At 42.5% G+C, this 86,422-nt stretch carries 74 protein-coding genes, 3 tRNA genes and 7 pseudogenes; 51 read left to right on the top strand and 33 right to left on the bottom strand.

The genetic code is table 11. The annotated features are described in order from the left end of the window. From AAC855_RS14455 to AAC855_RS14445, 3 genes are all read left to right on the top strand, one after another. A partial coding sequence (locus AAC855_RS14455) for a transposase (RefSeq protein WP_340610506.1) occupies window positions 1-262 on the top strand: 262 nt, incomplete at its 5' end. A gap of 721 nt (window positions 263-983) precedes the next feature. Beyond that, window positions 984-1,889, top strand: a complete 906-nt coding sequence (locus tag AAC855_RS14450; protein WP_340610505.1) for a TauD/TfdA family dioxygenase — start codon at window positions 984-986, stop codon at window positions 1,887-1,889. A gap of 3 nt (window positions 1,890-1,892) precedes the next feature. After that, a complete protein-coding gene (locus tag AAC855_RS14445) occupies window positions 1,893-2,681 on the top strand; it encodes a sulfite exporter TauE/SafE family protein (RefSeq protein ID WP_340610503.1) in 789 nt (262 codons plus the stop codon). Window positions 2,682-2,721: 40 nt separating this feature from the next. Here the strand turns inward: AAC855_RS14445 and AAC855_RS14440 are convergent, their stop codons facing one another. Continuing rightward, on the bottom strand, window positions 2,722-3,468 hold the full coding sequence (locus tag AAC855_RS14440) for an SDR family NAD(P)-dependent oxidoreductase (protein WP_340610501.1): 747 nt from the start codon (window positions 3,466-3,468) through the stop codon (window positions 2,722-2,724). 809 nt (window positions 3,469-4,277) lie between these two features. Between AAC855_RS14440 and AAC855_RS14435 the strand changes: the two are divergent. After that, window positions 4,278-5,317: pseudogene (locus tag AAC855_RS14435) on the top strand (IS630 family transposase). A 244-nt stretch (window positions 5,318-5,561) separates the two neighbouring features. Here AAC855_RS14435 and AAC855_RS14430 read toward each other — a convergent pair. Beyond that, window positions 5,562-5,744 (bottom strand): annotated as a pseudogene (locus AAC855_RS14430) (IS1 family transposase); the annotation flags it as partial. 62 nt (window positions 5,745-5,806) lie between these two features. On the opposite strand from AAC855_RS14430, the pseudogene AAC855_RS14425 reads away from it, so the two are divergent. Continuing rightward, window positions 5,807-6,115: pseudogene (locus tag AAC855_RS14425) on the top strand (IS5 family transposase); the annotation flags it as partial. A 148-nt stretch (window positions 6,116-6,263) separates the two neighbouring features. Here AAC855_RS14425 and AAC855_RS14420 read toward each other — a convergent pair. Genes AAC855_RS14420 through AAC855_RS14395 form a run of 6 tightly spaced genes read right to left on the bottom strand, consistent with a single transcriptional unit; the run spans window position 6,264 to window position 12,873 of the window. Continuing rightward, on the bottom strand, window positions 6,264-7,145 hold the full coding sequence (locus AAC855_RS14420; RefSeq protein WP_340610499.1) for a DUF6282 family protein: 882 nt from the start codon (window positions 7,143-7,145) through the stop codon (window positions 6,264-6,266). Then, a complete protein-coding gene (locus AAC855_RS14415) occupies window positions 7,142-7,816 on the bottom strand; it encodes an RraA family protein (protein ID WP_340610498.1) in 675 nt (224 codons plus the stop codon). Before AAC855_RS14415 ends, AAC855_RS14420 begins: the two co-directional genes overlap by 4 nt. Then, a complete protein-coding gene (locus tag AAC855_RS14410) occupies window positions 7,816-9,981 on the bottom strand; it encodes an isocitrate/isopropylmalate family dehydrogenase (RefSeq protein WP_340610497.1) in 2,166 nt (721 codons plus the stop codon). The genes AAC855_RS14415 and AAC855_RS14410 overlap by 1 nt, the downstream gene beginning before the upstream one ends. After that, window positions 9,978-10,733 (bottom strand): hypothetical protein, encoded by a 756-nt coding sequence (locus AAC855_RS14405; RefSeq protein WP_340610496.1) that lies wholly within the window; start codon window positions 10,731-10,733, stop codon window positions 9,978-9,980. Before AAC855_RS14405 ends, AAC855_RS14410 begins: the two co-directional genes overlap by 4 nt. Continuing rightward, on the bottom strand, window positions 10,730-11,668 hold the full coding sequence (locus AAC855_RS14400) for a beta/alpha barrel domain-containing protein (RefSeq protein ID WP_340610495.1): 939 nt from the start codon (window positions 11,666-11,668) through the stop codon (window positions 10,730-10,732). The genes AAC855_RS14405 and AAC855_RS14400 overlap by 4 nt, the downstream gene beginning before the upstream one ends. A 2-nt stretch (window positions 11,669-11,670) precedes the next feature. After that, on the bottom strand, window positions 11,671-12,873 hold the full coding sequence (locus tag AAC855_RS14395) for a multidrug effflux MFS transporter (RefSeq protein WP_340610494.1): 1,203 nt from the start codon (window positions 12,871-12,873) through the stop codon (window positions 11,671-11,673). 1,236 nt (window positions 12,874-14,109) lie between these two features. Here AAC855_RS14395 and AAC855_RS21680 point away from each other — a divergent pair. After that, window positions 14,110-14,244 (top strand): annotated as a pseudogene (locus AAC855_RS21680) (transposase); the annotation flags it as partial. Here AAC855_RS21680 and AAC855_RS14390 read toward each other — a convergent pair. Together AAC855_RS14390 and AAC855_RS14385 are read right to left on the bottom strand one after the other, a co-directional pair. Further along, complete coding sequence (locus AAC855_RS14390) at window positions 14,222-14,359, bottom strand: hypothetical protein (protein ID WP_340610493.1); 138 nt, start codon at window positions 14,357-14,359, stop codon at window positions 14,222-14,224. The pseudogene AAC855_RS21680 and the gene AAC855_RS14390 overlap by 23 nt on opposite strands. Window positions 14,360-14,371: 12 nt before the next feature. Further along, window positions 14,372-15,505: an IS701 family transposase gene (locus tag AAC855_RS14385; RefSeq protein WP_422824391.1), complete on the bottom strand. Its 1,134-nt coding sequence runs from the start codon at window positions 15,503-15,505 to the stop codon at window positions 14,372-14,374. Window positions 15,506-15,665: 160 nt separating this feature from the next. Between AAC855_RS14385 and AAC855_RS14380 the strand changes: the two genes are divergently transcribed. From AAC855_RS14380 to AAC855_RS14355, 6 genes and pseudogenes are all read left to right on the top strand, one after another. Next, window positions 15,666-16,452, top strand: a protein-coding gene (locus AAC855_RS14380) for an IS5 family transposase (RefSeq protein ID WP_340610491.1) whose coding sequence is annotated in 2 segments (ribosomal slippage) — window positions 15,666-15,925 and window positions 15,924-16,452 — 789 coding nt in all. Because the reading frame shifts where the segments join, the coding sequence is not laid out codon by codon here. 130 nt (window positions 16,453-16,582) lie between these two features. Further along, window positions 16,583-17,106 (top strand): annotated as a pseudogene (locus AAC855_RS21675) (IS701 family transposase); the annotation flags it as partial. 615 nt (window positions 17,107-17,721) lie between these two features. After that, window positions 17,722-18,168, top strand: a complete 447-nt coding sequence (locus AAC855_RS14370) for an antirestriction protein (protein ID WP_340610489.1) — start codon at window positions 17,722-17,724, stop codon at window positions 18,166-18,168. Further along, on the top strand, window positions 18,158-18,619 hold the full coding sequence (locus AAC855_RS14365; RefSeq protein ID WP_099125555.1) for an antirestriction protein: 462 nt from the start codon (window positions 18,158-18,160) through the stop codon (window positions 18,617-18,619). The genes AAC855_RS14370 and AAC855_RS14365 overlap by 11 nt, the downstream gene beginning before the upstream one ends. A gap of 119 nt (window positions 18,620-18,738) precedes the next feature. After that, window positions 18,739-19,281, top strand: a complete 543-nt coding sequence (locus AAC855_RS14360) for a hypothetical protein (RefSeq protein ID WP_340610488.1) — start codon at window positions 18,739-18,741, stop codon at window positions 19,279-19,281. Window positions 19,282-19,318: 37 nt separating this feature from the next. Continuing rightward, window positions 19,319-19,474: pseudogene (locus tag AAC855_RS14355) on the top strand (TA system toxin CbtA family protein); the annotation flags it as partial. On the opposite strand, the gene AAC855_RS14350 reads toward AAC855_RS14355, so the two are convergent. Next, window positions 19,466-19,600 carry a hypothetical protein gene (locus tag AAC855_RS14350; protein WP_276511098.1) on the bottom strand — a complete coding sequence of 45 codons (135 nt, stop codon included), beginning with the start codon at window positions 19,598-19,600 and terminating at the stop codon, window positions 19,466-19,468. The pseudogene AAC855_RS14355 and the gene AAC855_RS14350 overlap by 9 nt on opposite strands. 77 nt (window positions 19,601-19,677) lie before the next feature. Between AAC855_RS14350 and AAC855_RS14345 the strand changes: the two genes are divergently transcribed. The 4 genes from AAC855_RS14345 to AAC855_RS14330 all read left to right on the top strand — a co-directional run bounded on the left by AAC855_RS14345 (window position 19,678) and on the right by AAC855_RS14330 (window position 23,659). After that, window positions 19,678-20,601 (top strand): DUF1281 domain-containing protein, encoded by a 924-nt coding sequence (locus tag AAC855_RS14345; RefSeq protein WP_340610486.1) that lies wholly within the window; start codon window positions 19,678-19,680, stop codon window positions 20,599-20,601. Window positions 20,602-20,704: 103 nt separating this feature from the next. After that, entirely contained in the window at window positions 20,705-21,388 is a 684-nt protein-coding gene (locus AAC855_RS14340; protein WP_187650627.1) for an N-6 DNA methylase, read from the top strand. Between the two features lie 168 nt (window positions 21,389-21,556). Next, the gene (locus AAC855_RS14335) at window positions 21,557-22,444 is read left to right on the top strand and encodes a TraI domain-containing protein (protein ID WP_340610485.1); all 888 of its coding nucleotides are present in this window, start codon (window positions 21,557-21,559) and stop codon (window positions 22,442-22,444) included. 207 nt (window positions 22,445-22,651) lie between these two features. Further along, complete coding sequence (locus AAC855_RS14330; RefSeq protein WP_340610484.1) at window positions 22,652-23,659, top strand: tyrosine-type recombinase/integrase; 1,008 nt, start codon at window positions 22,652-22,654, stop codon at window positions 23,657-23,659. A gap of 352 nt (window positions 23,660-24,011) precedes the next feature. Here the strand turns inward: AAC855_RS14330 and AAC855_RS14325 are convergent. The 5 genes from AAC855_RS14325 to aspA all read right to left on the bottom strand — a co-directional run bounded on the left by AAC855_RS14325 (window position 24,012) and on the right by aspA (window position 29,698). Beyond that, window positions 24,012-24,087: transfer RNA gene (locus tag AAC855_RS14325), tRNA-Phe, on the bottom strand. 129 nt (window positions 24,088-24,216) lie between these two features. Continuing rightward, window positions 24,217-24,789, bottom strand: coding sequence for a division control transcriptional repressor DicD (gene dicD / locus AAC855_RS14320; protein ID WP_340610482.1), 573 nt, complete (start codon window positions 24,787-24,789; stop codon window positions 24,217-24,219). Window positions 24,790-24,812: 23 nt separating this feature from the next. Then, window positions 24,813-26,621, bottom strand: a complete 1,809-nt coding sequence (locus tag AAC855_RS14315) for a protein-disulfide reductase DsbD (protein WP_340610481.1) — start codon at window positions 26,619-26,621, stop codon at window positions 24,813-24,815. 210 nt (window positions 26,622-26,831) lie between these two features. Continuing rightward, window positions 26,832-28,133 (bottom strand): anaerobic C4-dicarboxylate transporter, encoded by a 1,302-nt coding sequence (locus AAC855_RS14310; RefSeq protein ID WP_099108867.1) that lies wholly within the window; start codon window positions 28,131-28,133, stop codon window positions 26,832-26,834. A gap of 140 nt (window positions 28,134-28,273) precedes the next feature. Further along, entirely contained in the window at window positions 28,274-29,698 is a 1,425-nt protein-coding gene (gene aspA / locus AAC855_RS14305) for an aspartate ammonia-lyase (RefSeq protein WP_340610480.1), read from the bottom strand. A 510-nt stretch (window positions 29,699-30,208) separates the two neighbouring features. Between aspA and AAC855_RS14300 the strand changes: the two genes are divergently transcribed. From AAC855_RS14300 to AAC855_RS14285, 4 genes are all read left to right on the top strand, one after another. Next, entirely contained in the window at window positions 30,209-30,721 is a 513-nt protein-coding gene (locus tag AAC855_RS14300) for an FxsA family protein (protein ID WP_340610479.1), read from the top strand. Between the two features lie 176 nt (window positions 30,722-30,897). Then, window positions 30,898-31,191 carry a co-chaperone GroES gene (locus AAC855_RS14295; protein WP_340610478.1) on the top strand — a complete coding sequence of 98 codons (294 nt, stop codon included), beginning with the start codon at window positions 30,898-30,900 and terminating at the stop codon, window positions 31,189-31,191. A gap of 55 nt (window positions 31,192-31,246) precedes the next feature. After that, entirely contained in the window at window positions 31,247-32,893 is a 1,647-nt protein-coding gene (gene groL / locus AAC855_RS14290; RefSeq protein WP_099120631.1) for a chaperonin GroEL, read from the top strand. A gap of 350 nt (window positions 32,894-33,243) precedes the next feature. Then, entirely contained in the window at window positions 33,244-33,585 is a 342-nt protein-coding gene (locus AAC855_RS14285) for a DUF4156 domain-containing protein (RefSeq protein WP_340610477.1), read from the top strand. A gap of 126 nt (window positions 33,586-33,711) precedes the next feature. On the opposite strand, the gene epmB is transcribed toward AAC855_RS14285, so the two are convergent. Beyond that, on the bottom strand, window positions 33,712-34,740 hold the full coding sequence (gene epmB / locus AAC855_RS14280) for an EF-P beta-lysylation protein EpmB (RefSeq protein WP_340610475.1): 1,029 nt from the start codon (window positions 34,738-34,740) through the stop codon (window positions 33,712-33,714). A gap of 40 nt (window positions 34,741-34,780) precedes the next feature. Here epmB and efp point away from each other — a divergent pair, with 40 nt between their 5' ends. Both efp and sugE read left to right on the top strand, forming a co-directional pair. Beyond that, window positions 34,781-35,347, top strand: a complete 567-nt coding sequence (efp, locus tag AAC855_RS14275) for an elongation factor P (RefSeq protein WP_099108859.1) — start codon at window positions 34,781-34,783, stop codon at window positions 35,345-35,347. Between the two features lie 199 nt (window positions 35,348-35,546). Beyond that, on the top strand, window positions 35,547-35,861 hold the full coding sequence (gene sugE / locus AAC855_RS14270; protein WP_340610473.1) for a quaternary ammonium compound efflux SMR transporter SugE: 315 nt from the start codon (window positions 35,547-35,549) through the stop codon (window positions 35,859-35,861). A gap of 63 nt (window positions 35,862-35,924) precedes the next feature. Here sugE and AAC855_RS14265 read toward each other — a convergent pair whose 3' ends face one another. Then, window positions 35,925-36,137, bottom strand: coding sequence for a helix-turn-helix domain-containing protein (locus AAC855_RS14265; RefSeq protein ID WP_099108857.1), 213 nt, complete (start codon window positions 36,135-36,137; stop codon window positions 35,925-35,927). 216 nt (window positions 36,138-36,353) lie between these two features. Here AAC855_RS14265 and AAC855_RS14260 point away from each other — a divergent pair, with 216 nt between their 5' ends. Beyond that, window positions 36,354-36,524 (top strand): helix-turn-helix domain-containing protein, encoded by a 171-nt coding sequence (locus AAC855_RS14260; RefSeq protein WP_340610472.1) that lies wholly within the window; start codon window positions 36,354-36,356, stop codon window positions 36,522-36,524. Between the two features lie 108 nt (window positions 36,525-36,632). On the opposite strand, the gene uriH is transcribed toward AAC855_RS14260, so the two are convergent. Continuing rightward, window positions 36,633-37,586, bottom strand: a complete 954-nt coding sequence (gene uriH / locus AAC855_RS14255; RefSeq protein WP_340610471.1) for a uridine-preferring nucleoside hydrolase UriH — start codon at window positions 37,584-37,586, stop codon at window positions 36,633-36,635. Between the two features lie 373 nt (window positions 37,587-37,959). Here uriH and AAC855_RS14250 point away from each other — a divergent pair, with 373 nt between their 5' ends. From AAC855_RS14250 to phoA, 4 genes are all read left to right on the top strand, one after another. Next, window positions 37,960-39,261: an NAD(P)/FAD-dependent oxidoreductase gene (locus AAC855_RS14250; protein WP_340610470.1), complete on the top strand. Its 1,302-nt coding sequence runs from the start codon at window positions 37,960-37,962 to the stop codon at window positions 39,259-39,261. Between the two features lie 79 nt (window positions 39,262-39,340). After that, window positions 39,341-39,721 (top strand): cupin domain-containing protein, encoded by a 381-nt coding sequence (locus AAC855_RS14245; protein WP_340610469.1) that lies wholly within the window; start codon window positions 39,341-39,343, stop codon window positions 39,719-39,721. A gap of 15 nt (window positions 39,722-39,736) precedes the next feature. Continuing rightward, on the top strand, window positions 39,737-41,230 hold the full coding sequence (locus tag AAC855_RS14240; protein WP_340610468.1) for an aldehyde dehydrogenase family protein: 1,494 nt from the start codon (window positions 39,737-39,739) through the stop codon (window positions 41,228-41,230). 289 nt (window positions 41,231-41,519) lie between these two features. Next, window positions 41,520-42,959 carry an alkaline phosphatase gene (gene phoA / locus AAC855_RS14235; protein WP_422824390.1) on the top strand — a complete coding sequence of 480 codons (1,440 nt, stop codon included), beginning with the start codon at window positions 41,520-41,522 and terminating at the stop codon, window positions 42,957-42,959. An 82-nt stretch (window positions 42,960-43,041) separates the two neighbouring features. On the opposite strand, the gene AAC855_RS14230 is transcribed toward phoA, so the two are convergent. The 3 genes from AAC855_RS14230 to rsmC all read right to left on the bottom strand — a co-directional run bounded on the left by AAC855_RS14230 (window position 43,042) and on the right by rsmC (window position 44,447). After that, window positions 43,042-43,128, bottom strand: a tRNA-Leu gene (locus tag AAC855_RS14230). A gap of 45 nt (window positions 43,129-43,173) precedes the next feature. Beyond that, window positions 43,174-43,260, bottom strand: a tRNA-Leu gene (locus tag AAC855_RS14225). Between the two features lie 173 nt (window positions 43,261-43,433). Then, the gene (rsmC, locus tag AAC855_RS14220) at window positions 43,434-44,447 is read right to left on the bottom strand and encodes a 16S rRNA (guanine(1207)-N(2))-methyltransferase RsmC (protein ID WP_340610466.1); all 1,014 of its coding nucleotides are present in this window, start codon (window positions 44,445-44,447) and stop codon (window positions 43,434-43,436) included. Window positions 44,448-44,646: 199 nt separating this feature from the next. On the opposite strand from rsmC, the gene AAC855_RS14215 reads away from it, so the two are divergent. The 7 genes from AAC855_RS14215 to AAC855_RS14185 all read left to right on the top strand — a co-directional run bounded on the left by AAC855_RS14215 (window position 44,647) and on the right by AAC855_RS14185 (window position 51,926). After that, window positions 44,647-45,057, top strand: a complete 411-nt coding sequence (locus tag AAC855_RS14215; protein ID WP_340610465.1) for a DNA polymerase III subunit psi — start codon at window positions 44,647-44,649, stop codon at window positions 45,055-45,057. After that, window positions 45,026-45,472, top strand: a complete 447-nt coding sequence (rimI, locus tag AAC855_RS14210; protein WP_340610463.1) for a ribosomal protein S18-alanine N-acetyltransferase — start codon at window positions 45,026-45,028, stop codon at window positions 45,470-45,472. Before AAC855_RS14215 ends, rimI begins: the two co-directional genes overlap by 32 nt. 243 nt (window positions 45,473-45,715) lie before the next feature. Next, complete coding sequence (prfC, locus tag AAC855_RS14205; RefSeq protein ID WP_340610462.1) at window positions 45,716-47,305, top strand: peptide chain release factor 3; 1,590 nt, start codon at window positions 45,716-45,718, stop codon at window positions 47,303-47,305. A 195-nt stretch (window positions 47,306-47,500) separates the two neighbouring features. Then, window positions 47,501-47,923, top strand: coding sequence for a BON domain-containing protein (locus AAC855_RS14200; protein WP_340610461.1), 423 nt, complete (start codon window positions 47,501-47,503; stop codon window positions 47,921-47,923). Window positions 47,924-48,230: 307 nt separating this feature from the next. Then, window positions 48,231-49,382, top strand: a complete 1,152-nt coding sequence (locus AAC855_RS14195; protein ID WP_340610460.1) for a patatin-like phospholipase family protein — start codon at window positions 48,231-48,233, stop codon at window positions 49,380-49,382. A 169-nt stretch (window positions 49,383-49,551) separates the two neighbouring features. Next, window positions 49,552-50,322: a TatD family hydrolase gene (locus AAC855_RS14190; protein ID WP_340610459.1), complete on the top strand. Its 771-nt coding sequence runs from the start codon at window positions 49,552-49,554 to the stop codon at window positions 50,320-50,322. A gap of 338 nt (window positions 50,323-50,660) precedes the next feature. Further along, a complete protein-coding gene (locus tag AAC855_RS14185) occupies window positions 50,661-51,926 on the top strand; it encodes a NupC/NupG family nucleoside CNT transporter (RefSeq protein WP_340610511.1) in 1,266 nt (421 codons plus the stop codon). Window positions 51,927-52,078: 152 nt separating this feature from the next. Here the strand turns inward: AAC855_RS14185 and AAC855_RS14180 are convergent, their stop codons facing one another. Both AAC855_RS14180 and AAC855_RS14175 read right to left on the bottom strand, forming a co-directional pair. Continuing rightward, window positions 52,079-53,245: a DegT/DnrJ/EryC1/StrS family aminotransferase gene (locus AAC855_RS14180; protein ID WP_340610458.1), complete on the bottom strand. Its 1,167-nt coding sequence runs from the start codon at window positions 53,243-53,245 to the stop codon at window positions 52,079-52,081. Between the two features lie 101 nt (window positions 53,246-53,346). Next, window positions 53,347-54,375, bottom strand: a complete 1,029-nt coding sequence (locus tag AAC855_RS14175) for a carbon starvation induced protein CsiD (protein ID WP_340610456.1) — start codon at window positions 54,373-54,375, stop codon at window positions 53,347-53,349. Window positions 54,376-55,525: 1,150 nt separating this feature from the next. Between AAC855_RS14175 and deoC the strand changes: the two genes are divergently transcribed. The 11 genes from deoC (at window position 55,526) to AAC855_RS14120 (ending at window position 68,825) form a co-directional block, all read left to right on the top strand. Next, complete coding sequence (gene deoC, locus AAC855_RS14170) at window positions 55,526-56,305, top strand: deoxyribose-phosphate aldolase (RefSeq protein ID WP_340610454.1); 780 nt, start codon at window positions 55,526-55,528, stop codon at window positions 56,303-56,305. A gap of 132 nt (window positions 56,306-56,437) precedes the next feature. Then, the gene (gene deoA / locus AAC855_RS14165) at window positions 56,438-57,805 is read left to right on the top strand and encodes a thymidine phosphorylase (protein ID WP_340610452.1); all 1,368 of its coding nucleotides are present in this window, start codon (window positions 56,438-56,440) and stop codon (window positions 57,803-57,805) included. A 77-nt stretch (window positions 57,806-57,882) separates the two neighbouring features. Further along, window positions 57,883-59,106 carry a phosphopentomutase gene (deoB, locus tag AAC855_RS14160; RefSeq protein WP_340610451.1) on the top strand — a complete coding sequence of 408 codons (1,224 nt, stop codon included), beginning with the start codon at window positions 57,883-57,885 and terminating at the stop codon, window positions 59,104-59,106. 197 nt (window positions 59,107-59,303) lie between these two features. Further along, window positions 59,304-60,020, top strand: coding sequence for a purine-nucleoside phosphorylase (gene deoD / locus AAC855_RS14155; RefSeq protein WP_099108838.1), 717 nt, complete (start codon window positions 59,304-59,306; stop codon window positions 60,018-60,020). A gap of 725 nt (window positions 60,021-60,745) precedes the next feature. Beyond that, window positions 60,746-61,291: a fimbrial protein gene (locus AAC855_RS14150; protein ID WP_340610450.1), complete on the top strand. Its 546-nt coding sequence runs from the start codon at window positions 60,746-60,748 to the stop codon at window positions 61,289-61,291. A gap of 320 nt (window positions 61,292-61,611) precedes the next feature. Continuing rightward, window positions 61,612-64,284 carry an outer membrane usher protein gene (locus tag AAC855_RS14145; protein WP_340610449.1) on the top strand — a complete coding sequence of 891 codons (2,673 nt, stop codon included), beginning with the start codon at window positions 61,612-61,614 and terminating at the stop codon, window positions 64,282-64,284. 127 nt (window positions 64,285-64,411) lie between these two features. Beyond that, window positions 64,412-65,170 (top strand): fimbria/pilus periplasmic chaperone, encoded by a 759-nt coding sequence (locus AAC855_RS14140; RefSeq protein ID WP_340610448.1) that lies wholly within the window; start codon window positions 64,412-64,414, stop codon window positions 65,168-65,170. A 62-nt stretch (window positions 65,171-65,232) separates the two neighbouring features. Then, entirely contained in the window at window positions 65,233-65,811 is a 579-nt protein-coding gene (locus AAC855_RS14135) for a fimbrial protein (RefSeq protein WP_340610446.1), read from the top strand. A 69-nt stretch (window positions 65,812-65,880) separates the two neighbouring features. Further along, the gene (locus AAC855_RS14130; protein WP_340610445.1) at window positions 65,881-66,720 is read left to right on the top strand and encodes an MrpH family fimbial adhesin; all 840 of its coding nucleotides are present in this window, start codon (window positions 65,881-65,883) and stop codon (window positions 66,718-66,720) included. A gap of 16 nt (window positions 66,721-66,736) precedes the next feature. Then, complete coding sequence (locus AAC855_RS14125; protein ID WP_099125186.1) at window positions 66,737-67,015, top strand: helix-turn-helix domain-containing protein; 279 nt, start codon at window positions 66,737-66,739, stop codon at window positions 67,013-67,015. 538 nt (window positions 67,016-67,553) lie between these two features. Continuing rightward, window positions 67,554-68,825: an aminotransferase class I/II-fold pyridoxal phosphate-dependent enzyme gene (locus AAC855_RS14120; protein WP_340610444.1), complete on the top strand. Its 1,272-nt coding sequence runs from the start codon at window positions 67,554-67,556 to the stop codon at window positions 68,823-68,825. A 63-nt stretch (window positions 68,826-68,888) separates the two neighbouring features. Here the strand turns inward: AAC855_RS14120 and carB are convergent, their stop codons facing one another. The 4 genes and pseudogenes from carB to AAC855_RS14100 form a co-directional block, all read right to left on the bottom strand. Beyond that, window positions 68,889-72,113, bottom strand: coding sequence for a carbamoyl-phosphate synthase large subunit (gene carB / locus AAC855_RS14115; protein ID WP_340610443.1), 3,225 nt, complete (start codon window positions 72,111-72,113; stop codon window positions 68,889-68,891). A 17-nt stretch (window positions 72,114-72,130) separates the two neighbouring features. Further along, window positions 72,131-73,291, bottom strand: coding sequence for a glutamine-hydrolyzing carbamoyl-phosphate synthase small subunit (gene carA / locus AAC855_RS14110; RefSeq protein WP_340610442.1), 1,161 nt, complete (start codon window positions 73,289-73,291; stop codon window positions 72,131-72,133). A gap of 437 nt (window positions 73,292-73,728) precedes the next feature. After that, window positions 73,729-74,550, bottom strand: coding sequence for a 4-hydroxy-tetrahydrodipicolinate reductase (gene dapB, locus AAC855_RS14105; protein WP_340610441.1), 822 nt, complete (start codon window positions 74,548-74,550; stop codon window positions 73,729-73,731). A 155-nt stretch (window positions 74,551-74,705) separates the two neighbouring features. Beyond that, a pseudogene (locus tag AAC855_RS14100) lies at window positions 74,706-75,688 on the bottom strand (LysR family transcriptional regulator). A gap of 92 nt (window positions 75,689-75,780) precedes the next feature. Between AAC855_RS14100 and AAC855_RS14095 the strand changes: the two are divergent. From AAC855_RS14095 to AAC855_RS14070, 6 genes are all read left to right on the top strand, one after another. Further along, window positions 75,781-76,419: a LysE family translocator gene (locus tag AAC855_RS14095; protein ID WP_340610439.1), complete on the top strand. Its 639-nt coding sequence runs from the start codon at window positions 75,781-75,783 to the stop codon at window positions 76,417-76,419. 184 nt (window positions 76,420-76,603) lie between these two features. Beyond that, on the top strand, window positions 76,604-77,275 hold the full coding sequence (locus AAC855_RS14090; protein WP_340610438.1) for a hypothetical protein: 672 nt from the start codon (window positions 76,604-76,606) through the stop codon (window positions 77,273-77,275). A gap of 145 nt (window positions 77,276-77,420) precedes the next feature. Continuing rightward, the gene (locus tag AAC855_RS14085) at window positions 77,421-78,110 is read left to right on the top strand and encodes a GNAT family N-acetyltransferase (RefSeq protein WP_340610436.1); all 690 of its coding nucleotides are present in this window, start codon (window positions 77,421-77,423) and stop codon (window positions 78,108-78,110) included. A 94-nt stretch (window positions 78,111-78,204) separates the two neighbouring features. Beyond that, window positions 78,205-78,909 carry a GNAT family N-acetyltransferase gene (locus tag AAC855_RS14080; protein WP_340610435.1) on the top strand — a complete coding sequence of 235 codons (705 nt, stop codon included), beginning with the start codon at window positions 78,205-78,207 and terminating at the stop codon, window positions 78,907-78,909. A gap of 23 nt (window positions 78,910-78,932) precedes the next feature. Next, the gene (locus AAC855_RS14075) at window positions 78,933-79,619 is read left to right on the top strand and encodes a GNAT family N-acetyltransferase (protein WP_340610433.1); all 687 of its coding nucleotides are present in this window, start codon (window positions 78,933-78,935) and stop codon (window positions 79,617-79,619) included. Continuing rightward, complete coding sequence (locus AAC855_RS14070; RefSeq protein WP_340610432.1) at window positions 79,570-80,325, top strand: hypothetical protein; 756 nt, start codon at window positions 79,570-79,572, stop codon at window positions 80,323-80,325. Before AAC855_RS14075 ends, AAC855_RS14070 begins: the two co-directional genes overlap by 50 nt. 104 nt (window positions 80,326-80,429) lie before the next feature. On the opposite strand, the gene ispH is transcribed toward AAC855_RS14070, so the two are convergent. From ispH to ribF, 5 genes are all read right to left on the bottom strand, one after another. Then, complete coding sequence (gene ispH, locus AAC855_RS14065) at window positions 80,430-81,383, bottom strand: 4-hydroxy-3-methylbut-2-enyl diphosphate reductase (RefSeq protein ID WP_340610431.1); 954 nt, start codon at window positions 81,381-81,383, stop codon at window positions 80,430-80,432. Next, entirely contained in the window at window positions 81,364-81,834 is a 471-nt protein-coding gene (gene fkpB, locus AAC855_RS14060; RefSeq protein ID WP_340610430.1) for an FKBP-type peptidyl-prolyl cis-trans isomerase, read from the bottom strand. Before fkpB ends, ispH begins: the two co-directional genes overlap by 20 nt. 174 nt (window positions 81,835-82,008) lie before the next feature. Further along, window positions 82,009-82,536, bottom strand: coding sequence for a signal peptidase II (lspA, locus tag AAC855_RS14055; RefSeq protein WP_340610429.1), 528 nt, complete (start codon window positions 82,534-82,536; stop codon window positions 82,009-82,011). Continuing rightward, window positions 82,536-85,349 (bottom strand): isoleucine--tRNA ligase, encoded by a 2,814-nt coding sequence (gene ileS, locus AAC855_RS14050; RefSeq protein WP_340610428.1) that lies wholly within the window; start codon window positions 85,347-85,349, stop codon window positions 82,536-82,538. Before ileS ends, lspA begins: the two co-directional genes overlap by 1 nt. A gap of 58 nt (window positions 85,350-85,407) precedes the next feature. Next, a complete protein-coding gene (ribF, locus tag AAC855_RS14045) occupies window positions 85,408-86,340 on the bottom strand; it encodes a bifunctional riboflavin kinase/FAD synthetase (RefSeq protein WP_340610426.1) in 933 nt (310 codons plus the stop codon). Window positions 86,341-86,422 lie beyond the last annotated feature (82 nt).

Here is an 86,422-nt window from a genome sequence, read left to right as displayed (position 1 = left end):
TGAAATAGTACAATTTTTTGCTGAAGTCCTGAATATCAGGTGGCATTATCTGCCACCTTACAGCCCTAACCTCAACCCGATTGAGCGATTATGGAAGTACGCGAATGAGCAAGTACGAAACAATGTCTATTTCCCGGATACCAAAACGTTCCGTAAAACCCTTCATCATTTTTTTCATGTCACCTTACCCGAAAAAGGACAGGAATTAGCTACCTGGCTGACCGATAATTTCCAGACTTTAATTCCTGCATCTTCAAGTTAATTGCGTATAGAAGCTAAGACACCATGATTTGAAAATAATAGAAATTCAAGATTAATTTATACAGAAAAATTATTGTCTTATGTGCATCGTAATGTGTGTATTCTATTTTTATAAATTAGTAATAATAGTTTTGTATATTTAATAACCATTTATGCGTAGCCCTCTAGCCTGTCGACAGGTTAAGGCTGTTCACCCTCACCCTACATGATAATAAACTGATAACGGATAGACATAGTGGCAACTGTGTTGACAATTACCAAACTTCCTTATTACCCCACTAACGATCATTACTCTATATATGGAGTACCTTTTTCCTCAAGAGACTGGTGGTCATATTTTCGATAATTAAATTTTGTTTTTTTATGGTGGCATTAATTTTAGTTATACACCACTGTAGGAAGTAGTGACATGTTAAAACGGATGATTATTCAAAGAGCGATCAATAAATAAGCGGTTTATTTTAACATCAAAGTATCATCAAAAATAATGCATCAATGCTAAGTGATAATTTTTATTAATGATTTTATAGAGGAGAAAGGTTAATTAACACTCTGATTTAAAAAAATTATATGTTTTTTGCATTAATTTGATTTTTAATTAATCATATGAGATAAATTTTATTGTTAAGATATTTAAATGAAAGTTAAATGATGTTACTATAAAAATAGAAATTTTAACTTTATTTATTATTTTCTTAACCGAGTGTAAAAGGCAATCATAAATGGATAACAATAAACTATATAATTTATCAATGGAACTATTGAAGAATAAAAATAAATCTGTTGAATTTTCAATGAACAAAAATGAATTACATGATAATGATTATTTTGTCAGCAATATAGAGATAGATGAATTTTTGCCTGAAACTCCAACAGAGACAGGATATATTGAAGAGAAGGAAATAAAAAAATCAATTCTTTCTTTAATTAAATTTAATATTGAGCTGGGATTGTATCCTGTTGTTTATCAGGGGGAAAATGATGGAAGATTAATAAGGAATGTTGCTCCCAAAAAAAGTGCAAAAAATCAAGTTAGTTCTCATGGCTATTTTCATGATTTTTTTCCACATGTAGACAATCCTGATTTAATGATAAATGGTGATTCATTAAAAAATACTCCATGTCCAGATACATTGTCATTATTGTGTCTGAAAAAAGAAGATAATGTTTTTACAAGTATCATAAGACTTGACGACGTTCTAACAGATTTATCTCAAAAGGATATAAATTTGTTAAAAGAACATAATTATATAGTAAAAAGACCTGATTCATTTGAAGGCAGCTCGCAGATGGTAGAAAACTTACCATTAATAAATGAATATAATGGTAAGTATTATTCTAGATTTGATTACCACAATGTTCTCTCAGAAAAAAAAGAAAATAATGATGCATTGGAAAAATTGAGAAAGTCTTCAATGGACAAAAATAAATGGATTGAGTTATCATTAAATCCGGGGCAAGTTGTTATATTTAACAATCAAAGAACGCTTCATACTAGAAATGCGTTTCAGCCTCGTTTTGATGGCAATGATAGATGGTTATTAAGGTTGTTTGCTCTTTATCAAAAACCAGAGGAATCATATCTGTTAAGTCAAGAATGCAATCATCACTTAAAAGTAACAGGATGATAAATGTTTATTGAAAATAGTTTAATTTCTGAGTATTTATATATAGGAATATTTGTTTTAGTACTTGCTTCGTTTGTGGCTGGTTATATCGATTCTATTGCTGGTGGTGCTGGTTTAATATTAATTCCATCATTTATGTTGGTGGGACTGCCTCCTCATCTTGCCTTAGGACAAGAGAAATTAGTTAGTACTATTGGTACTATAGCTGCCATTAAAAACTTTCTAAAAAACAAGTCTATTATATGGGGTATAATTCCTGCTGGAATAATATCGTCTCTTTTGGGGGCATATATAGGTGCTAGGGCAGTAATTTATTTACCTAGCCAAATTATTACCTATGTAATAATAGGGATGCTTCCATTTGGTTTGTTAGCTGCATTTTTTAAAGGGAAATTATCTTCAAAAGACGAAATTAAATTTCAAGTAAAAAAATCTGTATTTGTGGTCTTTTTAACTTGCTTCGTTGTGGGTTTTTATGATGGTTTTTTTGGGCCAGGAACTGGTAGTATCTTTATTATATGTTTATGTTTAATTAATAATTTGGACTTATTAAAGGCATCTGCAACATCAAAAATTTTTAATTTTTCTTCAAATATAGGTGCATTTGTCGCTTTTGCTGTGTCTGGGAATATGGCATTTATTATAGGTATTCCAATGATACTTGCTAGTCTATTAGGGAATCATATTGGTAGCATACATGCAATAAAAACAAATGGTGAAATAGTTAAAAAAATACTAATATTAACCGTAATTATTATGATGGTAACATTGGTTTTAACAGGATTGAAGTAATAATTAAAGAGGCTTATGCCTCTTTAATTACTTTATTTTCTTATTCTCTATATATATTAAGACCTGCAAAGCTTTGACATACTGGCATCATTTCTATTTCATTTATATTAACATGAGCTGGTAAATTACTTACCCAAAAAACACTTTCCGCAATATCTTCTGGAGTTAGAGCATCTGCATCCTTGTATGTATTTATTACTTTGCTGTTATTGCCTTTAAATCTAACAAGAGAAAATTCCGTTCCTTTTACCAATCCTGGTTCTATATTAGTTACTCTTATTTTCTTTCCAAATAAATCAGCTCTCAAACCCCTACTAAACTGCTTGACAAATGCTTTAGTGGCTCCATATACGTTTCCTCCTAAGTATGGCCAGTTTGCTGCGGTTGATCCTATGTTAATTATATGTCCAGAGTTTTTATTGACCATAATAGGTAAAATTGAATGTGTTATGTTTACTAAGCCTTTAACATTCGTGTCTATCATTCTATTCCAATCATTAATATCCGATAGATTAGCTTCTTCCAATCCGAGGGCAAGCCCAGCATTATTTACCAGAATATCAACATTTTTAAAATCTTCAGGAATTTCATTTAATATGTTAATAATGCTTTCTTTTTCTGTTAGGTCTAGTTGAATTGGGTGAAAATCAGATTGAAATTCATTTTTAATTTCGAGTAATTTTTCAACCCTGCGACCAATGCCAATTACTTTATGCCCATTGGATAGGAATTTTTTGGATATAACTTCACCAAAACCGGAAGTAGCACCGGTAACCATAACTATCATATTAACTCCTCTGAGAAATTTTCCAATTAATTAACATATTATTAATTCCTTGATAATACATTATGATGGATATATTTAACTAATTCCTAATGAAGTATCTTACATCAAGATAATCTGAGATTACAAATATAAAAAATGATGTGAGTGAAATTGGATGTAAATGGGAGATTATTAGTGTTGTTTTTTAATCATCTTAGTTTTAACTTTTTTAATTAAGTAAAAATATGTGAAGAAATAAAAAATAATATAATAAGAATTATAAGATCGGGCGAGAGAAAACAAGAATTAATCAACCTTACTAAAAAAATAAGTTTCATAAAGTAGAAAATACATTATCATAGAAAATAGTGTTTTTGTCGTCTCTCGCCCTTATCTCAGGTTATTTAAAATAAATTGCTAACCACGGCGATGGTTTCAATGCGATTTTATTTTCCCTAAGTGTCATTGATTTTATCACATGTAACAGTCATTTACATTAATAAGTTCAATATTATTATTTTTTTCACTAAAGTTTTTATTAAAAAATAAATTTGTTTATTTATTGTTAATTGTGTTTATTTTTTTGAGGTTTATTGTTATTTTTTGGGGTTTTTTATATTGATGTTTTTTGTTAATTTTAATTGCAGTGGATTAATTATTTAATTGATTTTAATTGGATTTAATCGAGTGTTTAAAATTTAAGTATTGGTAAAATCAAGCTGCGCCTATAAATAAGCTTTCAAAATAGTAGATCACTTGGAGGGAACTCAGTCCAATTTTTGCGATCTGATTAATCGCCAAATCAAAAAAATCCCAAAATGGACTGAGTGATGCGGATCATAGCACCAATTCCCCGAAGTGAACGACGTCAGATGAAAAAATTTATTCATAAAACCCGGGATAAAGATTATGCTCGCCGACTCATGGCACTCTTAATGTTACATGAAGGTCAGACCGTTTCTCATATCGCCAGAACCCTTCATTGCTCACGTTCTTCCGTCCATCGTTGGATAAATTGGTTAACATTATATGGGCTGGAAGGGTTAAAAAGCTTACCAAGAGGAAGGCCTGCCCGATGGAATTTAGCCCCGATTTTTAGCTTTCTGTCATTCTTATTATCACACTCCCCGCAAGATTTTGGCTGTTTGCGTTCACGTTGGAGTATTGAACTTATCACTCAGATAATCAATGAATTATTAGGTTTATTACTGTCAAAAAGTACCCTGTATCGTTACTTTTGTCAGGTGGGTATTATCTGGCGAAGAGCGGTTCCTACCGTCAAAAGTTTGATCCTGAATATGACGAAAAAATGGCAAAAATCACCGAAGCCTTAGCCAACGTATCAGAGCAACATCCTGTTTTTTATGAAGATGAAGTTGATATCGATCTGAATCCTAAAATCGGGGCAGACTGGTGTCTAAAAGGACAACAAAAACGCGTGATGACACCGGGGAAAAATCAAAAGCACTACCTTGCAGGCTGCCTTGAGGTACGAACAGGTCAAGTGACCAATGTCTGTGGTATAAAGAAAAACTCTGATCTATTTATCAATATGTTAGATAAAATTAATCGTCAGTATCGCCAAGCCAAAAGTATCACGTTAATTTTAGATAATTATGGTATTCACAAAAGCCAGAAAGTCAGGGAATGGCTAAAACAAAATCCTCAATTTAACCTGTTATTTTTACCGGTCTATTCGCCATGGCTAAATAAGATTGAACGCTTGTGGCAATCTTTGCATGAAACCGTCACACGGAATCATTGCTGTCAGTATATGTGGCAACTCTTAGTGTGCGTTGAAGAATTTATGACCGCCTTTTCATCAGGGCAACAGCCGGGAGTGAGAAAAATGAGTGTATCGTTATTATGAAAGCTTATTTATTAGCTATAGGTTGGTATGTATTTATTATATTGATATTTATTACATAATGCATGGTATATACTTCGTATTAAATTAATAGGAAAGTGAATGACGATGGATATAAAACGATTTTTTTTGCTTTGTATTTCATCGCTAGTAGATAAACTGCCTAGTGGTATAATCCATTCTGTTAAGAACACTTTGATCTAATGGAGTAGAAAATTTTCGGTCATGCTCCCAATAGTTAGATCTGTTATGAAAGATAGTATTCACGCTCAATGAACGTACCGACCACTTTGTCATGCATCTCTTCGGATTTGGAATAACCTATTGTCTTTCTATTCAGCCTCTTTATCCGGATACGAAGCGTAAGATTCGTTCTCTCGATACGTAGGGTAAATTTCTTTCCCGTGAAGTGTTTTTTCTTAGGTAGTGTCGTCATGAATAATTTTGTGCAATAATGATGTCCCATTATTCCATTACAAAAGTCGATTAATCATGAGTACACCCGCACACCGCCGCCACGATATTTCAGATCGCGCTTGGGATCTACTTGAACCTCATTTGCCGGGACGTAAAGGTGCTTGGGGGCGTGTCGCTGAAGATAATCGGCGTTTTATCAATGGGGTATTTTGGATTTTACGGACAGGCGCACCTTGGCGAGATTTGCATACTGATTATGGTGATTGGAAAAATACCCACCGCCGTTTTTGCCGTTGGAGAGATAAAGGAATATGGGAAAAGCTGCTTGAACACTTGGTGAATGACCCCGATTTCGAGTGGTTACTGATTGATGCCAATCAGTGTGGTGGTATTCATGATGGTAGCCTCTAATCAAAGATAATCACCCTGCTAATATACTGCCGTTAGAGTGAGGGGAACCATCTCATTAACCGTCACTAAATTTCTCCTGTTCATGAGTCATTAATTAGTGACGGCTTAGATAAAACTCCGATTAATTAGGAGTTAACATTCGCAACGGATTCAATAAAGATATATCCCGGATACGTGATTCACTAAGACCAGCTGTTTTAAACCAACACTGGCTATCACTCAACCACTGTTCAATATCTGGTTGTGATGGCTGACCAAGATCAGAACTATAAACTACATTATTTACTTCTGATAATACCTCAAAAAAATCGTCAATTGTCTGATAACCGAGATAAACTGTCAGCGCTGTCTGTTCTACATAGAGCCATTCATAAACACCCAACTCTTTAATATCTTTAAACTTTAAACCCGTCATCGGACTAGCTGGTTGGTTAAGCATAAACTTACAACCACCTTTGGCAATAATCACATCAATAAGTTGCATAATTTCATAACCAGAAGCATGACCCGATGACAAAACAACATTATGCTGCTGTGCAAAGTCAATTAATTCATGAAGTTCTTTACGTACGCGTCCGTTGTTATCGACAATAGATAAATATTGTTGGGCAAAAGTTTGTGCTGTAGCATTTGACCAAGCACGTTTCATTACACTTTTATGACCTGTTGGAACAATAGTTGGTAAATGAACTAATAATCTAGGCGCTTCATAAAACTGATACTGACTCAGTGCCTGGATTACTGGATTGAGCGCCAACCCCCCAGCTACCGCATTCAAAACAACTGAACCAAAAACTGGAAGTCCTTCCTCTTGAGCCAATGAGGATAAAGCAGCAACACTCCCCAAATGGTTTTTAAGTACAACGCCGCCATTATGGCGCGCATATTCTCTTCCAGTTTCCAGCACATTATACCGCCGAATGTAACTATCAGGCCGTGCATGATAATGAACATCCAAAAAATGAAGTTTTTTCGCCCAGTATTCTATGAACTTTTTATTCATAATGCAGGCTTCCAAGGCACAGCATATCCCAATTTTTCACGAGCAGAGACCAAATCCTCCCCATTAATTATTGCCTCAATTATGGCTTGCTCAGTTTTATCAACATTTTCAGCACGTTCTATAACTGTCAATAAATGTTGCTGTGGAATGACTAACGCACCATTATCATCAGCAAAAATCCAGTCTCCAGGAGATATCATTACTTCTCCAATGTTCAGAGTACATTGTATTTCTACAACTTGAGCCCGATTTTTTCCAGATACCATGTAAACCCCAGTCGTAAATAAAGGATATGCCAGTCTGCGTACCTCAGATAAATCTCTAGCTGAACCATAAATTACAGAACCAGCGATTCCTTTTTGTATAGCCTTAAACGTCAGGATATTCCCCCAACTGGTACAATCTGTACGTCCTTGATTATCAACTACTACTACGTATCCAGAAGGTACTTCATCAATATAGTTTCCAGCATTAAGAAACCTACCTTGCTCTGGAATAATAGGTTCATAGCGTACGGTAAACGCAGGCCCAGCCATTTTAATTCCAGAGTTACGTGGCACAATTCCAGCCAACCCTGTGGGAATATATAAACTATCCATTGCATCCGATATAGCTGCACTGTCCAGCGCCATTAAACGTTCTTTGATTCGCTCAAATTGTGTAGTTTTCATTAGATTTCATCCTTGGATGTCCGGGCACACATGACACTCCATGCCGCATATTCGGCTATGACTTGTCTGAGTAGTAATTTATTACACGGAAAACTTATAGAGTGCTCACATCCATCATTATCTATGGTTGTTAAAGTCATTTTTCCTAATATTTCTCCATCAAGCAAAAATGTCTGTATAGAAGGAGAGGCCGTAACACTCACTGAAAGGGGCTTTTGAGTATAATTCACTGGGTACTCAATACGTAAATACTCCTGTAATTCAGCATCATCTGTACACCAATCAATACAATATTCTTCCTTGAGTTTTTCCATCGCTGTTGTTTGGCAGTTGCTAACCAATTTTCCATCAAACATAAAACCAAAGTCAGTTAATTTCTGCTCAGAAAGAGGAAGGTCTGCAGGAGTAGTGACTTGTACTATTACATAAGGGGCTTTCCACAGATAATTGATATCGCATTCAACATCGTCGAAAAATGAATTCACCAACATACCTACCTTGCTTTCACTAATACCGATCAATGTCCATTGGTAGTTTAACTCCCTTGCTCCAACCGCCGGTGAAATCGAGTATTCTTCTGACAACATTAGCTGCATCTGAGAAGGTGGGCCAGGTAGCACGACTATTTTGCTCCCATCCACATTAAGACTAAAACCAGGGGCTGTTCCCGCAACATTGAGGATAATATTTGCACTGGTTGGAAACATTGCCTGAACTTGATCCGAAGAGTCACAATATACACCTAACTTTTTTAACTGTTGCTGTATTCCCACCCAGATATTGTCCCGCATTTCTAAAGTCTGTCCTGCTACTCTAGCTATAGCCTCACGGGTTTTATCATCTGGCGTAGGACCAAGTCCACCACATACAACAATAAGCGCATCTTGCCCCAATCTACGAATTACTGATGTAGCAATTTGGTGTATATCGTCTGCACAAACCTGATGCTGTTTTATCTTATACCCCTGTTTTAGGAGATAATTACTAATATGCTGAAGATTTGTATTTAAATATTGACCACTCAGGAGTTCATTACCAATTGTAATAATCGACGCAAAATTGTTGGTATATTCTTTCCTCAGAGTATGAATAATAGCCTGTGCCATTTGCTGGGTTGTTGCATTTCCTCCCAGATCATAAGTTACGGTTCGCCCTTCACGTATTACACTGTCTACCGCTTGATTAATTTTTATGGCTGCATCAGAGAAGCCAATATGTTCTAATAGCAGTGCTATTGTGTAAAACATTGCTGCCGGATTGGCTTTATTTTTACCGGCCATATTAGGTGCACTACCATGAACTGGTTCAAAGTAAGCAATATCGCTACCTATATTAGCGCTAGGTGCTAAACCAAGTCCGCCCATAACTCCTGCAGCCAAATCCGACAGAATATCCCCGAACATATTTTCAGCAACAATGATGCCAAATTCATGTGGCTTTTTTACTAGCCACAGCGCTACTGCATCTACATTGTGAATATCTGCTTTTATTTCTGGGTAGTTTGCTGCAATAGTATCAAAAATAACTTTTGCAAAATGCCCACTTTCCCTCATAACATTTGGTTTATCAGCAAAAGTTACACGTGTGTAATTATTTTCCTTCGCATACTCAAAAGCAGTAGTAAACAACCGCTCCAAACCAAAGCGTGTTTGCAAGCGGACTGACCATCCCACTTCTTCAGGGCCATATTTGTCTATATTAGGGTGAGTTAACCAATCTGCTATAGTAGTGGGAATTCCTTTAAAATCGAATCCCGCATATAATCCTTCTGTATTCTCTCTAATAACACAACATCGAAAAGGTTTACGTTCCCCTTCGATATAACGTACTGGTCGAATATTTGCGTATAACCCCAAACGTTGACGTAATTGGATCACGGGTGATACATAATTTCCTGCTTTTTCGCGAAGATATAATGGAAGTGCCTGTAGAGCCTCTTCTTTGCCTTTACTAGTAATGGCCCCAAGCAATACAGCATCAACTGAAGATATTTGTTCCCAAGTACTTTCAGGTACAGGATTACCTTCTCTTTCCCAACAAGTCCAACCAATATTGCCTATTGTTAATGTAACAGGAAGCTCTAAGGCTTTGAATACAGGTAGAGCAGCATCACATACTTCTTGACCAATACCATCTCCTGGTAAAACAAGAATTTTTTTATTCATAATATTCTGAGCCAATCTTTAATCATATTGTTAACAAATTTCGGTTTATCATCCCAAGGCCTCATTCCTGCTCCGTCTACAACAACAAAACAATGCATGGGATTAGCACTCAGCACTTGATTACACACAGTGGCTAGTTGTGAACATTCACCCACTATACTCAAGAATTTTCCCTTGTAATTGCATAATGTTGCTCTAGCATCCAATTGTAGCAGTAATGAGAACCCTACTATTAAACGTCTCTGAGCAATTTCTCTTAAATGATTTGGTATATCGGACATAGGGGGAAGTGGAGTTCCACCTTTAGGAATAACAAAGTCATGCAATACTGAGATTGCTTCATTCAGCTGATTTTCATTCAATAATGTTATCAATTGTCCTAATCTATTACTAAGTAATATATCTGCATACCCAGGACCACTCACTGAAATTACGCCTGTTAACTCATTTAAACGCGGTGCAAGTAACTGTACCAAAGTACCAGCCATCGCAAAGCCAATAAGTAGATAAGGTTTGGAAAAACGCTGAACTAATTCATGTTCAATAATATCAATAGCATCATCAGGATCAATAAAATTGAGTTTAACAGGGTTAATTAGGGATAATGTATCAATAATAGATACCTTATATCCCATATTCTCTAACAATGAAGTTAAGGATGAACAAAAATTCCCATGATCCCAAAGTGGCATTATTGGAGAAAGAATTACTGCTTCGAGGCTGAAATATCTGGTTTTATTATACGGTGTCACACCGTTGCTCCACGCAAAGATTTAATAAACTGAAATGCATAATTAATTCCATTATGTAATTCTTCTTCAAGAGCTGTTTTATTTTCCACGCTCAAATTATATATTCCCATCATTACATCAATAATATCGCGTTTAGATGCAGTAAAACAATGATGAGATTGCAGTTCATTCCATTGTTCAAATACGTATTCAAGGTTATATTTCTGAATCCCCTGACTCAGATTGAGAAATGAAAGCCAGCTTTCTAAATTGAGATTTCCAGCCCCTTTCCCCATTCCAGATAAAGAGCTATCAATAAAGTTGGCTCCGGCTTTCATAGCTTCAATACTATTCGATGTAGCTAGTCCTAAATTATCATGAGGATGGAATCCTAATTGCAATTGAGTAATGGTTTTTATACTATGAAATAATTGTGATACTTGATCTGGGAATAAACTTCCATTTGAATCTGCTAGATAGATGATGTCAGCACCAGCCTGTTCACATAGCCTAATAGTTTCGATAATCTTATTTACAGAAATCTGGCTTACTCGTGTAAAATTAATACTCACTACAATTCCGGCTGCTCGAGCGATTTCGCATAATGCTAAACATGGTTGTGGGTTGTCTATTTTAATACATAATCTAAGCAAACTAACACCATTCGCCTTCATTGCATAAATATCATTAGCATTAATATTATGTGGGTGGGCAATGATTACCAATTTTGCTTCTGGTACTGCCTGATGAATATCACTAATGTAACTATCTGGAGATATACCGGTTATACCAATATTTGAAATAGGTTTAAAAGATCCATTACGATAACCAATTTCGAACCACTCGACACCAGCTTGAGTCAGGGACTTAACATGTTTTTTTGCATATTCTGTTGTAAAATTAAAATTATTTAGGTATCCGCCATCACGTAATGTTACATCTATATTATTAACCATTTTTATTCCTTGTTAGTTATAATTGCTAGTTTTTTATATCCAAATAAATAAATTGCATTACCTACAAGAGCAACAATCGTGATAATCATTGCCACTTTCATAGGCTCATGTTGAGATATATAACCAATAAAAAGTGAAGCTAATCCTGCACTACCTAATTGCAATGTTCCCATCACACCGGAAGTGGTTCCTGCGACTTGAGTATTAGTGGAAATTGCCGATGCTGTACCAAGCGGAAGCAAAAAACCATTACCAAAAGTTAATGTCGAGACTGTCAATATTGAAGTTAATAATGGGCAAGGGCTTAAAAGCATTTGTACTGTAAAAGCAATACTTCCAGTGGTAAAAAATATATAGCCATAATGAATTGTTTTTTCTATACTCCGGCGACCCATTAATTTCTTAGCGGTAATATTACCTAATACATAACTAAAAGACAGCGTGATATAACTGTAACCAATGTATTTTTCTGGTAACCCCATAGTTGTAAGAATAAAAGGTGATTCTATCAGATAAGAAAAATATGCCGTGTAAGCAAAACAAGGTATCGAAGCATAGTAAAGAAATTTTCTATTTATAAAAACATTATAAATATTATTAAATACGCATCCAACATTCAACTTTTGACGCTTTTCTATTGGTAATGATTCTTTCAATACTAATAAACACAATATAATAATGATAGTTATAAATAAAATAAGGAATAAAAAACAAGCTTTCCAGCCATAGTGTTCGTTTAATAATCCACCGATCATTGGTGCCACTGCTGGTGACATTCCCACGAAAGGAAAAATTATCAGATACAAATTAGCTGCCTCTTCTTTACCCATTAAATCATTAATGATGGCGCGACTTAATGTAATACCAGCACAAGCTCCTATTCCTTGAAGTAAACGTAATAGTAATAATTCACTAATATGTGTAGTATACAAGATCCCAATAGTTGATATCAGCCATATAATCATTCCAAAAATTAGAATTTTCTTTCTACCTAAACAATCACTCAAAGGACCATAAATAAGTTGGGAAAAAGCTATGCCAAATAAAAAAATTCCTATAGCACTTTGCACATTAGATTCACTCACATCATAGTAGTCACTCATTTCATTCAATGCAGGGAGAAATATATCTGATGAAATTAATCCCCCCATAGAAAGAAAGGTTATTAAAATGACAAATAACACACCTGAAATTTTACTTATCATAAAAACTCAACCAAACAATAAAAATATCTCGTAATGAATTATTACAAAATTTATATATTATATTAATTTAATAAAAAATTAAACTTGCTCATATAGAGTTAAAATATATATATTCAATATATTATCCTATCCTATTATATTCATGCTTTCTATTTTATGAAAAAAATATATTCACATACACACCTATGAAAATCCATGCCAGTAGTTAGTTATAACTATTTAATGTTAATCGGAAGATAAATATTAAAAAACATTCATAAAATGAATTATATCTAACTTTTAAAGACTAAAGTTACCACCTTAAAAATTTATGATAAAACTATCCCAAATTAGTATATGAAAAACCATTTTCTATATTATCATCTAAAATTTAATTTTATTAATTAATGATTTATGGGCCAAATGTATAAGAACCTTTACTCACCCCAAAAAACAACATGATACAAGTGGAACATGTTATATAATTAAGCCTTCACATTAATAAAAATAGATTAGCCACTACAATGAAAAGTCATTAAGAAATGAAAATCCATCAAGATAAATTACTTCTGACATGAGAGGATATTTTCATAAACCATCCTTGTTGTTAAAATCATCCATAGAAAAACCAAATAAAAATAACATTAAGCCACCTATAGATCAAACAAAAACAAAATCACATCAAATTTAAAAAATAAATAAGTTAATAAAATGCAATTCCCAGAATAAACATCTAAAAAATAATAAAAAATCAATCAGAATTTAACTGGTAATAAAAATAATATCTGTTTTTATTATTTAAAATAGTTAATATTACAAAATTAATATTTTTAAAATTAAAAGTAAATAATATTATCTCAAATGCAATAATAACAAATAATATATAAAAAACAAATAAATCCAACATCACGTATTCAATTCGTCGATTTTCGTTAAATATAATATTCTCGAAAGCTGACTTACCAGCATGAATCATGAAGGCAGGCTGACCTTTCATACTTCAGGGAATCTCTAAAAACTTTCCACAGCTACAAAATTGAGTGAAATATAGACACAGCACATCTCTGCAAGGTAGCGCTGTCATGATACCGCCTGTAGTGACATGATAATTCCGGACACCTCAAAAGCCCGTTAATGTTAATCAAATGACAATAAGGTGTGACAATGAAAGTGAAACTCACCAAACGCCACTATTCAGCTGAATTTAAGCTGGAAGCGGTTCAATAGGTTACTCTCCATCAACAACGGGCTGTCGATGTCGCCCGTTCATTGGGGATCAATACCAGTACGCTGGAAAAATGGGTTCGCCAGTATAACGCTGGTCAGGAAAGTACTGACGCCCGAACAACGCTAGATACAAGCCTTAGTACTACAGTCGTAACTGTTCCATGATCAGATATTCCTCTCGGCGGCGATAATGGCATTGTTGGGCGCGATACTGATGTCGTCGTCGCCAGCCTGACCAAAATAAAATCTGTTCTTTCGTTTCTCCTGCCTTTTCCATCATTTTGACAGCAGCTTACGCAGTTCCGCTACACTCAGGGCTATCAGTCCCGCCGGCGTTTTTTTTCTCCTGTATCCGTAAAACCGCCAGAACCGCATGCGCCAATAATGACAACGTAATATGCCGATACCCACTGTGCCACTGCCGGACTTCGTCATGATCCAGACCGCATTCCCCTTTTGTTTCCTCAAAACCGCTTTCGATTTCCCAGCGATGTCCGGCCACCTGAATTAACGTCTTAAGAACGACCTGCTCTTTAAGAGCATAGACAACATAGTAGGCCCGTTCCTGCTTCTCATCCCGGTTACGCCGGATCAGCAGATAATGGCCATAACGCCGTTCCTCTTCACTCACTTGCAAGCGCCAGAGCGGGATCCGTGCCCAGTCATACCAACGTTCGCCTTTTGTTCCCAGCCCGGCTGACTGTTTTTCCCAGTCGTCAGCGGTCAGACTGGCTGCAATGGTGTCTGCTCGGGTGTAGTGCGGTGTTTGCCACCAGAGGCGCTCATTTTTGGGGATCGCTAAGACAAACGGTTGATGCTGAGATTCCAGCCAGCATCGCAAGCGACGATCCTGTCCATAGACCGCATCAGCGGTGACCCAGCGACAGGGGATATTGGCCTTGAATGCGCGCGCCAGCATGTGCCGGGCGAGTTGGGGTTTCGTCGCAAAACTGACCGAGTCAGGCATGCCGGCGGCGTCACAGCGGGGGCGATCCGCCGTCCACTGTTTAGGCAGATATAAAGCCTGATCAATGAAGGCATGACCGCCGTTGCCGGCGTAACACCGGAAAACCCCTATCTGACTATTTTCAATCCGTCCCGCCGTTCCACTATACTGACGCTGCACGCCGGCAGAATGCGTCCCTTTTTTGATAAAACCGGTTTCATCGATAATGAGGATACCTTGCTCATCCCCCAAATGTGCGGTGACATAATCACGTAAGATATCGCGGACGGCTTCAGCATCCCAATGGGCCCGTTCCAGAAAATCTTGAATGCCATGCGATGAGCGTTCACCCAGCCATTCAGCCAGTTGCCAGCCGTTTTTACGTTCAACATCGCTGAGTAACCCACGAAGATACGCCAGACAACGTTGCTGAGAACTGGCAGAGCAAAATAGTGGGAGCAGACGGGAATGAGCCCGCAGAAGCGCCTATTCCCAGAGATTGACAGGTGAGGCCAAGGGCACCTCCCTTAGGATGAGGAAGAAAGAAGATAGCTATCATGACACAATGTGGGCTACGACTGTAGTATTAGAGCTTGTTCAGAGTCTTTACTAAAACCCATTGAACCCTGATAATTTACGGATGAGAAAAGGCTACCCAAGTGACATCACCCGAGAGCAGTTTGAACGAATACTTCCTTTGTTTGAACAAGCCCGTAAACGAACGGCACCTCGTAAAATCGAACTTTACGAGGTTTTTTGTGCCATCCTCTACTTGCTGAAAAGTGGATGTCAATGGCGCATGCTGCCATCTGATTTTCCCAAATGGCGCACTGTCCATTATTACTATCAGATTTGGAGTGAACCCAGTGAATTCGGTAGTCTTCTGGAGCAGGCTTTAAAAAAATCAGGTACAAAAGGCCAGACAAAAAACAGGCCGTGATGCGCTGAGCACATTTTTAATTGTTGATGCACAAAGTGTGAAGAACAGCGATACAGCCCAGTGTAAAGGTTATGATGCGGGGAAAAAGATCTCGGGAATAAAACGGCACCTTGTGGTAGATAGCCAAGGATTTCCCCATGCAGTGGCCGTGACGACAGCCAATGTGACCGATCGGGAAGGGGCACTGGATGCGTTAGCTGAACATCACCGTCAACTGGCACGAGTCAAATGTCTTATGACCGATGGTGGTTATACGGGAGATGCGTTTGCTCTGGCGGTCAAATTGCTGTGTGGTGTATCTGTTAAAATTGCCAAACACTCTGAATTACAGGCATTTGTTGTGCTCCCCAAACGTTGGGTCGTTGAGCGCTTATTCGGCTGGTTAGAGAAGTACAGACGACTTTGGAAGAACTGCGAACGGAAACTCAATACTAGTTTACAAATGATCAATTTAGCCTTTTTGGTTATCTTATTGAAAAGACTCTGAACAGGCTCTTAGAAAAACAGGGAAAACGCCTAGAAATGGAAAAAGACATCCTAAAGCAGGCGGCCGGTCGACACGGAGCGTCTGCAGTTGCGTATCCGGGTTCGTGAACTAACTCCCAGCTTGCCCTGCAGATGCTGGTGTCCCTTGTAGATGAGTGAACGCCGATACGGTTTATAGTCAAGACCGTCGCCTGCGATACTGGCTGGAGTCTCGGTATCAACCGTTTGTATTAGCGATCCCCAAGCGGACGTGATTGCAACCAGTCTGATGCCCGACGATTGGGAAACCCAGTCTGCGTAGCTAGGGACAAAAGGAGAGCGTTGGTATGACTGGGCACAGGCCCCGCTCTGGCGTTTGCAGATAAGTGAAGAAGAACGGCGTTATAATTATTATCTGCTGGTCCGGAGTAGCCGGGATGAAAAGCAAGAAAGGGCTTACTATGTGGTGTATGCCCGCAGAGATCAGGCTGACCTCAAGATACAGGTTCAGGCGGTTGGATATCGTTGGGAAATTGAGAGCGGTTTTGAGGAAACAAAAGGTGAGTGTGGGCTGGATCACTACGAGGTCCGGCAGTGGCAAAGTTGGTACCGGCATATTACGCTGTCGTTATTGGCCCATGCGGTTCTGGCGGTTTTGCGGATACAGGAGAAAAAAACACCGGAGGGGCTGATAGCCCTGAGCGTATCGGAACTGCGTACACTGCTATCAAAACTGATGAAAAAGACAAGGGAAACCGTCGAACAGATTTTATCTTGGCCAGACTGACGGTGGCGACATCAATACCGCGCACAACAATGTCATTATAGTCGCCGGGATAACCCTCTTATTCCAGAGCCATTACGATTGTAGTACTAACACACAATGGGGCATAAACGTGTTAGACCACATGGCCTGAATGGGTCACCGCGTATTGACAGTCTCTCCCTGACGCCTAAAAATTCCGTCGTGTTCCTGACATTATTTTTTTGTCCCGGGAAATGAATTACCCATTGACCTGAGGATTTCTGTTGATTAGCGTAGTCAGACTTATCCATGATCCGGTCGCTTGTGAGGATCACCTTCGGGCAGCGACAGCAACACTCCCGTAGCCTGCAAGGGAGTACACTACGGTGTGGTACATCTGCGCCCCTTTGGAAGCAGATATCGTCAGTCTGATGGCGATGAAGGTCGCTTAATCTTATCCATGATGGCCAACCGGCCAGTCACCCAACGGGGAACACATTTCCCGTTGGGTCAGGTGTTCTCCGTTGTTTTTATCAGGAGAATACCATGCAACAACATACTCCCCCGGCCACGGTGCACACTGTGCCCCCGGCTGAATTATCCCCTTTTGCTGAAATTTTTCCGCACACCGATTCACTGGAACTGATGTTGCTGGAGCACACGTTCATTAAAGCCGCTGCCGGGCTGTGTGACGATGACCGGTGTGACCGATGGCAGTACCGGAAGGTGTCAGACCACATCGCCTATATCGTGCCGGCCCGGTTGGAGTCTGCTGGGATCAAGGTGAGTACGACGGATTTTAAAGGTGAAGTCTCCGCCGATGCCTTTGGACTGATGGTGACACTGAGCGTATTGGGTTATCTGACTGACCTGATGAAGCTGGACGGATATGCTGAGCGGTTTTGCGCCCTGCGTGAATATGCGCGGCAACATCCTCAGGCTCAGTGTATCCGGGCGGCTCTGGGCTTAAAGGGAGAACGTGATGCCGGATAATGAACTGATGCTGCTGGATAGCCTGGCCCTGTCGGTTGTGTTTCCCGATAAAACCCCGCTGGAACGGTTGTTTCTGGGGTTCCTGCTGGCGAATACGGCCTCACAGTTGTGTGGTGAATATCGTCCTGAGCAATGGCGCAGCCGGAACGTGTCTGATTCCCTGACGTATATGATCCCCACCGCGGCAAAAACCTATTCGGTTTATCTGCCGGAGACGACACTGACGGCCACGCTGTCTGCGGATGCGTTTGGTCTGGCTGTCACCGCGATTGTGTTTGCCCGTATCGCCGAGCTGGATGAGCCGAATGCCGATGCATTCCGGTTCTGCGAACTGCGGGAATACGCGCTGCACCACCCGGAAACCGGGCTGCTGCGTGCGGTACTGGCGATGCAGCCCAAAGAGGACATCATCAGCTCGTCATTTATCCATAACAACCCTCATCACCACTGACGTTATCAGTCGATGAGGCTGTTAACTCTCATTTTTAGCGCCTGACCGGGGAGCCGACAACACCTTCCCGTATTGGGCGGGTGTTGTCTTTTTTTAACGTCAAATCAAGGAACAACACCATGAACGCCATTTTTTTGCCCGTGCCGGAGAATACTGCTCAGGTATTACCGGAAGACATTTTTACCGTGCAGGTCACCGGCCTGATGCAGCATCCTCACCGACCGCAATCGCTGCAAGAGGAAATCCTGACCGTGTGTGAAACTGCCTCCATCACCGAAGCGGTACAACGATTGAAAGTCATCCATTTGCTGGGTGACTGGCCGATACCGGAAATCTCATCGGGTCAGTATCGACGCGCTTTTTTTCCCCTGACCGTGATGATATATGACGCCAAAGATAACAGTGTGCTCGGGGGGCGCTTTTATGACGAGATCGTCTGGGCACAGCCGGTTACACTGACGTCAGAACGTTTGTCACTGGAACGAAAACAACAGCAGTTATGTCAAGCGGCCACCGTTGAGCTGAGCTGGCAGGATCCGCAGGCAGCCCACGTTTTGTGGCAGGAGGCGAATTTGTTGTCACTGCATATGATTTCACCCGATTACCACTCTCATCACGAAGTGCAGGATATTCTCCGGCATAGCGCAACGGTCAGCGTTTGATGGTGTCACCCTGGAAGCCTGACGTTTAACCGTCTGGCAGGTGATTACCGCCGTGCGGCTGAAACGCTATTCTGATCTGAGCCTGAACGATACCGCGTTGTGTGAAACCGAAACGGTAACCGAATTTATCGCCAGTGGCATCCGGCCGTCTGATGCCATCAATGAACGGGTGGATAAATACGATTTAACCTGACTGAACGCGTCGGCAATGATGCCCGATACACCGTATCTGGGCATACATGACGAGCTGACGGTCATTTTTGACAGCGGTTTGGCTGAAATGCTGTTCAGGCAAGCCAAATCGTAACCCTTTTTTCATTACCCATCGGGGGAACTGACTCCCGTAGGGGAACAGTTTCTCCGGTTTTTAAACTTAAAAATCAAAGGAGCTTAATCATGGCAGAATGGGTCACTAATCAACTGGACGTCACCGGCAAATCCGTGTGTCTCGATGTCATGCAGCAATGGGTCTGTGGGGAGGAATTCCCCCGTTACCGTCAGGCGGTATTGCAGAGCCTGCGCCTGTTTCTGGCCGGCTGTGCGGGGATACTGAAACCCACCAAACCCCTCACTTACACGCCGTATCCGGAGCTGATTCGGGGAACGGCAGCGCCGACCGCGCAGAATCTCGCGTTTGAACAGTGGCTGGCGCTGTTGCAGGACAATGTGTTGTTGACCACCGAAAATATGAAGCGGATTGACAGTATCTACCGCCAGTCGGGTTTAAGCCTGCTGCGCTGGGAGACTATACCGGCATCAGCGCGTGACATAATTGCCCGCCTGCTGACCCGTCAGTACACTGACTGGTTCGGCGTGGTGAGCTGGTCAGACAACCTTGATATCGGCGCGTGCTGGGAGAAGCTGGCGGTTTACCCGACGGTCGCCCAGCCCTGCGATATGCTGATGATACGACCGACCCGGCTGGCTCCGGAGATTAACGGTAACAGTGGTTTATTAAAAGGAATGACCACCACAGCGCAGTGCTACGATGAGCTCTATGGGCTGGAGTGGCCGTTCGGTCATCATGTCCGCTGGGAACGGCGCCATGTCAGCAGCTTAACCGTGCGTTTTGACACTCCATGGGTACCGCCGTCGGCGGAACTGATGGGCGGGCTGTCCTCGGTATTTGACTGTGAAATCCGCCACTGGTACAGCGAACCGTCGGGCCAGCTTAAAGGTTACGATTGCTATGACCAGGGCGAGCATGTGGACAGTCATAACGGGCAGGCCGGGCGCGAAAACCGTCCGGCCCTGTATCTGGTTAACGGAGACAAAACCGAACCGGCACTGGCACTACCGGCGATGGCCGTCGGGCAGTAACTTTTTGTTCAACGCAGTATCCACTTATCTTCACATCAACCGAAAGGGGAAACACGTTCCCCTTCCGGGGCGTGTTTTCCTTTTTTTATCAGGAAAACATGCCATGGCTTCTTGTCCGGACTACCAGAAAGACTTTATTTCGTTGTTTAAACAAACCGCCCGTTCCCGTAACCGTTATCGGGTTTTTCAGGATTTTTGCAACTGTGCGATGGCGGCCATTCACAATAAATACTGTTTCAGTGAGGAACTCGAGCAGTTCTATCTGAAAACCATCAACAAATACGAACGGGAAGATATTGACCGGATTGTGGAACTTTTTTCGATGACCGTGCTGGCATTGTCGGAAGCACCCGGTGATTTTCTCGGCAGCGTGTTTATGCAACTGGAGCTGGGCAATAAGGAACTTCAGCAGTTCTTTACGCCCTGGAGTGTGGCCAGAGTCATGGCACAATTGCAATTGCATGAGGTGTCTGACTTGTTGCAGACCCGACCCTTTGTCACCTTCCACGAACCTTGCTGTGGTGCGGCCTGTATGATGCTGGCCGCCGCGGAGGTATTAAGAGAGCAGGGACATGATCCGTTGTCCAGTATGTGGGTGTCTGCGATTGATATTGACCCGCTGGCGGCAGTGATGGCCTATATCCAGCTTTCCCTGACCGGTATTCCGGCAGCGGTCACGATTGGTGATGTGCTGAAGGATCCCGGCAGCCAACGGACACGCTACACACCGGCTCATTATCTGGGCAACTGGTCGCAGCGTTTGCAGGCCTATGAACACGCGGCCTGATTTCTGTTTGCATCTTCTTTGTTTCACTACTGCGCCTTTCGGGGCGCTTTTTTACGTTTAAGGGTAAGTCATACAAACAATTTTCATTTTCGCAAAAAGAGTTTCGCCTTGTTTCAGCGTGGGATTGACCGACACTGGGCTAAATTTGAACCCAAAGAGGAAAAGCCCATGTTGGAACGTTTTAAATCCCATTTTGCCCGCCCGTCTGTGACACCATCAAAATCATCCGGACAACAAGCGGAAACTCTTCGCGACAACCGGGGGTATTTTCAGCTACAGTCAGCGGAAGCGTTGCTGGCAACCTCAGAACGTGGTCAGGCTCTCCGGCAACTGTGGGAAAACAGTGCGCTGCCCGCCGGATTGTATCAGCAGTTTTATCTGGATCCGCTCCGGCAATTATGCGCCCGTGTGCAGCATATTCCTGCCACACCGGAAGGCGTCTGGTCTTATCGTGGTGGGTTTATAGATCTGACCCTGCAATTTACTGCCTGTGCTGTGCGGCTGGCGAAAGGACACATGCTGCCACCCGGCGTGGCACCGGAAACACAGGCCGCACAGAGCTTGTTGTGGCAGGCAGTGGTATTCTGGGCCGCGTTGTTTTATCACCTGCCGCTGTTGCGGCAACTGGAAGGTGAACTGGATGATGGACACCCCTGGCTGCCGGGGTTGTGGGTGCCAGCACGCCGTTTCCGCTTCCGGTTTCATGCCTCACTGTCTGAGCTGCCTGTTTCTCATAAAACGCTGCTGGCTGCCCGTTTGTTACCGGAGGAAGCGGTCACCTGGCTGTCTTTAGTGCCCGGTGCGTGGCAATGTCTGATGTTGCATCTTGATGGGTCTTCTTCTTCTGTTCCGTTGACGGATTTACTGCTTCAGTCAGCAGCTGAGCAGGTGAAATCGCCATTGCTGAAGCCGGTTGAATCTGCTGAAGCGAGGGCGGCTACCGCTCATCCATCGCCTGCTCCGGTTACTCCGCTTGTCACATCGATGACCGTCCCAGCACCTGACACTCGCGATGATACCCGGACATTACTGTCACTGTTTCAGACAGCGGAGTGAACTTTGGGTGGGAAATAATACAAATGATAACAATAACGATTTGAAATTGTTCAAACACCCCGTATCAGCGTCAGAATGCCTTGTTTCAGCAATGTACAAGAGGTCATTATATGAAAAATAAAATAATTCAACGTGTTAATTAATTTTTAGTTTATTAACAGGACGTGGCTGTACCGGGACACAACTTGACACACGAAGGAAACCATCATGTTCAATAATGAGGAAAAAATGGGTTGGGATGAATTACTGGAAGAATACTTTTTCTCGCATATGCTGCGACCGGCTACGGAGTGGAGTTATCGCAAGGTGACCCGGGTTTTTATCGGGTTTATGGGCGATACAGTGTTGCCGGAACAGGTCACTCACCGCGATGTACTGCGGTGGCGACGCCATCTTCTGACCGAGAAAAAACAGTCGAGCTACACCTGGAACAATAAGGTAGCCCACCTGCGGGCGATTTTTAATTTCGTGATGGAAAGAAAACTGCTGCCGCTCACTGAAAACCCGTTTAACGAGGCGGCAGTGAAAAAAGAGAAAAAAACGAAGAAAATCCTGAGTAAATCCCAGATAACCCGCCTCTATCTGCTGATGGGACAGTATGAGGAAGAAGAACGCAGGCAGGTAATTCCCCGGGGAGGCCGCTGTGCGTTGTACCCGACCGGCTATTGGCTGACGGTACTGGATACGTTCCGGTTAACGGGGATGCGCCAGAATCAGCTATTGCACCTGCGGTTGCGGGATATCAATCTGGACAGCAATTATATTATTCTGCGGGTCGAAGGGAGTAAAAACCACAGTGAATGGCGGATACCGATGATCCGGCAGCTTAAACCCCGCTTGGCGAAACTGGTTGAACAGGCAAAAGCCTGCGGGGCGAAAGACGATGATCCGCTGTTTGATTTAAGTCGTCTGGATTTGCACGCTCATGGACGGATGAGCCGTTACCGGTATGATCACGATAAAGAAAGGCAGCATATCCGTTCGTTCTTCAACCGGTTGTCGAAAGAGTGTGGTTTTGCCGTTTCCCCTCACCGTTTTCGTCATACACTGGCCACTGAGCTGATGAAAGCACCGGATCGTAATTTGCAGCTGGTCCGGTGTTTGCTGGGCCATCGTAGTCTGGCAACCACCCTGGAATATATTGATATCGATATGGAGATCGCAGGGAAAACGCTGGAGAATGAACTGGCAATCTATCTGGATATTGCGGTGTAAGGATAACCGGCAGTAAAAAAGACAGGGCAGGTCTCAGACAGGATTGAGGAGGTGGAGGAGTGAGTTACTGCCCTGCATCAATAGGGATGATATGAAAAAAGGGCTATTTGCGATCCCCTGTCCCGTAAAGTCTTTCCCTTACTTGACATCAGAATCAATTACTGAAATCATTACCTTGAACGAAAGAAGAGTGCTTGCAAATGCAGGCACTCTGTATTCTTTAATTTACGGCTTTTTTAAACATTGAACGTACAAACTAAGCGAACAATTGTTTAACATCTTCTTAACAGCCCTAAATTTTAACTTATTTGTTAATTACCTGATAGTATTCAACAAATTAGCTTTAAAATCGTGGTGCCCGGAGGCGGAATCGAACCACCGACACGGGGATTTTCAATCCCCTGCTCTACCGACTGAGCTATCCGGGCTAACGGGGACGCATTAAACAGTATTCACTCCAATCCGTCAACGACTTTTTGCGAAAAAAACATGAAAAATGGTCGTTGGCGGAATTTTTATACTAATCAAGCGCAATTATTCAGCTTTGCCAACTTTTTTTAACTTAAAGCACCCTCTTTTCGGCAATTAGCTATGGTCAGAATATCCTGAGCCAGCAGTTTTGCGGTGACAACATCTTCAATATCTTTTTTCACTAATAGTTTACTGAGGCATCCTTCAAGGATGAGCTCCATCTGTTTGGCAACTTGTTCACTATTCTCAATGCCAATTTGCTGTAATAGCCCATTTGTATATTGAAATGAGCTTTGTTTTTGTAATGCCGCTAATTGATGGATAGGGTGGTCGGTGTCAGGAAAAGCACTACAGGCTGCAATAAACAGGCAACCGGGGCAGCGATTTTCCTGTACTTTTTCTTCGAGAGTGTCGTAACGAGCCAATAGTTTTTGTTCCGGGGACAATGTTTCATCCAGCAGGATATGACGCTGCCAGGCTTCTATTTGCTGGCTATGGAAACGCAGGCAGTCATAAAGCAGGGCTTCGCGGTCCGGCCAGAAATGCGTTATTTGGTCGATATCAATATTCAGGGGAGTCAAAAGTGCCTCCAGTGTTACTGACAGACCCTGTTGCTCAAGTAAATTAAGGACATGACGAAGTACATATTCACGTTGCACTGTTGCTCTCCTTTTAAATGATTTTATTTTGTAGCTCTCTGTTCTGAAGCTATTGGGTATAAATGCTGTAAATGGCGACTAAAGCGTTCTGCATCCATAAATCCGTTAACTCGTGAGTTGGGTATTTCCTTGCCTTGATTGTCAAAAAACAAGATAGTGGGAAGCCCCAGCACTTCCAGTTTTTTCAGCAATTCTTTCTGGTCAGGGCCATTCTCTGTAACATCAGCCTGCAATATGAGAAAGTGATTTAGTTGCTTTTGGACTTGTGGATCACGGAAAGTATATTTTTCAAATTCCTTACAAGCGACACACCATTCGGCATAGAGATCCAGCATGATCGGTTTATGGCGATTTTCAGCCAGAATCTGATTCAATTCCTGCCAGTCACTGATTTGCTGGAATTCTAAAGATGTTTGTTGTTGTTCTGTAACAGGATTTCCCCATGCCCAGTCCTGTAAAGGGCGTGAAGCGATTAAAGCCAGTGCCAGTAAGATGAGTTGTAGGGTACGCAGCCAACCATTTTTGTGGTTTAGCGTTAATGCAAAAGCCCAGCCAAAGAAGGCAACGGCTAATAGGCTCCATAACCTTATTCCCCATATGTCTCCCAGAACTCTTTCCAGCAAAAATATCGGCAGTGCAAGGATAATAAAGCCGAATGCTTCTTTAACGTATTGCATCCACGGGCCACTGCGGGGTAAGAATTTGTGGCCGAATAAAGTCACGGCAATGAGTGGTAACCCCATTCCCAGTGCATAAAGATAAAGTGTCAGACCACCGAGCACTGCGTTACCACTTTGGGCAATGTAAAGTAAAATGGCGCTGAGTGGGGCGGTTGTGCAGGGAGATGCGATCAGGCCCGCCAGCATCCCCATGACGAATACACCAAAATAGGAACCACTTTTTTGCTGGTTACTCCAGTTCACCAAACGGGTTTGAACGGAAGAAGGGAGCTGGAGTGAGTACACGCCGAACATGGATAGTGCCAATAGAATAAACAGGACGGAAAGCCCTATCAGAATATAAGGGCTTTGTAATGCGGCCTGAAACTGTAAACCTGCTGCGGCGACAATTAACCCTAATGCCGTATAAGTGATGGCCATTCCCTGTACATAGCTCATTGCCAGCCAGAAGATACGTTTCAGGCTTTCAGGGCGTTTCTGTCCCAGAATAATAGCGGAAATTAACGGATACATTGGCAGGATGCATGGGGTAAATGCGATACCTATACCAATCAATAATGCCCATAAGGGTGAAAATGGCATTTGATCCGTTTTGGGTAACGTTTCCTCTTGCGGTAGTGATTCACTTTGAGGTGCTTTTATTTCAGCAGGTTTAGATTCTGGCTGTTTTAGTGTTTCATCCGTTGATGGTTTTATGGGCGTGGTTACGGCGTATAGTGGCACACTGATTGTTTCTGGAGGATAGCAGTACCCGGCTTCCGCACAGCCCTGATACGTTACCTGAAGTGTAGAATCATTTGTTGCAGCAATAATCGGCATATTGATGTGTGCTGACTGGAAATAAACCTCAGTTTTGCCGAAAAATTCATCTTCATGAGGCGTTGCTTTGGAAAAGTCGATATGCCCTAAAGACGTTCGCTGATCGGGTGTGATGACGAACTGTTTTCTATAGAGATAATAACCGGGTTTAATATCCCAATTTAGCGTCAATTTTTCGCCTTTTTGCTGAAAGTCAAACATAAATGCTTGTTCAGCGGGAAGGTACCGATTCTGCCCCAGTTGTCCGGGTTGCTCAAATAGCGCGCTGGATTTAAGAGGAAAAGCGCTAATTGCACCGAACAGTAGAAACAATATGAGAATACGTTTCATCATAGGATATTTTTTTACCTGAGTTATAGGGAGTCAATGGGTGAAATTTACCAGAATCGGCGCTACGACTAAAATGAGCACTATAACCGATGGTATCCGTGACAAAAAGCTGATTGATTAATATTAATGCAAAGAGGTGTTTTTTTCAGGGAAGAAGATAAAAGGAAGAAAATATTTCAGGGGTTTTACCCCCTGAAATATAAAGCCTAGAGACTACAGGATCATACCACCGAACAGAAAGCCGAATGTGACGGCCAGCCCAACAGCAATCGTACCCGGAATGAAAAATGGATGGTTAAACACAAAACGTCCGATACGGGTTGTGCCGGTATCATCCATCTGTACTGCGGCAACTAAAGTTGGATAAGTTGGCAGAATGAACAGCCCAGAAACAGCAGAGAAAGAGGCAATTGCAGTCAGTGGCGTGACATGCAGCGCTAATGCCATTGGCATTAATGCCTTCGCTGTTGCTGCCTGTGAATACAATAAGGCTGAGCAGAAGAAGAAAATAACTGCGAGTAACCAAGGCCGGGAATGAATCAGGTTACCGGCAGTTTCCTTGATCCAGTCAAGATTGGCTTGCACAAAAGTATCACCTAACCAAGCCACACCCAGAATACAAATACAGGCACTCATGCCGGCCTTAAAAGTACTTGAGTTCAGAATCGCATCTGTATTGACGGAGCAAATAATCGTGGTGAGCGTTGCGACACTCAGCATAATGATCAGAATCGCGTTAGTGGTATTCATCAGGGGCTTCTCCACTAACCCCACACTTGGGCTGTTGATAACCGCATAGATAACGACGCCGATAACACCCAGCAAAAATAACAGAACAGAGAGTTTTGCCTTAGGTTTGATTTCAATCTGAGACGCACCGCGCATTTCTATCAGGCCGTCAGCCAGACGTTTCTGATAGATAGGATCATTAGCCAATTTGGAATCGAAAAGCCATGAAATAATGAATGACATTAACACGATGGCACAAAATGTGGATGGCAGGAGTATCATTAGCAAATGAATATAGCTGATACCTTGCCCTTCCATAACCGAAGCCATATAAACAACTGCCGCAGAGATAGGGGAGGCGGTGATCCCGATTTGAGCAGAGACGACAGCAGTTGAAAGTGGACGACACGGTTTGATGCCTTGTTCTTTAGCGACTTCGGCAATAACAGGCAGTGTTGCCAGTGAGATGTTCCCTGTACCTGCGAATAAAGTCAGAAAGTAAGTGACTATCGGTGCGAGGATGGTGATGTATTTGGGATTTTTACGCAGTAATTTTTCAGTTTGCTGGACGAGGTAATCTAACCCGCCTGCTATTTGCATTGCTGATATTGCAGCAATCACAGCCATAATAATTGAGATAACATCAAATGGAATACTGCCTGGTTTTACACCTAGAATGGCAAGGATTAAAACGCCAATTCCACCTGCAAAACCAATTCCGATTCCCCCTAATCTTGCCCCCAGAAAAATGGCCAGCAGAACAATAACCAATTCTACGGCTAACATGTTACATACTCCTTCATTTATTTAGTGTTATGAAAATTTATGGTTAATAATTTGTGTTTGCTGCCAATTAAAAAGGCACGCTTCCGGTTGGAATAGCGTGCCTTAAAAATTAAGACGAACTCGTTATTATAATCATTTAATTAGTCATCAAAACGTTTTGCTTTATAAGTCGGATTTTTTAGGTTCTCAACAGAGAAAATATCATCTAATTCCGCTTCTGTCAGCAGACCACGCTCTAAAACAACTTCTCGGACGCTTTTACCTGTTTCTGCACAGATTTTACCTACGATATCGCCATTATGGTGACCGATGAATGGGTTCAGGTAGGTCACGATACCAATAGAGTTAAAGACAAAGCTTTCGCAGACTTCTTTATTGGCAGTAATACCGTTAACGCATTTCTCAACCAGATTACGACATGCGTTGCTCAGGATAGTCATAGATTCAAACATAGCCTGACCGATAGCCGGTTCCATGACGTTCAGCTGCAACTGACCCGCTTCTGCTGCCATAGTGATACAGGTATCATTACCGATAACTTTAAAGCAGACCTGGTTAACAACTTCTGGAACAACCGGGTTCACTTTGGCTGGCATGATGGAAGAGCCTGCCTGCAATTCTGGCAGATTGATTTCGTTCAGACCAGCACGTGGGCCAGAAGACAGCAGACGCAGGTCGTTACAGATTTTAGACATCTTAACAGCCAGACGTTTCAGGGCGCTATGAACCATAACATAAGCACCACAGTCGGAAGTCGCTTCAATCAAATCTTCGGCAGGTACACAAGGTAAGCCCGTTACTTCTGCCAGTTTTTCAACAGCCAGTTTCTGATAGCCGGGTGCTGTGTTCAGGCCAGTACCGATAGCGGTTGCCCCAAGGTTCACTTCCAGCAGTAGTTCTGCGGTACGAGTGATATTTTTAATTTCTTCTTTTAATAACATGGCAAAAGCACGGAACTCCTGACCCAGAGTCATTGGTACCGCATCTTGCAATTGAGTACGACCCATTTTCAGGATATCGTCGAACTCAATACCTTTTTTGTCGAAGCCCGCTTTTAATAATTCGATTGAATCAACCAACTGCATGATTGCGTTGTAAACAGCAATACGGAAACCGGTAGGATAAGCATCGTTAGTTGACTGGCTTCTGTTCAGATGATCATTGGGGTTCAGGTACTCATATTCACCTTTCTGGTGCCCCATCAATTCAAGACCGATATTTGCCAGCACCTCATTCGTATTCATGTTCAGCGAGGTACCTGCACCACCCTGAAAAACATCAACAGGGAACTGATCCATGCATTTTCCGGTGTTGAGCAGTTCATCACACGCTTTGACAATGATATCTGCAACTTTGCCGGGAATGGTATGGAGTTCTTTGTTTGCCAGTGCCGCTGCTTTTTTAACCATGACCATGCCGCGAATGAATTCAGGGACATCGTTGATGGAGCGGTCACTAATATAGAAGTTTTCAATCGCACGTAGAGTGTGAATACCGTAATAGGCTTCAGCAGGGACTTCACGTTTACCTAACAGGTCTTCTTCGATACGAATGTTGTTTGACATGAGAACCTTCTTAAATTGGATACGTTTTACTGTTGTTATATGTTTGTTGAGATAATGTTGCCGACAGCAATTGCTATGATATTAGGTGATTACCACAAAATTGCAGGCGCGATCATATGTGGATTTGTCAGAAATGCCTTGAACCTGGATCACTTTATAGTACGATTTTACTAATGAAATGGCATATGTGTGACTAAGGTCACGGTTACTCAGGTAAAAAGTCAAATGTCCTAAGTATTGAAAACCGTTATTGTTATCCCCACATATGTTATCCATACAAACTAGTCATCTATAGATGTTGCTATCAGTGAGCTGGGTTATAAACGCGATTCGGGGTAATAAAAACGCTTTGGTAGTATACACAGCGCCTAAAGCGGATGAGAATACCGGCTTATATCCTTCATCTTTCAGGTGCCTCATTTTAGGCTGCCTCATTTTAAGTTGCTGCAACTTAATTTGCTTTAACTTAAATTGCTCCCATTTCATTTTCTTCAACGACAGGAGAATAACGTGCGCTGGTTTCCTCTTATCCTGATATGTCTGCTGATTTATATCGAATCAGTACTGTTTGTCCGCATCGCTTCTGAGGTCGGTGTTCTGTTAACGCTGTTACTGGTTGTTCTGACTTCCTGTGTTGGGGTTTCTCTGGTTCGTAATCAGGGCATAAAGAACTTTATGTCAATGCAGCAGAAAATGGCTGCCGGAGAAAGCCCTGCGGAAGAAGCCATCAAAAGTGTTTCTTTGGTCATTGCGGGTTTTCTGTTAATCATTCCCGGCTTTTTTACCGATTTTCTCGGCCTATTATTGTTGTTGTCGCCTGTGCAAAAATTGCTGACAGCAAAGTTACTGCCACATCTGACTTTTTACCGCCCGAATGCTCGGGGTGGATATGGCCAGAATAGTCATCATGGCCAAACATTTGAAGGGGAGTATGAGCGCAGGCAGGATGATGCCTCGAATAAAATTACTCGCGATGAGCAAAAAAATCATAATGAGTATGATAATGACCACAATAAGAAATAACTTAGATTCATACTGTCTGAGATTGTCACGGGTAATAAAAAAGTGAAATTTTTTTTGCTATCCCCCTTGAAGTACTGTCTATAAGCCCCAACTTGTAGCTTCATGGTACTGGTTCTATTGGGTTCTGGTATCAATCCTCTTACCTGATATGGACTTTATTTATAGGAGATCTATCAATGAAAATTCGTCCATTACACGACCGTGTTATTGTCAAACGTCAAGAAGTTGAATCAAAATCTGCTGGTGGAATCGTTCTGACCGGTTCAGCTGCGGGCAAATCTACCCGTGGTGAAGTTCTTGCTGTTGGCCATGGTCGCATCCTGGAAAGCGGTGATATTAAAGCGCTGGATGTTAAAGTGGGTGATATCGTTATTTTTAATGAAGGTTACGGTGTTAAAGCAGAGAAGATCGATAACGAAGAAGTGTTGATCATGTCTGAAAGCGATATTCTGGCAATTGTTGAAGCGTAATTGAAAATCTTACGCTCAGATCTTCTTAATTGAACGAATTTAAAGGAAAGATACAATGGCAGCTAAAGACGTAAAATTTGGTAATGATGCTCGCAGCAAAATGTTGCGTGGTGTGAATGTACTGGCTGATGCAGTTAAAGTGACGCTGGGTCCTAAAGGCCGTAATGTTGTTTTGGATAAATCTTTTGGTGCACCTGTAATTACTAAAGATGGTGTTTCTGTAGCACGTGAAATCGAATTAGAAGACAAATTCGAAAACATGGGCGCACAGATGGTTAAAGAAGTTGCTTCTAAAGCTAACGATGCGGCTGGCGATGGTACAACTACTGCAACCGTTCTGGCTCAAGCAATCGTCACCGAAGGTCTGAAAGCCGTTGCTGCTGGCATGAACCCAATGGATCTGAAACGTGGTATTGATAAAGCAGTTATTTCCGCCGTTGAAGAACTGAAAAAACTGTCCGTACCTTGCTCTGATTCCACTGCAATTGCACAGGTTGGTACAATCTCTGCAAACTCCGACGAAACTGTAGGTAAACTGATCGCAGAAGCGATGGATAAAGTCGGTAAAGAAGGTGTAATCACCGTTGAAGAAGGTACTGGTCTGGAAGACGAACTGGATGTTGTTGAAGGTATGCAGTTCGACCGTGGTTACCTGTCTCCTTATTTCATCAACAAACCAGAATCAGGTTCTGTTGAACTGGAAAACCCATACATCCTGTTGGTAGACAAAAAAGTTTCCAACATCCGTGAACTGTTGCCAGTTCTGGAAGGTGTAGCTAAAGCAAGCAAACCTCTGCTCATCATCGCTGAAGATGTTGAAGGTGAAGCACTGGCTACTCTGGTTGTAAACAACATGCGTGGTATCGTGAAAGTTGCTGCGGTTAAAGCACCAGGTTTCGGTGATCGCCGTAAAGCCATGCTGCAGGATATTGCTATCCTGACTAACGGTACTGTTATTTCTGAAGAGATTGGTCTGGAGCTGGAAAAAGCAACTCTGGAAGATCTGGGTCAGGCAAAACGTGTTGTTATCAACAAAGACACAACGACTATCATTGATGGTGTAGGCGAAGCAAGCGCGATTGAAGCGCGTGTTGGTCAAATCCGTCAGCAGATCGAAGAATCAACTTCTGACTATGACCGTGAAAAACTGCAGGAGCGCGTAGCGAAACTGGCAGGCGGTGTTGCTGTAATCAAAGTGGGTGCAGCGACTGAAGTTGAAATGAAAGAAAAACGTGCACGTGTTGACGATGCACTGCACGCAACCCGCGCAGCAGTAGAAGAAGGTGTTGTTGCTGGTGGTGGTGTGGCGCTGGTTCGCGTTGCAGGGGCTATCACAAGCCTGACTGGTGACAATGAAGATCAGAACGTGGGTATCCGTGTTGCACTGCGTGCAATGGAAGCTCCAATGCGTCAGATCGTTGAGAACGCAGGCGAAGAGCCATCTGTTGTTGTGAACAACATTAAAGCAGGTCAGGGCAACCACGGTTATAACGCTGCAACTGAACAGTACGGCGACATGATCGAAATGGGTATTTTGGATCCAACCAAAGTAACTCGTTCTGCACTGCAATTCGCAGCATCTATCGCGGGTCTGATGATCACAACTGAAGCGATGATCACTGAACTGCCAAAAGATGACAAAGCTGACTTAGGCGCAGCTGGTGGCATGGGCGGTATGGGTGGAATGGGCGGCATGATGTAATGCGCTCATCCTGATGATGGGATCTTCCATCCATTAGGGTAAAACTTTGAAGGCGAGCAGATTTTTCTGCTCGCCTTTTTACTTTCTTCTATTAATAGCATACAAAAGATTAAATTTATCATCGTAATATACACAATGAATTTCAAGATGCGTCGCGGCGGCAAGGGAGTAACAAATTCGTCGGGAACGAATTTGCCCAGCCAAAGGCTGGCCTCCGGTGAGAGGCAGGAGCCTCTCAGTAATCCCCAGGAGCATAGCTAGCTATGTGACTGGGGTGAACGAGCGCAGCCAACAAAGAGGCAACGTGAAAGACGAAGTGTATGAAGTTAGCGTAATCAACGAGGGAAGACATGCGAATAAAATTTTTGCTCGGCGCGTCGGTGTTACTGTTAGCGGGATGCACGACAAATAATCAATTAACTTCAGCAGGTTCCGGTGTACGTTTTGTGGATACTCAGCCGGGTAATGAATGCCAGCGGTTAGGTGAAGTGACGGGCACTCAAAGTAACTGGCTTAATGGCGTTGGTAGCGAAAGCAGTTCTATGCGTGGTGCGGCGAATGATTTGCGCAATAAAGCGGCTGAAATGGGCGGAAACGTGATATATGGCGTAAATAGCCCGTCAGAGGGGTTGTTAAATAGCTTTGTTCCACTCGACAGCAAAATGGTCGGTCAAGTGTATAAGTGCCCTTGAGTGTACGTGATAAGCAGCATATTGAATTTGGGCAATGCCCAGAAAAACAGCCTGTAACATCGTGAGCTAGCTGTCTGAATTTCTGTGCACTGCCTGTTATCGCGAAAATGTTAAAAAACTCGCGGGTTAATTATTTTTTAACCCTAAATCCAATGGCGTTTTGCTCGGTTCGCCGCCGATTTCTCTTGTCAGGCATGGCACCAGATAACCAGAAACTTTGGTTAATAGCGCCCGCATAATGGCTTTTGCTTCTTCATCACTGACAAGAAAGTGTGCCGCACCCTGTACTTTATCCAACACATGGATGTAGTAAGGCAAAATACCGGCATCAAATAACGAATTACTTAAATCAGCCAGTATATCAGCGTCATCATTTACACCACGTAACAGGACACTCTGGTTCAACAGGGTGACCCCGGCCTGTTTCAGCCGAGCCATACTCTCCCGGAATGCCTCATCAATTTCGTTTGCGTGGTTAATATGCGTGACCATAATGACTTGCAAATTGGATTGTGCCAGACGATTACATAATGAAAGCGTTACTCTGTCGGGAATGACGACAGGTAAGCGGGTATGAATACGTAACCGTTTAATATGAGGAATAGACTCAAGTTGAGTAATCAGCCAATCCAGTTCGTGATCCTTTGCCATCAGAGGGTCACCACCAGAGAAGATGATTTCATTAAGCTCAGTATGCTGCTCAATGTACTCTAGCGCTGATTGCCAGTTACTTTTATTGCCCTTGTTATCTTCATAAGGGAAATGGCGGCGGAAGCAGTAGCGGCAGTTTACCGCACAACCTCCTTTAACCATTAATAACGCCCGGTTGCGATATTTATGTAACAACCCCGGAACGACCGGATGCTGTTCATCTAATGGATCTGTGGAAAATCCGGCCGGAGTATCAAACTCTTCTCGTGCAGTTAAAACCTGTAGTAATAAGGGATCCTGAGGATCACCTTTTTTCATTCGTGATACAAATGCTCTTGGCACACGTAAGGGAAACAGGCGTCGCGCCTCATTACCTTCTTTCAATAAGGCGTGCGTGTTCAGGGATAACAATTGCAACAACTCACTGGGATCAGTGATAACATCTGTAAGTTGTTGTAGCCAGACTTCTCTGGCAGGGTGAATATGGGTTATAATGTGTGCCATTTTTTGGCTAAGCCATTTCGTTAAAAATTAGAGGATCTCCATGGCTACTTATAGTACCAATGAATTCCGTTCAGGTCTTAAAATCATGTTAGATGGCGAGCCGTGCGCTATTCTTGACAGTGAATTTGTTAAACCAGGTAAAGGGCAGGCATTTGCCCGCGTTCGTATTCGTAAACTGATTTCTGGCAAACTGCTAGAAAAAACGTTTAAATCAACCGATTCTGTTGAAAGTGCAGATGTTATGGATGTCAATTTGACTTACCTGTACAACGACGGTGAATTCTGGCACTTCATGAACAACGAAACTTTCGAGCAGTTAGCTGCCGATGTGAAAGCCGTTGGTGACAATGCTAAATGGCTGATCGATCAGGCAGAATGTGTTCTGACTCTGTGGGATGGCCGTCCTATCGCTGTGACTCCACCAAACTTCGTTGAGCTGGAAATTGTTGATACTGATCCGGGCCTGAAAGGTGATACCGCAGGTACTGGTGGTAAACCAGCTACTCTCAGCACTGGCGCGGTAGTAAAAGTACCTCTGTTTGTCCAGATCGGTGAAGTTATCAAAGTTGATACCCGTTCTAACGAATACGTTTCTCGCGTGAAATAATCTCGCTTTGTTATTTTAAAAAAACCGTAGCCTCTTCGTCCAGAGGTTGCGGTTTTTTTGTGGCTGATTTTAGGGTCATTGCAGCGGTTTGGCTTGCTCGTTATAATTCCTTTTCATTTCCTATCGTTATCTGGGACGACCCGGATAAACGTCATCTCATTGGGGACGGCCCCGCTTCCATTAGATATAAGGTTAAAACATGTCTTGGTTGATACTTCTTATTGCGGGTTTGTTTGAAGTTGTATGGGCTGTGGGTCTGAAGTATACACAGGGGTTCTCCCGTTTAGTGCCGAGCTTAATCACTGCCAGTGCGATGGCTGTCAGCGTAGGGTTACTGGCGTATGCTATGAAAAGCCTTCCGGCAGGAACAGCTTATGCGATTTGGACAGGTGTTGGGGCGGTAGGTACAGCGATTTTTGGGATTATGGTATTGGGTGAGTCTGCTAATCTTGCCAGAATATTAAGCCTTGGCCTGATTGTGGTTGGTATCATTGGTTTGAAACTTGCCAGCTAATTGACAGCAATCCATTCATTATAATCTGAATAAAACCCAGCATTATGCTGGGTTTTATTTTGTTTACTTTTTTTCATAACGAGAAGGCCATATCTCTTCTGGGGTCAGCCCCAGCGCGGTTGCGATTAAACGCTCCCCTTTCGGCCAGTGACGCTGTAGAGCATTCGCCAGTGTTGATGATGCCAGCCCCGCCGTACGTGAGACTTCTGACAATGTTGTGCCACGTTTTTTCAATTCAGCAATGATATCGGCGGAGTGCCAATCTTTATTTTCCATTTTTAATTTCTCCGGTTACCTGTCATTTTTCAATTAAAAAGAAATGATTTATTAGTAGACTATGAGTCACGCATAATAACATAACTTAGATTTAAATGTGACTCATAGTCCGTGGTCGGATAAGTAACACGAATCGATACTTATCGGATGAAAATACCTAACAACATCAAATCCCTTTTCGGGCAAAGGATCAGATATCTCAGGAAAGAAGCCGGGATGTCGCAGGAGGCTTTTGCCGATAAGTGTGGTTTGGATAGAACCTACGTCAGCGGTATTGAGCGTGGTGTCAGAAACCCTACCTTAGAAATTATTTATGTGATTGCGAATGGATTGCAGATTGAGCTGAATGAATTGTTCGATTTTGAAGCCTCTGTCTCTTCCGGTTAAATGATTCGCTGTGTCGTTTCTTATCTCATTCTGAAAGTGAAGTCTTATCGCCTTTAAGCAGATACAGCTACTCAAAGGCGATTCAGATCTGTTTGTAAGACAGCTTTCTCAGTGATCAGTCTCACCAATATTTTTTAGGGCATCGATGACCATCCGCCAAAATTTGGCCTGATCCAGTTTTACCGCAACCTGAGTGTGGCAGTCTTCTGAAGGCGGGAAGCGAAAATCAGCAACAGTCATACCTGTGGTTAAGGTTCCGGCCATTTCGATATTAATGGGAACTTTTTGTGTGGTCATGACGCTGGGATCAATAACATAAGCGACAGCGCAAGGGTCATGAACAGGGGGATAGTCGAAACCCCGCTGTGTCATACGATAACTTTTTCCATAAAATTGGAGTAAATCCAACACAAACTGAGCAGGGCGTGTATTTATTTTGGCTATCTCTTCAGTAACCTCTGGTGTTGCCAGTGCCTGATGGGTGAGATCCAATCCGACCATTGTCAGTGGCCATTTTTCATTGAAAACGATATGTGCTGCTTCTGGGTCAATTAATATATTGAATTCGGCAACGGCACTCCTGTTTCCTCCATGGTAACTCCCTCCCATTAATACAACTTCTTTTACTCTCTCCACAATTTGTGGTGCCTTACGCGCGGCCAGAGCAATATTCGTCAAGCCTGCGGTTGGGACTAATGTGACGCTTTTTGGCGGGTGTTCCATGATGATATCAATGATTAAATCAACAGCATGGCGAGGGTCTAATTTTATTTCCGGCTCAGGTAAAGCCGGGCCATCCAGCCCCGTTTCTCCATGAATATCAGGAGCCGTTTTGATCTCCCTGACTAATGGACGATAGCAACCGGCAGCAAAAGGAATATTACGGATATTAGCGATACGGGCAATGGAAAGCGCATTATGGGTAACTTTATCTAAAGTTTGGTTGCCCACAACAGTTGTCACAGCTAACAGTTCGATATCAGGGTTGCCATGAGCAAGCAGCATAGCAATGGCATCATCATGACCGGGGTCGCAATCGAGAATAATTTTCTTGGGAAACATATTCATTCCTTTTATAGCGCCTGAGGTAAATATACCCACAAAGAATAATTCACCATCAATAAAAATTCCTCCGCTGACCATCACAAAACGGCATGATAAAAAATAAAACCTGTTAATAATTGTTTTAATTATTGTGATTTAATTAACATATAAACAACAAAGGGTTTGAGCATTTTAATTGCGTATGATTCATATATAAATGATAAGAAATTTCAGATGGCAAATTTGTGTGTTTATTAATTTGTTAATGTTTTTTGATCTCGCTTTATCATATCGCTTGAATAAAAAACGTTAATTGGATAAATACCATTCAGTCAATGAACAGATATCCCTGCACATATCAGGGTATAGACTGATGCTCACGGGGTGTAATATGAATAATCAGATCGATTCATTAACATACTATGCGGCAACTAAAAAATATGATCTTCGCTTTCCAACATTGACAGAAGATCTGGATGTTGATGTCGTTATCATTGGTGGTGGATTTTCTGGTGTAAACACGGCATTAGAGCTGGCAGAAAAAGGCATTACCAATATCGCGATTCTGGAAGGAAGAACGCTTGGATATGGCGGAACAGGGCGCAATGGCGGGCAGGTTATGGCGGGTATTGGTCATGATTTGGATCGGATTAAACGCCATGTCGGTGAGAAAGGTCTGGAGACTATATTTAAAATCAGCAATATGGGCGCAGGAGTAATCCGGGAGCGGATTGCCAAATATAATATCAAGGCGGATTTTTGCCCGGGTTACGGCTATTTAGGTTATAACTCCAGGCAGGATAAGACGCTGCAAGGTTGGCTGAAAGAGTTTCAGTCAGCCTGTCCCGATGAAGAAATTGAGCTGTATACCGGTTCAGAGGTTAAAAAAGTCATCGGTTCGGATTTGTATACCTCTGCATTGAAACATATGGGAGGCGGGCATGTTCATTCTCTGAATCTGTTGTTAGGGGAAGCTAAGGCGGCCACAGAGTATGGTGTCAAAATTTTCGAAAACAGTCAGGTTTTGAATGTTGAATATGGCCCAAGAGTTACCGTCCGTACTGCAATGGGTTCTGTACGGGCAAATAAAATGCTGTGGGCATGTAATGCGTTTCTGAATGGCCTTGAACCGACAATTTATAAAAAAACAATCAATACTTACGCATTTCAGTTAATGACAGAAGAACTGTCAGATGAAATGATCGAAAGAGTCAGCCCCATTCACGGAGCCTATAGCGATATCAGCCCCATCATCAATTACTGGCGGGTGACTAAAGAGAACCGGCTATTGTTTGGTAGTGCAACGCAGTATCTCGAATATATTCCTTCTGATTTAAAAGCATGGAACCGGAATCGCATGCTGGATGTTTATCCTTACCTGAAAGACGTGAAGATTGAACTGGCATGGGGAGGCCCGATGTGCTGTAGCGTCAGTCTGTTCCCGCAAATAGGCTCTCTGCCACAGCATAATAATGTTTTTTACGTTCAGGGTTATTCCGGGTTTGGGGTAACACCCAGTCATATTATCTGTAAAGTGCTGGCAGAAGGGATGAGCGAGGGCTCCGATCGTTATTCTTTGCTGAGTTCTATTCCGCATATGAATGTTGTCGGTAAAGAGCAGCTAAGGCATGTCTATCTTTCTCTCGGAAAGAGCTGGCATCAGCTTTCAGGCTATTGGAAAGGGCGTCGTTAGTTTGACTGATTTTTGGGTTTTCACTGTTTTTTGCACATAAATTTATTTTTTGCACAATAAATTCTGAAAGGTAAAAGTCATGATAAAACCGTTATTGTTAGAGAAATCACTTCCTGAATTAATGCCGATTGGCAGTGTTACTCATCTTGGTTCTGTTGTCGTAGAGGGTGATCCACAAGCAAGTGTTGCGATGGTTCACGGGGAACCCAATGATAATCTGACCTGCGGTATTTTTGCCTGTACCAGAGGGAAATTTAAGATGGTTTATCCTTTTGATGAAATGGCAACGGTGCATGAAGGTTCGGTGAAACTGACGGATGTTAAAACCGGTGTTGTAGTCGAATATCACAAAGGTGATTCATGGTTTGCAGCCAAAGGTACGGAAGTTTTGTGGGAAATTACCAGCGAACGTTTCGTGAAACATTATATGGCGTGTATCAATTCTCAGATTTCAGGCTGACAAGAGGGTAACATCATGAGTGACATCACTTTGCTGGCGTCCGTTACGGCTTTTTTGCGGCGTTCTCATGGTCATTACATCAATGGGCAATCTGTGCGTGGTCAGGGAGATAACACCTTTTCTGTCATTAACCCCGCGTCTGATGAGAGGATCGCGACCGTCAATCAGGGAAGTGAAGTCGAAGCCAATGCCGCTATGCAGGCTGCATCCGATGCTTTTCATGGTTCATGGGCCAAGACTTCACCGATGGAACGTGGAAATTGTCTGATACGGCTGGCGGATTTGCTGCAAAAACACAGCGAAGAACTTGCTCAGCTGGAAACTTTGTGCTCAGGGAAAACCATTCAGTTATCACGCATGCTGGAGGTTGGAGCCTCCGCTCAATACTTGCGCTATTTTGCCGGTTGGTCGAGCAAAATAAGTGGTGAAACACTGAATGTTTCTTTGCCATCCTTCAACGGTGAAGAATATACCGCCTTTACTCGTCGTGAACCTGTCGGCGTAGTCGTCGGGATTATTCCCTGGAATTTCTCGATCATGATTGCCATCTGGAAACTGGGGGCTGCTTTGGCCTGCGGTTGTACGATTGTGCTCAAACCAAGTGAATATACCCCATTAACAATGCTGCGTGTGGCGGAACTGGCAAAAGAAGCCGGAATTCCTGATGGCGTGATCAATATCGTTAATGGTGCGGGAGCGGAGGTAGGAACTAAGCTCTTGACTCACCCGCTGTGTTCCAAGGTGACTTTTACCGGCTCAGTTTCTACAGGTAAACTGATAGGCAAATCCGTCATGGAGCAGGGGCAGTTCCGTGCAACGCTGGAGCTGGGCGGCAAAAACGCAGCAGCTTTCCTGTCAGATGTTCCTACCGAGAAGATAGTTGATGGAATATTGGAAGCCGGATATCTGAATCAGGGGCAAATCTGCGCAGCAGCAGAACGTTTCTATATTCCTTCTGTTCATATGGATGCGGTTTTGAAGTTACTTTCTGAACGTCTGTCTGCGATGAAAATTGGTTCTCCCCTTGATGAAACGACGGAAATGGGGCCTTTAGCAAATAAAGAGCACTATGACAAAATTCTCTCCCTGTTTGAAAAAGCGCGTCAGGAAGAGAATGAAATTGTCTATGGCGGTCGCGCACTGGAAGGGAAAGGCTTTTTTGTAATGCCCACCGTGATCAGAGCCAATAGTGCAGATGATACGCTGATGCAAGAAGAGACATTCGGGCCGATAGGGACATTCCTCAGTTACGATGATGAGGAAGAGCTGATTGCCATGATGAACGCCACGCCATTCGGTTTATCCGCCAGCTTATGGACGAACGATCTCAGCAAAGCGATGCGAATGATCCCGCGTATTCAGGCCGGTGTTTTGTGGGTTAACATGCATACGCATCTTGATCCTGCTCTTCCGTTCGGGGGAATAAAATCATCAGGTCTTGGGCGGGAGTTTGGCAAGGCATTCATCGAGTATTACACAGAACTGAAATCAGTCATGATACGTTATTGATAGTTGCAGCATATTGATGCTTAAGCGGTGTAAAGTTGCTTCGTTGCGGTCAAAACGGGGCAACTTAACCACTTATCAATATTGAAAAATGGTTTCAGGTTGGTGTTTCCAAAGCAGTTAATCCCAAAGTCATGGCGCCATAATACGGCATAAGCCTTGTCATAAATGTGTCATTGCGGTTTCACAATAATGCCATATTGGGTGCTTACTATTTGGGTAGACGGTGTTTTTTAATTCTCCTGATCATAAGGAATCACCTATGTCCTGTAATGACCTGTCCCATCGCTCTATATTTCATCATCGTACAAAAAATCTTCTTGCTATGACTGTTGCTATATGCGTGTCAGGCGTATGTTTATCTGCGCAAGCTAACAATAGTGCGGATAAGATCATGGCAGAAAAACGTTCTGCCCAGGGTGATCTTACTCAGTTTGGCGGTGCTCGTCGCTTGACTCAGGATCAAACTGATGCACTTAAAGCCGCCTTAAATAATACAAAAGCGAAAAATGTCATTTTGTTTATTGGTGATGGCATGGGGGATTCTGAAATTACGCTGGCCCGCAATTACGCACGCGGTGCTGGTGGTTTTTTCGAGGGAATCGACGCGCTTCCTTTCACGGGGCAATATACGCACTACTCACTGGATAAAGAGACGAAGAAACCAGATTATGTCACGGATTCTGCTGCTTCAGCTACCGCGTGGGCGACAGGAGTGAAAACCTATAATGGTGCGCTGGGCATTGATGTTTTCGGCAATCCACATCAGTCATTACTGGAGTTGGCAAAGCAGAATGGAAAAGCCACAGGAAATGTGACAACAGCTGAAATTCAGGACGCAACCCCTGCCGCATTATATGCGCATATCACAAACCGCAAATGCTATGGGCCAGAGGAAACGCTGAAAAAGTGCTCTGGCGATGCGTTGGAAAATGGGGGTAAAGGTTCCATTACAGAACAACTTTTGGCTGCACGCGCTGATGTGACTTTAGGAGGCGGAGCCAAAAGTTTTGAACAACAATCAGTAGCCGGAGCTAATAAAGGACAAGTACTGAAACAGCAAGCATTAACGCAGGGATATCAATGGGTAACGAATATAAAATCACTGAACAATATTAAAGAAGCCAGCCAGAAAAAGCCGTTATTAGGTATATTTAGTAGTGGGAATATTGATGTGCTCTGGGAAGGGCCAAAAGCGGTTTATCACGGTAATCTTAATGAAGCGCCGGTGAAGTGCCAAGTCAATGCAAAGCGTAGTTCAGATGAGCCGACATTGGTACAACTAACAGAAAAAGCGATTGATTTGCTGAAAAACAACAAAAATGGCTTTTTCTTGCAGGTAGAAAGTGCCTCGATTGACAAACAAGATCATGAAGCTAACCCTTGCGCCCAAATTGGGGAAACGGTGGCATTGGATGAAGCTGTTCAGGCTGCGCTGAAATTTGCCAGACAGCATGAAGATACGTTAGTCATCGTTACCGCTGATCATGCCCACTCCAGCCAGATTATTGCTAATGATGTTAAATCCCCCGGCCTGACTCGTTCATTGATCACCAAAGATGGTGCTGTCATTACGGTCAACTATGGCAACGCAGAAGAAGGCAAACAGAATCATACTGGTACGCAGTTACGTGTTGCGGCTTATGGCCCACATGCTGCTAATGTTGTTGGCTTGACTGATCAGACAGATTTGTTCTTTACCATACGTGATGCGATGGGGTTGAAACAGTAGGAAATCGTGAAGAATAAAAAGGAAAGGCGTACTAAAAGGAATTAAGCTGAATAGAGATTATTGAACAGATAAATAGTAACAGTGGTGCGAAGGGGGGGACTTGAACCCCCACGTCCGTTAGGACACTAACACCTGAAGCTAGCGCGTCTACCAATTCCGCCACCCTCGCAGGTACTGCTATTTATCTGATTTGTTTAATGATGACTATCTGATTTGGTGCGAAGGGGGGGACTTGAACCCCCACGTCCGTTAGAACACTAACACCTGAAGCTAGCGCGTCTACCAATTCCGCCACCCTCGCAAATTCAGATACCATCTTTAAACAGATAGCATGGGGGCGCATTCTAGCCATTTTACGGCTGGCGTCAATCATTATTTATCGCAAGAAAGCATGACTGATGTAAAAATCGACATGTGGCTATTGCCCTTCCGGGTGGACGGGCAATAGCGGTCTGATTAGTTACTTTTTGCTTGTTACTTCTTGGTGGCTTGGTAAATTTTGAATTTACCTGTCTGGGCAAGGACTTCGTGACTGCCGAAAGCGCTATCCAGTAAATCTGCATAAGGCAAAAACGCGTTTGCTACGATGCGGAATTTACCACCGGATTTAAGATAACTTGGTGCCATACGTATCATGTCATCAGCGGCTGTCATGCTGGTTTTCAGACCATCGTGGAATGGCGGATTAGAGACTATCCAGTTGAATTTCTCTTCAATAGCAGAATAGACGTTGCTGGTGATAACATTTCCTTCCAGTTTATTGGCTTTCAATGTTGCTTTACTGGATGTGATAGCGGCTGCATTGACATCGCTGAGTGTTAGTGACAAATCGGGATTATTTTTCCCCAACACCGCAGCCAGTACACCAGAGCCACAGGCAATATCCAGCAAGCTGCCAGAAATCGGTTTATCAAAAGTGGAAAGCAGAAGACGGCTGCCGACATCCAGATCATCCTGACTGAATACGCCGGGCAGTGTATTGACGATGGTATCCCCAACCTGATAGCTATGCCACCAGTTGTTCTGATCAAACTGAACCTGCTGTTCAAGCTGACCATAAAAAAGGCTGCAACGGCGGGCAGTATCTACTTTGCGGAAAGTCACAATACCTTCCATCAACTTATCGACGCTACGGACACCGCTACGATTTTCGCCGACAATAAAAATATTTGTTCCGACAGGCAGGACAGAAAACAGGCTGCGGAGTTGGAAACGGGCTTCCTGCTTGCTCTTTGGCCAGTAATAAATCAGCGTATCGCAATCTTTGACAAATGCACTGTCAGCCGTCAGGCCAAACAGAGCATTATCACCTAATGTACGGATCAGGGATTGCCAGTGGTGATATTGACTAGTATGTACCCGTACACTTGCGGCTTCGATTTCCGTTGCCAGTGTATCCTGAAGATCGCCTGCGAAGAGCAGATGATGGGAGTGGAATTGCTCTTGATGGCGCAGGATTACTTCACTGGCCGGTGTTAATACTGACATCTATGTATAGCTCCTTATAAGTCTTTATCCGGTCATAATTATCTTTGGGCAAAGCTGGGATGCCATGTTGTTGGCGCAGAGATAAGCCCTCTGATACTATACCGCTCATCTTTCAGGTGGTCGTTTTACTGGCGACAGCCTGAAACTTACTGGGTATATATTACCTGTTATTTTTTTATGGCAGATGGAATAAAACACGATGACGAAGCGTGACAGATCACTAACCCGACTGGGTATCACCCAATGGGTTCTGCGTAACCCTGCGGCCCTGCGGGGTGAATTATCTGTCCTCATCCCTGACTCAACCCGTCTGTTGATCATTACCCATGATCATATCGACTTAAGCCATTCATTACTTGCTGATATCTTCGCAGCCATGGGGATTGATGCCTCATTAGTTTATTGCATTACAACAAAAGATGTTGAACTGCTTTCAGAATCAATCCGCTGCCCATGCTGGCTGCTGGGGGTTGATATTACCTTATCAATACAAGGGATTTCTTTGAGAAGCCCGGCATTAAATGACTTATCCCTTGATGGGGATGCAAAACGTGCTCTTTGGCAACAAATTTACCATTATGAAGAATATTTCTCTATTAACTCCCGCTGATCTTCCCGTGGCCTTTCAGATAGAACAGGCCAGCCATCCCTTTCCGTGGAGTGAGAAAACCTTCTACTCTAATCAGGGAGAACGTTATCTCAATTATAAGATCGCGCTTAATAACCAGATCATTGGTTTTGCAATAACCCAATATATTCTGGATGAAGCAACGCTCTTTAATATCGCTATTCATCCAGAATATCAATTACAAGGGCATGGAAGAACACTATTAAATTATCTGATTGACACATTACCTGAAAAGCAGATAAATACGTTATGGCTTGAAGTCCGGCGTTCCAACCGATCTGCAATTCGGTTATATGAAGATCTGGGTTTCAATGAAGTTTCCATCCGCAAAAATTATTACCCGACCGCGACAGGTAAGGAAGATGCCATTATTATGGCGTTACCGCTGTTTGGATGAGTATAAGTGACGTATCCGTATATGAACTTTTGCGCTTCAGGAGAAAGGGAATGTAGATTGAATCTGATGAAGTCATGATGATTTTCTGCCTCATCATCTTGCGTATCATTAGTTGTTTATGACGCCAAGTTCAGCGAAAATAAACGCTAATTCCAATTAACATACCGGATTGGATGAATTAAGGGCCTCTGGTGGCGCCTCAATAGGGTATCGATCCGCGTACAGAATAGAAGATTTCAATAGATGTCAAATTCTCCATTTCTGCAAGAAGTTGCGAAACGGCGCACATTTGCAATAATTTCCCACCCTGATGCGGGTAAAACGACGATTACTGAAAAAGTCCTGTTATTCGGACAGGCAATTCAGAAAGCGGGGACGGTAAAAGGCCGGGGCTCCAATCAGCATGCGAAATCAGACTGGATGGAAATGGAAAAACAACGTGGTATTTCCATTACTACCTCAGTGATGCAGTTTCCTTATGGTGATTGTCTGGTTAACCTGCTGGATACGCCGGGGCACGAAGATTTCTCCGAAGATACTTACCGTACTCTGACCGCGGTTGACTGCTGTCTGATGGTTATTGATGCGGCAAAAGGTGTTGAAGATCGTACCCGTAAGCTGATGGAAGTGACCCGTTTACGTGATACGCCAATCCTGACATTCATGAATAAGCTCGACCGTGATATTCGTGACCCGATGGAGCTGATGGATGAAGTCGAAAATGAGCTGAAGATCGCTTGCTGTCCGATCACATGGCCTATCGGTTGTGGTAAGTCTTTCAAAGGGGTTTACCATCTCTATCAGGATGAAATTTATCTGTATCAATCCGGTCAGGGGCATACTATTCAGGAAGTCCGCATTATTAAAGGGTTGGATAACCCTGATCTGGATACTGCTGTCGGCGAAGAGCTGGCCGAACAGTTGCGTGAAGAGCTGGAGTTAGTTAAAGGCGCATCACATGAATTTGATCTGGATGCCTTTTTGCAGGGTGAACTGACGCCGGTATTCTTTGGTACTGCGTTAGGTAACTTTGGTGTCGATCATATGCTGGATGGCCTGGTTAAGTGGGCTCCGACGCCAATGCCGCGTCAGACTGATGCACGTGAAGTGACAGCACAAGAAGAAAAATTCTCCGGATTTGTGTTCAAAATTCAGGCCAATATGGACCCGAAACACCGTGACCGTGTGGCATTTTTGCGTATTGTTTCCGGCAAATATGAAAAAGGCATGAAACTGCGTCAGGTTCGTATCAAAAAAGATGTGGTTATCTCAGATGCACTGACTTTTATGGCAGGAGATCGCTCTCATGTTGAAGATGCGTATCCGGGCGATATTATTGGTCTGCATAACCACGGTACGATCCAGATTGGTGATACTTTCACTCAGGGTGAAGAGCTGAAATTTACCGGTATTCCTAACTTTGCTCCTGAACTGTTCCGTCGCATTCGTCTGCGTGATCCTCTGAAGCAGAAACAATTGCTGAAAGGTCTGGTTCAGTTGTCGGAAGAGGGGGCTGTGCAGGTATTCCGTCCATTGACCAATAATGATTTGATTGTTGGCGCAGTGGGTGTGCTTCAGTTTGATGTTGTTGTTGCCCGCCTGAAGAGCGAATATAACGTAGAAGCGCTCTATGAGCCTGTTAACGTTTCTACCGCCCGCTGGGTAGAATGTAGTGACGTCAGAAAGCTGGAAGAGTTCAAACGTAAGAATGAACAAAATTTGGCCTTTGATGGTGGTGATAACCTGAGCTACATTGCACCAACTATGGTTAATTTAAACCTGACCAGCGAACGCTATCCTGAGATAGTTTTCCGTAAGACACGGGAACATTAATATTTTTTATGGGCCAACACACAGTTGGCCTTTTTTATCTTTCCTACCATAATTAATACTTTCTGTTTTATTTAAAAGCATCATTTCTAGGTATAAGAAAATATACGTTAGTTATTGTAAAGCTCATATCATTTGCGTAATTTGCTGATATATCATCCTTTGGCATTCTGTCTTAGATAAAAGGAAGGTAGTAGGATGAAAAATTTAAAGTTCTCAAACTCATTCCTGGCTGTTGTTTTAGGCTCGGTACTAATAGGCGGTAATGCACTGGCAGCAGGCATATCTTCAACTTATCAGTCAGAAGGTAAAGCACAGGAAAATACAGACCAGAAAATAAATGATTCAAGAAATCATACGGGCAAAAAAATCGAGAATTCTCTTAAAAAAACAGATAACAATTCTGAAGATAGTGTTATTACTGCCCGAATAAAACAAAGTTTTCTGGAGGATACCGGCCTTAATAGTCACGATAATAATATTTCAGTGAAAACAGAAGAAGGCATAGTTTATCTTACTGGTTTTGTCAAACATGAAGAATTGGCAAAGCGAGCTATCAGGCTTTCTCATAAAGTGGAAGGCGTTCAGGCTGTAAACAGCACCCTGTCTATCAAAAAATAATCTATTTTTTGTTGAGAGTGACTGATAATAAGTCACTCTTCCGGCTTATTCCCCAAATAAAAATTAATCGAATTAAGCGATTATCTCTTCAAGAATATAACGGATAAGATCTATTCAGGTTATTGGCAATAACTTGCCTATTGGTGAATTAATCTCCATTATTTAATACAGGGTTTATGGATGCATTGCTCAAATGAGAAATTACTTGAGTGAGGCATTGTTTGCATAACATTATTACTAATGACTGAAAGATGATCATAATTCAAATGACACCTTGGAACTGACATTGACTTTGTAGGGGGGAAATGTGGGGAAACATATTCCAATTACGTTGGGTAGTATAGAGCCTTTAGCTTATACATCGCAGATAAAACCCGGAAAAATTGCACTTGTTTGTGAAGGTGGAGGGCAGCGGGGCATTTTTACGGCAGGTGTGTTGGATGAATTTCTCCGGCTGGATTTTAACCCGTTCGAATTATTTCTTGGTACCTCGGCGGGTGCTCAGAACCTTTCTGCTTATATCTGTGGTCAAAAAGGTTATGCTCGCAAGGTGATCAACAAGTACACAACCAATCCGACTTTTTTCAATCCATTGCGCTTTGTCCGGGGCGGGCATCTTATCGATCTGGATTGGTATATTGATATGATCTCTGAACAAATTCCCTTAAATATTCCTATTGCGATGAATCATTTTGATGATGGTCGTGAGTTTTACATGTGCACATGCCGTGCTGATAATTTCGAAGCCAGTTATTTTCAACCTAATGAAAGTAACTGGATGGAAATTATCAAGGCTTCCAGTGCGATCCCCGGATTTTATCGCAATGGGGTGACACTTGATGGTATTGTTTATCAGGATGGTGGCATTAGCGATGCGATTCCGGTTGAAGAAGCATACCGTCGAGGGGCTGATACTATTGTTGTGGTCAGGACTGTGCCTTCACAGCTTTACTATACGTCACAGTGGTTCAAGCGAGTGGAGCGCTGGCTGGAAACCAGCAGTCAGCAAAAAATGCTCAGAATGTTAAAGCAGCATGCTACAAGCTACTTTCGAACACAACGATTTATTGAAAACCCGCCGGATGACGTACAAATCTTCGAAATTAGGCCACCTGCACCGTTGGCAACGATGGCTCTGGGAAGTAAAACAAAAGCATTGAACACCGATTATCACTTGGGGCGGCGTTGTGGGCGGTACTTTTTGGCGACTATCGGACATACTTTTGTTGGGGGTAAATTTGGGGTGGAAAAACGTAAAAGTTATGGTGTTTCCCGCAGCAGTTTCAACCATGATGGAACGAAGCGTAATGGTTTCCGTCGCAATAGTTTTCTGTGTAGTGAGCATACCCCCGCAATAGATACTTCGGTAAGAATGGCAGAGGAAACCGGCGTAAATGATAGCGAACTGATGCCACTGACTGGTACAACTATGATCAATAACGATTATGATGAACAATAATGATGACGACAGATATACACGATGGATTTCAAGATGCATCGCGACGGCAAGAGAGTGAATCCTCAGGAGCATAGATAACCGTATGTTTATAAAAACGGTGACCGGGGTGGGCGAGCGCAGCCAACAAAGAGGCAACTTGAAAGACGAAGTGTATGATATGGATAAATAGATGTTTATTGACACACATTGCCATTTTGATTTCTCTCCTTTTTCGGGTGACGAAACCGCAAGTTTAGAACGAGCCAGACAAGTGGGCGTTGAAAAAATTATTGTGCCGACTGTCAGTCAGGTGTATTTCCAGAGAGTAGCTGATTTAGCGGCTAAGTATCAGGCAATTTATGTCGCGTTCGGATTACATCCTTTATATATTAATGAACATCATGATACCGATCTGGAATGTCTGGAGCAGAAACTCAAAGAGAAACTTCCTCACTGTGTAGCGGTTGGTGAAATTGGTCTTGATCTGTATATGGCAGAACCACAGTTTGAGCGGCAAAAAAGCGTTCTGGCAGCTCAGCTCAAGCTGGCCAAAAAATATGAATTACCTGTGCTGCTTCATTCCCGCAAAAGTCACGATCAACTGGCGGCAATGTTACGAAAACATCATGTACCCCGTACCGGCGTTATTCATGGCTTTGCGGGTAGCTTATCTCAGGCGCAGGCCTTTGTACGTCTGGGTTTTTATATTGGTGTCGGGGGAACGATAACGTACGAAAGAGCGAAAAAAACGCGTGATACCATAGCTCGTCTGCCTCTTTCCTCTTTAGTATTGGAAACGGATGCACCTGATATGCCACTAGCCGGTTTTCAGGGGCAGCCAAACCGACCCGAAAGAATCGCGCAGGTTTTTTCTGCATTGTGTGAATTACGTCCTGAATCTCCGGATGAAATTTCCCGCCAAATTTATCAAAATAGCATGGAATTATTTGCGATCAGCTAATTTAGTTCAGTGAAAATAGTCTACTTTTGGTTGAACGAAAGAGGCTATTCTGGTTGAAATAAACATTAATAATATTTAACTGGCATTATCTTCTCATTTCTTCCTTTTTTACCGCAAAATTATCTAAACCCTGATAAATAGAATGGTTATATGTGATGTAAGTCTCATTTCCCGTTTTTATATTACTTTTTGCTGCATTAATTTGTGATGTCAGTTGCTTGTTCTTTTTTACTACTGGGTATAATCGCCTCCACACACAGTGTCAGTAGGAACTCACAATATAACTGACATATTTTTCATTCATTCAGTGAACAGGGATTCTTCCAATGCAACTCATTATGAGCCTGATAGGGATGGTAGTGCTGATTTTTATCGCAGTACTTTTCTCGAGTAATTACAAAGCTATTAAAATCCGCACTGTCCTTGGTGCCTTCTTGATTCAGGTGCTTATTGGTGCATTTGTGCTTTATGTACCAGCAGGTAAAGACATTCTGATTGGAATGTCAAAAGGTGTTTCCAACGTCATCGGATACGGTCAGCAGGGAATTGATTTTATCTTTGGCGGGCTGGTATCTAACAAAATGTTTGAGCTGTTCGGCGGCGGTGGTTTTGTTTTTGCCCTGCGCGTCCTGCCAGTTATTGTCTTTTTCTCTTCTCTGATTGCCGTTTTGTATTACATTGGCCTTATGCAGCTTATCATCAAAATATTAGGTGGTGGCTTGCAAAAAGTATTGGGAACATCACGTACAGAATCCCTGTCAGCAACAGCAAATATTTTCGTTGGGCAAACTGAAGCACCTCTGGTTGTGCGCCCTTATATTTCAACCATGACACAATCCGAGCTGTTTGCGGTGATGTGTGGTGGTCTGGCATCGGTAGCCGGCTCTGTATTGGCGGGTTACGCATCAATGGGTGTTCCACTGGAATATCTGATAGCAGCGTCATTTATGGCAGCGCCGGGTGGCCTGTTATTTGCAAAACTGATGGTGCCGGAAACTGAAACCACTCACGATAATGTTGATGCGATGTCACTAGTATCAGCAGAGGATCGTCCGGCCAATATTATTGATGCGGCAGCATCTGGTGCGGCATCCGGTATGCAGTTGGCTCTGAATGTGGGTGCAATGCTGTTGGCATTTACTGCATTGATTGCTTTGTTGAATGGTATGTTAGGCGGTATCGGTGGTTGGTTCAGCTATCCACAATTGTCTATGGAATTGATTCTGGGCTGGGTATTTGCGCCAATCGCTTACCTTATTGGTGTGCCGTGGCATGAAGCAACCGTGGCCGGTTCTTTCATCGGGCAAAAAATAATAGTTAATGAATTCGTTGCATTCATGCACTTTGGCGACTATCTGAAACCGGATGATGTCGTGAAAGCAGCCGGTCTGCAGGTTCTTTCTGATCATACTAAAGCCATTATCTCTTTTGCTTTGTGTGGATTTGCGAATTTGTCTTCTGTCGCTGTGTTGCTTGGGGGCTTAGGTGGTATGGCACCAAACCGTCGTGGTGATATTGCCCGCTTCGGTCTGAAAGCTGTATTGGCTGGTTCACTCTCTAACCTGATGAGTGCCACAATTGCTGGATTTTTCCTCGCATTGTAATCATTGAATAGTGTATTAGATTGAGTAAGGTGAAGAATGTTTACCTTACTCAGATTATTGACAAAGTGCTGGCTCCAGCACTTTGTCTTAATCAAATATCGTTTAGTTGATAACCCTTTACCATCTTAATATTCCTCTTATTTCCTCTTTCTTTATGTGGATGAATTCTTCCTTAATAACGATAGGATTTGCTCTGATGCTATATCGATAGCACTATCGGTAACTTCGTCATGGCAGGGTAAAACCAGCATCTGTTTTACTAAATTTGTCGCATTAGGAAAATCTATCTCATTTCTGCCCGAATACCGGGGTGTCAGATAGAACTCTTTTAAAAATGGATAATTGCACACAATCGTATTTTTATATCGATAAGTATCTGTGTTTATACCTACAGCATTAAGTTGTCTGGCTAACTCAATTCCCGTGAGATTAGTATGCGAATGTAAAAATGTGCATAATCCATAGCCATTATGAGATATATCATAATGCGAATTCATGAAAGTTAACTCAGAACCAGAACTTAGATTTTCTCTCCATTGTTCTGCCTTTTTGTTACGTTCCTGAATCTTACTCTCAATAATTGATAATTGATCAATACCTACAGCTGCCTGAAATGATGATAATTTATAATTTAAACCATTATTATGACCAAAACTTTTGGCTTCTGCACAAAAGCCTATATGCGTGAATTCTTGTATATTTTTTGCAAACTGATCCGAATTAGTAAGGACAAATCCACCTTCCCCAGTACTGATAAGTTTAAATTCATGTGTACTAAAGCAACCTATATCACCAATCGTTCCTTCATAACCTTGTTTTCCATGAGTTCCTGCTGCTTGTGCTGCATCTTCAATAATTGTTATTTTATGCTTTTTGGCATAGTCTTTTATTTCTTTATTTATGGCACTATAACCCCACATAGCAACGGTGATAAGCGCACGTGTAGATGAACTAGTCTGTTTTTCCAGAGAAGCAAGTTCAGGATAAAACGAGTTTCTAGAGCAATCATAAAAGACCGGTATACCACCCGCTTGTAAAACAGCAGATATTGTCATTGGTACGCAAATCGCAGGCACCAGAACTTCATCTCCTGGGTTTATGACCTGAGTAATACTGGCATGCAAAGCAGCAGTTCCCGATGATACTGCAATCGCATATTTAACATTAAAAAATTCTTTTAACGATGTTTCATATTCTGTTACAACGGATGAATCACCGGAAAGTAAATCAGCTTTATCTAAAGTACGAAACATATTTTCGTATTGTGTTTTTGATCTTTTAGCTTTAAAAATACAATCAATGATTATTTTATCTTTCATTTTTTTATTATCCTTTGATTTAAGGAATTAAATATCCGGTATCATCTGGTTAAATTATGTTTAGTGGTCTTTTCATTAATAGGTGTTTTTTATAATGATTTTTATATGTCCACTTCCATTATATGATTGCTACCCTGACGTATTTTCATAAAATCAGTACTATGTTTTTTGTATCCATAAATGCGAATAAGCCAGCGATCTTCTCCGTTGAATTTTGCGGTGTCAGTGATAGAGCTACGGCCATGTAAACAAATTCTATTATTAACAATAAGTACATCCCCTGGCGCTAAGGATACATATTGAATAGATTCCGAGTTTTTTATTACATCAGTCATGGCTTCATAAGCTTGTTGTGCGTATTTATTATTTCCTTTTATTTTGCTATTACTATACCTGATACCTATTTCTCCATTCTGGCAGGGAGATAATATAGAAATGTTTTTTACCTCAATATTTTTATCGAAGGAAGATTGGCTTCTGGCAGTGAAGTTTTTCTTCATTAGCTCATCAATTTCTTTCTGTTTGAGATTTTTCATTACCTCACAAAGAGGTAATAATGTGGTTGGTATATTATCTGGGTTTCTTAAACCAATTAGTCCAAATGATTCGGGGGAAAGCGGTGAGCCAACAACAGGGTTTTCTTCTTGAAAATAACCATTCACTACTTCGGTATGAAAATTAAGTTTTTTAGTTGAACGGAGATAACTTTTTTCATCATTAATTGATGGCATGACCATATGACACAACCGACCTCCCATTTCATCTAAAAATGATCGAGCTGTGTGACCTGTCAGGTGAAGTAGCCCTAATAATGCAGCGGCGGGAATTTTCCAACCTTGTGTTGTTGGACTAAGATCGTTGTTAGGGGTTGGAGGATAATCAGTTAAAGGTAGAAAATTTTTGATATGTAGAAATGGAATATTATTATCTTTCTCAAACTGCAATAATTTTATTAAGTTATCATTATTGAGATGATTAGAGATAATATTACATGCGAGTTTTTCAAGTTCTAAGGGGGTGTTTTCCTGGTTATATTCATCAGGGATTTTTTGTAATGATGAATAAATGGCATTTCTTTCTTGAGGTAATAATGTGATGGTGTTTTCACCATTATCCTTAACATTTAGCATTTTTATTAATATCCTATTTAGTATTCCAAATATTAAATGCGCCAAGTTTTTTTAAAAAAATGAATGGAAAGTGTCATAAAATACGATAACTAAAAGAGAAATAGCTAAAACAATACTAAATAAAAACTCAATAACTACATGTGCTTCTACATTGTTAACTGAGAAATGTCTTTTTAAATCCTGCAAGTAAACTTATATAAATAAATTTAAAGTGAATAGAGAATGATTTTCTTGATAAAAATAAAAAATACTCTTTTGCATCACTTATCTACTAATATGTACATCAATTTAGCAAAATCAATGTGTTATCACTATGTTATTTTTTAACAATAAGTTACCAATATTGAAATTCCTGTAGAAATGTGGTTAACCTGAGTTTTGTTTAGTGCTGCTGCTGTTATTATCCGATGAATGTGATTGTTACCTGTGGGAGCAATATTAAATTTGCTTGAGTATAAACAGCATGTTCTATGCGAATAAATTATTCTGGAATACTCGTTATTTTGGTCAGTATGTTGCCGGACAATCTGTGGGAGAAGATACATTTTTGTCATGGGGGAAAAATTCTATCTGGTAAGCAAAAATGGGTTATCGTAAAAATCGAAGGTAAATGCATTGATATCAACTTTAAATCTATTGTTGTTCAGGTTGTTTTTTTACGCGACTAAACCTATTTAATGTGATTTTTCTCACAATAAAATGTGTGTTATTGCAATTTAGATTCTTTTAATGTGATAAAAGACATAAATATTTGGCCATTTATAGGTTCAAATAATAAAATACAATGACTTGATCGAAAAATCTCTGACTACAAGAGTAATAAAGTTGGAGAAAACATTGTGCGGAGAGAAGGAACTCTGTTGTTGCGGTGATATAGGGCATTGCAACATCTTCAAGGAACCAAGTCCGCTCACCAACATATGAATACATTAATAATTCGGAACAGTTAGGGATTATGCACAATGGATTTCAAGATACGTCGTGGCGGAAAGAGAGTGAGTTCCCGGGAGCATAGATAACCGTATGTTTATAAAAACGGTGACCGGAGTGAGCGAGCGCAGCCAGCAAAGAGGCAACTTGAAAGACGAAATGTATAAATGTTCGGAAGAATATGTGAATTGATTCAATAAAAATACCGTTGGAGAGTTTTATGACCGATTTAACCGCAGCTGCTCAACGTGCGTTGAGCTTGATGGATTTAACTACACTCAATGATGATGATACTGATGAGAAAGTGACAGCACTTTGCCATCAGGCAAACAGTCCGGCAGGGCATACTGCGGCCATCTGTATTTATCCGCGTTTTATTCCCCTCGCCCGTAAGGTACTACGTGAACAGGGAACTCCGGATATCCGTATTGCTACTGTTACGAACTTCCCTCATGGCAATGCTGATATTGATATCGCACTGGCGGAGACCCGTGCAGCGATTGCTTATGGTGCAGATGAAGTTGATGTAGTTTTCCCTTATCGCGCATTGATGGCGGGTAACGAACAAATTGGTTTTGATTTGGTTAAAGCCTGTAAAGATGCCTGTGCTGAATCAGGTGTCTGGCTGAAAGTCATTATTGAAACCGGAGAGCTGAAAGACGCTGCGCTGATCCGTAAAGCCTCTGAAATCTCAATTAAAGCGGGCGCTGATTTTATTAAGACATCAACCGGAAAAGTGCCGGTTAATGCGACACTGGAAAGTGCCGAGATCATGCTGAGTGCTATTCGTGATATGAACGTGGGAGAGACTGTCGGATTTAAACCGGCGGGCGGTGTCCGCACAGCAGAAGAAGCTGCACAGTATCTGGCACTGGCAGGCCGGATCATGGGTGACAAATGGGCAGATTCCCGCCACTTCCGTTTTGGTGCTTCCAGTCTGCTGGGTAGCTTATTGACGGCGCTAGGTCATCAGGGTCAAAAACAAAGCAGCAGTTATTAGTAACAGAAGTTATTGAATGCAGTAGTGATGAAAACAGTCGTTTAAGATCAATAACGATGCCTTGAATGTTCGTTAAGATATAGCTGATTCATGACTGCTGTTCTTCTCAGGCAATGATAATGGGAGGTAGCTTTGTTTTTGGCGCAGGAAATTATCCGCAAAAAACGAGATGGTTTTTCACTGAGCGAAGAAGAAATCCGCTTCTTTATTAACGCTGTGCGTGATAATACGGTATCAGAAGGGCAAATTGCTGCTCTGGCGATGGCTATTTATTTCCGGGATATGACGATAGAAGAGCGTATTGCCTTAACATTGGCGGTACGTGATTCTGGTACAGTCCTTGACTGGAGAAAGCTGAATTTGCCCGGCCCGGTTGTGGATAAACACTCGACGGGTGGTGTTGGTGATGTAACATCTCTGATGTTGGGGCCGATGGTTGCAGCATGTGGTGGTTATGTTCCGATGATTTCAGGGCGTGGATTAGGTCATACCGGAGGGACGCTGGATAAATTAGAATCCATCCCCGGGTTTGATATTTTCCCCGATAATCACCGATTCCGTGACATTATCCGGGATGTTGGCGTTGCCATTATCGGTCAGACTCATTCACTGGCACCAGCGGATAAACGTTTTTATGCAACACGTGATATTACTGCAACCGTTGATTCTATTCCGCTGATTACCGCTTCTATTCTGGGCAAGAAACTGGCTGAAGGATTAGATGCTTTAGTTATGGATGTGAAAGTCGGTTCTGGCGCATTTATGCCGACTTATGAGCAGTCAGAACAGTTGGCGGAATCGATTGTTGCGGTGGCTAATGGCGCGGGGTGTAAGACAACGGCACTGTTGACCGATATGAATCAGGTTCTAGCATCCAGTGCCGGTAATGCGCTGGAAGTGCGTGAAGCGGTGCAGTTTCTGACGGGAGAATACCGCAATCCCCGGTTATTTGAAGTGACTATGGCATTATCTGCTGAAATGTTGGTATCAGGTAAACTGGCAGAAGATCGTGATGCTGCATATCGCCAATTACAAGCAGTACTCGATAATGGTAAGGCTGCGGAAATCTTCGGGCGTATGGTAGCAGCTCAGAAAGGGCCTGTTGATTTTATTGAAAACTATGATCGTTATTTACCGATAGCTTCTTTCAGCAGCCCCGTATTTGCTGGAGATAATATAGTTAAAAAACAAAGCATTGTAACAGAAGTGGATACTCGTGCATTGGGAATGGCCGTCGTTGCATTAGGTGGTGGTCGCCGTAAAGCGACTGATCCGATTAATTACAGTGTGGGGTTGAGTGATATCATTGCACTTGGCTCAGAAGTAAACACAGATACTCCTCTGATGGTGATTCATGCCAATAATGAAGATGACTGGCATATGGCGGCAGAGGCTGTACGTGCATCGCTTGTTTTTCAACAGGCACATACTTCGGCAGCAGAACTGAATGCCGGAATGAAAGTCGCCACCCAGATGGTTTATCGTCGTATTGGTGGATAATTCAACAGAAGTATTGAATAGATTTTAACAGCTGGCAGTTCCCGTATTGATAGCGTGAATTGACACAGGAGAAAATTATGAAACGTACATTCATCATGGTCTTGGATTCCTTTGGCATCGGAGCGAGTGCAGATGCAGAAAAATTTGGTGACAAAGGGTCTAACACTTTAGGGCATATTGCAGAACAGTGCGCTCGTGGTGAAGCTGATATCGGTCGTCAGGGATTGTTGAAGTTACCGAATCTGAGCCGTTTGGGACTGGGAAAAGCAACAGAAGAGTCGAGTGGAACCTTCCCGGTTGGTTTGGATAAAGATGCCGATATTATCGGCGCCTATGGTTATGCGAGTGAACTTTCTTCTGGTAAAGACACACCATCAGGTCATTGGGAAATTGCCGGTGTTCCGGTTTTATTCGACTGGGGTTATTTTAACGAGTTAGAAAACAGCTTCCCACAGGAATTATTGGATAAACTGGTTGAACGTGCCAACCTGCCGGGCTATCTGGGTAACTGCCACTCTTCTGGTACCGTTATTCTGGACAATCTGGGAGAAGAGCACATGAAAACGGGTAAACCGATTTTCTATACCTCAGCGGATTCCGTTTTCCAGATTGCTTGTCATGAAGAAACATTCGGTCTGGATAAACTGTATGAATTATGTGAAATCGCCCGTGAAGAGCTTACTGATGGCGGTTATAACATCGGCCGTGTCATTGCCCGTCCGTTTGTCGGCGATAAAGCGGGTAACTTCCAGCGTACCGGCAACCGTCATGATTTGGCGGTTGAACCACCAGCCCCGACTGTACTGAAAAAATTGGTTGATGAGAAACAGGGTGAAGTGGTTTCCATTGGTAAAATTGCTGATATCTACGCGAATGTCGGTATCACTAAAAAAGTGAAAGCGACGGGAATTGATGCACTGTTTGATGCTTCATTGGTAGAAATGGAGCAGGCCGGTGACAATACGATTGTGTTCACCAATTTTGTTGATTTTGACTCATCTTACGGCCATCGCCGTGATGTAGCCGGTTATGCTGCTGCGCTGGAACTGTTTGATCGCCGTTTGCCGGAAATGCTGAAGATGGTGAAAGAAGATGACGTTCTGATCCTGACGGCTGACCACGGTTGTGATCCAACCTGGCCGGGTACGGATCATACCCGTGAGCATATACCTGTACTGGTTTATGGGCCAAAGGTAAAACCGGGCTCATTAGGGCATCGTGAAACCTTTGCTGACATTGGTCAGACAGTGGCGAATTATTTCGGCCTGACACCAATGGATTACGGTAAAGTGATGTTCTGATTTTCCGGGGGAGCTATCAGCTTCCCCGATCGCTAATATTTTTTTAATACCCATACCCTATGGATTTTGCGCTGCATCGCGGTGGCAAGTGAGTGACCTCCGGCGCATAGGTAGCTATGTGACTGGGAGAAGCGATCAGAGCCAACAAAGAAGCAACCCGAAAGACGGCGGGTATAATAAAAACAAGGAATAGATTTATGGCCACCCCACATATTAATGCTGAGATGGGCGATTTTGCTGATGTTGTTTTAATGCCAGGCGATCCACTGCGTGCAAAATACATTGCAGAAACTTTTCTGGAAGATGTGCGTCAGGTTAACGATGTGCGCGGTATGCTCGGCTTCACTGGTACTTATAAAGGCCGTCGCATTTCAGTCATGGGGCACGGTATGGGCATTCCATCCTGCTCTATTTATGCCAAAGAATTGATCACCGAATTTGGTGTCAAAAAGATTATCCGTATTGGCTCCTGTGGTGCCGTAAGCGAAGATGTTAAAATTCGTGACGTAGTGATTGGTATGGGGGCTTGTACCGACTCTAAAGTCAACCGTCTGCGTTTTAAAGATCATGATTTTGCAGCAATCGCTGACTTTGATTTGATCCGTAATGCGGTTGATGCAGCTAAAGCGAAAAATATCAATGCGCGCGTTGGTAACATTTTCTCTGCGGATCTGTTCTATACTCCAGACCCACAAATGTTCGATGTTATGGAAAAATACGGCATTCTGGGCGTTGAAATGGAAGCGGCTGGCATTTACGGTGTTGCGGCTGAATTTGGTGCAAAAGCACTGGCAATTTGTACTGTTTCTGACCATATTCGTACAGGTGAACAGACGACTGCTGAAGAGCGTCAAACTACTTTCAATGACATGATTGAAATTGCACTTGAATCTATTTTGTTAGGTGACAATTAAAAATAATGTAATTTAATTACTTTATTAAAATAAAAGCCCTTCTCTATAATGAGTAGGGCTTTTTTATTAGCCAATATAATATGTTTTTCAGATGGTTTTATTAAGAATCAATCTCATTTATTTGTTTGTTTTTTTCATTTTACCAATCGTTGATTTTATTATGAAAATAATAAATGAATATTTTTAACGAAAAAACACCCATTCAACTAAAGTAATAATTTTATATTATAATTAGCGTGTTAATTTTTTAATTTAGATGAATATTTTGTTTATATTTTGTCTTTCCCTTTTCTTTTGATATTAAAAACTAATTTTTATTATTATTTTAGTTTAATTGAGTATTTTTTTATTTTAAAAAAGATAAAATCGCTCAATAAAGATGCGCAAACTAAGATTCTAAACTGTTCGTCTTTGTGAGGCGCAATTCAGGAAAATAATCTGAATTTACATGTTTAGCAGTAAAATATATTGCTGTCTATGCGTGGTTTTTGGCAAAAACTCATATCCGGTACGCAGTTAGGGATCATTGCCAGTTTTATCCGCTGAAATTTGACTTAGGGTGCTTTGTATAGAATCATAATATCGATTTCATTTAGTTGAACAGTTAAGCTGTCTGTCAAAAAACTAAATAGCAATTATCCTAAGAGCCAGAAATTAATTTCTGGGCTTGGGATATTCCTTGAATATAAATCCCTACTTTTTAATTAAAAGGTATAAATTCGATTATGAAACTGAATAAATTGGCAATGGTTTTAGGTCTTGGTGTCGCTTTAACTGCAGGCGCTGCAAATGCAGGTGGAAGTGACGATAACATGAATGATCGTGGTTTTGTTCATTTCAAAGGTTCTATTATTAATCCGACTTGTTCAATTAAAAATTCCCATATTGATGTTAATTTTGGCGAAGTTCGGACTTCTAAGTTTAAGTCTAATCCAGATGGTCAATCCGAACGTATACCTTTTGATATTATTTTAGACAAATGTTCTGATATCACAGGAAAGAAAATTACCACCACGTTCACAGGTGATACGGTTGATGCTAACGGCGATCTTTTAGCTATTAAAGGTAAAGCTAAAGGTGTAGGCATCCAGATTGGCGACTTAAATGATGGTGAGAACGGAAGACTGGTTCGTTTCGGCATGCCTACAACGGGTGTAGATGCAGTTGATAACCGCCTGCGCTTTGATGCGAACCTGAAAACAATCCCTGGTCAGACTGTAACAACAGGTGACTTCTATGCATTCGCATACTTTACTTTGAACTACCTGTAATAGTGAAAACTAAAGGCTAGTTTTTAGTTGCTTAATGTCAGGGAGCTCATGTTATTTTGATTTTTATTTGGGCTTCCTGACATCACTATTAAGCTTATTTCAAACATGCGCTGTGTTTAATAACGGTGCTTAAAACTGATAAGAAAGCGATTTAAGTGGCTGAGAACTGAAAAGCTTCTTTAAACTTAATTGAAGTCGATGTTTTCTCAGTTACCTATATTCGGAAAATCACACATTCTGCCATACATACGGATTTGGCACTATCAGGCAGTAATTAAATTCAAATTGAATTATTAACGATTCATTGCTTAGAGGATGTTATGGCTTGGTTTATAGCTTCTATGAATCATGATTTTTCGTCTGTTAATAAAGAAACACGCAGTAATAGAAAAAGAATCTTTAATAAAAACCACGTGCTTAATAAACAAAGAATAGCTAATAAAATAAATACAAAACCTCCGATGCCCGGAATTAAGCTACTTTCTGCTCTGATACTATTTTCTCTATCCGGTATCCAGTTTGCCTATTCTAAGCCCATTGAATTCAATACTGACGCGCTGGATATTAATGAGCGCTCCAATATTGATTTGGAGAAGTTTTCCCGTGCAGGCTATATCATGCCGGGGAACTATATGATGGCAGTTCGGGTGAATCAGTCTGAATTGCAGGATATGTATCCTATTGACTTTCTCGTGCCGGATAATGATCCGAAAGGCAGTGAAGCCTGTATCTCACCAGAATTAGTGAAAAGAATCGGCCTGCAATCAAAATGGGCTGATAAATTAGTCTGGCAGAATAATGAAAAATGCCTTGATCTGAATAGCCTGCCGGGGACGTTAGCTAAAGGGGATTTAGCCACCTATACCCTGTATTTAGTTGTTCCTAAAATCTATCTGGAATATGAATCACCGAATTGGGATCCTCCTTCCCGCTGGGATGAAGGTGTACCCGGATTGTTATTTGATTACAACCTTTATGCGCAGGCAACTAAACCCGATCATGGTAATGCTCGCCAGCAAATCAGCGCAAATGGCACGGCAGGTATGAATGCCGGCGCGTGGCGCTTCCGTGCAAACTGGCAGAGCAGATACGATCACGATAATACCGGCAAGAACAGTTCGGATGAGACAAATCGCTCCAGTTCCAGAAAACGCAGTTGGGATTGGACCCGCTACTACGCGTATCGCGCACTTCCCACGATGGAAGCTAAGCTGACACTGGGAGAGAGTTACCTTAATTCCAATATTTTCGATAGCTTCCGTTACACCGGCATTAGTCTGGTAACAGATGAAAATATGTTGCCACCCAATTTACGGGGCTATGCCGCTGAGGTGACAGGGGTTGCGAAAACCAATGCCAAAGTCACTATCAGCCAGATGGGAAGAGTGTTGTATGAAACTCAGGTTTCCGCAGGCCCATTCCGTATTCAGGATCTCAGTGATGCCGTCGCAGGGACATTGGATGTCAGAATTGAAGAGCAGGATGGTAGTGTTCAGCAATTTCAGGTTAATACGGCAACCGTTCCTTTCCTAACGCGCCCCGGACGTGTGCAGTATAAATTTATTGGCGGACAATCCACGAATGAAAAGCATCGTCGTGAAGGGCCGGCTTTTGGTCTGGGCGAATTCTCCTGGGGGATCAATAACGGCTGGTCATTATATGGCGGGCTTTTGGCTGCGGGTGACTATGACGCCTTATCGCTGGGGATAGGACGTGATTTGCTGATGTTTGGGGCATTGGCGTTTGATGTAACAGGTTCAAGAGCAAAATTGCCGGGTGAGGACAAAACGTTGACGGGGGGATCTTATCGTCTCAGTTACTCGAAACGTTTTGAAGAATACAACAGTCAGCTGACATTTGCCGGATATCGCTTCTCTGAACGCGATTTCATGAGCATGGGGCAATATATTGACCGTCGTTACCGTTCCCGAAATGTATCCTCTGATAGTGGAAAAGAACTTTATACCGTTAATTTAAATAAACAATTTAATGAATTAGGGTTCAGCACTACGTTCAGCTATAGCCACCAAACTTACTGGAATAGGCCAACGAATAACCGCTATGACCTCTCTTTATCTAAACATCTGGATATAGCGCGTTATAAAGGTATCTACGTCAATTTATCCGCTTATCGTAACAATTTCGACAATAAGAAAGATGACGGCTTGTATCTGAGCCTTTCCATTCCTTGGGGAGAAACAGGAACTGTCAGCTATAACGGATTAGTCAATCGTCAGGGTAATGGTCATACCGTCGGCTATTTCAATCGAATTGATGATCGTAATAACTATCGTATTTCAACAGGTGTGAATACACGTGGAAGAGCAACAGTAGACGGTTATTACACCCATTATGGTGATGAGGCATTAGTGACCGCCAGCGCCAGCCACCAATCCGACAGTAATACTAGTGCAACTCTGGGTTTACAGGGTGGGATCACTGCAACGAGCAAAGGCGTCGCTTTACACCGTACGAATATAGCGGGTGCAACCCGTCTGATGGTCGATACCGAAGGTGTACGGAATGTGCCTGTCCAGACCTACGGCTCTTCAGTTCACTCCAATTACTTTGGCAAAGCAGTACTGGCTGATGTGAACAGCTATCACCGCAATACCGCAAATATTGACTTGGATAAATTGCCGGATGACGTGGAAGCAATGCGTTCGGTTCAGTTGGCGACCTTAACTGAAGGTGCCATTGGATACCGTAAATTTCAGGTGATGTCCGGGATTAAAGCCATGACAGTGATCCGTTTGCCTGATGGTTCGTTCCCGCCTTTTGGTGCATCTGTTACGAATGCCAAGCAACGGGAAATCGGCATGGTGAGTGATGATGGATATGCCTACCTGAGTGGAATGACAAAAGGTGAAAAATTGCAGATTCATTGGGATGGACGTGCTCAATGTGAGGTGACTGTACCAGATGATATCTCTTCAGAGTATTCAACCGCATTTTTACTGCCTTGCCAGTTTTTAAATGTAAATGATAAGTAAAAAGTAATAAGAAAAACCAAGGAATAGGTTTTTAGTGAAGTATTGCATTAATTTTTAATGCGGCAGTGCCGATATTAATTGATCGCAGTAATAAATATACGTTTTTAAAGCATGAGCTAATGACACTATGAAACTGAAAAAAATTCTAATGATAGCTGCCGTAACGGTAACAAGTTTAATGTCAGTGCATCAGGCAACGGCGGCGATAGCATTAGATCGTACCCGGGCTATTTTTAACGGGAATGAAAAATCTGTCAGCTTGAATATTGAAAATCAACACCCTGATTTACCGTATTTAGCACAGGCATGGATTGAAGACGAGCAGGGAAATAAAATCAACAGCCCACTCGTTGTTGTTCCGCCTGTTCAGCGTATTGAAGCCGGGATGAAGAGTCAGATTAAGATTCAGACACTACCCGCGATAGCGCAATTACCTCTGGATAGAGAAAGCCTGTTCTATTTCAACGTGCGTGAAATTCCACCACGCAGTGAAAAATCAAATGTTCTGCAACTCGCGATACAGACGAAAATCAAGTTGTTCTACCGTCCGGAAGCGGTTATCGCACGCCGTGTGGATCTGGACAACCCGTGGCAGGAAAAACTGACGTTAACCCGTCAGGGAAACCAATATGTGCTGAATAACCCAACGCCGTATTACGTCACAATTGCAGAAGGCCAGAGTCAAGTTAAAGGCAAGCCGGTCGAGGGTTTTAAGCCATTCATGCTGGCACCTAAAAGCAGTGAAACACTGGGCGGAACAGCCAGCGCTTTTGGTAGTAACCCCGTTTTGACTTATGTCAATGACTATGGCGGGCACCCGCAGTTAGCTTTTAGTTGTAGTGGCAATAACTGTACGGTGACAAAGATTCTCGATGAAGAGGGCTGATTAGATTTGGTGAATCACAAACAGACTTCACCCAATCATAATGAATTTTAGGATGAATAATAATGAATTCGTTAAGTATAAAGTTCTCTGATTTTGCGCGGAAATTATTAGCACTGCCGGGCTTATTCCTACTGGGAATGAGCATTCAGCAAAATGCTTATGCGCAAGATAACCTGCGTCAAAATGTCAGAATTACGATGACTGTACTGGCGCCTTCCTGTGTGATTAAACCGGAAGATAAAGCGATGGAAGTGGATTTTGGCAGTATTACCAGCCGGGATCTTTATTTACATCAGCGCATACCAAGCCAGCCATTCCGCCTGCATCTGGAAGAGTGTGATCCTAAAGTCGCGCAGAAAGTGAATATCAAGTTTGTCGGGCAAGAAAGCAAAGAGCAGCCGGGATTATTAGCGTTCAGTCACGGCAGCAATGCTTCTGGTGCGGCTATTGGTATGGAAAAACTGGATGGTACACCACTTCCTTTTAATAAAACGGCTCAGTTCTCACTTGCTGGCACGAACAGCAGCCATGTTATTCCGTTTCAGGCCTATGTCAAAGCCGATCCTAACGCACTTTTGCAAAACAAAATTGGTGTAGGAGAGTTCAATGCGATGGCAACTTTTGAGCTTAGTTATGAATAGCTACGCCAGTCTTCTGGGTGATTTCCATGATATTCGGGCCAAGTTTGGGGCTATTTAGGGAAATAAATTATGCGCCATATTAAAAAATCATTAATGAAGTTTTCTGCATCATTATTTTTCTTAACTGCTTCATATGCTTATGCTGGAGCTTATGTTATGCCCGTGAATACCACTACATCGGGTAAACAAACCATTACGACGATGGAACTGATTGAATGGACTGAAGAAGAGGGAATTGAGAATCCTTGTTATAACAAGCCACAATGCTATGTTGGCCCGGATGTCCAATATAACAACGGTAAACAGCCGGGCATGTATGGTTCCTGTATTGATGCGAAAGTATGTTTGACTGATGCTCATAAATACCGGACAACTGCCGATGTTATGCGGGCTTATAAAAGCCAGCTTGGAATTCCTAAACGGGTCACATTCCCGATTATTACTGCGAATGCACAGTGTGTCGGCTTGTTTTATACCAACCAGATATCATCAGGTTATGGTACAGCTCAAAAATTTCCTAATTCAACCTGTAATAAATTACCGCCTGCAAACCAAAGTTGTGAACTTATTGTTCCCGTTGAAATTGCTTATGGTGAATTAAAAGCCTCAGATGTTAATAACGCCACCCGTTCTATTAATGGACAGTTTAGCTGTGCACTTTATAGCAACAAAATAATGCTACAGGTTAAGTCTATTAATAACGAAGACAAAGTTTATCTCGATGCTAATAAGCAAATTTATTCAGCATTACAGATTGACGGAAAGAATGCAGCCGATGGAGTGAATGTCACTGCTGAGGGAAAATATATCCCTTCCACTTTCACTCTGACTTCCACACTGCACACATTAATACAACCGAAAGCCGGTAAATATGAAGGTACAGCAGTTGTCTTACTAACCTATTTATAATGAGGGTAAAGATACTATGCGAGTCAGTATGCTGGTAGGTAAACGGATCCAAATGAAGCGAAAAGAGCTTGGGATAACAGCAGCAGAGCTGGCGGACAGAATCGGCGTCAGTCACCAGCAGTTATCACGTTATGAACGGGGAACGAATCGAATTAGTCTGGAACATTTGGTTGTTGTCTCTATTACTCTGAAAACACCTGCAAGCTGGTTTCTGGAAGATTGTTTTATTAAACCCGCACCTCAAATGAAAAACCAACATACCTGTGTGGCTGAAACAATATTAGATTTATCTTGAATAAAAAGTATTAATTAGGACGGTGTGATTAAATTTATAGAAAAGCCATCTCAAATTAGAGGTGGCTTTTTCTTTATTCGGAAACTTAACGCTCGGATTAACTTTTAGTTTAATGTTATATGCCTCCTGTTAACCCTCATAAAAGCTTGATGAGTTGTTATTTTTTGAGAACAAAATAAATTCTATTTATCGTTATTTTGTTGTTCAATTGTCATTAGATATACGGCGTTTAAAACGCTATGTTTCATATATACGTCGTCTTGGCTGCACTCGTTCACCCCAGATACCGTTTTTATAAATATACGGTTATCTATGCTCACGGGAATGAACTCCCTTGCTGTTGCGACGTATCTTGAAATCTATTGTGTATAGCATTACAGCTGGAAGCAATCACCACCGGGATATTCTCTTTAAATCCTAATCAACGTATCCATAGCGCACTTCAATTTGTAACCGTTATTTTGGTTGAGTTTTTTTATTAATATTGAGGCATTTATCGTCACTGTTACTTTTTATCTTCATGCAAGGAAAAAGCACTATGAGTAAATTGTACCTTACTGATCCCGAAAGAGATGACCATGACCGTGACATTACGCGATCTAACGACTATCTACAAAACATGGCTGAGCGTTACGATAATTTCGTGTCAGATGGCATCATGGATATGATCGGTAGAGTATTTCATCGAACACCTTGTAAGAATGTTTCTGTTAGCTATAACCCAATTCATGCTGACAGGACACAAGAACGTGAAGTTTTGCATTTAGGCTCCTATAACTATTCTGGGCTCAATGGTCACCAAAAGATCATCGAATCCAGTATTCATGCAACTTATCAATACGGAACCACATCAAGCGGTGTACGTCTTCTTAATGGTACTAGTGATCTACACCTTGAAATGGAACAGCGGCTGGCTAAATTCCTTGATGTGGAAGACGTTATCACTTTCAGTTCGGGGTTTTCTGCGAATCTCGCCGCTCTCTCCACGCTATGCCGTGAAGGTGACATCGTTTTCAGTGACATGCTTAACCATCAATCTATCGTTGATGGCCTGAAACTGAGTGGCGCAACGACCCGAATCTACCAACATGCTTCTCTGAAAAGTCTTGAGAACAAGCTCCGCCAAGCGCCACTTCAAACACGCAAATTTATTATTACTGACGGTGTTTTCAGTATGGATGGTGATTTGGCGCCTTTGCCCGGGATTGTCGAACTAGCTCGGAAATATCATGCATTTGTCATTGTTGATGATGCTCATGGCACCGGACATATTGGCCCGAATGGTCGGGGGATTTGTGCTCATTTTGGCATAACGGATCAGATTGATGTTATTACCGGTAGTTTGAGTAAAGGCTTGCCCGGCATTGGCGGATTCATTGCTACAAGTAAGAAAACAGGAAACATTATCCGTATTGCTGCAAATCCTTATATTTATTCTGCTTCATTGCCTCCGGCTGTACTGGCTTCAATCATCAGTGCCATCGATATTCTTGAGAACTCACCTCAGTTGACTTTGGAGTTGCAAGCCAAAGGTCAGTATTTCCGCCAGAAATTACGTGATGCAGGATTTAACATACTCAACAGCGAAACGGCCATTGTGCCGTTGATTACGGGGGATGAACGTTGTTGTTTCGCCATGGCTCGTATGCTTCATGAGAAAGGCATATACGTTAATCCTGTGACTTACCCTGCGGTAAGTAAGACACGAGCACGTATCCGGATTAATTTGAGCGCAAATCTGAACGACGAAGAGTTGGACTATAGCATTCGTACTTTAATCCAGATTGGTCAGCAACTGGCTTTGATATAAAAAAACAGCGCCCTTACTGATTGGATAACCAACTTTGGGGGCGCTGTCTTTTATTCGCTTAAATTACTTGGTAATTTTTGCGTGCATTTCTTGTACGGAAATGACTTGTTCAGTTGGGTCAGCACTGAGTGCCATGGTGGTTGCGAAACCGCCATTCAGGGTGGTGTCATAATGCACTTTATATTGCAGTGCGCTGCGACGAAGCAGTTTTGAATCTTCAATCGCCTGACGGCCTGCGGTGGTATTGACGATGTAGTCATATTCACCGTTTTTGATTCTGTCCTGAATGTGCGGGCGACCTTCATGCACTTTGTTTACCAGACGTGGGTTGATTCCTGCTTCACCCAAGACAACCGCAGTACCATGAGTAGCATCCAGTTCAAAGCCCTGCTTAACTAATTGAGCTGCCAAATCAACAACACGCTCTTTATCGCCTTCACGTACCGACAGCAGTGCGCGGCCTTTTTTACCCATGATGGAGTTACTGCCCAGCATTGCCTTGGAGAAAGCTTCAGCAAAGGTACGGCCAACACCCATGACTTCACCGGTAGAGCGCATTTCTGGCCCCAGAATCGGGTCAACTCCCGGGAATTTATTGAATGGCAGTACGACTTCTTTTACGGAGTAGTAAGGAGGAATGATTTCCTTGGTGACACCCTGTGATTGCAAGGATTGCCCGGCCATGACACGCGCAGCGACTTTCGCCAGCGGCATGCCCGTTGCTTTGGAAACGAAGGGGACAGTACGTGCTGCACGTGGGTTCACTTCGATCAGATAAACTTCGTTGTTTTTCACAGCAAACTGAACGTTCATCAAACCACGGACACGTAATTCAAAGGCCAGCTTCTCAACCTGATTACGCATTACATCCTGAATTTCCTTGCTCAAGGTATAGGCAGGCAAGGAGCAGGCTGAGTCACCAGAGTGAACACCCGCTTGTTCAATATGTTCCATGATACCGCCGATCAGGACGCGTTCGCCGTCACAGATAGCATCCACATCAACTTCAACTGCATCATCAAGGAAGCGATCCAGCAGAACCGGTGCATCGTTAGAAACACTGACCGCAGTTTGGAAATAACGACGCAGGTCAGATTCGTCATATACGATTTCCATTGCGCGACCGCCCAGTACGTAGGAAGGGCGAACCACCAGCGGATAACCGAGGTTGTTACCTTTTTCTATCGCCTGTTCGATGGTTGTCACAGTGGCATTTGCCGGCTGTTTCAGGCCAAGACGGTTTACTGCTTGCTGGAAACGTTCACGGTCTTCTGCACGGTCAATGGCATCCGGGCTGGTACCGATAATTGGCACTCCAGCGGCTTCCAGTTCGCGCGCCAGTTTCAGCGGAGTCTGGCCGCCGTACTGCACGATCACGCCTTTTGGCTGTTCAACGCGGACAATTTCCAGTACGTCTTCCAGTGTTACCGGCTCAAAATAAAGGCGGTCGGAGGTATCGTAATCTGTTGAAACTGTTTCAGGGTTACAGTTAACCATGATGGTTTCGTAACCGTCTTCGCGCAGCGCCAGAGCAGCGTGTACGCAGCAATAATCGAATTCAATGCCTTGCCCGATACGGTTCGGGCCGCCCCCCAATACCATGATTTTTGGCTTATCATTATTTGGGTTAGCTTCGCACTCATCTTCATAAGTGGAGTACATGTAGGCAGTATCGGTTGAAAACTCAGCCGCACAGGTATCTACACGTTTGTAAACCGGATACAGACCATAATCATGGCGCAGTTTACGGATCTCTTTTTCGGATACGCCAGCCAGTTTTGCCAGACGCGCATCAGCAAAACCTTTACGTTTCAACTGACGAAGGAAGCCGGAAGTCAGGCCGTTGATACCTTGCTCTGCAACCATATCTTCCAGACGAACCAGCTCTTCAATCTGTACCAGGAACCAGCGATCAATGTTGGTCAGGTTGAAGATACCATCAACGGACATACCCGCGCGGAAGGCATCGGCAACGAACCAGATACGCTCAGCGCCAGCATCTTTCAGTTCACTACGGATTTTGGTCAGTGATTGTACATCATCCAGATTAACTTTCGGGTCAAAACCTGTTGCGCCGACTTCCAGACCACGCAATGCTTTTTGCAGCGATTCCTGGAAAGTGCGGCCAATCGCCATGACTTCACCAACGGACTTCATCTGAGTGGTCAGACGGTCATTACTGCCGGCAAATTTTTCGAAGTTGAAACGAGGGATTTTAGTGACGACATAGTCAATCGATGGTTCGAAAGACGCAGGAGTCAGCCCGCCGGTGATGTCATTCATCAGCTCGTCAAGGGTGTAACCAACCGCCAGTTTTGCCGCGATTTTTGCAATAGGGAAGCCAGTCGCTTTGGAAGCCAGCGCGGATGAACGGGAGACTCGCGGGTTCATCTCAATGACAATCAGGCGGCCATTTTTAGGGTTTACTGCAAACTGTACGTTTGAACCACCGGTCTCGACACCAATTTCACGCAGTACTGCCATCGAGGCATTACGCATGATTTGATATTCTTTATCCGTCAGAGTCTGGGCTGGTGCGACAGTGATGGAGTCACCGGTATGGATACCCATCGCGTCAAAGTTTTCAATGGAGCAGACGATGATGCAGTTGTCACTTTTGTCACGAACAACTTCCATTTCATACTCTTTCCAACCAATCAGTGATTCATCGATCAGCAGTTCATTCGTTGGAGAAAGGTCCAGACCGCGCTCGCAGATCTCTTCAAACTCTTCGCGGTTATAAGCGATACCACCGCCTGTTCCACCCATGGTGAAAGAAGGGCGGATGATACAAGGGAAGCCGACGTCTTCAGCGACTGCCAGTGCTTCTTCCATAGTATGAGCGATGCCGGAACGTGCGGTATCCAGACCGATTTTCTTCATCGCTTTGTCAAAACGCTGACGATCTTCTGCTTTATCAATGGCATCTGCGGTTGCACCAATCATGGTGACACCGAATTCCTGCAACACACCCTGACGTTCCAGTTCCAGTGCGCAGTTAAGTGCTGTTTGCCCGCCCATTGTTGGCAGGACGGCATCCGGACGTTCTTTTTCAATAATTTTGCGTACAACTTCCCAGTGAATCGGCTCGATATAAGTGGCATCAGCCATTTCCGGGTCAGTCATGATGGTTGCCGGGTTGGAGTTCACCAGTATGACTCGGTAACCTTCTTCTCTCAGTGCCTTACAAGCTTGCGCACCTGAGTAGTCAAATTCACATGCCTGACCGATAACAATCGGACCTGCACCCAAGATCAGGATACTTTTAATATCAGTACGTTTTGCCATTTTCCTTTTTCTCCTGATTATTTGGTGTTCTGAGCGTTTTGCTGACGATACTGTTCAATCAATTCAATAAAGTGGTCGAACAGAGAAGCGGCTTCATGCGGACCAGGGCTGGCTTCAGGGTGACCCTGAAAACTGAATGCAGGTTTGTCAGTACGGTGAATACCTTGCAGTGTGCCGTCAAAGAGTGATTTATGAGTTACGCGCAGGTTTGCTGGTAATGAACTTTCATCAACGGCAAATCCGTGGTTTTGTGCCGTAATCATCACGACATTGCGATCTAAATCTTTCACAGGATGGTTGCCACCGTGGTGACCAAACTTCATTTTGACCGTTTTTGCACCGCTTGCCAGAGCCAGTAACTGATGCCCCAGACAGATACCAAATACTGGGATTTCAGTATTCAGGAAGGTTTTAATTGCCTCGATGGCATAGTCACAAGGTTCTGGGTCACCGGGACCATTGGACAGGAAGACCCCATCCGGTGCCATTTTCAGCACTTCGTCCGCTGGCGTTTGGGCTGGTACGACCGTCACGCGGCAACCACGGTCCACCAGCATACGCAGGATGTTACGTTTTACACCAAAATCATAAGCGACAATGTGATATGGCAGTTCTTGCTCTTTACGGGCTTCCGGCAACTCTTCTGTCAGTGTCCAGCTCCCCTGTAACCACTGATAAGGCTGTGCCGTGGTGACTTCTTTCGCCAAATCCATACCTTTCAGGCCGGGGAATGCTTTTGCTTTTTCCAGTGCAATTTGAACATCCGCTTCATTACCCGCAATGATACAGCCGTTTTGCGCACCTTTTTCGCGCAACAGGCGGGTCAGCTTACGTGTATCAATATCCGCAATCGCAACAATGTTATGATTTTTCAGATAATCAGACAGATTATTTTCACTACGGTAGTTGCTGGTGATGAGCGGTAAATCGCGGATTACTAAGCCTTGGGCCTGAATGGCGGGAGATTCTTCATCAGCACTATTAATGCCGACATTTCCAATATGAGGATAGGTGAGAGTAACAATTTGGCGGGAATAGGAAGGGTCGGTAAGTATTTCTTGATATCCGGTCATTGAGGTATTGAAGACCACTTCTCCAACAGCCACACCCTCTGCACCTATGGCGCGACCGTGAAATTGGGTCCCATCTTCTAGAACCAATATAGCTGACTTAATCAAAACGCCCTCCGGGAATGAATAACAAATCGCACTCAATGCATATTAATTCGGAATTAATCCTTTAAATCAATGCCAATCATGTTCTTTGTCGAAATTTTGGCAAATTGCGCGCATTCTAATGATGAGAACGGGGATTGTCTACAAAAAATCCCTTTTTTATTGGTTTTTTTGCGAAGCTCAATCCAACATTGTTGAAATATGCCTGAAAATTATAAGTAAAGTGCGATTATATGCTCGATTAATGTGAAATTAAATTTTAAAACTGAAAAAACTATGCGGTTTTCAGTACCTATGGGAGAAAAGATGATAAAAATGACAATTTATGATGTAAAAGTGAGAATAATTAACGACTCGTATTATATTCTTTATTTAAATGTGTAATTACGCATTTATTGAAAAATAATCACGTAATTACATATTGTTATAAATTCAATAAATCATAAGTTTTCGAGATTAAGGACATCTTTCATGTCATAAAGACCACTATTTTTATTGGTTATCCAAGTTGCTGCTTTAACAGCGCCGTTTGCGAAAGTCATCCGGCTTGAGGCTTTATGGGTTATCTCGACGCGTTCCCCAATATCAGCAAAAATAGCGGTGTGTTCTCCGACAATATCACCGGCTCTTATGGTGGCAAAACCAATACTTTTCGGGTCTCGTTCGCCAGTATGGCCTTCCCGGGCATAGACTGCACATGTTTTCAGATCACGGCCTAATGTATGAGCAATGGATTCTCCCATTGCCAGCGCTGTTCCGGATGGTGCATCCACTTTATGGCGATGGTGAGCTTCAATAATTTCAATGTCTGTATGTTCTCCCATGACTGTTGCTGCTTTCTCCAACAGTTTCAGGACAAGGTTGACACCAACACTGAAATTCGCGGCAAAAACAATCGGGATATCACGGGAAGCCTCTTTAATAGCTTGCTTACCTGCGTCATCAAACCCGGTTGTACCAATGATCACCGCTTTACGGTGTTGATGACAAATGCTGAGATAGGTCAGCGTGCCTTCCGGGAGAGTAAAGTCGATCAAAACGTCAAAGTCATCAATAACAGAGAGGAGGTTATCATGGATCGTAATACCGTTCGTACCAATGCCAACCAATTCTCCGGCATCCGTTCCCACCAATGAAGAACCTGAGCGCACCAGAGCAGCTCCCAGTGTAACGCCATCCGCCTGCTGAACTGCCTGAATGAGATTGCGCCCCATACGGCCACTGGCCCCTACGATAGCAATGCGAATATCTGTATCAGCCATAAGGCCCCCGCGATAGTGAATATCAATTTTTAATTGAGGTGATAAAGTAAATTGCCTACAGCTTAACTGGCAATAGCGGGCTGTGCCAGACTTAGAGGGATGCCATAAGGAAAACAGAGATCAGACGGGCAGTTATAAAAAATGCTAAAGATGGACTACTCCCCGGCCTCAGGTAATTCGTAATGACAATGATGATGATCCTGAGCTACTTTTTTATCTTGAATATTCTCTTGGCGGAGTCTTTCAGCAAGGAACTCTATAAATGCACTAAGCTTTGGAGATAAATACCGCGTTGGCGGATAAAGCACCCATAATTCACCAGTGTAATTGGCCTTAAAGTTCCAGTCAGGCAGGAGCTGAACCAGCCTCCCTGCTGTAAGGCATGTCTGGCGGTAAAATAGGGCAAGCTACTAATACCAATGTGTTTCAGTGCTGCATCAAGCCTTACACCGGTATGATTGGCGGCGTAACGCCCCCGAATATTGACAGTGACAGTTTTGCTACCCTGACTGAACTTCCAGCGTGAATCTCCCGGTTCTTCACCAAGATAGATGCAGCTATGAGTTTTCAGATCATGGGGATGTTGTGGTGTCCCGTGTTCTGCAAGGTATTCCGGTGTGGCACATAACATATGCCAAATCTTCAGTAATCGTCGCCCCATCAGGCCCGGAGGGGGCTGATCCGTGATCCGTATGGCGAGATCAACTTCATCATCTATTAAATCCACATACCTGTCATCGAGCCGCAAATTGATATCGACTTTAGGGTAACGGGTAAGAAAAGCCGGTATATGAGGATGAACGACAAAACGCCCTACCGCTTTAGGCACACTGACTCGGACTATACCTTGTGGCTCACCGCTAAAGTTTCCTGATGCAGACATGACGGCCTGAGCTGAATTCATCATGTCCAGACAATGTTCATAAACCTGTTGCCCACTCTCACTTAATCGAAGTTTACGTGTTGTTCTTTGTAACAGGCGGGTTCCGAGCGCTTTTTCCAGTCTGGCTACAGAGCGGCTAATTGCAGAAGGTGTCGCTGCTAACTGACGGGCAGTTTCAGAGAAACTACCTGTTTCAACGACTTTGGCGAAAATAGCCATTTCCCGCATCAGGGTTATCGCGTTATTTGTGCTCATAGGTCAAAAGTTATTTGGTTTTTGGATGGATTATCGCTACTGAGTTTATTTAATACAATCAGGATATTCTGCTTATATAAAGAGTATTAAATATGCTTTCTAACTATCTACATGAATTTTTGGGGCTTGCGCTGATCCATTTTCTGGCTGTTGTTGCGCCGGGGCCGGATTTTGCCGTGACGATCAGACAAAGCATACGCTTTGGCCGTTTGGCGGGAATTTTTACCGCTATCGGTATTGGTGTGGGGATATCAGTCCATGTGATTTATACACTGATTGGGGTTGGTGCATTAATCCACTCAACGCCTTGGTTGATGACAGTCGCTAAAATAATTGGTGGTGTATATATATGCTATTTGGGTATTCAATTTATCAGAAGCAAACCGGAACAGGCTGATTTTGTTCTTTCTCATGAAGCGCCAGTGCAGCAGCAAAATCTGCGAAGAGCTTTTTTTATCGGGTTTATGACCAATGCCACAAATCCCAAAGCAACCCTATTCTTTCTGGCTGTTTTTACAACGATTGTCAGTACGGCTACGCCGCTATCTGTTCAGGTTTTTTATGGAGTATGGATGTGTATGGTTAATGCGGTATGGTTTATTCTGGTTAGCTGCTTTTTTTCCAACCCTGTGATTAGATTGAAATTTATTCAGATGGGGTATTGGTTTGAACGTGGAATTGGCGTAATTCTGATTGGTTTTGCCGCTCGTCTTATGTTTATTTCAGTATAACAGGAATTGACTCAGTACAGTAACAGCGTATTATAATTTTACCCAAGGATGGTTTGTACTTATAAATATTATTTTTTATTTTCGATATTCTTTAAATTTATTTTAGATATTAATATTCAATAAGATAAAATAACAGGATAATGAAAAATATGTAATTATTTTAATATAACAAGAGGATAATGACATGTTTAGGACAAAATCTTTAAATATTAATCGTCCGGTTGAATTCGATTCTTTAGCTCGTTCTAAATCTTTCTCAGATATGAGGTCATTACCAACGGCATTAAATAATATCAGATATTCTATTATTACGAAGGAAGTTGAACCCCAAGAAGTTGTTCGTGCAACGAACATTATTAAAAAAAACATGGGTATTGATTGGGTTAATTTTCATTCCTATAGGCAGCTTGATGAAGAACAAGAAAGGTGGTATCAACGACATGAGAAAGCAACGAATATATTTAGTTCTATGTTATATGAGGTGAAGAATCACCTTAAAAACATGGAAAAAAATAAAAAAGAGGAAATGACTTTTTTTGTTTCTTATTTCAGAAATATCCCTATAGGAGCTTTAACATTATCACTTGAATACAATGAGATACCTGAGGTTTCTTTCATAGCAACTCATTGTGGCATTCGTGATTGCGGTGTTTTATTAATAGAAGAAGCTGTCAATAAATCACAACAATTAGGAATGGGTGGGAGGCTTAAACTCTACTCATTACAAGGGGCTGAGTCAGCATATATAAATATGGGTTTTTTTGAAGAATATGGAGAGATGTATTTAGAGCCCTCTAAACAAAATAATAAATGGCAATGGAATGAGAAGGAAAAACGGTATAAATTATTTTGTTAATCATTTTTTTAATTTGGTTTTAATTCTACGCAAGTTCCATTTCCGTCGAATAATCAATCAAAGTTAAATTTTTATTTAATTGATTTAAATAAAAATAATGACGATAAATTCAGTTATTTTTCATATAGAAAAGGTCATTTATATTATGTTTAGGTCAAAATCTTTTTCTACCCCAAAAACCATGGAGTCTGAATCTTTAACCCGTAAAAAATCTTATGCAGAACCATGGCCAAAATCAATTGATATCAGATGTTCTATAGTTATCAAGAAGGTTAGTCTATCAGACGCATCTAAAGCAATGCAAGAAATAAAGGATAAGACAATGAATGATGAATGGTTGAGTTCTAATTTTTCTGGTCAGCTTGATGAAGAACAAACAAAATGGAATTTTAGATATAAACAGGCATGGGGAATATTTAATTTTTTATATTCTGACATTGATGATTACATAAAATTAGTAGATGATAAAAAATTAGTAGATGATGAAAAATTAGTAGATGATAAAAAAGGATTATTTTTTGTTGCTTATTTCAGAGGTGTCCCTATTGGTATTCTACAATTAATTTTTACTAATGAAATGACGAAAATTGTTTTTTTAGCAACTCATTGTGGCATTCGTGGTTGTGGTGTTTTATTGATTGAATATGTAGTAAATGAATTACAACAATTAGGAAAGGATAGGAGGTTGACACTTTTCCCATATAAAAACGCGAGGCCGGCGTATATAGCGATGGGATTTACTGGGAGTGAACGAGAAATGATGCTGGATCCTACAACGAGTGATAAATGGTTATGGGATAATAAAAAGAATCGTTATACATATAAATTTATCTAAACATTAAGGCGTTGTAATTTAATTTTGTCTGCTTTGGAGGGAGTACTGGATGAAATAGCTACACCCGATAAAGTATAATAAGGAAATGAATATTATGTTTAGATCAAAATCTTTTAATATTCCTCGTGCTGTAGATTGTAGCTCTTTGACTCGATCCAAATCGATCTCAGATATGTATACAGCATCTGTTGATATGAAAATATTTATTACAATCAAAGAGGTCAGTCCAAAAGAAGCATCCAGAGCAACGGATGTGATGATGGATGAAACTATGACTCCTGATGACTGGTATTATTTTTATTCTCCTAAGCCTGATGAGGATAAAATAAAATGGGAAAAAAGATATTCTGATTCAATAGAAGTGATTAATTACATAGCGAGGAATGCAGTGCTTCAATCTATGCCACCAGTGTTGGGAAGAGCTAATTATCCCGGAGCAAATAAGTTCTTTTTTGTTGCTTATTTTAAGGGAGTTCCTGTCGGAGCTTTACAATTATCAGAGTACGATAAAGATGAACATGATATACCTAAAGTTGATTTTCTTGCAACGCATTGTGGCATTAGAGGTTGTGGCATTTTATTGATTGAATACGCGGTAAATAAATCACAACAATTAGGAAAAAAGGGGAAATTAAGACTTCAGCCATATAGTGGAGCTAAAATTGCCTATATGAATATGGGGTTTATTGAGGAAAAAGGCAATAAAAACAATTTGGAACTACACCCTGATGAAAGAACTGATAAATGGATATGGAGTAATAATGATCAAAGTTATAAATGTAAATGTTTTTGTATTTAGCTTTAGCAAAGGTAATTAATAACATGTTCAGATCAAAATCTTTTAATATTCATCATCCAATCGGTTCTGGTTCTCTAACCCGCACTAAATCCTTTTCAGAGTTATGGCTAACATCAATTGATATCAGATGTTTTATCACCGTTAGAGAAGTTAAAGCCTCAGATGCACTACATGCAACGAGAATGATAAAAAATAAAACAATGCTTCCTGATTGGAGAGTTGACGATTCTTCTGGCCCGATTAGTTCAGAGCAACAAAGTTGGAATGCAAGATATGATGAGTCACTCGATATATTTGTGGGGATTGAGGAAAATATAGCGGGTTACATTGCTGACTCAAAAAATATTAGTAAATTAGGTATGGTATTTTTTGTTGCTTATTTTAAGGGGGTTCCTGTAGGTGTTATGCAGTTATCAATGAAGCATAAGTTACCTCATATTTCTTTGTTGGCAACACACTGTGGTATCCGAGGTTGTGGCCCTTTACTGGTTGAATATGCAGTCAATAAATCACAGCAGTCAGGCAAAAAAGGAAAACTAAAACTCCAGCCATTTGAGAAAGCAAAGCCAGCGTATATGAAGATGGGATTTATTCAAAAAGGTAAAGAAGATCAAAAACTACAGTTAAATCCTGCTAAAAGAACAGATAAATGGATATGGGATGAACGTTCCCAGTGTTATAAATATAAATTATGTGAAATTTTATCTTAAATACGGGGTATATATAATGTATAGATCAAGATCTTTTAATACTAACCACTTTGTCACTCCTGATTCTTTGTCGCGAGCTAAATCTTTACCCAATATGCGGTTCAAATCAATCAATATCAGACATTCTATCGTCGTTAAGGTTGTTGAACCATTAGAAGCACTTAACTCAGCACAAAAAATTACTATCGAAACGATGAATGATGAGTGGGACAGTTTTATTTCTGATAAGAGAAAGTGCGGTGTGCAGAAATTTGACCAAGAACAATGTCGATGGGGTTTGAGATGTAATAATGCACGTAATATATTTCAACATATCTTGGATAATGCAAGTGATTGTATTAATGGCCAAGGAACGAGTTCAGAATCTACGTTTTTCATTGTTGCTTATTTCGACGCTATTCCTATAGGAATTTTAAATTTATTAGTGAGGCGAAATAATGATGAGTTACCGGAGATTGTTTATTTGGCATCTCATTGCGGTATTCGGGGATGCGGTCCTTTACTTGTTGAAAAAGCAATAAATACATTATTACAGCTAGGAATGCCCGGGGATATCAGGCTTCTTCCTCTGAAAGATGCAGTACCTGCGTATATAAATATGGGATTTACTACATTATATGGAGAAATGGTATTATATCCTTCTGAATGTAGTGATAAGTGGAAATTTAATGCAAAGGAGGACTGTTATAAATATATCTTTATCTAAATTACCGCTAATACATTATAAAAACTGTAGTCCCGGCTTTTTGCAAGAAAATTATTGATGATGAATAAATTAAATTTTCTAACAAAAAGCCAGGACAAATTATCTTAATTGACTTCTTTTACTTCAACACGCAGCTCTTTCGGGACTTCAAAGACAATATTTTCTTCACGCCCATGCAGTTCATTAACTGTTTTAGCTCCCAGATTTTTTAAACGCTCAATGACTTGCTGCACCAGAATATCCGGGGCAGAGGCACCGGCAGTGACGCCAATAGCGCTGATATTATCAACCCATTCTTCTTTGATATCTTCTGCAGAATCAATTAAATAAGCGGGTTTCCCCATGCGTTGTGCCAGTTCAGCCAAACGGTTGGAGTTTGATGAATTTTTGGAGCCTACCACAAGAACAACATCGGCATCGGTTGCCAGATCACGAACCGCTTCCTGACGGTTAGTTGTGGCATAACAGATATCGTCCTTACGTGGCCCTATAATATTCGGGAATCGGGCATTAAGTGCATCAATGACGTCTGAGGTATCATCCACAGAAAGCGTAGTTTGTGTCATAAAGCACAGGTTATTTTCATCTTTGACCTGCAGTTTCCATACATCTTCCGGTGATTCCACCAGATACATACCGCCTTCAGGGTTGTTATACTGCCCCATTGTTCCTTCTACTTCAGGGTGGCCGGCATGCCCGATCAGAATGGCTTCTTTGCCCTTGCGACTCGCCCGGGCAACTTCCATATGTACTTTTGTGACCAGCGGACAGGTTGCATCAAACAGCATAGTCAGATTACGGGAACGTGCTTCCGCACGGATAGCCTGCGAAACGCCATGTGCGGAGAAGATCAGAATTGCACCATCAGGGACATCTGAAATTTCCTCAATAAAAATAGCGCCTCGTTCCCTGAGATTATCAACTACATAGCGGTTATGAACGACTTCATGACGAACATAAATCGGAGCGCCATAGAGTTCTAAAGCACGCTCAACAATGCTGATGGCACGATCAACACCAGCACAAAAACCACGAGGGTTAGCCAGCAATATTTGCATGGTTTTCCTCCAACTGAGGGTCTATTTCCAACACTTCAATTTCGAAAGTGATGTTTTGATCAGCCAGCGGATGGTTAAAGTCAACAGTGATGGAACCTTCCGCGACTTCTTTGATAAATCCCGGCATTTCACTGCCGTTTATCGCCGTAAATAGCATGATAGTGCCAGCTTCAGGAATACCTGAATCGGCAAAATCACGGGGCGTGAAGTATTGTACTAAATCAGGATTATGTTTGCCGAAGACAGTTTCGCCTGCCAGTGTGAATTGATGTTTATCGCCAGTTTTCAGACCAAGAAGCTGCTGTTCCAGTGGCTCAGAGAGGCTGCCATCACCTAAACGGAATAATGCGGGTTTACCTTGGCTGTGAGTCGAGTCTGCTGTTGAGCCATCATCCAGCTTTAGGGTGAAATGTAATAAAACAGCACTGTGCGCTTGCACCTGCATTGACATATCGCTCAAACCTTTTAATAAAAAACGATTGCAGTTATACCCGTCGTCTTTCTAAGTTGCCTCTTTGTTGACTACGTTCACTGACTTGCCACTATGATGCAACCTGAAATCCATTGGGTATTGATGGAATGACCAGCCCCGGTTTATTACCGAGGCTGGTTTCTTATTGTTTTTTTAGTGACTATTTTTCGATGACTGCTCTTTCGATGAGGCTTTTTTATCACCCGGGCTGGTAAAGCTCTCAATGATGATGAGTGCTGCCCCGATGCAAATTGCAGAATCTGCAATATTAAAGGTAGGCCAGTGCCATTCTCCGACATAAAAGTCGATGAAATCGACAACAAAACCGTGTACTAACCTATCGAACAGATTTCCCAGTGCTCCACCAATCACCAAAGCATAAGCAATGTTGCTCAGTTTCTGCTTGGCACTGGAACGATACATCATGACCAGTAATGTGATACAGATAGCAATTGCAATCAATGCAAAGAACCAACGTTGCCAGCCGCCTTTGTCAGCCAGAAAACTAAATGCTGCCCCAAAGTTCTGTGCATAAGCCAGATTAAAATAGGGTATTAGTGGCATAGATTCATACAGGCTGAAGTTTTGCAATACTAACTGCTTACTGCCCAGATCCAATATCAATACCACAACAACTAACCAAAGCCAGCGGAGGCCAGTGGAACAAATGGGTTTCTTCATCAGGCAAATTTACGCTCTTCACCGTTACCGGCAACGTTAGTCACACAGCGGCCACAAAGTTCTGCGTGTTCCGCCACCAATCCCAAGTCTTTAGCATAGTGCCAGCAACGTGGGCATTTTTCACCGTCTGCTTTACGGAAGGCAATTTTAAGACCCTGAAGTTCGCTCTGTTGCGCATCATCACCAGCAGTGGCGTACGACGCGACTTCTGCTTGTGAAGTTAACAGTACAAAACGTAGCTCATTTGACAATTTGTTGAGGGTTTCGGCCAGTGCTTCATCAGCATACAGTGTTACGGAAGCTTCCAGTGAACTGCGGATGTGTTTATCAGCACGAGCCTGTTCCAGAACTTTATTCACTTCACTACGAACTTCGAGCAGCTCAGCCCAGAAAGTATCGTTCATATCTTCACTCTCTGCCAGACCGAACAGGCCATCGTACCACTCTTCGGTTAGAACGAACTGAGCACGTTTACCCGGCAGTTCATTCCAGATTTCATCAGCAGTGAAGGAAAGGATCGGAGCCATCCAGCGAACCAGTGCTTCTGCGATATGATACAGAGCGCTCTGGCAGCTACGACGCGCAACACTGTCGCTTTTCGCGGTGTATTGACGATCTTTGATGATATCCAGATAGAATGAACCCATTTCTACAGAGCAGAACTGCATCAGACGCTGAACAACGGCATGGAAGTCGCATTCATCATAGTGTTTGAGGATATCAGCCTGTGCAGCCTGCGCACGACCTACCGCCCAGCGATCCAGAGTCACCATGTCTTCTGCTTTCACCATATGCTGCTCAGGATCGAAACCATTCAGGTTTGCCAGCAGGAAGCGCGCAGTATTACGGATACGGCGGTAAGCATCAGCAGAACGCTTCAGGATTTCATCAGAAACTGCGATTTCGCCGGAGTAATCGGTTGAGGCAACCCACAAACGCAGAATATCTGCACCCAGTTTGTTCATTACATCCTGTGGGCTGATAGTGTTACCGATAGACTTGGACATCTTACGCCCGTGTTCATCAACGGTGAAACCGTGAGTCAGAACCTGACGGTAAGGTGCTTTGCCTTTGATGGCGGTAGAAATCATCAGTGAAGACATGAACCAGCCACGGTGCTGATCGGAGCCTTCCAGATAAATATCTGCGGAATGACCATTGAATTCAGGACGGGCATCGACAACGGAAGAACAGGTACTGCCTGAGTCAAACCAAACATCCAGTGTATCCTGAGCTTTCATGTAATCTGCCGCTTCATCACCCAGCAGCTCTGACATGTCCAGATCCCACCATGCCTGAATGCCATCCACTTCAACACGTTTGGCAACTTCTTCGATCAGCTCCGGTGTACGAGGATGCAGTTCCTGTGTTTCTTTATGCAGGAACAGAGACATTGGTACGCCCCATGTACGCTGACGGGAGATACACCAATCCGGGCGGTTCTCGACCATGGATTCGATGCGTGCTTGTCCCCAACCCGGGATCCACTCAACACCTTTGATTTCTTTCAGTGATTGTTCACGCAGGCCATTCTGATCCATGCTGATAAACCATTGTGGCGTTGCACGGAAGATGATTGGCTTTTTGTGACGCCAGCAGCAAGGATAGCTGTGCTGAATTTTTGCCAGACTCAGTAATGCACCTTTTTCTTGCAGCATCTCAACGATGATATCGTTCGCTTTGAACACAAACTGACCATCCAGTGATGGATAAGTCCCGGAGATGTAGCAGCCATTCGGGCCGACCGGGTTTGCGATTTCAAGACCATACTTAAGGCTGATAGTATAGTCATCCGGGCCGTGACCACCGGCAGTATGTACAGCACCTGTACCCGCATCCAGTGTGACGTGATCACCCAGAATTGCAGGGGAAGTAAAGCCCATGAATGGATGGTTAAAACGCATAAGCTCTAAATCAGCGCCTGTGCAATCGCTCATCACTTCCCATGAAGTGATACCGGCACGCTGCATAACGGATTCGACTAATTCTGCTGCCAGAATCAGGCATTCGTCGTTAACTTTAACCAATTGGTAGGTGATTTCCGCGCCCAGTGCAATTGCACGGTTAGCAGGCAGTGTCCACGGTGTGGTTGTCCAGATGACCAGAGAAACAGGCAGATTCTGTGGTTGTACACCAAATTTGGTATAGACGGCATCTGCATCAACGGCAGTGAAACGGACGTCGATGGAAGGGGACGTTTTATCGTAGTATTCAACTTCCGCTTCAGCAAGGGAAGAACCACAGTCAGTACACCAGTGAACCGGTTTAACACCTTTCAGCAAATGACCATTGCCGATGATACGACCCAGAGCACGGATGATGTCTGCTTCAGTTTTGAAATCCATGGTCAGGTAAGGTTTATCCCAGTCACCCAGAACACCCAGACGTTTGAAACCCGCTTTTTGTGTTTCGACCTGAGTCATTGCATATTTGCGGCACTCAGCCCGGAATTCGGCGGCGGAAAATTTTTCTCCCGGCTTACCAATAATCTGCTCAACCTTGAGCTCAATCGGCAAACCGTGACAGTCCCAACCCGGAATATAAGGCGAATCGTAGCCAGATAACCCTTTGGACTTAACAACAATATCTTTGAGAATTTTATTAACTGAGTGACCAATATGAATATCGCCGTTTGCGTATGGAGGGCCATCATGCAAAATAAAGCTCTTCTTGCCGGATTTTGCTTTTCTGATAGCCTGATACAAACCTTCTTTGTACCAACGTTTCAACATATCTGGTTCGCGCTTGGCTAAATCCCCGCGCATAGGAAACCCTGTTTCCGGTAAATTTAGGGTGTCTTTATAGTCACTCATTATAGATTCTCAGTTCCAATTTTCCGCTATACCCCTCAAGTGGGGTTCAAGTAGATGATTAGGATCGCTGCAAAAAGTATTCTCTCGCAGAGACCACATCATTTGCGATTTGCTGTTTAAGCGCATCAAGCGAAGCAAATCGCTGTTCATCACGCAATTTTTTGCGCAATACCACATCAATATGACGCCCGTACAGATCCATTTGGGTATCAATCAGATGTACTTCAAGTTGCTGGCCCTGACCAGCAACGGTAGGACGATTTCCGATATTGGCAACACCCGGCAAAGGAGTATCACCTAAACCGTAAACTTCAACAGCATAAACCCCCTTCACGGGAGCAACCAGCCGTTTCAGCGGTAAGTTTGCCGTGGGAAAACCAATAGTCCTTCCCAGACGATTACCGTGAACGATTCGACCACTGATGCTGTATGGATGCCCCAGTAATGTTTCAGCCAATGTTAGATCATCATGTTGCAATGATTGCCGAATGGCGGTACTGCTGATCCGCAACCCGCTGTCACAAAAGCTGTCTGTACTGGCAACATCAAAGCCGTATTGTTTACCTGCCTGTTGCAGATAGTGAAAATCACCAAGACGGTTTTTACCGAAACGGAAATCATCACCAACCGCCAGAAACTTAACACCCAGTTTTTCCACGAGCAACCGGGAAACAAATGCCTCCGGTGAATTGGCAGCAAAATTTCTATCAAATTTCACACATAACAAGTAATCAACACCATACCGGGATAAATATTTTATTTTATCCCGCAGCCGTGTCAGGCGGGCTGGTGCTTTATCAGCGACAAATACTTCCAGTGGCTGCGGTTCGAAAATCATCACCATTGTCGGTAACCCGAGACGCAGCCCTTCTTGCTTCAAATGTTTCAATAAAGCCTGATGCCCGCGATGGACACCATCAAAATTACCAATCGTCAGCACGCAACCATGGTGACGCGCCCGGATATTGTGTATACCGCGAATTAGCTCCATAGCTGGCTCAATACCGTGAAAATTGCCGGATTATACCTTGTACAACGCACAAGGTTAACCCACGATCACAAAGGGTTTTAAT

It is taken from the genome of Xenorhabdus bharatensis (assembly GCF_037996705.1).
GTDB classification, from domain to species: Bacteria; Pseudomonadota; Gammaproteobacteria; order Enterobacterales; family Enterobacteriaceae; genus Xenorhabdus; species Xenorhabdus bharatensis.
This window is presented reverse-complemented; position numbering and strand designations above follow the sequence as displayed.

Bases quoted from the DNA above. Each gene is read 5' to 3' on its own strand.
- AAC855_RS14450 (WP_340610505.1), top strand. From the start codon at position 984: ATGGATAACAATAAACTATATAATTTATCAATGGAACTATTGAAGAAT.
- AAC855_RS14445 (WP_340610503.1), top strand. From the start codon at position 1,893: ATGTTTATTGAAAATAGTTTAATTTCTGAGTATTTATATATAGGAATA.
- AAC855_RS14440 (WP_340610501.1), bottom strand. From the start codon at position 3,468: ATGATAGTTATGGTTACCGGTGCTACTTCCGGTTTTGGTGAAGTTATA.
- AAC855_RS14420 (WP_340610499.1), bottom strand. From the start codon at position 7,145: ATGAATAAAAAGTTCATAGAATACTGGGCGAAAAAACTTCATTTTTTG.
- AAC855_RS14415 (WP_340610498.1), bottom strand. From the start codon at position 7,816: ATGAAAACTACACAATTTGAGCGAATCAAAGAACGTTTAATGGCGCTG.
- AAC855_RS14410 (WP_340610497.1), bottom strand. From the start codon at position 9,981: ATGAATAAAAAAATTCTTGTTTTACCAGGAGATGGTATTGGTCAAGAA.
- AAC855_RS14400 (WP_340610495.1), bottom strand. From the start codon at position 11,668: ATGGTTAATAATATAGATGTAACATTACGTGATGGCGGATACCTAAAT.
- AAC855_RS14395 (WP_340610494.1), bottom strand. From the start codon at position 12,873: ATGATAAGTAAAATTTCAGGTGTGTTATTTGTCATTTTAATAACCTTT.
- AAC855_RS14390 (WP_340610493.1), bottom strand. From the start codon at position 14,359: ATGATGGAAAAGGCAGGAGAAACGAAAGAACAGATTTTATTTTGGTCA.
- AAC855_RS14370 (WP_340610489.1), top strand. From the start codon at position 17,722: ATGCAACAACATACTCCCCCGGCCACGGTGCACACTGTGCCCCCGGCT.
- AAC855_RS14365 (WP_099125555.1), top strand. From the start codon at position 18,158: ATGCCGGATAATGAACTGATGCTGCTGGATAGCCTGGCCCTGTCGGTT.
- AAC855_RS14360 (WP_340610488.1), top strand. From the start codon at position 18,739: ATGAACGCCATTTTTTTGCCCGTGCCGGAGAATACTGCTCAGGTATTA.
- AAC855_RS14350 (WP_276511098.1), bottom strand. From the start codon at position 19,600: ATGAAAAAAGGGTTACGATTTGGCTTGCCTGAACAGCATTTCAGCCAA.
- AAC855_RS14345 (WP_340610486.1), top strand. From the start codon at position 19,678: ATGGCAGAATGGGTCACTAATCAACTGGACGTCACCGGCAAATCCGTG.
- AAC855_RS14340 (WP_187650627.1), top strand. From the start codon at position 20,705: ATGGCTTCTTGTCCGGACTACCAGAAAGACTTTATTTCGTTGTTTAAA.
- AAC855_RS14335 (WP_340610485.1), top strand. From the start codon at position 21,557: ATGTTGGAACGTTTTAAATCCCATTTTGCCCGCCCGTCTGTGACACCA.
- AAC855_RS14330 (WP_340610484.1), top strand. From the start codon at position 22,652: ATGTTCAATAATGAGGAAAAAATGGGTTGGGATGAATTACTGGAAGAA.
- AAC855_RS14315 (WP_340610481.1), bottom strand. From the start codon at position 26,621: ATGATGAAACGTATTCTCATATTGTTTCTACTGTTCGGTGCAATTAGC.
- AAC855_RS14310 (WP_099108867.1), bottom strand. From the start codon at position 28,133: ATGTTAGCCGTAGAATTGGTTATTGTTCTGCTGGCCATTTTTCTGGGG.
- aspA (WP_340610480.1), bottom strand. From the start codon at position 29,698: ATGTCAAACAACATTCGTATCGAAGAAGACCTGTTAGGTAAACGTGAA.
- AAC855_RS14295 (WP_340610478.1), top strand. From the start codon at position 30,898: ATGAAAATTCGTCCATTACACGACCGTGTTATTGTCAAACGTCAAGAA.
- groL (WP_099120631.1), top strand. From the start codon at position 31,247: ATGGCAGCTAAAGACGTAAAATTTGGTAATGATGCTCGCAGCAAAATG.
- AAC855_RS14285 (WP_340610477.1), top strand. From the start codon at position 33,244: ATGCGAATAAAATTTTTGCTCGGCGCGTCGGTGTTACTGTTAGCGGGA.
- epmB (WP_340610475.1), bottom strand. From the start codon at position 34,740: ATGGCACACATTATAACCCATATTCACCCTGCCAGAGAAGTCTGGCTA.
- efp (WP_099108859.1), top strand. From the start codon at position 34,781: ATGGCTACTTATAGTACCAATGAATTCCGTTCAGGTCTTAAAATCATG.
- sugE (WP_340610473.1), top strand. From the start codon at position 35,547: ATGTCTTGGTTGATACTTCTTATTGCGGGTTTGTTTGAAGTTGTATGG.
- AAC855_RS14265 (WP_099108857.1), bottom strand. From the start codon at position 36,137: ATGGAAAATAAAGATTGGCACTCCGCCGATATCATTGCTGAATTGAAA.
- AAC855_RS14260 (WP_340610472.1), top strand. From the start codon at position 36,354: ATGTCGCAGGAGGCTTTTGCCGATAAGTGTGGTTTGGATAGAACCTAC.
- uriH (WP_340610471.1), bottom strand. From the start codon at position 37,586: ATGTTTCCCAAGAAAATTATTCTCGATTGCGACCCCGGTCATGATGAT.
- AAC855_RS14250 (WP_340610470.1), top strand. From the start codon at position 37,960: ATGAATAATCAGATCGATTCATTAACATACTATGCGGCAACTAAAAAA.
- AAC855_RS14245 (WP_340610469.1), top strand. From the start codon at position 39,341: ATGATAAAACCGTTATTGTTAGAGAAATCACTTCCTGAATTAATGCCG.
- AAC855_RS14240 (WP_340610468.1), top strand. From the start codon at position 39,737: ATGAGTGACATCACTTTGCTGGCGTCCGTTACGGCTTTTTTGCGGCGT.
- rsmC (WP_340610466.1), bottom strand. From the start codon at position 44,447: ATGTCAGTATTAACACCGGCCAGTGAAGTAATCCTGCGCCATCAAGAG.
- AAC855_RS14215 (WP_340610465.1), top strand. From the start codon at position 44,647: ATGACGAAGCGTGACAGATCACTAACCCGACTGGGTATCACCCAATGG.
- rimI (WP_340610463.1), top strand. From the start codon at position 45,026: ATGAAGAATATTTCTCTATTAACTCCCGCTGATCTTCCCGTGGCCTTT.
- prfC (WP_340610462.1), top strand. From the start codon at position 45,716: ATGTCAAATTCTCCATTTCTGCAAGAAGTTGCGAAACGGCGCACATTT.
- AAC855_RS14200 (WP_340610461.1), top strand. From the start codon at position 47,501: ATGAAAAATTTAAAGTTCTCAAACTCATTCCTGGCTGTTGTTTTAGGC.
- AAC855_RS14190 (WP_340610459.1), top strand. From the start codon at position 49,552: ATGTTTATTGACACACATTGCCATTTTGATTTCTCTCCTTTTTCGGGT.
- AAC855_RS14185 (WP_340610511.1), top strand. From the start codon at position 50,661: ATGAGCCTGATAGGGATGGTAGTGCTGATTTTTATCGCAGTACTTTTC.
- AAC855_RS14180 (WP_340610458.1), bottom strand. From the start codon at position 53,245: ATGAAAGATAAAATAATCATTGATTGTATTTTTAAAGCTAAAAGATCA.
- AAC855_RS14175 (WP_340610456.1), bottom strand. From the start codon at position 54,375: ATGCTAAATGTTAAGGATAATGGTGAAAACACCATCACATTATTACCT.
- deoC (WP_340610454.1), top strand. From the start codon at position 55,526: ATGACCGATTTAACCGCAGCTGCTCAACGTGCGTTGAGCTTGATGGAT.
- deoB (WP_340610451.1), top strand. From the start codon at position 57,883: ATGAAACGTACATTCATCATGGTCTTGGATTCCTTTGGCATCGGAGCG.
- deoD (WP_099108838.1), top strand. From the start codon at position 59,304: ATGGCCACCCCACATATTAATGCTGAGATGGGCGATTTTGCTGATGTT.
- AAC855_RS14150 (WP_340610450.1), top strand. From the start codon at position 60,746: ATGAAACTGAATAAATTGGCAATGGTTTTAGGTCTTGGTGTCGCTTTA.
- AAC855_RS14145 (WP_340610449.1), top strand. From the start codon at position 61,612: ATGGCTTGGTTTATAGCTTCTATGAATCATGATTTTTCGTCTGTTAAT.
- AAC855_RS14140 (WP_340610448.1), top strand. From the start codon at position 64,412: ATGAAACTGAAAAAAATTCTAATGATAGCTGCCGTAACGGTAACAAGT.
- AAC855_RS14135 (WP_340610446.1), top strand. From the start codon at position 65,233: ATGAATTCGTTAAGTATAAAGTTCTCTGATTTTGCGCGGAAATTATTA.
- AAC855_RS14130 (WP_340610445.1), top strand. From the start codon at position 65,881: ATGCGCCATATTAAAAAATCATTAATGAAGTTTTCTGCATCATTATTT.
- AAC855_RS14125 (WP_099125186.1), top strand. From the start codon at position 66,737: ATGCGAGTCAGTATGCTGGTAGGTAAACGGATCCAAATGAAGCGAAAA.
- AAC855_RS14120 (WP_340610444.1), top strand. From the start codon at position 67,554: ATGAGTAAATTGTACCTTACTGATCCCGAAAGAGATGACCATGACCGT.
- carB (WP_340610443.1), bottom strand. From the start codon at position 72,113: ATGGCAAAACGTACTGATATTAAAAGTATCCTGATCTTGGGTGCAGGT.
- dapB (WP_340610441.1), bottom strand. From the start codon at position 74,550: ATGGCTGATACAGATATTCGCATTGCTATCGTAGGGGCCAGTGGCCGT.
- AAC855_RS14095 (WP_340610439.1), top strand. From the start codon at position 75,781: ATGCTTTCTAACTATCTACATGAATTTTTGGGGCTTGCGCTGATCCAT.
- AAC855_RS14090 (WP_340610438.1), top strand. From the start codon at position 76,604: ATGTTTAGGACAAAATCTTTAAATATTAATCGTCCGGTTGAATTCGAT.
- AAC855_RS14085 (WP_340610436.1), top strand. From the start codon at position 77,421: ATGTTTAGGTCAAAATCTTTTTCTACCCCAAAAACCATGGAGTCTGAA.
- AAC855_RS14080 (WP_340610435.1), top strand. From the start codon at position 78,205: ATGTTTAGATCAAAATCTTTTAATATTCCTCGTGCTGTAGATTGTAGC.
- AAC855_RS14075 (WP_340610433.1), top strand. From the start codon at position 78,933: ATGTTCAGATCAAAATCTTTTAATATTCATCATCCAATCGGTTCTGGT.
- AAC855_RS14070 (WP_340610432.1), top strand. From the start codon at position 79,570: ATGAACGTTCCCAGTGTTATAAATATAAATTATGTGAAATTTTATCTT.
- ispH (WP_340610431.1), bottom strand. From the start codon at position 81,383: ATGCAAATATTGCTGGCTAACCCTCGTGGTTTTTGTGCTGGTGTTGAT.
- fkpB (WP_340610430.1), bottom strand. From the start codon at position 81,834: ATGTCAATGCAGGTGCAAGCGCACAGTGCTGTTTTATTACATTTCACC.
- lspA (WP_340610429.1), bottom strand. From the start codon at position 82,536: ATGAAGAAACCCATTTGTTCCACTGGCCTCCGCTGGCTTTGGTTAGTT.
- ileS (WP_340610428.1), bottom strand. From the start codon at position 85,349: ATGAGTGACTATAAAGACACCCTAAATTTACCGGAAACAGGGTTTCCT.
- ribF (WP_340610426.1), bottom strand. From the start codon at position 86,340: ATGGAGCTAATTCGCGGTATACACAATATCCGGGCGCGTCACCATGGT.